This window comes from Pseudomonas sp. St29 (assembly GCF_001547915.1).
Lineage (GTDB): Bacteria > Pseudomonadota > Gammaproteobacteria > Pseudomonadales > Pseudomonadaceae > Aquipseudomonas.
Genome location: NZ_AP014628.1, coordinates 1453475 through 1566978, shown reverse-complemented (window position 1 = coordinate 1566978; position 113504 = coordinate 1453475). Strand labels below are relative to the sequence as shown.

At 64.1% G+C, this 113504-nt stretch carries 108 protein-coding genes (2 of these 108 running past the window's edge); 48 read left to right on the top strand and 60 right to left on the bottom strand.

The window, feature by feature from the left end:
* From PST29_RS07085 to PST29_RS07075, 3 genes are all read left to right on the top strand, one after another.
* On the top strand, nt 1-1503 hold the 3' portion of the coding sequence (locus PST29_RS07085; protein ID WP_060842689.1) for a TonB-dependent receptor. It extends 1059 nt beyond the left edge of the window; only the last 1503 of its 2562 coding nucleotides appear in the window; its start codon lies off the left edge, out of view; it ends in the stop codon at nt 1501-1503.
* Nucleotides 1504-1713: 210 nt separating this feature from the next.
* The gene (locus tag PST29_RS07080; protein ID WP_060837922.1) at nt 1714-2004 is read left to right on the top strand and encodes a hypothetical protein; all 291 of its coding nucleotides are present in this window, start codon (nt 1714-1716) and stop codon (nt 2002-2004) included.
* 9 nt (nt 2005-2013) lie between these two features.
* Nucleotides 2014-2634 carry a hypothetical protein gene (locus PST29_RS07075; RefSeq protein WP_060842687.1) on the top strand — a complete coding sequence of 207 codons (621 nt, stop codon included), beginning with the start codon at nt 2014-2016 and terminating at the stop codon, nt 2632-2634.
* A gap of 3 nt (nt 2635-2637) precedes the next feature.
* Here the strand turns inward: PST29_RS07075 and PST29_RS07070 are convergent, their stop codons facing one another.
* The 8 genes from PST29_RS07070 to PST29_RS07035 all read right to left on the bottom strand — a co-directional run bounded on the left by PST29_RS07070 (nt 2638) and on the right by PST29_RS07035 (nt 10473).
* Nucleotides 2638-3846: an ABC transporter substrate-binding protein gene (locus tag PST29_RS07070; RefSeq protein WP_060842686.1), complete on the bottom strand. Its 1209-nt coding sequence runs from the start codon at nt 3844-3846 to the stop codon at nt 2638-2640.
* A complete protein-coding gene (locus PST29_RS07065; RefSeq protein WP_060842685.1) occupies nt 3846-4853 on the bottom strand; it encodes a CobW family GTP-binding protein in 1008 nt (335 codons plus the stop codon). Before PST29_RS07065 ends, PST29_RS07070 begins: the two co-directional genes overlap by 1 nt.
* A complete protein-coding gene (locus PST29_RS07060; protein WP_060837918.1) occupies nt 4850-5149 on the bottom strand; it encodes a hypothetical protein in 300 nt (99 codons plus the stop codon). Before PST29_RS07060 ends, PST29_RS07065 begins: the two co-directional genes overlap by 4 nt.
* A 13-nt stretch (nt 5150-5162) precedes the next feature.
* Complete coding sequence (locus PST29_RS07055) at nt 5163-5912, bottom strand: SDR family NAD(P)-dependent oxidoreductase (protein WP_060837917.1); 750 nt, start codon at nt 5910-5912, stop codon at nt 5163-5165.
* Between the two features lie 130 nt (nt 5913-6042).
* On the bottom strand, nt 6043-6804 hold the full coding sequence (locus PST29_RS07050) for an SDR family NAD(P)-dependent oxidoreductase (RefSeq protein WP_060842684.1): 762 nt from the start codon (nt 6802-6804) through the stop codon (nt 6043-6045).
* A 12-nt stretch (nt 6805-6816) separates the two neighbouring features.
* Nucleotides 6817-8157, bottom strand: coding sequence for an MFS transporter (locus tag PST29_RS07045; protein ID WP_060837915.1), 1341 nt, complete (start codon nt 8155-8157; stop codon nt 6817-6819).
* Between the two features lie 28 nt (nt 8158-8185).
* Complete coding sequence (locus tag PST29_RS07040; RefSeq protein ID WP_060837914.1) at nt 8186-9067, bottom strand: polysaccharide deacetylase family protein; 882 nt, start codon at nt 9065-9067, stop codon at nt 8186-8188.
* Nucleotides 9068-9114: 47 nt separating this feature from the next.
* On the bottom strand, nt 9115-10473 hold the full coding sequence (locus tag PST29_RS07035) for an amidase (RefSeq protein ID WP_060842683.1): 1359 nt from the start codon (nt 10471-10473) through the stop codon (nt 9115-9117).
* A 367-nt stretch (nt 10474-10840) separates the two neighbouring features.
* Here PST29_RS07035 and PST29_RS07030 point away from each other — a divergent pair, with 367 nt between their 5' ends.
* Complete coding sequence (locus tag PST29_RS07030) at nt 10841-11842, top strand: GntR family transcriptional regulator (protein WP_060837912.1); 1002 nt, start codon at nt 10841-10843, stop codon at nt 11840-11842.
* A 133-nt stretch (nt 11843-11975) separates the two neighbouring features.
* Here PST29_RS07030 and PST29_RS07025 read toward each other — a convergent pair whose 3' ends face one another.
* From PST29_RS07025 to PST29_RS06995, 7 genes are all read right to left on the bottom strand, one after another.
* The gene (locus tag PST29_RS07025) at nt 11976-12281 is read right to left on the bottom strand and encodes a ribbon-helix-helix domain-containing protein (protein WP_060837911.1); all 306 of its coding nucleotides are present in this window, start codon (nt 12279-12281) and stop codon (nt 11976-11978) included.
* A 14-nt stretch (nt 12282-12295) separates the two neighbouring features.
* Nucleotides 12296-12877, bottom strand: a complete 582-nt coding sequence (locus PST29_RS07020; RefSeq protein ID WP_060842682.1) for a DJ-1/PfpI family protein — start codon at nt 12875-12877, stop codon at nt 12296-12298.
* A gap of 155 nt (nt 12878-13032) precedes the next feature.
* Nucleotides 13033-14247: a class I SAM-dependent methyltransferase gene (locus PST29_RS07015; protein ID WP_060842681.1), complete on the bottom strand. Its 1215-nt coding sequence runs from the start codon at nt 14245-14247 to the stop codon at nt 13033-13035.
* A gap of 169 nt (nt 14248-14416) precedes the next feature.
* Entirely contained in the window at nt 14417-15034 is a 618-nt protein-coding gene (locus PST29_RS07010; protein ID WP_060837908.1) for a TPM domain-containing protein, read from the bottom strand.
* 29 nt (nt 15035-15063) lie between these two features.
* Entirely contained in the window at nt 15064-15822 is a 759-nt protein-coding gene (locus PST29_RS07005; protein ID WP_060842680.1) for a TPM domain-containing protein, read from the bottom strand.
* Nucleotides 15823-15855: 33 nt separating this feature from the next.
* The gene (locus tag PST29_RS32495; RefSeq protein WP_269768396.1) at nt 15856-16704 is read right to left on the bottom strand and encodes a TPM domain-containing protein; all 849 of its coding nucleotides are present in this window, start codon (nt 16702-16704) and stop codon (nt 15856-15858) included.
* Between the two features lie 69 nt (nt 16705-16773).
* On the bottom strand, nt 16774-17382 hold the full coding sequence (locus PST29_RS06995) for a LemA family protein (protein WP_016965469.1): 609 nt from the start codon (nt 17380-17382) through the stop codon (nt 16774-16776).
* A gap of 239 nt (nt 17383-17621) precedes the next feature.
* Here PST29_RS06995 and bglX point away from each other — a divergent pair, with 239 nt between their 5' ends.
* A complete protein-coding gene (gene bglX / locus PST29_RS06990; protein ID WP_060837905.1) occupies nt 17622-19913 on the top strand; it encodes a beta-glucosidase BglX in 2292 nt (763 codons plus the stop codon).
* Between the two features lie 184 nt (nt 19914-20097).
* On the opposite strand, the gene PST29_RS06985 is transcribed toward bglX, so the two are convergent.
* From PST29_RS06985 to PST29_RS06945, 9 genes are all read right to left on the bottom strand, one after another.
* Entirely contained in the window at nt 20098-21255 is a 1158-nt protein-coding gene (locus PST29_RS06985; protein ID WP_060837904.1) for a phospholipase D-like domain-containing protein, read from the bottom strand.
* 1 nt (nt 21256) lies between these two features.
* The gene (locus PST29_RS06980; RefSeq protein ID WP_060842678.1) at nt 21257-21838 is read right to left on the bottom strand and encodes a YceI family protein; all 582 of its coding nucleotides are present in this window, start codon (nt 21836-21838) and stop codon (nt 21257-21259) included.
* Nucleotides 21839-22061: 223 nt separating this feature from the next.
* Nucleotides 22062-22832 carry an IclR family transcriptional regulator gene (locus tag PST29_RS06975; RefSeq protein WP_060842677.1) on the bottom strand — a complete coding sequence of 257 codons (771 nt, stop codon included), beginning with the start codon at nt 22830-22832 and terminating at the stop codon, nt 22062-22064.
* Nucleotides 22833-22928: 96 nt separating this feature from the next.
* On the bottom strand, nt 22929-24383 hold the full coding sequence (locus tag PST29_RS06970) for an amidase (RefSeq protein ID WP_232513208.1): 1455 nt from the start codon (nt 24381-24383) through the stop codon (nt 22929-22931).
* A complete protein-coding gene (locus tag PST29_RS06965; protein WP_060842676.1) occupies nt 24380-25690 on the bottom strand; it encodes an MFS transporter in 1311 nt (436 codons plus the stop codon). The genes PST29_RS06970 and PST29_RS06965 overlap by 4 nt, the downstream gene beginning before the upstream one ends.
* 99 nt (nt 25691-25789) lie before the next feature.
* Nucleotides 25790-26965: a M20 aminoacylase family protein gene (locus PST29_RS06960; RefSeq protein WP_060842675.1), complete on the bottom strand. Its 1176-nt coding sequence runs from the start codon at nt 26963-26965 to the stop codon at nt 25790-25792.
* Between the two features lie 171 nt (nt 26966-27136).
* Nucleotides 27137-27466, bottom strand: a complete 330-nt coding sequence (locus PST29_RS06955) for a hypothetical protein (protein WP_060842674.1) — start codon at nt 27464-27466, stop codon at nt 27137-27139.
* Nucleotides 27463-28560 carry a serine hydrolase domain-containing protein gene (locus tag PST29_RS06950; RefSeq protein ID WP_060842673.1) on the bottom strand — a complete coding sequence of 366 codons (1098 nt, stop codon included), beginning with the start codon at nt 28558-28560 and terminating at the stop codon, nt 27463-27465. Before PST29_RS06950 ends, PST29_RS06955 begins: the two co-directional genes overlap by 4 nt.
* A 171-nt stretch (nt 28561-28731) precedes the next feature.
* Complete coding sequence (locus PST29_RS06945) at nt 28732-29610, bottom strand: acyl-CoA dehydrogenase (protein ID WP_060842672.1); 879 nt, start codon at nt 29608-29610, stop codon at nt 28732-28734.
* Nucleotides 29611-29750: 140 nt separating this feature from the next.
* Here PST29_RS06945 and olsB point away from each other — a divergent pair, with 140 nt between their 5' ends.
* On the top strand, nt 29751-30506 hold the full coding sequence (olsB, locus tag PST29_RS06940) for an L-ornithine N(alpha)-acyltransferase (protein ID WP_060837896.1): 756 nt from the start codon (nt 29751-29753) through the stop codon (nt 30504-30506).
* Complete coding sequence (locus PST29_RS06935) at nt 30506-31300, top strand: lysophospholipid acyltransferase family protein (RefSeq protein WP_060837895.1); 795 nt, start codon at nt 30506-30508, stop codon at nt 31298-31300. The genes olsB and PST29_RS06935 overlap by 1 nt, the downstream gene beginning before the upstream one ends.
* Before the next feature lie 104 nt (nt 31301-31404).
* On the opposite strand, the gene PST29_RS06930 is transcribed toward PST29_RS06935, so the two are convergent.
* Nucleotides 31405-31986 carry an acyl carrier protein phosphodiesterase gene (locus PST29_RS06930; protein WP_060837894.1) on the bottom strand — a complete coding sequence of 194 codons (582 nt, stop codon included), beginning with the start codon at nt 31984-31986 and terminating at the stop codon, nt 31405-31407.
* A 153-nt stretch (nt 31987-32139) separates the two neighbouring features.
* Here PST29_RS06930 and PST29_RS06925 point away from each other — a divergent pair, with 153 nt between their 5' ends.
* The 3 genes from PST29_RS06925 to PST29_RS06915 are packed head-to-tail and all read left to right on the top strand — an operon-like array spanning nt 32140 to nt 34711.
* Nucleotides 32140-32442: an ArsR/SmtB family transcription factor gene (locus tag PST29_RS06925; RefSeq protein ID WP_016965050.1), complete on the top strand. Its 303-nt coding sequence runs from the start codon at nt 32140-32142 to the stop codon at nt 32440-32442.
* A 19-nt stretch (nt 32443-32461) separates the two neighbouring features.
* Complete coding sequence (locus tag PST29_RS06920) at nt 32462-33628, top strand: MFS transporter (protein ID WP_060837893.1); 1167 nt, start codon at nt 32462-32464, stop codon at nt 33626-33628.
* Between the two features lie 33 nt (nt 33629-33661).
* Nucleotides 33662-34711, top strand: a complete 1050-nt coding sequence (locus PST29_RS06915; protein ID WP_060837892.1) for an alkene reductase — start codon at nt 33662-33664, stop codon at nt 34709-34711.
* Nucleotides 34712-34776: 65 nt separating this feature from the next.
* Here the strand turns inward: PST29_RS06915 and PST29_RS06910 are convergent, their stop codons facing one another.
* The gene (locus tag PST29_RS06910) at nt 34777-35661 is read right to left on the bottom strand and encodes a DMT family transporter (RefSeq protein ID WP_060842671.1); all 885 of its coding nucleotides are present in this window, start codon (nt 35659-35661) and stop codon (nt 34777-34779) included.
* Between the two features lie 142 nt (nt 35662-35803).
* The gene (gene emhR / locus PST29_RS06905) at nt 35804-36454 is read right to left on the bottom strand and encodes an efflux system transcriptional repressor EmhR (RefSeq protein WP_060837890.1); all 651 of its coding nucleotides are present in this window, start codon (nt 36452-36454) and stop codon (nt 35804-35806) included.
* 265 nt (nt 36455-36719) lie between these two features.
* Here emhR and emhA point away from each other — a divergent pair, with 265 nt between their 5' ends.
* The 3 genes from emhA to adeC are packed head-to-tail and all read left to right on the top strand — an operon-like array spanning nt 36720 to nt 42481.
* The gene (gene emhA, locus PST29_RS06900; RefSeq protein WP_060837889.1) at nt 36720-37877 is read left to right on the top strand and encodes an efflux RND transporter periplasmic adaptor subunit EmhA; all 1158 of its coding nucleotides are present in this window, start codon (nt 36720-36722) and stop codon (nt 37875-37877) included.
* A 3-nt stretch (nt 37878-37880) separates the two neighbouring features.
* Nucleotides 37881-41024, top strand: coding sequence for an efflux RND transporter permease subunit (locus PST29_RS06895; protein ID WP_060837888.1), 3144 nt, complete (start codon nt 37881-37883; stop codon nt 41022-41024).
* Nucleotides 41021-42481 (top strand): AdeC/AdeK/OprM family multidrug efflux complex outer membrane factor, encoded by a 1461-nt coding sequence (gene adeC / locus PST29_RS06890; RefSeq protein ID WP_060842670.1) that lies wholly within the window; start codon nt 41021-41023, stop codon nt 42479-42481. The genes PST29_RS06895 and adeC overlap by 4 nt, the downstream gene beginning before the upstream one ends.
* Nucleotides 42482-42541: 60 nt before the next feature.
* On the opposite strand, the gene PST29_RS06885 is transcribed toward adeC, so the two are convergent.
* From PST29_RS06885 to PST29_RS06870, 4 genes are all read right to left on the bottom strand, one after another.
* On the bottom strand, nt 42542-44494 hold the full coding sequence (locus PST29_RS06885) for a multinuclear nonheme iron-dependent oxidase (protein ID WP_060842669.1): 1953 nt from the start codon (nt 44492-44494) through the stop codon (nt 42542-42544).
* A 15-nt stretch (nt 44495-44509) separates the two neighbouring features.
* Nucleotides 44510-45670 carry an aKG-HExxH-type peptide beta-hydroxylase gene (locus PST29_RS06880; protein WP_060842668.1) on the bottom strand — a complete coding sequence of 387 codons (1161 nt, stop codon included), beginning with the start codon at nt 45668-45670 and terminating at the stop codon, nt 44510-44512.
* Nucleotides 45671-45690: 20 nt separating this feature from the next.
* Nucleotides 45691-46161, bottom strand: coding sequence for a GNAT family N-acetyltransferase (locus PST29_RS06875; RefSeq protein ID WP_232513207.1), 471 nt, complete (start codon nt 46159-46161; stop codon nt 45691-45693).
* A 93-nt stretch (nt 46162-46254) separates the two neighbouring features.
* Nucleotides 46255-46512, bottom strand: coding sequence for an Os1348 family RiPP precursor (locus tag PST29_RS06870; RefSeq protein ID WP_016965124.1), 258 nt, complete (start codon nt 46510-46512; stop codon nt 46255-46257).
* A 607-nt stretch (nt 46513-47119) separates the two neighbouring features.
* Here PST29_RS06870 and PST29_RS06865 point away from each other — a divergent pair.
* Entirely contained in the window at nt 47120-48382 is a 1263-nt protein-coding gene (locus PST29_RS06865; protein ID WP_060842667.1) for an OprD family porin, read from the top strand.
* Between the two features lie 71 nt (nt 48383-48453).
* Here the strand turns inward: PST29_RS06865 and pcaC are convergent, their stop codons facing one another.
* From pcaC to pcaR, 11 genes are all read right to left on the bottom strand, one after another.
* Nucleotides 48454-48846, bottom strand: a complete 393-nt coding sequence (pcaC, locus tag PST29_RS06860; RefSeq protein ID WP_060837883.1) for a 4-carboxymuconolactone decarboxylase — start codon at nt 48844-48846, stop codon at nt 48454-48456.
* A gap of 22 nt (nt 48847-48868) precedes the next feature.
* Nucleotides 48869-49657, bottom strand: a complete 789-nt coding sequence (pcaD, locus tag PST29_RS06855; RefSeq protein ID WP_060842666.1) for a 3-oxoadipate enol-lactonase — start codon at nt 49655-49657, stop codon at nt 48869-48871.
* Between the two features lie 11 nt (nt 49658-49668).
* Nucleotides 49669-51033, bottom strand: a complete 1365-nt coding sequence (locus tag PST29_RS06850) for a 3-carboxy-cis,cis-muconate cycloisomerase (RefSeq protein ID WP_060837881.1) — start codon at nt 51031-51033, stop codon at nt 49669-49671.
* Nucleotides 51034-51081: 48 nt separating this feature from the next.
* Entirely contained in the window at nt 51082-52377 is a 1296-nt protein-coding gene (locus PST29_RS06845) for an MFS family transporter (RefSeq protein WP_060837880.1), read from the bottom strand.
* 239 nt (nt 52378-52616) lie between these two features.
* On the bottom strand, nt 52617-53183 hold the full coding sequence (pcaG, locus tag PST29_RS06840) for a protocatechuate 3,4-dioxygenase subunit alpha (RefSeq protein WP_060837879.1): 567 nt from the start codon (nt 53181-53183) through the stop codon (nt 52617-52619).
* A 1-nt stretch (nt 53184) separates the two neighbouring features.
* The gene (gene pcaH / locus PST29_RS06835) at nt 53185-53889 is read right to left on the bottom strand and encodes a protocatechuate 3,4-dioxygenase subunit beta (RefSeq protein ID WP_060842665.1); all 705 of its coding nucleotides are present in this window, start codon (nt 53887-53889) and stop codon (nt 53185-53187) included.
* A 37-nt stretch (nt 53890-53926) separates the two neighbouring features.
* The gene (gene pcaF / locus PST29_RS06830) at nt 53927-55132 is read right to left on the bottom strand and encodes a 3-oxoadipyl-CoA thiolase (protein WP_173655930.1); all 1206 of its coding nucleotides are present in this window, start codon (nt 55130-55132) and stop codon (nt 53927-53929) included.
* The gene (locus PST29_RS06825) at nt 55129-55908 is read right to left on the bottom strand and encodes a CoA-transferase subunit beta (RefSeq protein WP_060837876.1); all 780 of its coding nucleotides are present in this window, start codon (nt 55906-55908) and stop codon (nt 55129-55131) included. The genes pcaF and PST29_RS06825 overlap by 4 nt, the downstream gene beginning before the upstream one ends.
* On the bottom strand, nt 55908-56765 hold the full coding sequence (locus tag PST29_RS06820) for a CoA transferase subunit A (RefSeq protein ID WP_060837875.1): 858 nt from the start codon (nt 56763-56765) through the stop codon (nt 55908-55910). The genes PST29_RS06825 and PST29_RS06820 overlap by 1 nt, the downstream gene beginning before the upstream one ends.
* A 310-nt stretch (nt 56766-57075) precedes the next feature.
* On the bottom strand, nt 57076-58422 hold the full coding sequence (locus PST29_RS06815; protein WP_060842664.1) for an MFS transporter: 1347 nt from the start codon (nt 58420-58422) through the stop codon (nt 57076-57078).
* Between the two features lie 289 nt (nt 58423-58711).
* Nucleotides 58712-59554: a pca regulon transcriptional regulator PcaR gene (gene pcaR, locus PST29_RS06810; RefSeq protein ID WP_060837873.1), complete on the bottom strand. Its 843-nt coding sequence runs from the start codon at nt 59552-59554 to the stop codon at nt 58712-58714.
* A 684-nt stretch (nt 59555-60238) separates the two neighbouring features.
* Between pcaR and PST29_RS06805 the strand changes: the two genes are divergently transcribed.
* The gene (locus PST29_RS06805; protein ID WP_016962562.1) at nt 60239-60439 is read left to right on the top strand and encodes a hypothetical protein; all 201 of its coding nucleotides are present in this window, start codon (nt 60239-60241) and stop codon (nt 60437-60439) included.
* A 375-nt stretch (nt 60440-60814) separates the two neighbouring features.
* Nucleotides 60815-62290 carry an inorganic phosphate transporter gene (locus PST29_RS06800; RefSeq protein WP_060837872.1) on the top strand — a complete coding sequence of 492 codons (1476 nt, stop codon included), beginning with the start codon at nt 60815-60817 and terminating at the stop codon, nt 62288-62290.
* Nucleotides 62291-62425: 135 nt separating this feature from the next.
* Here the strand turns inward: PST29_RS06800 and ccoM are convergent, their stop codons facing one another.
* Together ccoM and PST29_RS32220 are read right to left on the bottom strand one after the other, a co-directional pair.
* Entirely contained in the window at nt 62426-62542 is a 117-nt protein-coding gene (gene ccoM, locus PST29_RS32580; protein WP_015634423.1) for a cytochrome c oxidase subunit CcoM, read from the bottom strand.
* A gap of 145 nt (nt 62543-62687) precedes the next feature.
* The gene (locus tag PST29_RS32220; protein WP_092320233.1) at nt 62688-62849 is read right to left on the bottom strand and encodes a hypothetical protein; all 162 of its coding nucleotides are present in this window, start codon (nt 62847-62849) and stop codon (nt 62688-62690) included.
* A gap of 195 nt (nt 62850-63044) precedes the next feature.
* Between PST29_RS32220 and PST29_RS06795 the strand changes: the two genes are divergently transcribed.
* The 3 genes from PST29_RS06795 to PST29_RS06785 all read left to right on the top strand — a co-directional run bounded on the left by PST29_RS06795 (nt 63045) and on the right by PST29_RS06785 (nt 65726).
* The gene (locus PST29_RS06795) at nt 63045-63965 is read left to right on the top strand and encodes a LysR substrate-binding domain-containing protein (protein ID WP_060842663.1); all 921 of its coding nucleotides are present in this window, start codon (nt 63045-63047) and stop codon (nt 63963-63965) included.
* Between the two features lie 88 nt (nt 63966-64053).
* Nucleotides 64054-64524, top strand: a complete 471-nt coding sequence (locus PST29_RS06790; RefSeq protein ID WP_060842662.1) for a RidA family protein — start codon at nt 64054-64056, stop codon at nt 64522-64524.
* 5 nt (nt 64525-64529) lie between these two features.
* Nucleotides 64530-65726, top strand: a complete 1197-nt coding sequence (locus PST29_RS06785) for an aminotransferase class V-fold PLP-dependent enzyme (protein ID WP_060845075.1) — start codon at nt 64530-64532, stop codon at nt 65724-65726.
* Here PST29_RS06785 and PST29_RS06780 read toward each other — a convergent pair.
* Nucleotides 65723-66064, bottom strand: a complete 342-nt coding sequence (locus PST29_RS06780; RefSeq protein ID WP_060837869.1) for a hypothetical protein — start codon at nt 66062-66064, stop codon at nt 65723-65725. The genes PST29_RS06785 and PST29_RS06780 overlap by 4 nt on opposite strands.
* Before the next feature lie 219 nt (nt 66065-66283).
* On the opposite strand from PST29_RS06780, the gene rapA reads away from it, so the two are divergent.
* Nucleotides 66284-69133 carry an RNA polymerase-associated protein RapA gene (gene rapA / locus PST29_RS06775; protein WP_060842661.1) on the top strand — a complete coding sequence of 950 codons (2850 nt, stop codon included), beginning with the start codon at nt 66284-66286 and terminating at the stop codon, nt 69131-69133.
* 90 nt (nt 69134-69223) lie between these two features.
* Here the strand turns inward: rapA and PST29_RS06770 are convergent, their stop codons facing one another.
* A complete protein-coding gene (locus PST29_RS06770; RefSeq protein WP_060837867.1) occupies nt 69224-70570 on the bottom strand; it encodes a spinster family MFS transporter in 1347 nt (448 codons plus the stop codon).
* Between the two features lie 325 nt (nt 70571-70895).
* On the opposite strand from PST29_RS06770, the gene PST29_RS06760 reads away from it, so the two are divergent.
* Both PST29_RS06760 and PST29_RS06755 read left to right on the top strand, forming a co-directional pair.
* Complete coding sequence (locus PST29_RS06760) at nt 70896-71264, top strand: YkgJ family cysteine cluster protein (protein WP_047302217.1); 369 nt, start codon at nt 70896-70898, stop codon at nt 71262-71264.
* A 142-nt stretch (nt 71265-71406) separates the two neighbouring features.
* Nucleotides 71407-73683, top strand: a complete 2277-nt coding sequence (locus PST29_RS06755; protein ID WP_060837865.1) for a putative bifunctional diguanylate cyclase/phosphodiesterase — start codon at nt 71407-71409, stop codon at nt 73681-73683.
* Here PST29_RS06755 and PST29_RS06750 read toward each other — a convergent pair.
* The gene (locus PST29_RS06750; RefSeq protein WP_016967503.1) at nt 73574-74470 is read right to left on the bottom strand and encodes an NAD(P)-dependent oxidoreductase; all 897 of its coding nucleotides are present in this window, start codon (nt 74468-74470) and stop codon (nt 73574-73576) included. The two genes, PST29_RS06755 and PST29_RS06750, sit on opposite strands and share 110 nt — an antisense overlap.
* 197 nt (nt 74471-74667) lie before the next feature.
* On the opposite strand from PST29_RS06750, the gene PST29_RS06745 reads away from it, so the two are divergent.
* Nucleotides 74668-76848, top strand: a complete 2181-nt coding sequence (locus PST29_RS06745) for a hypothetical protein (protein WP_060837863.1) — start codon at nt 74668-74670, stop codon at nt 76846-76848.
* A 253-nt stretch (nt 76849-77101) separates the two neighbouring features.
* Here the strand turns inward: PST29_RS06745 and PST29_RS06740 are convergent, their stop codons facing one another.
* Nucleotides 77102-77407, bottom strand: coding sequence for a DUF2288 domain-containing protein (locus tag PST29_RS06740; protein WP_060841883.1), 306 nt, complete (start codon nt 77405-77407; stop codon nt 77102-77104).
* Between the two features lie 340 nt (nt 77408-77747).
* Here PST29_RS06740 and PST29_RS06735 point away from each other — a divergent pair, with 340 nt between their 5' ends.
* From PST29_RS06735 to PST29_RS06695, 9 genes are all read left to right on the top strand, one after another.
* Nucleotides 77748-78875 carry a branched-chain amino acid ABC transporter substrate-binding protein gene (locus tag PST29_RS06735; RefSeq protein ID WP_060842659.1) on the top strand — a complete coding sequence of 376 codons (1128 nt, stop codon included), beginning with the start codon at nt 77748-77750 and terminating at the stop codon, nt 78873-78875.
* 230 nt (nt 78876-79105) lie between these two features.
* The gene (gene livH / locus PST29_RS06730) at nt 79106-80029 is read left to right on the top strand and encodes a high-affinity branched-chain amino acid ABC transporter permease LivH (protein ID WP_025127777.1); all 924 of its coding nucleotides are present in this window, start codon (nt 79106-79108) and stop codon (nt 80027-80029) included.
* The gene (locus PST29_RS06725) at nt 80026-81282 is read left to right on the top strand and encodes a high-affinity branched-chain amino acid ABC transporter permease LivM (protein ID WP_047302207.1); all 1257 of its coding nucleotides are present in this window, start codon (nt 80026-80028) and stop codon (nt 81280-81282) included. The genes livH and PST29_RS06725 overlap by 4 nt, the downstream gene beginning before the upstream one ends.
* The gene (gene livG / locus PST29_RS06720; RefSeq protein ID WP_060837861.1) at nt 81279-82046 is read left to right on the top strand and encodes a high-affinity branched-chain amino acid ABC transporter ATP-binding protein LivG; all 768 of its coding nucleotides are present in this window, start codon (nt 81279-81281) and stop codon (nt 82044-82046) included. Before PST29_RS06725 ends, livG begins: the two co-directional genes overlap by 4 nt.
* Entirely contained in the window at nt 82047-82748 is a 702-nt protein-coding gene (locus PST29_RS06715) for an ABC transporter ATP-binding protein (RefSeq protein WP_016967589.1), read from the top strand.
* Between the two features lie 155 nt (nt 82749-82903).
* Nucleotides 82904-83206, top strand: a complete 303-nt coding sequence (locus PST29_RS06710; protein WP_060837859.1) for a BufA1 family periplasmic bufferin-type metallophore — start codon at nt 82904-82906, stop codon at nt 83204-83206.
* A 25-nt stretch (nt 83207-83231) separates the two neighbouring features.
* Nucleotides 83232-84122 carry an MNIO family bufferin maturase gene (bufB, locus tag PST29_RS06705; RefSeq protein ID WP_060842658.1) on the top strand — a complete coding sequence of 297 codons (891 nt, stop codon included), beginning with the start codon at nt 83232-83234 and terminating at the stop codon, nt 84120-84122.
* A complete protein-coding gene (locus tag PST29_RS06700) occupies nt 84119-84889 on the top strand; it encodes an HvfC/BufC N-terminal domain-containing protein (protein ID WP_060837857.1) in 771 nt (256 codons plus the stop codon). Before bufB ends, PST29_RS06700 begins: the two co-directional genes overlap by 4 nt.
* A 2-nt stretch (nt 84890-84891) precedes the next feature.
* On the top strand, nt 84892-85401 hold the full coding sequence (locus tag PST29_RS06695) for a DoxX family protein (protein WP_060842657.1): 510 nt from the start codon (nt 84892-84894) through the stop codon (nt 85399-85401).
* 71 nt (nt 85402-85472) lie between these two features.
* Here PST29_RS06695 and PST29_RS06690 read toward each other — a convergent pair whose 3' ends face one another.
* Entirely contained in the window at nt 85473-86381 is a 909-nt protein-coding gene (locus tag PST29_RS06690) for a LysR family transcriptional regulator (RefSeq protein WP_060837855.1), read from the bottom strand.
* Between the two features lie 104 nt (nt 86382-86485).
* Between PST29_RS06690 and PST29_RS06685 the strand changes: the two genes are divergently transcribed.
* From PST29_RS06685 to PST29_RS06675, 3 genes are all read left to right on the top strand, one after another.
* The gene (locus tag PST29_RS06685) at nt 86486-87085 is read left to right on the top strand and encodes a short chain dehydrogenase (protein WP_060837854.1); all 600 of its coding nucleotides are present in this window, start codon (nt 86486-86488) and stop codon (nt 87083-87085) included.
* A 193-nt stretch (nt 87086-87278) separates the two neighbouring features.
* The gene (locus PST29_RS06680) at nt 87279-87956 is read left to right on the top strand and encodes a hypothetical protein (protein ID WP_060845074.1); all 678 of its coding nucleotides are present in this window, start codon (nt 87279-87281) and stop codon (nt 87954-87956) included.
* A gap of 112 nt (nt 87957-88068) precedes the next feature.
* Entirely contained in the window at nt 88069-89682 is a 1614-nt protein-coding gene (locus PST29_RS06675) for an NAD(P)/FAD-dependent oxidoreductase (protein WP_060837853.1), read from the top strand.
* A gap of 132 nt (nt 89683-89814) precedes the next feature.
* Here the strand turns inward: PST29_RS06675 and PST29_RS06670 are convergent, their stop codons facing one another.
* Nucleotides 89815-90909, bottom strand: coding sequence for a PLP-dependent cysteine synthase family protein (locus PST29_RS06670; protein ID WP_060837852.1), 1095 nt, complete (start codon nt 90907-90909; stop codon nt 89815-89817).
* A gap of 322 nt (nt 90910-91231) precedes the next feature.
* On the opposite strand from PST29_RS06670, the gene nhaA reads away from it, so the two are divergent.
* Nucleotides 91232-92419, top strand: a complete 1188-nt coding sequence (nhaA, locus tag PST29_RS06665) for a Na+/H+ antiporter NhaA (RefSeq protein WP_060837851.1) — start codon at nt 91232-91234, stop codon at nt 92417-92419.
* 78 nt (nt 92420-92497) lie between these two features.
* Here nhaA and PST29_RS06660 read toward each other — a convergent pair whose 3' ends face one another.
* Entirely contained in the window at nt 92498-92962 is a 465-nt protein-coding gene (locus PST29_RS06660) for a glycine zipper 2TM domain-containing protein (RefSeq protein ID WP_016965081.1), read from the bottom strand.
* Nucleotides 92963-93136: 174 nt separating this feature from the next.
* Here PST29_RS06660 and PST29_RS06655 point away from each other — a divergent pair, with 174 nt between their 5' ends.
* A complete protein-coding gene (locus PST29_RS06655; protein ID WP_016965080.1) occupies nt 93137-93373 on the top strand; it encodes a hypothetical protein in 237 nt (78 codons plus the stop codon).
* A gap of 10 nt (nt 93374-93383) precedes the next feature.
* Here the strand turns inward: PST29_RS06655 and pdxH are convergent, their stop codons facing one another.
* The 5 genes from pdxH to dinG all read right to left on the bottom strand — a co-directional run bounded on the left by pdxH (nt 93384) and on the right by dinG (nt 101320).
* Nucleotides 93384-94031, bottom strand: coding sequence for a pyridoxamine 5'-phosphate oxidase (gene pdxH, locus PST29_RS06650; RefSeq protein WP_060842656.1), 648 nt, complete (start codon nt 94029-94031; stop codon nt 93384-93386).
* A gap of 23 nt (nt 94032-94054) precedes the next feature.
* On the bottom strand, nt 94055-95293 hold the full coding sequence (locus PST29_RS06645) for an OmpA family protein (RefSeq protein ID WP_060837848.1): 1239 nt from the start codon (nt 95291-95293) through the stop codon (nt 94055-94057).
* A 140-nt stretch (nt 95294-95433) separates the two neighbouring features.
* Nucleotides 95434-96579 (bottom strand): serine hydrolase domain-containing protein, encoded by a 1146-nt coding sequence (locus PST29_RS06640; protein ID WP_060842655.1) that lies wholly within the window; start codon nt 96577-96579, stop codon nt 95434-95436.
* 112 nt (nt 96580-96691) lie between these two features.
* Nucleotides 96692-99082 carry a beta-galactosidase gene (locus PST29_RS06635; protein WP_060842654.1) on the bottom strand — a complete coding sequence of 797 codons (2391 nt, stop codon included), beginning with the start codon at nt 99080-99082 and terminating at the stop codon, nt 96692-96694.
* Nucleotides 99083-99175: 93 nt separating this feature from the next.
* Nucleotides 99176-101320 carry an ATP-dependent DNA helicase DinG gene (gene dinG / locus PST29_RS06630; RefSeq protein ID WP_060837845.1) on the bottom strand — a complete coding sequence of 715 codons (2145 nt, stop codon included), beginning with the start codon at nt 101318-101320 and terminating at the stop codon, nt 99176-99178.
* Between the two features lie 99 nt (nt 101321-101419).
* Between dinG and PST29_RS06625 the strand changes: the two genes are divergently transcribed.
* Entirely contained in the window at nt 101420-101884 is a 465-nt protein-coding gene (locus PST29_RS06625) for a CopD family protein (RefSeq protein WP_060837844.1), read from the top strand.
* A 57-nt stretch (nt 101885-101941) separates the two neighbouring features.
* Here the strand turns inward: PST29_RS06625 and PST29_RS06620 are convergent, their stop codons facing one another.
* The 3 genes from PST29_RS06620 to PST29_RS06610 form a co-directional block, all read right to left on the bottom strand.
* Nucleotides 101942-102700, bottom strand: a complete 759-nt coding sequence (locus PST29_RS06620; RefSeq protein ID WP_060837843.1) for a hypothetical protein — start codon at nt 102698-102700, stop codon at nt 101942-101944.
* Nucleotides 102693-102974: a DUF1145 domain-containing protein gene (locus PST29_RS06615; RefSeq protein ID WP_060837842.1), complete on the bottom strand. Its 282-nt coding sequence runs from the start codon at nt 102972-102974 to the stop codon at nt 102693-102695. The genes PST29_RS06620 and PST29_RS06615 overlap by 8 nt, the downstream gene beginning before the upstream one ends.
* 248 nt (nt 102975-103222) lie before the next feature.
* The gene (locus PST29_RS06610; protein ID WP_060837841.1) at nt 103223-103912 is read right to left on the bottom strand and encodes an OmpA family protein; all 690 of its coding nucleotides are present in this window, start codon (nt 103910-103912) and stop codon (nt 103223-103225) included.
* Between the two features lie 190 nt (nt 103913-104102).
* On the opposite strand from PST29_RS06610, the gene PST29_RS06605 reads away from it, so the two are divergent.
* From PST29_RS06605 to PST29_RS06590, 4 genes are read left to right on the top strand one after another with little or no spacing between them, the layout of a single operon-like run.
* Nucleotides 104103-104600, top strand: a complete 498-nt coding sequence (locus PST29_RS06605) for a DUF6231 family protein (RefSeq protein ID WP_060837840.1) — start codon at nt 104103-104105, stop codon at nt 104598-104600.
* A 4-nt stretch (nt 104601-104604) separates the two neighbouring features.
* On the top strand, nt 104605-105081 hold the full coding sequence (locus tag PST29_RS06600) for a YchJ family protein (RefSeq protein WP_060837839.1): 477 nt from the start codon (nt 104605-104607) through the stop codon (nt 105079-105081).
* A gap of 55 nt (nt 105082-105136) precedes the next feature.
* A complete protein-coding gene (locus PST29_RS06595) occupies nt 105137-105622 on the top strand; it encodes an LEA type 2 family protein (RefSeq protein ID WP_060837838.1) in 486 nt (161 codons plus the stop codon).
* Between the two features lie 6 nt (nt 105623-105628).
* Entirely contained in the window at nt 105629-105829 is a 201-nt protein-coding gene (locus PST29_RS06590; protein ID WP_007923047.1) for an SEC-C metal-binding domain-containing protein, read from the top strand.
* A 36-nt stretch (nt 105830-105865) separates the two neighbouring features.
* Here PST29_RS06590 and PST29_RS06585 read toward each other — a convergent pair whose 3' ends face one another.
* Nucleotides 105866-106441, bottom strand: coding sequence for a cysteine hydrolase family protein (locus PST29_RS06585; RefSeq protein WP_060841881.1), 576 nt, complete (start codon nt 106439-106441; stop codon nt 105866-105868).
* 141 nt (nt 106442-106582) lie between these two features.
* Between PST29_RS06585 and PST29_RS06580 the strand changes: the two genes are divergently transcribed.
* The 6 genes from PST29_RS06580 to PST29_RS06555 all read left to right on the top strand — a co-directional run.
* Entirely contained in the window at nt 106583-107224 is a 642-nt protein-coding gene (locus PST29_RS06580) for a glutathione binding-like protein (RefSeq protein ID WP_060837837.1), read from the top strand.
* A gap of 233 nt (nt 107225-107457) precedes the next feature.
* Nucleotides 107458-109899 (top strand): penicillin acylase family protein, encoded by a 2442-nt coding sequence (locus PST29_RS06575; RefSeq protein ID WP_060842653.1) that lies wholly within the window; start codon nt 107458-107460, stop codon nt 109897-109899.
* A gap of 331 nt (nt 109900-110230) precedes the next feature.
* The gene (locus PST29_RS06570; protein WP_060837835.1) at nt 110231-111013 is read left to right on the top strand and encodes a transporter substrate-binding domain-containing protein; all 783 of its coding nucleotides are present in this window, start codon (nt 110231-110233) and stop codon (nt 111011-111013) included.
* Nucleotides 111014-111069: 56 nt separating this feature from the next.
* Complete coding sequence (locus PST29_RS06565; protein WP_060837834.1) at nt 111070-111798, top strand: ABC transporter permease; 729 nt, start codon at nt 111070-111072, stop codon at nt 111796-111798.
* Nucleotides 111795-112505, top strand: a complete 711-nt coding sequence (locus PST29_RS06560) for an ABC transporter permease (protein ID WP_016965526.1) — start codon at nt 111795-111797, stop codon at nt 112503-112505. The genes PST29_RS06565 and PST29_RS06560 overlap by 4 nt, the downstream gene beginning before the upstream one ends.
* 24 nt (nt 112506-112529) lie before the next feature.
* Nucleotides 112530-113504, top strand: the 5' portion of a protein-coding gene (locus tag PST29_RS06555; RefSeq protein ID WP_060837833.1) for a succinylglutamate desuccinylase/aspartoacylase family protein. 144 nt of this gene lie beyond the right edge of the window; only the first 975 of its 1119 coding nucleotides appear in the window; the start codon lies at nt 112530-112532; the stop codon falls past the right edge of the window.

Genomic DNA, 113504 nt, shown 5'->3' with positions numbered 1-113504 from the left:
GCGCCCTTCTCGGCCAAGAGCTACCCGGCGCCCCCCAGCAAGGCCAACATCGACAAGTACGGCTACGACGGCGCCACCAAGCGCTACCTGGCCCAGCGCAACACCATCGACACCACCTGGCTGACCAAGTACGAGTACCAGCCGGTGGACAACCCCTGGATCGATCTCAAGGTCCAGTACTCCAATTCCACGACCGATCAGACCGACGAACGCGGCCCGACCGCTTTCTATCAACCGGTCACCGGCGGTCGCAAGATCACCGTGGGCTACGAGGACAAGATCCTCGAAGTGACCAACATCAGCCGCTTCAGCACCGGTTCCCTGGACAATGCCCTGACCCTCGGCACGCAGATCCGCAAGCACACCCGCGAGGTGGACATGTGGATGCCGGGCAAGACCTACGAAGTGCCCAAGTACAACTACGGCCACTACCAGCCGGGGTTCATGCCCCATGGCAAGGTCGACAACAACGCCTTCTACATCCAGGACGCGGTGACCCTGGGGGACTTCACCCTGACCCCGTCGCTGCGCTACGACCATGTGCGCAACCGTGGCCAGGAAAACGACGCGCCGCTGTACAACAGCACCAACCCCAAGGACGGCCATGACTACGGCGACAAGACCTACACCGGCTGGTCGCCGCGCCTCTCGGCGTTCTGGAACGTCAATCCGAACCTGGCGCTGTTCGCCGACTACAGCAAGACCTGGCGCGCACCGGTAATCGACGAGCAGTACGAAGTGCAGGCCCCCGGCAGCACCCGCTCGGCCACCAGCCGCAACCTGGACCCGGAGCGCATCACCGCGTTGCGCGCGGGGACCCTCCACAACTTCTCCAAGGTGCTGGCCGACAACGACAACCTGCAGATCCGCACCACGGTGTTCCAGAACAAGATCAGCAACGAGATTCTCAAGGCCACCGGGATCGGCTGCGCGGAACAACTGAGCACCGGCAAGAGCATCGCCCAGGTGTGCAAGGAGTCGCCGATGTCGGTGTATCGCAACATCGGCGACCTGACCATCAAGGGCTTCGAAGTCGAAAGCTACTACGACTCCAGCTACCTGTTCGGCGCCCTGTCCTACTCGTGGATCACCGGCAAGCACCAGGGCGCCTACACCAACCCCTGGGGGCCGAACGTCTGGGCCCGGGACATTCCGCCGCGCAAATGGGTGGCGACCCTGGGAGTGAAGATTCCCCAGTGGGATGCCCAGGTCGGCTGGCAGGGCCAGTGGGTGCGCCAGACCGACCGCCTGCCCAGCGACAAATACCCCAGTGGCCCGGCCAGCAGCCTGGGCGACTCCTACTGGGACCAGTACGGCAATGACCGCTACAACGTGCAGGGCCTGTTCGCCAACTGGAAGCCCCAGCAGGCCTACCTCAAGGGCACCGAAGTCAACTTCACCCTGGATAACATGTTCAACCGCGACTACCGCCCGGCCCTCAGCGGCGACAACGCCTACAGCGTCGGACGCAACGCCAAGATCAGCGTGACCCGCTTCTTCTGACGGCCACTGGCTGCGGTGCATCGGACGCACCGCAGCAGGCCAGCCGTTGGCCATCACCGATGTATTGCAAGCCATTAACCCGACCCTGCCGCCCGCGCCTGCCGGGCTAAGATCGACTCCCCCCTGAACACCGCTGAAAGGCCGTTGGGCGCTTTCAGTCAACGTCCCATTGATTATGTACGACGACTGTCGTACAACCGAGAACGCATCATGGACAGAGGCTTCAGGAAGGTCAGGCGGGACCTGATCAATGCACTACAAAGCGGCAACTATCTGCATGCCGCGCGCGGTTCGATCGAGGTCAAGAACCTGCTGGCCACTGGCGAGGTTTCGGCGGGCCAACTGATCGAGGTCATCGGCGCCTGCAAGGGCACCGACCACCATTGCAGTGCCCACCACAGCGTCCCGGACCTTGCCGTCCATGTGCTGAAGAAGGCGGGCTGGTACATCAAGTTCTACTTTATCGAGCCAGAAACCTGGTTCATCAGCGTTCACCGATGAGGGCAACCCATGAAACTCTATCTGCAGGGCGACCGGGGCAAGGCGCTTTGTGAGCATTGCCAACAGGTCGTGGGCATCACCTACACCCGCCGCGACGTCCCTTTCAGCGACGGCAACGGCCAGGCCCGGGAGGTCCTGGTGGGGGTCTGCGACCTGTGCGCCACGGTGGTGGCCATCCCGCCCCAGTCGACGCCGGCGATCAAGGAAGCCCGCAAGCAGTCATTGACCTCCATCGAGGCGCGGCTGCCGGCGGTCTACCTCGATGTGCTGGATGCGGCGATGCACTCGGTGGCCGAAGACGCCGGGGTGCAGATGCGCAAACTGTTCTTCAGCTACTACTTCAGCGCTCCTCCGGCGTCTTCCCTGGAGCAGGTGCATGAGGGCTTCGCCGCGTACCTGGCCGAACAGGCCGAGGCCCGCCAGTTGCCGGCCGTGCCGGCCATGAAACGCCTGTCGCTGAAGGTCAACCACTATGTGGCCGAGGATCTCGCGCGCCTGCTGCAAGCCACCCGGATGACCCAGACCGAGCTGCTGAAATCGCTGATCGCGCAAATGCGCCTGGACGTGCTGGAAGGCGGCAACCCGGCGGTGATCGCCGACCTGCGCCAGCTGGCGCGCCTGGGGCTCTAGTCCTCAGCCTTTGCCGCGGCCCGCCGCCCGGCCCGCCCGGAGGAAATCGCCCCAGCGCCGCACCAGGTAGTTGTGCTCGTCCATCACCGAGTTCCACACCGCGATGTGCCCCATGCGCTGCTGGTAGGAACCGCCGTCGCGAGTCTCGCCGATCTCGATCAGCGGCGCGCCATCGCTGCCCGGCAACTCCTCCCGGGCCGGCTTGCCGGCATACCAGTAATCCCACTCGGCGCTGCTCAGGTGATCACGGGTACGCGCCGGGTTGCCGATGTAGTAGCCCTGGCGCGCCATCACCGCTCCGGGCCAGCCCGACAGCCACCAGTTGAGATAGGCGTAGGCCGCGTCCAGCACCGCGCCCTGGGCATGGCGCGACAACGACAGGCCGCCGAACCAGGCGCGGTAGCCCTCCCGCGGCACCGCCAGACGGTATTTGACCCCGGCGCGGTGCAGGCGCATCAGGGTCGGCGACCACAGGCTCTGGATATCGATGCGCGGGCTGAGCATCAGTTGCGCGGCTTCTTCGTCGTCCGACCAGAACGCGGCGAAATGCCCTTCGCGCTGCTTGCGTACCAGGATCTGTGCCAGCCGGTCGATCTCCTCGATGCTCAGGTTGCCAATGTCCTTGAACGACTCCAGGCCACAGCCCTGCACTGCCAGGGCGGCATCCAGGGCACCGATCGCGGCGTCGCTCTGCAAGGCGATGCGCCCGCTCCACGCCGGCTCCAGCAGCCAGCCCCAGCTTTCGTTGGCGCTGCTGAACCCGGCCGGCAGGCGCTCCGGGCGGTAGGCAAAACTGTCGGCGTTGTGGGTCAGCGGCAGCATGCTGATGCGCTCGCTGACCGTGCTGCCCAGGCTGCCGTCGTGCTGCACGTAGAGCCGCTCGCTGGGCACGCTGCCACTGCCCAGGCGATCGCTGGGGGACAAGCGTCCGCGCTTGGGCAGGTCGTTGATCTCGTGCCACAGGGCAATGCGCCGGGTATCGATGGGTTGGATCGCCTGGGCCGGCCAGACGAAATCGACGTTGTGAAACCACTGGTCGTAGAGGTCGTAGCTGTCCGGCTGCATCACCGCGATGCGCTGGGCCTGTTCCACATCGTGCACCTGATACACCAGGCGAATGCCCAGGTCCTGTTCGGCACGCAGCCGCAGGGATTCGAGCAGGGTCACCGAGGTGCCCAGTACCCGCAGGGTGACCGGTTGCGTCGCGGCCATCAGGCACTCTCCCCGGTGACCGGGGCGAAGCTGCGGGCGAACACCTCGAAGGAATGGCGCAGTTGCTCGGGCTCAAGCCCGCGCAGGATAAACACCAGCCGCGAGCGATGATCGGCACTGGGCCAGCGTGGCAGATGCACGGGAGCATGCAGGCAATGCTGCACGCCATGAATGACGATGGGGGCCTGGCTGGCGTTGACGTTGAGCAATCCTTTCACCCGCAGAATTCGTTCGCCGTGGCATCTTAGCAGCATCGACAACCAGACCCCGAAGCCCACCCAATCCAGCGCTTGCTCGAACTCCAGGCTGCACACCTGCGCCGCGCCATGGGACGCAGGGGCGACCGTCAACGGCCGCTGCAACTGCCAGCGCGCCACCTCCCGCTCGGCCGTCGCCCCGCGCAGCCCCTCGCCCAGCAACAGCTGGTCACCGCTCCGGATCTGCCGGGTCAGCAACAGCGGCGCCCCGGGGTTGAGCCGTTGCAGACGCTCACGCAAGGCGGCCTGGGTCGCCTCGTCGACACAGTCGGTCTTGCTCAGCAACAAGCGGTCCGCGGCCGCCACCTGGGCCAGCCACTCCGGATGCAGGCGCTCCTGCAACGCCGCGTGGCTGGCATCCACCAGGGTCACCAGCAAGCCGATGTGCACCCGCCCACGCAACTGCGGATCGTTGTTCACCGTGGCCAGGATCGGGGCCGGGTCGGCCAGCCCGGTGGTTTCCAGCAGCACCCGGCGAAAGGCCGGGACCTCGCCGCGGCTGCGTCGCGCCAGGAGCCCGAGCAAGGCCTCTTTCAATTCGCCGCGAATCGAACAGCAGACACAGCCGCTGGGCAGCAATACGGTATCCGGCGCCACCTCCTGCACCAGCAGGTGGTCGATGCCGATATCGCCGAACTCGTTGATCAGCAACGCCGTGTCGCCCAGGCTCTGATCCTGCAACAGGCGATTGAGCAAGGTGGTCTTGCCACTGCCGAGAAACCCGGTGATGACGTTCAGGGGCATGCTCATGGCTGTTGCTCCAGGTGTTTGAGAAGCACAGGGTCGAGAGGGTCCAGGGGCCGGCCCAGCATGGCCTCGGCCAGGCTCCAGAGTTGCTCCAGGCCGCTGGCCAGCTCCTGGCGGCCAGTGGCCCCGAGCAGCAAGTAGGCCGAGCCCTGGAAGTCCTCGACCTTGAGCCGCAACGGCGCCAGCACCCGGTTGATCGCGGCGATCCTGCGCAAGCGCTCGCGGCGCCGGGGCAGTTCATCCCCCAGCGGATCGCTCCAGTGCACGTCTTCGCCCAGCAGCCCGCATAAGCCGCACATGTTCAACCCTCCTTCATGGCATGACGTCGCCGGAGTTCGGGCCCAGGGTCTGGCCGACGAACAGGTTGCCCCCCGGATCGCTGGCCAGCAGCACCGCGGTGGGCGCCACTTCATCGGCGAGGCCGAAACGCCCCAGGGGCAGTTCGGCGGCCTTGGCGGTTTTCCAGGCGCTGCTGATGCCGGCCACCAGCGGCGTCTCGATCGGTCCCGGGGCGATGGCATTGACCAGCACGTTGTCCTTGGCCACTTCCAAAGCCAGGGACTTGGTGAAGCCGATGACCCCGGCCTTGGCCGCGGCGTAGTGGGTCAGCTCTGCGCCGCCCTTGATCCCCAGCTGCGAGGCGACGTTGATGATCCGCCCCCAGCGCTGCACCAGCATGTGGGGCAAGGCCCGCTGGCTGGCGATGAAGACGCTGGTCAGATCGACGCGCAGCATGTCGTTCCACATCTCGATGGACAGGTCGACGCAACGGGCCTGGGTCAGCATGCCGGCGTTGTTGACCAGGATATCGATGCCGCCGAAATGCTCGACGCAGGCATCGACCCCGGCCTGGGCGCCTTCGACGCTGCCGACATCGGCCACGCATTCGACGACTTCGGCGCCCAGTTCGCGACAGGCTTGGGCGCTCTCGGCCAGGCGCGCGGGGTCGCGGTCGGCCAGCAGCAAGCGGGCACCGGCGACGGCATAAGCCCGAGCGATAGCGGCGCCGATGCCGCTGCCGGCACCGGTGATCACGGCGCGGCGGTTGTGCAGGTGTTGCATGTGCAGCACTCCTTAAAAAAGCTCAGCCCCTGGACGCCCCCGAAGGGGCGCGGCTGATTTGAGGACGTTGAAGGTTTGGCATTAGAGCGATGCGCAGCCTCGCAGGCTCGGCAGCGGCTACACCGTGGGTTCAATCCGGCCAGCGCACCGTCAGGCCGCCATCGATGACGATGCTCTGCCCGGTCAGGTAGCTGGACTCGTCGCTGGTGAGAAAACGCACCAGCGACGCCACTTCATCGGCTCGCCCGACGCGCCCCAGGGGAATCGCCCTGGCCGCCTTGGCCAGCCCTTCCGGGCCCAGGGAGTTCTGGCTGTCGAGGGACTGCGGAGTCTCGATCAGCCCCGGGATCACCGCGTTGCAGCGAATGCCCCTGGCCGCCAGTTCCACCGCCAGCGAGCGGCACAAGCCCGGCACCCCGGCCTTGGCTGCGGCGTAGTGGGCGTGGTCCTGCCAGCCGTAGACGCCGCCGGCAATCGACGAAATCGCCACCAGGGCACCGCCCTCGCCCATGTACCTCACCGCCGCGCGAAAGGTGCGCATGACTCCGGTCAAGTCGACATCGAGCATGGCGTTCCAGGCCTGGTCGGTCATGTCCAGCAGCGGCGCACGGCGCAGCAGGCCGGCATTGGCCACCGCGTAATCGAGACGGCCAAAGTGCGACGCCGCCTGTTCCGCCAGGGCGTCCACCGAGGCGCTGTCGGTAACGTCCAGGGGCAGCATCAGGCATTGCCCGCCCGCCTGGGCCACGAGGTCGCGGGTGGTTTGCGGGTCATGGGGATCGGCGGGGAAGTACCCGCCCACCACCGCCACGCCGCAGCGCGCATAGGCCACGGCCAGGGCCTGGCCGATGCCGCTGGCGGCACCGGTGATCAAGGCGACTTGTCGAGTCATGGATCAGTTTCCTTATTGAACGGTTTCAGGACGCACATGGCGCGCGGCGAACATCAGCGCACCGGAGAGAAAGCAAGGCAGCGCGCCGAAATACAGCGCCGAGGTCTGCCAGTCGCCACCGGCGGACAGCACCTGGGTCGCGCCGAAGCCCGCCACCACCGCACCGATCGGGCCCATGGCGTGGATGATCGCGCCGCCGGTGGCGCGGATGCTGGTGGGAAAACTCTCACTGATGAAAAACAGCGCCGCCGAATACGGGCCGATCAGGAAGAACAGGCCCAGGCTGTAGAGCCCCACCACCATCGGCAGGTTGCTCGGGCCGTAGAGCATCCCGGCGAACGACAGGCCGCCAAGCATCCAGCCCAGGCCGATGACGTTGCGCCGGCCGATCTTGTCGCCCATCCAGCCGTGGCTCAGGTAGCCGCAATAGCCCACCAGGTTGGACAGCACCAGGATGATCAGCGAGTTCTCGAAGGAGATGTGGTGCACGCTGACGATCACCGACGTGCCCAGCACGCTGAACACCTGGATCGCCGCCCAGTTGAGCAGGATCGCCGCGCCGATCACCAAAGTCGCGCGCCGCGCCGGGCCCCGAAAGGCCGCGGCCAGCCCGGCCTTGCTGTGCTCGTCGTAGTCCACGCCGTAAGTCAGGGCCACCGCCTGGGCTTCGCTGACCGAACCGCTTTTGCGCAACTGGCTGATGCGCTGGTGGATCTGGAACTGCGGGCTCTCCTTGAGCTTGCGCGCCATGACCGCGATGACGATGGCCGGGATCGCGGCAAAGATGAAGCAGCCCTGCCAGCCGATGATCGGCAGCAGCACCGCGGTCAACCCGGCGGCGATCAGCGCCCCCACCGGCCAGCCGCCCTGCACCAGGCTGTAGATGAAGCCCCGGCGCTTGGCCAGCTTCGGATCGTCGGACGCCGCGTACAGCTCACTGAGGTAGGTGGCGTTCACCGTTTCCTCGGCGTAACCCAGGCCGCCCAGGGAGCGGATCAGGATCAGCGGCGACTTGCCCCAGGCGCCGCCGATGGCGGTCAGCGCCGAACAGATGGCCGAGCCGCTGACGGTGAAAATGATGCCCATGCGCCGCCCCAGCTTGTCCACCAGCGGCCCGATGGCCAGGGCCACCACCGCGGTGCCCACCGCCACCCAGGTGGCGATCTCGGCCTGCTCGACCTCGCCCCAGCCGAAGTGCCGGCCGATCTCCGGCAGCAGGGTGCCAAACAGAATGAAGTCGTACACCGCGAAGACCCAGGCGAAGAAGGCGATCCAGGTGGCGAAGCGCACTTGGTCCGGGGTCAGCTGCTGGGGTTTCCACCCAGTCAGGTCGAGCTTGTTATAGATAGACATCAATCACGCCTCGATGAAGTGGCCGGGATCAGCGGTTGCGCGGGTGGCGGCGGATAAAGTCGTCGGCGATCTCGTCGAAGGTGACGAAACGCACGCCGGCGTGGCTCTGGATGTGTTCGATCAGGCGTTCGAGCATCAACAGCACTTGCGGACGGCCGGAGACGTCGGGGTGGATGGTCATGGTGAACACCGCGTGTTCATGCTCGCGGTAGACCCAGTCGAACTGGTCGCGCCACATTTCTTCCAGGTGTCGCGGATTGACGAAGCCGTGGCTGTTGGGGGCTTTCTTGATGAACATCATCGGCGGCAGGTCGTCCAGGTACCAGTTGGCCGGGATCTCCACCAAGTCGGTTTCCTGGCCGCGCACCAGGGGTTTCATCCAGGTGTCGGGGTGCTGGCTGTAGTCGATCTTGGTCCAGCTGTCACCGACCCGCACGTAGTAGGGGTGGAAGTCGTTGTGCATCAGGCTGTGGTCGTACTTGATGCCCTTTTTCAGCAGCAGCTCGTTGGTCACCTTGCTGAATTCCCACCAGGGCGCGACGTAGCCGGTGGGGCGCTTGCCGGTGACCCGGGTGATCAGCTCGATGGACTTGTCGAGCACGATCTCCTCCTGTTCGGCGGTCATGGCGATGGGGTTCTCGTGGCTGTAGCCATGCACGCCGATCTCGTGGCCGGCATCAGCCACGGCCTTCATCTGCTCGGGAAAGGTTTCCATGGAGTGCCCGGGGATGAACCAGGTGGTGCGCAGGCCATAGCGCTCGAACAGCTTGAGCAGGCGCGGCGCGCCGACTTCCCCGGCGAACAGGCCCCGGGAGATGTCGTCCGGCGAATCCTCGCCGCCGTAGGAGCCGAGCCAGCCGGCCACCGCGTCCACATCGACACCAAATGCACAGAGAATTTCTTTAGCCATGAGCGGCCTCCAGTGATTGCTTGTTGTTGGAAAAAAATCGTCGGGGCCTAGCGCGGCAGCACCGCCTCCAGCGTCAGGGCCGTGTTCAGCAACTGCCGGTCATGGCCCTGGGGCAGGCTCAGCAGCAACCCGGTGGGCAGGCCCTGGGCATCGCGGCCGCTGGGCAGGGCCACCCCGGGCATGTCGAGGAAACTGCCGGGCATGGTCAGGCGCAGGGTCGCCAGGTTGGTCCGGGCAAAGAGTTCGTCGTCCTGCTCCAGGGGCGCCAGGGGCGGCGCCACATGGGCCACGCTGGGGGTGATCAGCACCGCACCGTCCAGTTCGTCGTGCATTTGCTGCTGCAACTGACGCCGCGCCTGGTACAGCCGCAACAGTTGGCTGGCCGGCATCTGCCGGGCGCTTTCCAGGCGCCGGCGCACCCGTGGGTCCAGTTGCTCGGCGTACTCGCTGTCGAGCAACGGCTGGTGCAGGGCGAAGGCCTCGGCGGCGCCGAGCCAGCCGTGTTCCTGGATCAGTTGCAGGGTGGCTTGCAGGCTGTGCAGCGGCCGATGCTCCACCCGCGCCCCGGCCTGTTGCAGGCATTCGACCACCTGCAGCAGGTTGGCGCGCACCGCCGCTTGGGTGCGGCTGTCGTCGAGCACTGGCGAATCGACCCAGAAGCGCTGCCCGGCCAGGCTGCGCGGCAGCGGCAGTTGCCGTGGGTCGCCACCGCGCAGCAGAGCGTCGATCACCCAGGCATCGCGCACGCTGCGGGTCAGCGGCCCGAGGCTGTCGAGGCTGTGGGCCAGGGGAAACACCCCGTCGCGGTCATAGCGCCGGGATGTGGCGCGGTAGCCCACCAGGCCATTGAAGGCCGCGGGGATGCGGATCGAACCGGCGGTGTCGGTGCCCATGGCGATCGGCACGATACCGGCGGCCACCGCCACGGCGGAACCTGCCGAAGAGCCACCGGGAATCCGTGGCTGGGCATCGCTGTGGGGATTGATCGGGGTGCCGAAGTGCGGATTCAGGCCGAGCCCGGAGTAAGCGAATTCGCTGAGATTGGTCTTGCCCAGGCTGACCAGCCCGGCGCGGCACAACTGCCGCACGCTGGGCGCATCGACGCCGGCCGGCGCTGCATCGCGCCGCACCTGGGCAGCGGCGGTGGTGATGCTGCCGGCGAGGTCGAACAGATCCTTCCAGGCCAGGGGCACGCCATCCAGCAGGCTCAGCGGCTGGCCGTCACGCCACCGGGCGGCAGCCGCCTCGGCCTCGCGCCGGGCCCGGGCCGGGCACAGGGAAATGAACACATGGGGCGTCGCCTCGGCCAACGCCAGGGCCTGCTCCAGGACCTGGACCGGATCGGTGCGGCCCTGGGCGAAGGCTTGGGCCATCGCCGTGGCGTCGCTCAACGAATCTGGATGCATGGCTCACTCCGCAAATCAATAAAATGTACTAATTATTAAAATGTACATTTTATTCAGAGCAGATTCCGTGCCAGCTCAAAAGCCCGCGCACCTCGTCACCCGTTCCGAAAACTTGGAAATGGCCCTGGAATATCGAGGCAGAGTGGGTTGCAGAGACAGGCCGCCGGGCCACCGACGGAGAAAAGCCTCGCGCCTACTCATGCCAATTAAATAATGTATCTTTTATTAAAAAGTACATTTTGGTGCAGAAAGGTAACAACCCGGCCATGAAGGCCCCAGGACGGGGCAGGCAAACGTGGCACTCAGTGACACTCGGCAACTGTGAGAGAATCCCCGGCCATCGCCGCCCAGCCCCCTAGAGGAACCGATGAAAGCAGTGTCAGCAGAGGACCCGCGCACCGCATCGCGCTACGCCATGATCCGTCAGGTATTGCGCGACGCCATCCTCCAGGGCACCGCCCTGCAGGGCCTGGTGCTGCTGGAAGCGCCGCTGGCTGAACTGTTCGGCACCAGCCGGGTGCCGGTGCGCAAGGCCCTCGACCTGTTGCACGGCGAGGGCCTGATCAGCCGTTTTGATGGCCGCGGCTACCTGATCAACCCCCAGGGCCTGGAGATCGAACCGCTGCGCCTGCCCCTGAGCCATGCGCACCTGGGACTGGCCAGCGATGAAGAACTGGTGGACACCCGCCCTCTGGGAGAACGGATCTACGAGGAACTGAGCGGCGCCCTCTCCACCTGCATCGCCTTTGGCCACTTCCGCCTCGACGAACAGGCCGCCGCCGAGCACTACGGCGTCAGCCGCGCGGTGGTCCGCGAGGCGCTGATGCGCCTGCGCGATCGCGGCCTGGTGGAAAAGGAGCCCTACTCTCAATGGCTGGCCGGGCCGCTGACCGCTCGCGAAGTCACCGAAGACTACGAACTGCGCGCCTGCCTGGAACCCGAGGCCCTGCGCCAGAGCGCCCCGGGGCTGGCGCGCGAGCACCTGGAACAGATGCTGGAACGGGTGACCCAGGCGCAACAGGCCGAGCATTGCGACCTGGAGGTGCTGGAGCGCCTGGAAGAAGACCTGCACCAGCACTGCCTGAGCGGCTTGCACAACCGCAAGATGGCAGCGCTGATCCGCCAGGCCCAGAGCCCGATGATCATCAACCGGATTTTCTACCGCCTGCTGGGCATCGGTGCCGACCCGGCGATGCTCGCCGAGCACCGACTGATTCTCGAACTGTTGCTGCACGGTGCCTTCGACGCCGCCGCCCTGAACCTCAGGGAACACCTGCAACGCGCCCGCCAGCGCATGCTGCAACGCCTCAAAGTGCTGGCGGTGCTCCCGGAACCGCAACTCCCGGGCTTCCTCAGCAAAATCAGCTGAGCCCGGGCGCCGCTGCCGAGCCCGCGAGGCTGCGCAAAGGTCCGCTGGACCTTGCTTGGCGATCGCCCGCCAAACCTTGAGCGGCCTTCAGAAACCCGCGTCCCTGCGGGCCGTTCGCAGCCTGCGGCAGCGGCTACAGTGCGTTGCGCCGCACCAGGCTGAGATCGGGCGCGGCAGTACGCCGCTGGCTCAGGTAGCGGGTGCAACTGACCCGCAGGAAGGAAGCGAAGTTCACCACTTCGCCGCGGTAGTCCATGACCTCTTCATACAGCTTGGCGATCAGCTGGTTGGTGGTCATGCCGTCGGCTTCGGCGATCTCGCTGAGGATGTCCCAGAACTGGTTTTCCAGGCGCAAGGTGGTGACCACGCCACAGATGCGCAGCGAACGGGAGCGGGACTCGTAGAGAATCGGGTCGGCCTTGACGTACAGCTCGCACATGGCGTGGTCCTCGCTTACAGGGTGATTTTGGTGCCCAGCAAGCCCAGGAAACCGGCCAGCCAGCTGGGGTGCGCCGGCCAGGCCGGGGCGGTGGCCAGGTTGCCCTGGACGTGGCCTTCGGTCACCGGGATATCGATGTAGGTGCCGCCGGCCAACCGCACTTCCGGGGCACAGGCCGGGTAGGCGCTGCACTCGCGGCCTTCAAGGATGCCCGCCGCGGCCAGCAGTTGCGCGCCGTGGCACACCGCGGCGATCGGCTTGCCGGCCTGGTCGAACTCCTGGACCAGTTGCAGCACCTTGGCGTTCAGCCGCAGGTATTCCGGAGCGCGTCCGCCGGGGATCAGCAGCGCGTCGTAATCAGCGGAGTTGACCTGGGCGAAGTCGAAGTTGAGGGCAAACAGGTGCCCCGGCTTCTCGCTGTAGGTCTGGTCGCCCTCGAAGTCGTGGATCGCCGTGCGCACGGTCTGCCCGGCGCGCTTGTCCGGGCACACGGCGTGCACCGTGTGACCGACCATCAGCAGCGCCTGAAACGGCACCATCACTTCGTAGTCTTCGACGTAATCGCCAACCAGCATGAGGATCTTTTTCGCGGCCATGGAGTGGACTCCTTTCAGGGAAAGACGTGAGCGGAAGAAGTACTCAAGGTAGTCCCATTACGCCAGCCCGGGTAATAGCCTGGTACTACAGCGGCAAGCGGCAAGCTGTAAGCGGCAAGTGGCTGGCTTGCGGCTTGCGGCTTGTCGCTTGTCGCTTACAACTGCTGGTCTGCCTTGAGCAGGGTTTCCAGGCAGTGCTCGCTGATCTGGTAGAAGGCCTTGAGTTCTTCGATCCTGGCCAGCAGCGGGGTCGGGTCAACCGGTTCGGCACGCTTGACCGCCAGGATCATCTTGTTCTTGTTGGTGTGTTCCAGGGAGATGAACTCGAAGACCTTGGTTTCATAACCGCAGGCTTCGAGGAACAAGGCCCGCAGGCTGTCGGTGACCATCTCTGCCTGCTGCCCCAGGTGCAGGCCGTATTGCAGCATCGGCTTGAGCAGCGCCGGGCTCTGGATCTGCTGGCGGATCTGCTTGTGGCAGCACGGCGAGCACATGATGATCGCCGCGCCGGAGCGGATGCCGGTGTGGATCGCGTAGTCGGTGGCGATGTCGCAGGCATGCAGGGCGATCATCACCTCCAGCTGGCTGGGGGCCACGCTGCGCACGTCACCGCACTTGAACACCAGGCCCGGGTGCGCAAGGCGCTGCGCGGCGGCGTTGCACAGGGTCACCATGTCCTCGCGCAATTCGACGCCGGTCACCTCGCCCTCGACCTTGAGGGTGTTGCGCAGGTAGTCGTGGATGGCGAAGGTCAGGTAGCCCTTGCCGGAACCGAAGTCCGCCACCCGTACCGGCTGATCGAGCTTGATCGGCGAACTGCTCAGGGCGTGGCTGAAGACTTCGATGAACTTGTTGATCTGCTTCCACTTGCGCGACATCGCCGGAATCAGCTCGTGCTGCTTGTTGGTCACCCCCAGGTCGGCGAGGAACGGCCGGCTGAGATCGAGGAACCGGTTCTTCTCACGGTTGTGCTCGGCCGACGGCACATCGCGCTGGGTTTGCGGCTTGCCCTTGAACAGCGAGCTCTTGCCCTTCTTGCTGTATTCCAGCTGCACTTCATCGGTCAGGGTCAGCAGGTGGGCGTTCTTGAACGCGGCCGGCAGCAGCTCGGCGATGGCGGCGCTGCCTTCGTCCAGGGTGAAGTTCTTGGTGATGTCGCGGGTCTTGTAGCGATAGACGAAGGACAGGCACGGCTGCTCCTTGACCGTCAGCTGCTTGATGATCAGGCGTTGCAGGTCCGCCTCCGGGCCCACGTGCTTGGCCAGTACCAGCTTGATAAAGGCGTTCTGCGCAAGGCTGGTGTCGAGCAATTGCAGGAACTGGGCGTGATGATCCGGCGCGGAGCGGGCGGAAGGAGCAGTAACGGACATGGGGGCAGGTGCCTCGGGCGATGCGGGGTGTGAATCAGGGAGTGGCGGGTATTTTAGGGAGCAAATCCCGTCGGGGCACGGAGTTATTCACCCGACGGTAAAAATTCGTCGCCCCAGGGCAGTGCAAGGCTCAGGGGCCATGGGCCGGCAAGCCGGCCCCCAAGGGAGCTCAGTTGAGCACCACCAGGCGGTTGGGCAATTCATTGCGCACCTGGGTCAGGGGCACATGGGCCTTGAGCAGTTCGCCGCTGGCCTCAATGCAGTCGAGGAAGCCCTGCAGGGTCTGGCCCTGCCGGACCTGCTGGGTAAAGTTGCGCACGATGCCGTTCCACTGCTTGTTATCCAGACGCTTGGAAATGCCCTCGTCCACGAGGATTTCCACGTAGCGCTCGGCTTCGCTGACAAAGATCAGCACCCCGGTGCCGCCCACGGTGTGGTGCAGGTTCTGTTCGAGGAACTGGCGCCGGGCCAGGTTGGAGGCCCGCCAGTGGCGTACCGAGCGCGGGATCAGCCGGGTGGTGATCCGCGGCAGGCGAAACACCAGGCACAGCACGATGAAGGTCGCCCATTGCGCCAGCAGCAACAGGTGCATGTTCAGCCAGCCGGTGGCGTAGTGCACCAGCCCCGGCACCACCAGCGCCAGCAGGCTGGCCCAGAGCAGCGGGATATAGGCGTAGTCGTCGGCCCGAGCGGCCAGCACTGTCACCAGTTCGGCGTCGGTCTGCTGCTCCACCCGGGCAATGGCTTCGGCCACTTGCCGTTGTTCGTATTCACTGAGTAATGCCATGTCGTTGGATTTCCGCTTTTTATTTTGAGTTACCAGCCGCCGGAGGAACCGCCGCCGCCAAAACTGCCGCCGCCACCGCTGAAGCCGCCACCGCCGGACCCACCACCAAAACCGCCACCGCCGAAACCACCCCCACCACCGCCGCGACCGCTGGTGGTGGTGATGAAACCGAGCGCCTGCGCCACCATCACCACCAGGATGAACAGCAGCACCATGAAGAGGAACAGCCACGGGTGACGCTGGACAAAATCGTCCTGGGGACTGCTCTCGCCGCCGCTGTCGTAGGCCGTGGCCGGCTCGTCCAGCGGCGTGCCGCCGAGCACCAGGAGCATGGCCGAAACCCCGTCGCTGATGCCCTTGCTGAACTGCCCGGTCTTGAACGCCGGAGTGATCACCTGGTTGATGATCACCGAGGCCTGGGCGTCGGTCAGGCGCTCCTCCAGGCCGTAGCCCACTTCGATGCGCAGCTTGCGCTCGTCCCGAGCGACGATCAGCAGCGCGCCGTTGTTCTTGTCCTTCTGGCCGATGCCCCAGTGGCGCCCCAACTGGTAGCCGTAGTCCTCGATGCTGGCGCCTTGCAGGTCCGGCAGGGTCACCACCACCAACTGTTCGCCGGTGGCCTGTTCGTGGGCTTGCAGTTCCCGAGTCAGCTGGGCGCGGACGCTCGGCTCGATCATCTGCGCGTCGTCCACCACCCGCCCGGTCAGGGCCGGGAACCTGAGTTCGGCCTGGGCCGAGACCGCGAAGACCCAGAGCAACAGCACCAGGCCGATTTTATAGAGTCGCATCAGCACCTCATCCTTAATGTTTGTCCGCGTGTACTACCAACTGCCAGACGCCCCGCCACCGCCAAAACTGCCACCGCCGCCCCTGAAACTGTCCGAATCCAAGCTGGAACTGGAGCTGGAGCTGGAGCTGCTGGAGTCGAACCAGTCGAATGAACCGCTGCTCGCACTGCTGTCGCGCTCGGCCCTGGGCTCGCGCCTGGACGAGTCATCGCCGGTGTCGCGCCGCCCGGCGCTTGCCGCTTCACCGTCGTCGCGCGTGTAGAGCAAGAGCCCGACCAGCGGCACGCCGACGAACACCGAGAAAAACACCAGCTTGAACCACCACAGCCATTCGATCTGCTGGTACCAGCTCTGCACCACCCAGCGATGCTCCAGCATCCGCGTGCTGTTGGGCTCCAGCAGACGCACGATGGAGGTGGTGCCGGTAATGATCCCGGAGGAGTACAGCTCATCCTTGAAGTACGGAATGATCGAGTCGTTGATGATCAGGTGCGCCCAGATATCGTCGATCCGCCCTTCCAGCCCGTAGCCCACCTCGATCCGCACCTGGCGCTCGTCCTTGGCCACCAGCAGCAGGACACCGTTGTTCCTGTCCTTGCGGCCGATGCCCCAGTGCCGGCCCAGTTGCAGGCCGAACTCCTCGATGCTGTAGCCGCCCAGGCTCGGCACCGTGACCACCACCACCTGGTCGCTGGTGCTTTGTTCAAGCCGTTCGAGCATCTGCGTCAGGTAGACCTGCGCCGAAGGCGTCAGCAACTGGGCGGTGTCCACCACACGCCCGGTCAACGGGGGGAACAGGCTTGCAATCGGTGCCGCTGTCGCCGTGGCCGTGGCCGGTGCAGGCCCGACCTGGACAGAGGGCTGCGTCGCACGCAACGGCACCCCATCCATGGGTGTTGAACCTGAGGGTTGCGCCAGTACGACGCCACTCACCAGCCCCAGCCACGGCCATCAGAATTTCACTTGCGGCGCTTTGTCGGCGTCAGGGCTGGTGGCTTCGAAGGATTCACGCACCGGCAGGTCGCTGTACATCAGGCTGTGCCACAGGCGGCCGGGGAAGGTGCGGATCTCGGTGTTGTACTTCTGCACCGCCAGGATGAAGTCGCGACGGGCCACGGCGATGCGGTTCTCGGTGCCTTCAAGCTGGGATTGCAGGGCCAGGAAGTTCTGGTTGGCCTTGAGATCCGGGTAGCGCTCGGACACCACCATCAGGCGGCTCAGGGCTCCGCTCAACTGGTCCTGGGCCTGCTGGAACTGCTTGAGCTTTTCCGGGTTGTCCAGGGTCTTGGCGTCCACCTGGATCGAGGTGGCCTTGGCCCGCGCCTCGATCACCGCGGTCAGGGTTTCTTCCTCGTGCTTGGCGTAGCCCTTGACGGTTTCCACCAGGTTGGGGATCAGGTCGGCGCGGCGCTGGTACTGGTTCTGCACCTGGCCCCAGTCGGCCTTGACCTGCTCGTCCAGGGTCGGAATGTTGTTGATGCCGCAGCCGCTGAGCAGGCTGGTGAGCAGCAACAGGGCAGCGACAGGCCAGCTCGAACGCAGGCTTTGAGTGATGTTCATGGGTGGGGCTCCTTGCACAACCTGATTGAAATGAAGCTTTTGCCCGGTTTCACACATCCTGTGGGCAAAATCTGCCTGCGCCACTGGAATGCATCGGGCTGATGGGCTAAAAGATGCCCAGCGCGAAAAAGAGTTCAGAAGTGTGCGGGAATTATCTGAACAACAATAGTCGCTCCCTAAATTTTGGCTGTTCGACGCGTCACTCATGCGTCGGTCTTGAGCCCTTGAGAACACTATTCATGAATAAGCTGTGTTTGCTGGGCCTGCTGGTCAGCCTGGCCAGTCACCCTGTATTGGCCGAATCTGCCCCGGTCCCCCTGGAAAACAAAGACGCCTTTATCAACGACCTGCTCAAGCGCATGACCCTGGAAGAGAAGATCGGCCAGTTGCGCCTGATCAGCATCGGCCCGGAAATGCCCCGCGAGCTGATCCGCAAGGAAATCGCCGCGGGCAATATCGGCGGCACCTTCAACTCCATCACCCGCCCGGAAAACCGGCCGATGCAGGACGCGGCCATGCGCAGCCGGCTGAAGATCCCGATGTTCTTCGCCTATGACGTGATCCACGGCCACCGGACCATCTTTCCCATCAGCCTGGCCCTGGCGTCCAGCTGGGACATGGACGCCATCGGCCGCTCCGGGCGCATCGCCGCCAAGGAAGCCAGCGCCGACAGCCTGGACATCACCTTCGCGCCGATGGTGGACATCTCCCGCGATCCGCGCTGGGGCCGCACCTCCGAAGGCTTCGGCGAGGACACCTACCTGGTCTCGCGCATCGCCAAGGTCATGGTCAATGCCTACCAGGGCCAGAGCCCGGCCCTGCCGGACAGCATCATGGCCAGCGTCAAGCACTTCGCCCTGTACGGCGCCGTGGAGGGCGGTCGCGACTACAACATCGTCGACATGAGCCCGGTGAAGATGTACCAGGACTACCTGCCGCCCTACCGCGCAGCCATTGACGCCGGTGCCGGCGGGGTGATGGTGGCCCTGAACTCGATCAACGGCGTGCCCGCCACCTCCAACACCTGGCTGATGAACGACCTGTTGCGCAAGGAATGGGGCTTCAAGGGCCTGGCGGTGAGCGACCACGGGGCGATCATCGAGCTGATCCGCCATGGCGTGGCCAAGGACGGTCGCGAAGCGGCCAAGCTGGCGATCAAGGCCGGCATCGACATGAGCATGAACGACTCGCTGTACGGCAAGGAGCTGCCGGGGCTGCTCAAGTCCGGCGAGATCGAGCAGAAGGACATCGACAACGCCGTGCGTGAAGTACTGGCGGCCAAGTACGACATGGGCCTGTTCAAGGACCCTTACGTGCGCATCGGCAAGGCCGAGGACGACCCGGCCGACACCAACGCCGAAAGCCGCCTGCACCGCAGCGACGCCCGGGACATCGCCCGCCGCAGCCTGGTGCTGCTGAAGAACCACAACGACACCCTGCCGCTGAAGAAAACCGCGAAGATCGCCCTGGTCGGCCCGCTGGCCAAGGCTCCGATCGACATGATGGGCAGTTGGGCCGCCGCTGGCGTGCCGGCGCAGTCGGTGACGCTCTACGACGGCATGCGCAATGTGCTGGGCGACAAGGCCCAACTGGTCTACGCCCGGGGCTCCAACATCACCGCCGACAAGAAGGTGGTGGACTACCTGAACTTCCTCAACTTCGATGCCCCGGAAGTGGTGGACGACCCGCGCCCGGCGCAGCAGATGATCGACGAAGCGGTCCAGGCGGCCAAACAGGCGGACGTGATCGTCGCCGCCGTGGGCGAATCGCGGGGCATGTCCCACGAGTCTTCGAGCCGTACCGACCTGCTGATTCCCGCCAGCCAGCGCGACCTGATCAAGGCGCTCAAGGCCACCGGCAAGCCGTTGGTGCTGGTGTTGATGAATGGCCGGCCACTGTCGCTGCTGGAAGAAAACCAGCAGGCCGACGCGATCCTGGAAACCTGGTTCAGCGGCACCGAAGGTGGCAACGCCATCGCCGACGTGCTGTTCGGCGACTACAACCCGTCGGGCAAGCTGCCGATCACCTTCCCCCGCACCGTGGGGCAGATCCCGACCTACTACAACCACCTGACCATTGGCCGGCCGTTCACCCCGGGCAAGCCGGGCAACTACACCTCGCAATACTTCGACGACACCACCGGCCCGCTGTTTCCGTTCGGCTATGGCCTGAGCTACACCAGCTTCAGCCTGTCGGACATGGCCCTGTCCTCCACCACGCTGAACAAGAGCGGCAAGCTCGACGCCAGCGTGACCGTGAAGAACACCGGCAAGCGTGACGGCGAAACCGTGGTGCAGCTGTATATCCAGGACGTGGCCGGGTCGATGATCCGCCCGATCAAGGAATTGAAGAACTTCCAGAAAGTCATGCTCAAGGCCGGTGAAGAGAAGTCCATTCACTTCACCATCACCGAGGACGACCTGAAGTTCTACAACGCCCAGCTCAAGTACGCCGCGGAACCGGGCGACTTCAATGTGCAGATCGGCCTGGACTCCCAGGACGTCAAGCAACAGAGCTTCGAACTGCTCTGACCCCTGACACCGGCCGGCGCATGACCTGCGCTGGCCGGCTGCCGCTGCAATCGCCACAACCCCCGCAATTCCTGTAGCCGCTGCCGAGCCTGCGAGGCTGCGCAAAGGCCCGCAGGGCCTTGCTTGGCGATCTTGAGATGTTGCGTCCCTTCGGCCGGTTCGCAGCCTGCGCCAGCGGCTACGGTCAGCCGCGCCGGTCCAGCAGGTTGACCACCAGACGGTCGACCCAGCCCCAGATCCGCTGCTTGATCCGCCGCCACAACGGCCGGTTGCGCCACTGCGCCAGGCTGATCTCTTCGCTCTGGGCGAAATCCGCCTCGAAACTGGCCGCCACCGCGCGGGTCAGCGACGGATCCAGGGCTTCGAGGTTGGCTTCCAGGTTGAAGCGCAGGTTCCAGTGATCGAAGTTGCACGAGCCGACGCTGACCCAGTCGTCCACCAGGGCCATCTTCAAATGCAGAAACCGCGGCTGGTATTCAAAGATCCGCACGCCGGCCTTGAGCAGGCGCGGGTAGTAACGGTGCCCGGCATAGCGCACCGCCGGGTGATCGGTGTTCGGCCCGGTCAGCAGCAGGCGCACGTCGATCCCCCGGGCCGCGGCCTTGCGCAATGAACGGCGCACCGACCAGGTGGGCAAGAAGTACGGCGTTGCCAGCCAGATGCGCTGCTGGCCGCTGTGCAGGGCGCGGATCAGAGAGTGCAGGATGTCGCGATGCTGGCGAGAGTCGGCATACGCCACCCGGCCCATGCCCTCCCCCGAGTCAGGAACGCGCGGCAGATGGGGCAGGCCGAAATCCACACTGGGCTTCCAGGCCCCCCGGTGCAGGTTGGCACTCCATTGCCGGTCAAACAGCCGCTGCCAGTCACGCACCGCAGGGCCGGCGATCTCCACCATCACTTCATGCCAGTCGCAGCTGTTGTGCTCGGGCTGCCAGAAATCATCGGTGACCCCGGTGCCTCCCACCATTGCCAGGGACTGGTCCACCAACAGCAGCTTGCGATGGTCGCGGTACAGGTTGAGCAGGCCCTGGCGCCATTTCAGGCGGTTGTAGAAGCGCAGTTCGACACCGGCAGTTGTCAGGCGCTGGCGCAGGGGCTGGGTAAAGGCCAGGCTGCCGTAGTCGTCGAACAGGCAACGCACCCGCACCCCGCGCTCGGCGGCCTGGACCAGGGCCTGAACCATGGCCTCGGCGCAGGCCCCGGCCTCCACCAGATACAGTTCCAGCTCCACCTGTTCTTGGGCGCGAACGATGGCCAGCAGCATGCGCGGAAAGAATTCGGGACCATCGATCAGCAACTCGAAGCGGTTGCCTTCACGCCAGGGAAACACCGCCGCGCGCATTTCAGCGCGCCGTGAAGATCAGCACCGCACCCACCGGCACCGAGAAACTGATGGCCGAAAGCCCCGCGAGCTTGCGCAGGCTGTCCAGCCCCGGGGCCAGGTTGAAGTCTTCGGCGTTGAGCACCAGGGGTTCCAGGGTCACCACCTGAAAGCGCCGGTCATCCAGGCGGGTGGCCAGCAGTTCGGCGTTGTAAGTGTGTTCCTGGCCGTGCAGGGTCACGGTGACCGGCAGCAACAGCTCGATCTGTGCACCGGGAGCCAGGTCGTTGATCGGGCGCAGGTTGATGTGTGCGGTGATCTGCGCCTCGGGAAACTGCTGCACCTGGAACAGTTCCTGGCGCATGCGTTCATCGCGCAGAGGAATGCCGCTGCTGACCGAGTCCATCTCGATCTGCACCAGCGCCTGGCCCTTGCCATCGACCTTGCCGTGCAGCACCAGGAAGCGCTGCACTTCGGAAATATTGGCGTTCTTGGTGGTGATGAAGGACACGCGGGATGACTCGTTGTCCAGGTACCAGTTGGCCTGGACCGGCAGCGCCAGTACCCCGAGCAGGCTGAGAATTAGGCGGATCGGCGTACGCATGCAAGCTCCCTTGAACAGAAGGCGCCACCTTAACCGGCTGCCGTAAGGCTGGCAAACGCCGTGCTCGGGCGGCGCCCTGCGATAGAGTGGCAAGCCGCGGCTTTAGTTCAGGAACAAACCTGCGGCGCTCGCGCCGGACGGATCCGGGCCTTGCTCGGCGCCCCGCTGCCAGTCACGCCAAGCATGGATCACGCATTGCGCGCCTGCGCCGCCCGGTAGTGGCTCAGACGAGGGTTTTCTGCAGCTGTTCGACGGTTTCGGCCAGCAATCGCAAATGACGACTGCGCACCTGCTCGACACAGGCCAAATCCATCGGCCAATGCAGGGCGATGCTGCCGATCACCCGGCCTTCGGCCTGCAACGGCAAGGCCACGGCGCGGATCAGAAAAGGCAGGCGCACCGGATACTCCCAGTGGCCTTCAGTGCGCTGGCCAAACCCCAGGTGCTGGGACTGGGCGCAAGCCTGTTGCTGATCTTCGACCGGTACTCGCTCGCGCTCGGCCAACCGCTGGACTTCAGCGCTAGCCAGGGCCCCCAGGCAAGCCTTGCCCATGGCCGAATGAAACAGGCTGGCATGCTGGCCGACAATCCGGCTGTTGATCGGGTAACGCTTGCGCAACACCGGGGGCACTGCGCTTTCCAGGACTTCAAGGTGCTCGCCGTCGAAACCCGACAAGTCGCTGACCAGCCCGGTGCGTGCACTCAATTCCAGCAGCCAGGGCACCGCCTGCTCCACCAGGCGGCGCTTGAACCGTTGTCGGCTGTCGCCGAACAGACTGCGCGCGCTCAAGCGATAGCGCCGGTCACTCAAGCCCCGGTAGATCCAGCCCTGCTCCTGCAAGGTCAGCAACATACGCGACACCGTCGCCTTGGGCAGCCCGGTCAGGTAGTGCAACTCCTCCAGCCCCAGGGCCTGGTGCTGACCGAGTAACTCGACAATCCCCAGGGCCCGTTCCACGGAACGCACACTGCCGCTTTCGACCTTGCTGGCCATGGTCCGAACTCCCTGACTTGAGAATGGGTAAAGCCGTTACCCAGCAAGATGCGGGCCTCAGGAGCCTATCAGCGACGCTTGCCTGGTTACAGCAGGTTACCCGGGGGGGCGCAGGCGCACCCATTGCGTCAGTTGTTCGTGGGCGTAAGCCAACTGCAGCACGGCGTGATCGGCCTGGGCCGGCCCGACGATCTGCATGCCCATGGGCAGGCCCGCCAGGTTGAATCCCACCGGAATGCTGATGCTGGGCAGGCCGGCCAGGGTCGGACCGATCACCACTTCCATCCAGCGATGATAGGTGTCCATTTCCTGCCCATCGATCTGCCTTGGCCAGGCCTGCCGTGCATCGAAAGGGAACACCTGGGCCGTGGGCAACAGCAGGAAATCGTAACGCTCGAACAATCGCTGCAAGGCGCGGTACCAATCGCTGCGACTCTGGGACGCGCGGTACACATCCGCAGCACTCAGGTTGGCCGCTCCCTCCACTTCCCAGCGGGCCTCGGGCTTGAGCCAGCGGCGTTTGTCCGGGTCGCCGTGCAACATCCCCAAAGACCCCTGGACCAGCCAGTGCCGGTGCACCAGCCAGCAGTCCCACAACTGCGCCATGGAAAAATCCGGCTGGCAGCTTTCCACTTCGCAGCCCAGATGGGTGAAGTCGGCCAACGCCTTTTCGCACAGGCTCAGCACTCCCTGCTCCATGGCCAGGTAGCCGTTGTAGTCCCCCAACCAGCCCAGGCGCAGGCCCCGCACGTCCCGTTGCAGAGGCGCCTGCAACAGCGCCGGATCCTCCTTGAGGGACAAGGGCACCCGCGGATCGTAACCGGCCTGGGTGCTCAACAGCCGCGCCACATCGGCCACCGTGCGCCCCATCGGCCCTTCGGTGGCCAGTTGCTGCACGAACAGTTCCGGGGTCGGGCCGAAGGGCACCCGCCCCTGGGAAGGACGCATGCCGAACAGGTTGTTGAAGGCCGCCGGATTGCGCAACGACCCCATCATGTCGCTGCCATCGGCCACCGGCAGCATGCGCAGGGCCAGGGCCACTGCCGCCCCGCCGCTGCTGCCGCCGGCGCTCAGGCGGCTGTCGTAGGCATTGCCGGTGGTGCCGAACAGCTGGTTGTAGGTGTGGGAGCCCAGGCCGAACTCCGGCACGTTGCTCTTGCCGACGATGATCGCGCCACTGGCCCGCACCCGGGCCACGCCGATGGCGTCCACCTGGGGCACCTGTTCGGCGAACAGCGGCGAACCCAGGCTGGTGGTCAGCCCCGCGGTGGATGCCAGGTCCTTGATCGCCTGGGGCATGCCATGCATCCAGCCCATGGACTGCCCCCGGTCCAGTTGCCGGTCGCGCTCATCGGCCTGGGCCAGCAACTCGCCCGGATCGCCCAGGGACACCAGGGCATTGAATTGCGGGTTGTAGCGCTCGATCTGTTGCAGGTAGGCCTGCATCACCTCGCGGCAGGACACCTGACGGGCGTGGATCGCCCGGGACAGCGCCAGGGCATCCAGTTCGACGATGGGCTCGCAGGCCACCGCTTCTTTGTGCTGAATCAAGACTCGCCTCCCAGGGTCAGGGCATCGGGCTTGCTGTCCCGGACCGCGTCGTACATGCAATAGATGCCCAGCAGACTGAGGATCGAAGTTGCCAGGACATAGAAGGACGGCGCCACCGGCGTGGCCATGACCCGGCTCAGCCAGGTCACGATCAACGGAGCAAAACCGCCGAACAGCATCACCGCCACGTTATACGCCACGGAGACGCCGGTGGAACGCACCTCGATGGGGAACTGCTCGGCCAGGGCGGTGGGGCCAGGACCGAAGAAGCCGCCAATGGCGCCACACAGCAGTATCTGCATCACCAGCAGGCGCTCGATGGACGGCGCGGCGGCGACCCACACATACAAGGGATAGACCATGACGAAAAACGCCAGGGTGAACGCCATCAGCACCGGGCGCCGGCCGACCCGGTCCGACAGCGCCCCGGCAAAGGGGATCACCAGGGTCATCAGGGCCACGGCGAACATCTGCACCAGCAGCACCTGATCCAGGGGCAGGCCGAGGTTGGTGTGGGCAAAGGTCGGCATGTTCACCAGCACCACGTAGAAGGACACGGTGCTGCCGCTGCACAGGCCCATGGACACCAGAATTGCCCGGCGCTGGCTCGACACCACCTGCCACAGCCCCGGTCCATCGCCCCGCACCTGCTTGCGCGCCTCGACGAAGGCTTGCGGCTCCTCCATGTACTTGCGGATCCACAGCCCCACCGGACCGATCAGCAGGCCGATCACGAACGGCAGGCGCCAGCCCCAGAGATCCAGGGTCTGGGGCGAAAAGAAATGGGTCACCGCCGCCACCATCGCCGCCCCGCTGAACACCGCCAGACACTGGCCGACCAGTTGCCAGGAACCGTACAGGCCCTTCTTGTGGACCGGCGCGCTCTCCACCAGATAGGCCGTGGCGCTGGCGTACTCGCCACCGGTGGCGAAGCCCTGGAGCATGCGCGCCACCACGATCAGCAAGGGTGCCCCCAGCCCGATGGCGGCGTAGTGGGGAGCAAACACGATCATCGCGATGGCCAGGGTCATCAGTTGGATGATCACCATCATGGCGGCCTTGCGGCCCTTGCGATCGGAATAGATCCCCAGCAGCACACCGCCCACCGGGCGCATGAAAAATCCCACGCCGAAGGTGGCCAGGGCCATCAGCAGCGAGGTGTACTCATCCTCCGCCGGAAAGAACTGGCGGGCGATGAAGCTGGCGAGAAAGCCATAGACGATGAAGTCGTACCATTCCAGGGCGTTGCCGACGACGGCAGCTACCACCTGCCGGGTCTTGGAAGCAGCGGTGCTCGAAGTGCTCATGGGACGTTCCTTGGATACTTTTGAGCCCTGGGCCGGGCTCGGAAAAGTGCCGGGCGCCTGTAACGCCCGGGGTGCTCGGAAACACAGGAGCGGCAAGGCTCAGGAGGGCTTGAGCCAGCTTTCCGCCAGGGCAGCCCAATAGGCCGCGCCGGTGAGCAGGATGTCGTCGTTGAAGTCGTAACCCGGGTTATGCACCATCGGCTGCGCCACCCCGTTGCCGATGAACAGGTAGCTGCCGGGGCAGCGTTGCAGCATCCAGCCGAAGTCCTCGCTGCCCATCAGCTTGGGGGTGTTGCCGTTGACCGCATCGGCCCCCACCAGCTCGACCCCGACCCGCCGGGCGAACTCGGTTTCTTCCGGGCTGTTGACCAGCACCGGATAGGCCGGGCGATGTTCGATGCTGGCGCGGCAGCCGAAGCTTTCGGCCTGGGTGCGGATGATCGCCTTGACCCGCTCCAGCATCTGCTCGCGCACCGGTGCGTTGAGGGCCCGCAGGCTCAGGCGCAACAGCGCCTGCTGGGGAATCACGTTGGCCGCCTCGCCGGCCTGCAGGGCACCGACGGTCACCACCGCGGCTTCCTGGGTGTCGATATTGCGCGCCACCACCGTCTGCAAGGCCATGACGATGCTCGCCGCCGCCACCAGCGGGTCCACCGCCAGGTGCGGCATGGAGCCATGGCCGCCGACGCCTTCGACTATCACCTCGAGCAGATCCTGGGAGGCCATCATCGGTCCTTCGCGAAAGCCCAGGTGCCCGGCCGGCAGACCCGGCATGTTGTGCAGGCCAAACAGCGCGTCGCAGGGGAAACGCTCCAGCAGGCCATCGGCGAGCATGGCCTCGGCGCCGCCCTGGCCCTCTTCGGCGGGCTGGAAGATCAGGTTCAGGGTGCCGTCGAACCGGCGGGTCGCGGCCAGGTAGCGCGCCGCCCCCAGCAGGATGGTGGTGTGGCCGTCATGCCCGCAGGCGTGCATGCAACCGCCATGGCGACTGCTGTAGGGCACCCCGGTGTTCTCGATGATCGGCAAGGCGTCCATGTCCGCCCGCAGCCCCAGGGTGCGGCTGCCCGTACCGTTGCGCAGAACCCCCACGACCCCGGTTCGGCCGACCCCGGCATGCACCTGGTAGCCCCACTCATCCAGGCAACGCGCCACCAGCGCCGAGGTGCGCTGTTCCTCGAACCCCAGTTCCGGGTGGGCATGAATGTCCTGCCGGATGGCCCGCAGGTCGCCGTCGATGTCGTTGAGCCAGGCAAGGATGTGCTGATGTCGGGTCATGGCGTATCTCCTCTGGGCCGGGTGGCTTCCCGTTCTTGTTGTCGGAGCGCTGCACGAGGGGCCGGACCTGCTCGAAGCGCTGCGTCAGATAACCGCGCGGCGCAGCACAGGACAATCAAATGTGGTTCCACTGCATGGAACACATCATCTGCGGCGCGGCTTGATCGAGGATCAGGGATCGAGGCGGCAGCCTTCGCGGGGGCCCAGCCAGGAGGCGCCGTGGGTCCGTCCCAGGGCGCTGGCGGTGACTCGCCGGGCCTGGGGCTCATCGTTGAAACCGCTGATGGGCAGGTACTGGCGCACGTAGGCGCGGCAGTCTTCGCCGGGTTGTTGCATGACGTAACGGCAGGAGCAGTACTCCTTGGCGGTGTAGGCCCCGAGGATGTCGGGAAAGGCCTGCAACGCCACCCGCTGCTGCCAGCCCCAGCCCAGCAGCAGGAGCAGCGCCAGCAGCAACAGGCCGAGCAGCGGATGACGCCGCACCCAGGTCCGGCGCCTCATGGCGGACTCGGCTCGGGAAAGGCCGCCAGGACCCGCTTGAGCAGCTCGTTGTGCCGATAGCTGCCATCGCGATCGTCGCCATAGCGCACGATCACCAGGCGCTCGGCGGGCAGGATGTACAGCGCCTGGCCCCAATGTCCCAGCGCCGCATAAGTGTCCGCCGGCGCATCCGGCCAGGGCCGGGGCGCACCGTCCACCGCGCGGTTGAGCCACCAGTGCCCGCCCGCCACGGCCACGTCCTGGTTGGCGCGGTAGCCGGCAAAGGGCGTGCGACAGAAATCGACCCAGGCCTTGGGCAGCAATTGCCGGTCGCGCCAGCGGCCATCGCGCTGCATCAACAGGCCGATGCGCGCCAGATCCCGAGCCGTCAGGTACAGGTAGGACGAAGCAACGAAGGTGCCGGCCGCGTCGCGTTCCCACACGGCCTGGGTGATTCCCAGGGGGTCGAACAGCGCGTGCCAGGGATAGTCCGCGTACCGCTCGGGCCCCACCATCCCCCGCAGACTGGCCGCCAGCAGGTTGCTGTCGCCACTGGAGTAGCGAAACACCTGCCCCGCCGGCGCGGCCGCTGCCTGCTGCGCGGCGAATGCGGCCATGTCCCGATGGCCCCGGGTGTAGAGCATGGCCACCACCGAGGAGTTGAGCGGTGCGTATTCGTAGTCTTCCTGCCAGTCCAGGCCCGAAGCCCAGTGCAGCAAGTCGGCCAGGGTGATGCTCGGATGCCGCTGCAGCGCCGAGTAATACTGTGCGGCAGGGTCCTGCAGCTGGAAGCGGCCTTCAGCGAAGGCAACGCCCAACACCACCGCCAGCAGACTCTTGCTGGCAGACCAGATGAGATGGGGAGTCTGCGCTCCGGTGGCGCCGGCATAGCGCTCGTAAAGCACCTGGCCATCGCGGATCACCAGCAACGCGTCGGTGCGAATGCCTTGCCGGGACTTCTCGTCCCTGGGCACGAAGGCGTAGTCCTCAAGCGCCTGGAGCGCCGGACCGGCGACATCCGGGGCCCGGCGCCATTGCTCCCCCGGCCACTCCTCGGCCCAGGCCGGCAAGCCGAACAGGAGCAGGAGTGCCAGCAGGGTCGGAGCTTTGCGCATGAAGGACACTCGAACGACGTCAGTGGCCGAGCCTAAACAGGACAGATGACCGTTTTACTGCAGCGCCGGGCTTGCCTGTCAGCCAAGGCGTGATCAGGCCTTGTACACGACGCTCGGCCCCGCTCACCGGCAAGCCGATCCCGCGTGAGATTGGGCCTCGTTCGGCCGGGATTAAAACGCCGCCAGGGCCTTGGCCAGGCGCTGGCCCCGGGCTCCGGCAGCCAGATCCAACAGGCCCCGATCCCGGGACCACTGGTTGCGCCAAGGCTCGGTGCCCTGGGCGAAGGCCGCATCGATCCCGGGCTTCAGGGCCTCGAACTGGGTGAACAAGCCGCCCAACAGAACGTGCCCGCTGCTCAAGGACGGGTTTTGCCGACTGGCTTCGGCACACCCCGCCAGCAGTGCCAGCAGTTGCAATTGCAAAGGCTGCGGCCAGCCGCTGTCCTGCCCCACCCCATACAGCCAGGCGCTCATGGCACTCAGCACGTAGATGTCTTCCAGGGTGCGGAAGGGTTTGACATAGGCGTCCCAGCCGTCGCCGGCGAGCAGTTCGCAAGCGGCGTTGTCCAGCAGCAGGCAGCCATGACCGATCTCCGGCATCAGGCCGATGGCGGGCAGGGTCTGGACCTGGACCCCCGGCTCCCCGGCATAGACCACGGTCAGGCGCAACGCCGCCGGTTGCCCGGGGGCCTCGCTGCGGGCCGCCACCAGCAGCCAGTCGGCGGCATCGCCGGCGGTGACGAAATCCTTGCGTCCGTTTAGACGCAAATCCTCCAGCCGGGTCTGCATGTCCGCCGGGCGCAGGCTGTGACGTTCGGTCGCGCACAACGCCCCCAGGCTGAGCGGCGCGCTGGGCCACAACATGCGCAAGGCCGCCTGGTAACCCACCAGGAACGCCAGCCCGGGGGCGCTCATCAGACGCCCGCCGCGCACCGCCAGTTCAAACGGCGTGACCGCGCCCAGATGGGCCAGCAAAGCCCCGTAACCCTCGGCCAGATCAGGGTTGGCGGGCAGTCGTTCACGGCTCTCGAGCAGGGCTTGCCAGGGCATTCGAAGGTCCTCAGGGGCTGTCATATAAGCATCACCAAAGCTTCATGGCGATGACACCGGGGCTACATAGCCTGACTTTGCACAACAAAGTCGATCGGCTGCAACCCAAGGCGGGTCAGTGGCCCGCACGGAGATTCACAATGACTCAGATCGCCCGCATCAGCGACACCGGCATTGAACGCCGCCTGCAGGCCGAACGCCTGATCGGCGCCCAAGCCCTGCAGGAAGCCCAGGCCCTGCGCTTCAACGTCTTCAGCGGCGAGTTCAACGCCAAGCTCAAGGGCGCGGAATGGGGTCTGGACATGGATGACTACGACATTCACTGCAGCCACATCGGTGTGCGCGACCTGAACACCGGTCGCCTGGTGGCCACCACCCGCCTGCTGGACCACCAGGCCGCCAGCAGCCTGGGGCGCTTCTACAGCGAAGAGGAATTCAGCCTGCACGGCCTGATGCAGCTCAAGGGGCCGATTCTCGAAATCGGCCGCACCTGCGTCGACCCGGCCTATCGCAACGGCGGCACCATCGCCGTGCTCTGGGGCGAACTGGCGGAGGTCCTCAACCAGGGCGGCTACAGCTACCTGATGGGCTGCGCCAGCATTCCGATGCAGGACGGTGGCATCCAGGCCCAGGCGATCATGCAGCGCCTGCGCGAACGCTACCTGAGCACCGAACACCTGCGAGCCGAACCGAAGAACCCGCTGCCGAGCCTGGACATTCCGTCCAACGTGATCGCCGAGATGCCGCCGCTGCTCAAGGCCTACATGCGCCTGGGGGCGAAAATCTGCGGCGAGCCGTGCTGGGACGAGGATTTCCAGGTCGCCGACGTATTCATCCTGCTCAAGCGTGACGAGTTGTGCCCACGCTACGCCCGGCACTTCAAGGCGGCGGTCTGATGCGCCGGCTGCGGGTCTACGGGCGCATCGCCCGGGTTCTGCTGGTGGTGGCGCTGGGGCTGAGCATGGCCAGTGTCTTCGGTCTGCTGGAGCGCCTGGGCGTGGCCAATTCCATGGTCCGGCGCCAGCGCTGGTCGCGCTTCTTCATGGCGCGCTTGAGCAATGCCCTGCCCTTCCAGATCTCGGTACATGGCGAGTTGCCCGGGCAGCCAATGCTCTGGGTCAGCAACCATGTGTCCTGGACCGACATTCCGCTGCTGGGCATGCTCACGCCGCTGTCCTTCCTGTCCAAGGCCGAAGTGCGCACCTGGCCGGTGGCCGGCTGGCTGGCGGCCAAGGCCGGCAGCCTGTTCATCCGCCGCGGGGCCGGCGACAGCCAACTGATCCGCAAGCAGATGACCCGCCACCTGCAGGAACAGCATCCATTGCTGTTGTTCCCCGAAGGCACCACCACCGACGGTCATGGCCTGCGGACCTTCCACGGCCGCCTGCTGGCCAGTGCCATCGACGCCGAAGTGTCGCTGCAACCGGTGGCGATCCGTTATTTGCGCGATGGCCAGATCGACAGCCTGGCCCCCTTCATTGGCGACGACGACCTGCTCTCGCATTTGATGCGGCTGTTCGCCCACGACCGGGGCCAGGTGGAGATTCATCTGCTCAAGCCGATTGCCTGTCAGGGCCAGGAACGTGCAGCACTGGCCTTTCAGGCACAGCAAGCGGTGCAGAAGGCACTGTTCGGCGATGTGCCCCAACCGGCCGAACCGCGCCGCAGCGGCGAACTGGTCGCCGCCTGACCCGCCCTGCTGGAGCCCACTTGCTGGCGAAGCAGCCCTCGAAGCCTGCGCCGTTGATAAGGGCGCCTTCGCTGGCAAGCCGGCTCTACAGGAGCGGATCTGATTCAGGGCAAATGGACGTGCTGCGCCGCGAATGCCTGCAACTGCGGGTAGAAGGCGCGAAAGTCTTCGCTCAACGGCTCATACAAGCGCTCCAGCTCGCCCATCGCCGCCGTCAGCTCCTGCGGCTGTGACAGGCGCCGGGCGATGCCGCGCAACACCTGCTCCAGCACCGCGAATTCGCGGTAGGAACCGAGCCAGTCATCGGCCGTCATGTAGGGCGCAATCTGCGCCAGGCGCGCCGGCAACTGCGGTTCGGCCGCCAGCACCCGGTACACCTCGGCAGTGAAGGACGGCAAGGGCTGATCGGCGTAATGCTGCCAGTCCCGGGCCAGGCAATGGTCGAAGAACACGTCGATGACGATGCCGGCATAGCGCCGCCGGGTCAGGGAGAAACGCGACAGCGCCGCACTCACCAGCGGGTGGCTGTCGGTATAGGTATCGATGCGCCGATGCAGCTGAATCGCCGCCTCGACCTCGGGGGCAAACTGCCCTTGCAGGCGGCCTTTGACGAAATCGCCATACAGGCTGCCCAGTAATTGACCCGGACGCTGGCCGCCGAGGTGTAGATGTGCGAGATAATTCATTCGCGCAGCTTAGCACCGCGCTCAACATATCGTTATAACCCGATATACCGATAAGTAATGATTTAAGATCAAAATCATATTGGTATATCGCGAAATAACGATTTAAATTTCGCCTCATCGCGATACAACGTTTTACGGAAAACGAGCACCGCCATGTCCCTCGACCTCGACGAAATAATAAAAGCCCTGGCACATCCGGTTCGCAGGGAAATCCTGCACTGGCTGAAAGACCCGACAGTCGAATTTCCCGATCAGGCTCATAGCAATGAGCACGGCGTCTGTGCCGGACAGATCGATCAACGCTGCGGCCTGTCGCAGTCGACCGTGTCCGCCCACCTCGCCACCCTGCAGCGCGCCGGCCTGATCAGTAGCCGAAAAGTCGGCCAATGGCATTTTTTCAAACGCAATGAGGAAGTCATCCAGCAGTTCCTCACGCAAATGAGCCAACAGCTCTAGACCTGACAAGGACCCGACAATGCCCCTTTCACTCATCATCCTGGCCTTGAGCGCCTTCGCCATCGGCACCACCGAGTTCGTCATCATGGGCTTGCTGCCGGATGTGGCGGCGGACCTCGGGGTGTCGATTCCCGGCGCTGGCTGGCTGGTCACCGGCTACGCCCTGGGCGTGGCCATCGGTGCGCCGTTCATGGCCCTGGCCACCGCCCGCTTGCCACGCAAGGCGGCCCTGGTGGCGCTGATGGGGATCTTCATTGTCGGCAACCTGCTGTGCGCACTGGCCAGTGATTACAACGTGCTGATGTTCGCCCGGGTGATCACGGCGCTGTGCCACGGTGCCTTCTTCGGTATCGGTTCAGTGGTGGCCGCCGGCCTGGTGCCGGCCAACAAGCGCGCCTCGGCCGTGGCCCTGATGTTCACCGGCCTGACCCTGGCCAACGTCCTTGGCGTCCCGCTGGGCACGGCTCTGGGCCAGTCGGCCGGCTGGCGCTCGACCTTCTGGGCGGTGACGGTGATCGGCGTGGTCGCCCTGATCGGTCTGCTGCGCTTTTTGCCGGCCAAGCGCGATGAGGAAAAACTCGACATGCGTTCGGAACTGGCCGCCCTCAAGGGTGCCGGAATCTGGCTGTCCCTGAGCATGACCGCGCTGTTCGCCGCGTCGATGTTCACCCTCTTCACCTATGTCGCCCCCCTGCTCGGCGATGTCACCGGTGTCTCGCCGCGGGGCGTGACCTGGACCCTGCTGCTGATCGGTCTGGGCCTGACCCTGGGCAACATCATCGGCGGCAAGCTGGCGGACAAGCGCCTGGGCGCCACCCTGATCGGCGTGTTCGCCGCCATGGCGGTGGTCTCCACCGTGCTGACCTGGACCAGCGTGGCGTTGATTCCCACGGAAATCACGCTGTTCCTCTGGGCCACCGCCTCCTTCGCCGCGGTGCCGGCCTTGCAGGTCAATGTGGTGACCTTCGGCAAGGCCGCGCCGAACCTGGTTTCGACCCTGAACATCGGCGCCTTCAACATCGGCAACGCCCTGGGCGCCTGGGTCGGCGGCAGCGTCATCGCCCACGGTTTCGGCCTCACCAGCGTACCGCTGGCGGCTGCCGTGCTGGCGATTCTGGCCCTGCTGGTGACGCTGATTACCTTTCGCCAGGGCGGCAACGCCGAACTGGCTCCTGCAACCCACTGATCCGTCTCTTTCCTCTATAGAAGGCTGCATTCCATGACCACTCTCTTTGATCCGATCAAGATCGGCGACCTCGAACTGTCCAACCGCATCATCATGGCGCCGCTGACCCGCTGCCGCGCCGACGCCGGCCGCGTGCCCAACGCGCTGATGGCCGAGTACTACGTGCAGCGGGCTTCCGCGGGCCTGATCCTCAGCGAAGCCACCTCGGTCACCCCAATGGGCGTCGGCTACCCGGATACCCCCGGCATCTGGTCCAACGATCAGGTGCGTGGCTGGGCCAACGTGACCAAGGCGGTGCATGGCGCCGGCGGCAAGATCTTCCTGCAACTGTGGCACGTGGGGCGGATTTCCCACCCGTCCTACCTGGACGGCGAAACCCCGGTGGCCCCGAGCGCCATCCAGCCCAAGGGCCATGTCAGCCTGGTGCGTCCTCTGGCCGACTACCCGACCCCGCGGGCCCTGGAAACCGCTGAAATCGCCGACATCGTCGAGGCTTACCGGGTCGGCGCGGAAAACGCCAAGGCCGCCGGTTTCGACGGCGTGGAAATCCACGGCGCCAACGGTTACCTGCTGGATCAGTTCCTGCAAAGCAGCACCAACCAGCGCACCGACCAGTACGGCGGCTCCCTGGAGAACCGTGCCCGCCTGCTGCTGGAAGTCACCGACGCGGCCATCGAGATCTGGGGCGCCGGCCGGGTGGGCGTGCACCTGGCGCCTCGCGCCGATTCCCATGACATGGGCGACGCCAACCTGGCGGAAACCTTCACCTACGTCGCCCGCGAACTGGGCAAGCGCGGTATCGCCTTTATCTGCTCCCGCGAGAAAGAAGGCGCCGACAGCCTGGGCCCGCAACTGAAAGAAGCCTTCGGCGGCCCGTACATCGCCAACGAGCGCTTCACCAAGGACAGCGCCAACGCCTGGCTGGCTGCCGGCAAGGCTGACGCCGTGGCCTTCGGTGTGCCGTTCATCGCCAACCCGGACCTGCCCGCGCGCTTGAAGGCCGACGCGCCGTTGAACGAGGCGCATCCGGAAACCTTCTACGGCAAAGGTCCGGTGGGCTACATCGACTACCCGACGCTGTAAGCCGGCCCCGGTAAAGCCAAAAGCCCCGACTCTCGCGAGCCGGGGCTTTTTTGTAGGCACCGGGATCAGCGCCTGCGTTGCGTCCAGGCCACCGCCAGGCCACTGAGGCAGATCACCGTGATGCCGATCAGGCCGTAGCGGTCCGGGGTATGCCCGAAGATCAGGTAGCCGTACAGACCGGCGAACAGAATCTGCCCGTAACTGAACGGCGCCAGCATCGCCGGTGCGGCATGGCGGAACGCCTGGGTCAGCAGCATGTGGCCGAGCATGCCGCAGGTGCCCAGGCCGATCATGAACAGACCATGGACAAATGACGGCGTGCTCCAGAAAAACGGCAGCAGCGCACTCATGATCAGGCTGTTGAGAATCCCGGTGAGAAAGTTGCTGGTGGTCGGGCTGTCGATACCGCTGAGCTTGCGAGTCAGCAACTGATAGAAGCCGAAACACAGCGCCGACCCCAGGGGCAGCAGGATCGCCGGGGTGAACAACGCCCCCCCGGGCCGCACCACGATCAGCACCCCGACGAACCCGGCGAGCACCGCCAGCCATTGCGCCCGACTGACCCGTTCGCCCAGGAACGGCACCGACAGCGCGGTGACCAGCAAGGGTGCCAGGAAGTTGACCGCCGTGGCTTCCGCCAGGGGGATATAACGCAGGCCGGTGGTGAACAACAGGCTGGTGCCGATCAGGCACAGGGCCCGCAGCAGTTGCAGGCCAGGACGCTTGGTACGCACGACCGCGGAAAAACCGCTGCGGGGAACGAACACCACCAGCATCAGCAGGGTGTGAACCACGTAGCGGGCCCAGACCACCATGACAATGGGATAAAAAGCCGAAAGGTACTTGGACAGCGTGTCATGGCTGGCAAAGAGCAGAACCGCCAGGCAGATCAGGGCAATCCCCTTGATCGGCTGCTCTGCGCCTTTGAACGGTGAAGGGTTCACACTCATTCACACACCCGCAACAAAATCCCTACAAAATACGTAGCTCGCTATCTATCAAGATGCGGCCAGCCCGTATATAAAAGCACCCCATCGCGATGGCGAGCGCGGGAATGGATATCCGTCGCGGTAAATCTTGACACAACTGGATTCAATTACGCATGTTGTCTTGATGACGCAAGTTCGGGCTCAAGCGCAACATATCCAGCCCGATGTCGATCCAGCGCTCTGCCTCGGTGTGCAGGGCGAAGCTCTCAGGGGCCAGCAGCCATTGGTAAAGGATGCCATCGATGAAGGCGCGCATGCTGATAGCCGCCCGCTGCGTATCAAGATTCTCGGGCAATTGCCCGCGATTCACTGCATTGGTCAGCGCCAGCTCGATGCGCACGTTGCACTCCAGGCTGGCGGTGCGACGTTGACGCCGCAGATCGCACATTTCATCGGTGAATTCGCACTTATGAAACAGAATTTCATTAATGCGTCGGGTTTTCGGGTCCAGGGCAACTTGATGAAACAAATGAATCAACAACTTGCGCATCCAGCCCAACGGATCCATTTCATCTACATTCTCACTGGCGGCAGCCATCTCATCCAAAGGTTCACGCAGGCTGTCGAGCATGGCCTGGACCAGATCGGCCTTATTACTGAAATGCCAATAAATGGCACCCCGCGTCACCCCCGCCAGCGCCGCGATATCGGCCAGGGTGGTACGCGCCACGCCACGCTCGTAAAAGGCCTTTTCGGCGGCCTCGAGTATCTGGCTGCGAGTTTCTTGAGCTTCCTCTTTGGTACGACGGACCATGGCAGTAAAACCTCGATCAGGATCTTTCAGCGATGCGTGAAGACCTTCTGAATAAATATGAAACGGCATCTCGGGTGCCGTTTGCCCAGCCTACAATTCAACACCTACAGGGGCTTGTGTAACCGAATGGGTACGCCGCCAGGGTATTTACAAACAGCCGTGAACGTAAGTATATTCCTTAGCAAGCTACTAATCCACTCAGCCAACTCTTTTTAACCTTCCACTTTTCTTGTGCGCATCTTGCGTGCCTGACCCGAGGATCTTCATGCAACTCAAGCCAGCTGTTACCGCTCTGGTCACTGCCGTCGCCCTGGCATCGCTGCTCAGCGGATGTAAAAAGGAAGAGGCGGCACCAGCCCCTCAAGCTCCTCAGGTCGGCGTCGTCACCCTGCAACCACAAGCCTTTACCCTGACCTCTGAGCTACCGGGGCGGACCACTGCGTTCCGTATCGCCGAAGTTCGTCCGCAGGTAAATGGGATCATTCTTAAGCGCCTGTTCAAAGAAGGCGGGGAGGTCAAGGAAGGTCAGCAGCTTTATCAGATCGATCCATCGGTCTATGAAGCAACGCTGAAGAGTGCCGAGGCCAATCTGCAATCGACCAAGTCGATTTCCGATCGCTACAAGCAATTGGTCAACGAGCAGGCCGTGAGCCGCCAGGAATACGACACCGCCGTGGCCAACCGCCTGCAATCGGAAGCCGCCCTGCAAAGCGCTCAGATCAACCTGCGGTTCACCAAGGTGCTGGCACCGCTGACCGGTCGCATCGGCCGCTCCTCGGTGACCGAAGGCGCCCTGGTGAGCAATGGCCAGGCCGATGCCATGGCCGTGATCCAGCAACTGGACCCGATCTACGTCGACGTCACCCAGTCCTCGGTGGAACTGCTGGAACTGCGCCGTGAGCTGGAAAGCGGGCGCCTGCAGAAAGTCGGCGACAACGCCGCCAAGGTCAAACTGACCCTGGAAGACGGCAGCCAGTACAAGCTCGACGGCAAACTGGAGTTCTCCGAAGTCTCGGTGGACGAAACCACCGGCTCGGTGACCCTGCGCGCCGTGTTCCCCAACCCTCAGCACACCCTGCTGCCAGGCATGTTCGTTCACGCCCAGCTGCAAGCCGGGGTCAACAGTGCGGCGATCCTGGCCCCACAACAAGGCGTGACCCGCGACCTCAAAGGCACCCCGACCGCCCTGGTGGTTGGCCCGGACAACAAGGTCGAGCTGCGCCAACTCAAGGCCAGCCGCACCGTCGGCAGCCAGTGGCTGGTGGAAGACGGCCTGAAGGCCGGCGACCGGCTGATCACCGAAGGCCTGCAATTCGTCAAGCCGGGCATTGAGGTCAAGGCCAGCGAAGCCACCAACGTAGCCGCGAAAAACCCGGCCCCTGCACAGGCAACTGACAAAGCTGCAGGCGGCAAAGGGGAGTAAACCATGTCGAAATTTTTTATCGACCGTCCGATCTTCGCCTGGGTAATTGCCCTGGTGATCATGTTGGTCGGGGCTCTATCGATCCTCAAATTGCCGATCAACCAGTACCCGAGCATCGCCCCGCCGGCGATCGCCATCTCCGTGACCTACCCGGGCGCCTCTGCACAGACCGTGCAGGACACCGTGGTCCAGGTGATCGAGCAGCAGCTCAACGGTATCGACAACCTGCGTTACGTGTCCTCGGAAAGTAACTCCGACGGCAGCATGACCATCACCGCGACCTTCGAGCAGGGCACCAACTCGGACACCGCGCAGGTACAGGTACAGAACAAGCTCAACCTGGCCACCCCGCTGCTGCCGCAAGAAGTGCAGCAACAGGGTATCCGCGTGACCAAGGCAGTGAAGAACTTCCTGCTGGTGATCGGCGTGGTGTCCGAGGACGGCAGCATGTCCAAGGACGACCTGTCGAACTACATCGTGTCGAACATGCAGGACCCGATCTCGCGGACCGCGGGCGTCGGTGACTTCCAGGTGTTCGGTGCCCAGTACGCCATGCGGATCTGGCTCGACCCGGCCAAGCTCAACAACTTCAACCTGACCCCGGTGGACGTGAAGACCGCGGTTGCCGCGCAGAACGTCCAGGTGTCGTCCGGCCAGATCGGCGGCCTGCCCGCCCTGCCCGGCCAGCAACTGAACGCCACCATCATCGGCAAGACCCGTCTGCAGACTGCCGAGCAGTTCAAGGCGATCCTGCTGAAGGTCAACAAGGACGGCTCGCAAGTGCGTCTGGGTGATGTCGCGGACGTGGCCCTGGGCGGCGAGAACTACGCCGTCAGCGCCCAGTTCAACGGCAAGCCGGCTTCCGGTCTGGCAGTGAAACTGGCCAACGGCGCCAACGCCCTGGACACCGCCAAGGCGCTGCGCAAGACCATCAGCGACCTGGAACCCTTCTTCCCGCAAGGCATGAAGGTGGTATTCCCCTACGACACCACGCCCGTGGTCACCGAATCCATCAAGGGCGTGGTTGAAACCCTGGTGGAAGCGATCGTCCTGGTGTTCCTGGTGATGTTCCTGTTCCTGCAGAACTTCCGCGCCACGGTGATCACCACCATGACGGTGCCGGTGGTACTGCTGGGGACCTTCGGTATCCTCGCAGCGGCCGGTTTCAGCATCAACACCCTGACCATGTTCGGCATGGTGCTGGCCATCGGCTTGCTGGTGGACGACGCCATCGTCGTGGTGGAAAACGTCGAACGGGTGATGCACGAGGAAGGCCTGTCACCCAAAGAGGCAACGAAGAAATCCATGGGCCAGATCCAGGGAGCCCTGGTGGGTATCGCCCTGGTGCTGTCCGCGGTACTGCTGCCAATGGCCTTCTTCAGCGGCTCCACGGGCGTGATCTACAAACAGTTCTCGATCACCGTGGTGTCGGCCATGGCCCTGTCGGTACTGGTGGCCCTGATCTTCACCCCGGCCCTGTGCGCCACCATGCTCAAGCCTGTGGTCGCGGGGCAGAATCACGAGAAGCGCGGCTTCTTCGGCTGGTTCAACCGCACCTTCGACCGCAGCGTAAAAAGCTACGAGCGTGGCGTCGGCAACATCCTGCGCAACAAGGTTCCGTACCTGCTGGCCTATGTGCTGATCGTCCTGGGCATGATCTGGCTGTTCACCCGCATCCCGACCGCGTTCCTGCCGGAAGAAGACCAGGGCGTACTGTTCGCCCAGGTGCAGACCCCGGCCGGCTCCAGCGCCGAGCGGACCCAGGTGGTGGTCGATGAAATGCGCGCCTACCTGCTGGACAAGGAAAAGGACACCGTGGCATCGGTGTTCACCGTGAACGGCTTCAACTTCGCCGGTCGCGGCCAGAGCTCGGGCATGGCCTTCATCATGCTCAAGCCATGGGGCGAGCGCTCCGCGGAAAACAGCGTGTTCAACCTGGCGGCCCGTGCCCAGCGGCACTTCTTCAGCTTCCGCGACGCGATGGTGTTTGCCTTCGCCCCTCCGGCGGTACTGGAGTTGGGTAACGCCACCGGTTTCGACGTGTTCCTCCAGGACCGCGCCGGTATCGGCCACGAGAAACTGATGGCGGCACGCAACCAGTTCCTCGGCATGGCCGCCCAGAGCAAGGTGCTGTCCCAGGTGCGTCCGAACGGCCTGAACGATGAACCGCAGTACCAGTTGAGCATCGATGACGAGCGCGCCAGTGCCCTGGGCGTGACCCTCACCGACATCAACAACACCTTGTCGATTGCCCTGGGCAGCAGCTACGTCAACGACTTCATCGACCGTGGTCGGGTGAAGAAGGTGTACATCCAGGGTCAGGCCGGTGCGCGCATGAGCCCCGAAGACCTGAAGAAGTGGTACGTACGCAACAGCGCCGGGACCATGGTGCCGTTCTCCTCCTTCGCCAAGGGCGAGTGGATCTACGGTTCACCGAAACTGGCCCGTTACAACGGCGTGGAAGCCATGGAAGTCCTCGGTGCCCCAGCCCCTGGCTACAGTACCGGTGAGGCCATGGACGAAGTCGAAGCCATTGCCGCCAAGCTGCCGCCGGGTGTGGGCATCTCCTGGACCGGCCTGTCCTACGAGGAACGTCTGTCAGGCTCCCAGGCACCTGCGCTGTACGCCTTGTCCCTGCTGATGGTGTTCCTGTGTCTGGCAGCCCTGTATGAAAGCTGGTCGATTCCGATCGCGGTCATGCTGGTGGTGCCGCTGGGGATCATCGGTGCGCTGATGGCTACCAGCCTGCGTGGCCTGTCCAACGACGTGTACTTCCAGGTGGGGCTGTTGGTGACCATCGGCCTGGCGGCGAAAAACGCCATCCTGATCGTCGAGTTCGCCAAGGAACTGCACGAGCAGGGTCGCTCCCTGGTGGATGCCGCGGTGGAAGCCTGCCGCATGCGTCTGCGGCCGATCATCATGACCTCCCTGGCCTTCGTCCTCGGGGTCGTGCCCCTGGCCGTCTCCACCGGCGCCGGCTCCGGCAGCCAGCATGCGATCGGCACCGGGGTGATCGGCGGTATGCTCACCGCGACGATCCTGGCGATCTTCTGGGTACCGCTGTTCTTCGTCACCGTATCGTCCATGGGCCGCAGGAAAGCGGATCTATCAGAAACCACTGCAACTGCTAACGAGGCTGGCCAATGAGCAAGTCGCTACTCTCCCTGGCAATCACCGCCATCGCGCTAAGTGGTTGCTCGCTGATACCAGACTATCAGCGCCCGGAAGCGCCGGTGGCGGCGCAATTCCCCCAAGGCCCCGCCTATTCGCCCAAGGAGGCCGCCAACGTGGCGGCCGCCGAACAGGGCTGGCGGCAATTCTTCCACGACCCGGCGCTGCAGCAACTGATCCAGACCGCTCTGGAAAACAACCGCGACCTCAAGGTCGCGGCGCTGAACATCGACGCCTATGCCGCGCAGTACCAGATCCAGCGCGCCGACCTGTTCCCCGCGGTTTCGGCCAACGCCAGCGGCAGCCGCCAGCGCACGCCGGCACGCATGTCGCAGACCGGCGAAGCCGGCATCAGCAGCCAGTACTCCGCCACGGTGGGGATCAGCGCCTATGAGCTGGACCTGTTCGGTCGGGTTCGCAGCCTGAGCGAACAAGCCCTGCAAACCTACTTCTCCAGCGAAGAGGCCCGGCGCAGCACCCAGATCAGCCTGGTGGCCAGCGTGGCCAATGCCTACATGACCTGGCAGGCCGACAAGGAGCTGCTCAAGCTGACCCAGGAAACCCTCGGTGCCTACGAGGAAAGCTACCGCCTGACCTCGCGCAGCAACGAAGTGGGCGTGGCCTCGGCCCTGGACCTGAGCCAGGCACGGACCTCGGTGGAAAACGCCCGGGTTCAACTGGCCCGTTACACCCGCCAGGTGGCCCAGGATGAAAACAGCCTGACCCTGCTGCTGGGCACGGCGATTCCGAGCAACCTGCCGGCGGCCCAGCCGCTGTCGGCCAATCTGTTGAGCGAACTGCCGGCCGGCCTGCCGTCGGAGCTGCTGCAACGGCGTCCGGACATCCTCGAAGCCGAGTACAAGCTGAAAGCGGCGAATGCCAATATCGGCGCGGCGCGGGCGGCCTTCTTCCCGAGCATCAGCCTGACGGCCAACGCCGGCACCCTGAGCCCGGACCTTTCGGGCCTGTTCAAGGGCGGCTCGGGAACCTGGCTGTTCCAGCCGCAGATCAATCTGCCGATCTTCAACGCCGGCAGCCTGCGCGCCAGCCTGGATTACTCGAAGATCCAGAAAGACATCACCGTGGCCCAGTACGAAAAATCCATCCAGACCGCCTTCCAGGAAGTCTCCGATGGCCTGGCGGCGCGCCAGACCTACAACCAGCAGTTGCAGGCCCAGCGTGATTTCGTCAACGCCAACCAGGACTACTACCGTCTGGCCGAACGCCGCTATCGCATCGGGGTCGACAGCAACCTGACCTTCCTCGACGCCCAGCGCTCGCTGTTCAGTGCCCAGCAGGCCCTGATCACCGATCGCCTGGCGCAGCTGACCAGCGAAGTCAACCTGTACAAGGCCCTCGGCGGCGGTTGGAGCGAGCAAACGGCGAAGAACCAGCCACTGGCTGAAAAAGCCCCGGCGCTGCACCTGTTCTGAAACAGGATCCGGCTGTAGGAAAAACCCACCTCATGGTGGGTTTTTTTATGTCACCGGCCCTCAGCCCCCCGCCCCATTGAGCAAGAACACCGGCTCACGCAGATAATCCAGGCCCAGGCGGGTTTCGAAAGTCTCGTCGCGCAGGGCTGCCGTGGTGCAACTCCTGAGCCCCAGGGCGGTAGCGACCAGGGCAAAGCTCTGGCTCAGATGGCCGCAGTCCATCAAGGCCACCCGCAAGGCCCGACTGCCCGGGTACTTCCAGGCCAGGCGCTGCAGACACGCGGTGGACAGGAACAGCACCGAGGCCTGTTCGATCCAGCTCTGGTCGCCGCACGCCGCACCGATCCAGGACCTGGGGTCCTCGCGCGACAGCAGTTCAAGCCCGTGCCGCCGCACCGAGTAGTGATACAGACCGGCCTCCAGGCCCTGCACATTGAGCAGGATCGGATAGACCTCGATGGCATGCAGGGAGCCCCCGGACGCCGAGGTCTTCTTCAGGAAGAAATCCCCCATGGGATTACGCCGCACCTGACTCGCTCCCCAGGTGTAATACAGCAACGCCGACAGCTGTTGGGCGGTCACGGGGCCCCCGTCGAAGGTCCGGCAGGTCTGGCGACGGGCCAGAACCTCCAGCAGTTGCGGCTGCTCAAACAGCGAGGGCGATGCCAGCAAGGGATTGTCCAGGGCCTGGAACGGATGGGAAAAGTAGTCCTTGAACGCCGACGGCTGGCGCTGCTGCAGCGCCTTGCCGGCCAGTTGCTCCTCCATCTGCGCCACGCTGATGTAGGGCGTGGCGGTTTGCGTGCGCGTCCCCAGGTAGAAATCCAGCGCGACCTGCCAGTGACTCCAGATCTCGCCGGCCGCCTCGGGCTCGGAGGGCCCAGGGCCCTGCCCGTCCACGGGCTGCAACAGCCCCCGGGCGATCAGGTCCTGGAGCAGCGCCAGGCTGGGGTTTTCCAGCGCGCCGGGAAGCAGCAGCGCGCTGTCCAGGGTCCGCGGACAGAGAAAATGCCGGACCAGCGGCAGAAACTGCAGCGCCAACTCCAAGTCCAGGGCCCGCCGTCGATCCCGCAGGGTAAAGCGGTCCTGGTCGATACCCAGCCAGGTGCCCGGGCGTAATTGCAACAGGGTCTGGCCATCCAGCGGGCCGGCCGCCGGTGGCGCAGGCTTGGCCAGGGCGCCGGCCTGCCAGAACAGCGGCTCGGGCCGCAGCGCCTTGATCTCCCGAATCAGCGCCGCCAGCTCCGGATCGCCGGCGCGATCGGCAATGTCCCACTCGATGGTGACCGCCTTGAGCGGCGCGTGGCCGAACAACTGCCGCAGGATGTCCCAGTCCCGGCGCGGATCGCCGACATGCACTTCGATCAGGCGCTTGAGCGGCAGTGATCGCAGGTACTCGCGCAAGTCGTAGCCCAGGGCCCGGGCGGTGCAGATGGCGCTGTCCAGGTCGAGGAGAAAACCGCTGTGGCTGCGCTCCACCACGCTGCAAATGAATCCGCCCTCGGACAGCTCCTGGCCAATGTCCATGGCAAACAGCCGCGGCGCGTTCTCCAGCACCAGCGGGGTGCCGGTGAAGGCCTGCAGTTCGAGGGCGTTGGCCACCACCGTATCGGCCACTTCCCGGGCCAGGCTTGGCAGGATGAAATGCTGGGTATCGCCGCCCTGAAAGCGTGACCAGGAAATGTGCTCCGCCAGCCACGGCGAGGCGGTCCGCTGGCACAGGCGACGGGTCATGTGCAGAAACTCCCGGTCCATCTCGATGCCGACGCTGCCCAGGGACAGGCTCGACGAGTGCAGCAGCACCGGCACCTGCCCGCCCAGCTCGTTCAAGCGCGGCTGCAGGATGCAGTGGGTGGGCTGAAACTCCAGGTAATCGAAGTACGGCAGCCCCTCAGCCTGAATCCGTTCGAGGCTGGGATCGAGCCCGACCGCGCCGCTCCCGGCGCCAGGCGGCAAATGGTATTCCAGGCCCACCCCGGCGTCGGGGAAACGCGAAGCATCGAAGTCTTGCATGTCCGTCTCCCCGGCTCAGGCCGTCATGTGCAGGACCGTGGCAACGGCACTGGCGCCCTCGCCCCGACTCAGCGATCCGGCATGGCGACGCTCCAGGCGATGCACCTCCTGCAGCAGATTGCCCAGCAGCTCCCGCCCCTGCGCGGTAAAACCCGGGGCGGCGGCGAAATCCGCCTGCGCCTTGCTCAAACCCCGCAGGATGAACAGCAGGCGTTGCTCGGCCCGGCGCATCTCCTGCGCCGGACGGTCGCGAACCCGTTCCAGGTACTTGACCAGGGCGATGTAGACATAAAAGGCATGAAAGTACCCGTACAAGTCGCGCTGCTGCCCCGACCAGGGCAGGGTGTACAGGACCTCCCGCGAAGCCTGGGGCTCGACCACCGCGGCGACTTCGACCACGTTGTACAGCAACTGGTGGGTCGCCTCGTGCACCAGCGACTCCTCCAGATCGAGTATCGAGTTGTCCCGGCTCGACAGCAGGATCACCCCGGTATAGCGGGACGCGGAGCAACTGCGAAAACTGCCGTCGGGCAAGTAGCACACGGCCTTGACCAGCACCTGCCACTGTTCATGACAGGCCGGCCAGGTGTGTTTGATCCGCTGCAGGGCAAGTTGCATGACATCGCGAAAAAACGCTTTGGAATAACCCGCGCGCTCCAGCTGACGCCGGGTCGCCTCGTCTGGCGGGTAGTCATAACTGGGGGGCGTGACCTGCGTGATCAGCGGATCGACATCGAAGCGATACACCGGCGGGCACTGTTCATCGGGCCGTGCCTGCTGCGCAGCTTCAATCCGTTGCAGCACTTGGGGAAACTCCAGCAGCCTGGCTTTGACCTCGCTGTCATCCAGGGTCTTTCCAGTCAATAGATAGTTGACATCGCGAAACGTCAGCACACTCCAGATCTGAAATACCGGATGCGCGACCAGTGGATTGCGGACACTTTCCGGCGACAGAATAATATCCAGCGCCTGTTTGAAAAATACTCGCAGCGCAGAATTCGCCGCAAATAACTTTGACAGTTCCGCATATAACGCGACAAACATCGTATAGCGATTTTTCGCAACTTGTTCCTGCAACTGGAGAAAGCGTTGCGGTTCGCTGTCCGCAAGAAAAGTAGTGCCCTTAAACAGCTCGTCGATGGAAAGTTCCGCTTGTTTGCTGTTAACGCTGTCCATGGTTCAACCTTCCCTAAAGTTCACGGCAAGGGCTTGCTCATCGTCAGGCTGGCGACTTCATAGCCCAGCAGTTCATAAAGACGACGCGCCTCAAGGTTGCGACCGAAGACATGCAAACGCATTTCATCACAGCCCCACTCGCGCGCCAGCGACTCACCGGCCAGCAGCGTCTGCCTGGCGTAACCCTGGCGACGTTCGATCGGTTCGATATACAGATCGAGGATGAAGGCAATCCGTCGGGACCCGGCCTGACGTTCGGCGATCCACAGCTCACCCACCGCCCGCCCTGCATGCAGCGCCCGCCACAGGTGGTTTTGCGGACTCAGGCGGCCCTGCGGCAGCAACTGGCGGAACACCTCCGCCGCCTGGAACGATGCCTGCTCCGGCGGCCATTCACCGGCGGCCACCATGCCGGCGGCATACTCCTGCAAGGCTCGCCGGGCGAAACGCTCGAAGTCGGCTTCCTGCATCGACACCAGGCTGATGGACAAGGACAGGCACTCCACTGTGGACTTGAATCCCGATTCCGGTGTGCCGCCCTGATCCGAACTGAAGGGCGACACACCGGACTGCACACGCCCCGCTCAGTCCATTCGCGCCTGTTGCTGTTGAGTGTCAAAGATCGCCGCGACACCGATCTTGTCGCGAATGGCCGACCCGGCACTGGTCAGTTTTGCCGTATCGATACTTTTCACGGCGCCCACTTCAGTGGCGCTCAAGTGCACGCCGATGCCTTTGGCAGCCGCTTCAGGATCCTGATGCAACTGCGCCGCGAAGTCCTTATCCAGAAGTGCGCGGCCTACTACTGATGCAAGGCGCTCCTGATTGACTTTCGTACTCATGGTATCTCTCCTTATATATTGAAAGCACGATAACAACCTTTCTCCTGACGAAACTTACAACTTATCCCTATCCGCCCTGAGGACTTTCAATATAGCAAGGCAAGTCTGCATTTCCAGCACCGGCAAAGTTTTCGCTTAAACCTTTTTACGATAATAGATAACACCGAATTTAAAGTTTAACTGGCGATTACTCCTATACCTTTTATATAAGTAAGGTACTTGTAGACAATGACTTACAACCAAAGCAATAAACACTTGTAATGAATCTGTGGCGCGCCAGGAATACCGCACAAGGACCAGGCCCCATCGAGCAGCGCGGACAACCCCAGGATTCAACAGGCATCCCGGGGTTGTCCGCGCCCCGGAACCGAACTCGATAAGTGTTCGTTAATCGCCCAAAACCGCCATTCGCCAATTGATCGCCCCTGGGGGGCAACGCACCATTCCCGGCACCCGAACACACCAATAACAACAGGTTCGATGTCATGCCCCCACGCCCTGCCCGCTCCGGCTGATCCCACCCGCTGCACCTTCAAGGTATTGCACGCTGTCCGCAGATTTGCCGGCAGTGCCTTGCTGCACCCCTAACAATTAGAGAGACCGACACATGAAGCCAATCACCCCGCCACAACACCTTGTGCCCTGCCTTCTGGCGGTGGCGTTGACCAGCCTCGCCCTGCCGGCAGTGGCCGCGGAATCGGGCTTTTTCGAGGACGCCCAGGCCAACCTGAACCTGCGCAACTTCTACATCAACCGCAACTTCACCAACCCGACCAAGGCTCAGGGCAAGGCCGAAGAGTGGACTCAGAGCTTCATCCTCGACGCCAAGTCGGGTTTCACCCAGGGCACCGTGGGGTTCGGCATGGATGTGCTGGGCCTGTACTCGCTCAAGCTCGACGGTGGCAAGGGCACCGGCGGCACCCAGTTGCTGCCCCTGGACCACGACGGCCGCCCGGCGGACAACTTCGGGCGCCTGGGGGTAGCGTTCAAGGCCCGCTTGTCGCAGACCGAGGTCAAGGTCGGCGAGTGGATGCCGGTGCTGCCGATCCTGCGTTCCGATGACGGCCGCTCGCTGCCGCAGACCTTCCGTGGCGGCCAGATCACCTCCAGGGAAATCGCCGGCCTGACGCTCTACGGCGGCCAGTTCCGCGGCAACAGCCCGCGCGACGACAGCAGCATGAGCGACATGACGATGTTCGGCAAAGCGGCCTTCACTTCCGACCGCTTCAACTTCCAGGGCGCCGAATACGCCTTCAACGACAAGCGCACCCAGGTCGCCCTGTGGAACGCCCAGCTCAAGGACATCTACCGCCAGCAGTTCGTCAACCTGATCCACACCCAGCCTCTGGGCGACTGGACCCTGGGCGCCAACCTGGGCTTCTTCTACGGCAAGGAAGACGGCAGCGCCCGTGCCGGCGATCTGGAAAACCGCACCTGGTCCGGCCTGTTCTCGGCCAAGTACGGCGGCAACACCTTCTATGTCGGCCTGCAGAAACTCACCGGCCCCAGCGCCTGGATGCGGGTCAATGGCACCAGCGGCGGCACCCTGGCCAACGACAGCTTCAACGCCAGCTACGACAACGCCCAGGAAAGATCCTGGCAACTGCGCCATGACTACAACTTCGCCGCCCTGGGAGTGCCAGGCCTGACCCTGATGAACCGCTACATCAGCGGCAGCAACGTGCACACCGCCACGGTCAGCGACGGCAAGGAATGGGGCCGGGAAAGCGAGCTGGGCTACACGGTGCAGAGCGGTACGCTGAAGAACCTCAACCTGAAATGGCGCAACTCCACCATGCGCCGGGATTTCAGCAACAACGAGTTCGACGAAAACCGCCTGATCGTCAGCTATCCGTTGAGCCTGCTGTAACGGCGCAACAGCCCCACAAAAAAGGCCAGCCCGGTGATCGGGCTGGCCTTTTTATTGGGCCGTGGAACGGGTTACAGGCGCGACTCGGTGCCCAGTTCGTCCCACACCGATTCGGCCAGGTGGAAGGTGGCATTGGCCGCCGGGATGCCGCAGTAGATCGCGCTCTGCATGATCACTTCCTTGATCTCGCCACGGCTCACACCGTTGTTGGCGGCAGCCCGCAGGTGCAGCTTGAGCTCTTCGTTGCGGTTCATGCCGATCAGCATGGCAATGGTGATCAGGCTGCGGGTGTGCCGCGGCAGGCCCGGGCGGGTCCAGATATCGCCCCAGGCATGGCGGGTGATCATTTCCTGGAATTCCGAGTTGAACTCGTTCAGGGCATTCAGGCTGCGGTCGACATGGGCGTCGCCCAATACCGCGCGGCGCACCTGCATGCCGGCGTCATAACGTTGTTTCTCGTCCACGAAGGGCTCCTTGAATCGATGCTCAGGCCAGCAGGAATTCCACGACACGGGCGCTGAACGCGTCGCCGGCCTGGACGTTGGACAGGTGCGCGGCATAGAACTCGGCGTACTCGGCGCCGGCCACGTGCTGCTCGATGAAGTGACCGCCGGAGGGTGGGGTCACCGCGTCGTCACTGCCGGAAATCACCAGGGTCGGCACCTTGATCGCCCCCAGTTGCTCGCGGAAATCCGCATCGCGCACCGCCGCACAGTTGGCGGCATAGCCCTGGGGCGAAGTGGCGGCGAGCATGTCGGTAATCAGCTTGGCCTGGTCAGGGTGGGCTTGGGCGAAGTCGGCGGTGAACCAGCGGGCGATGGAGGCGTCACGCAGCGCCACCATGGCCGCCGGGCCGTCACGCAGCACGGTCTCGATCCGCGGGTTCCACACCGAGGGCTCGCCGATCTTGGCCGCGGTGTTGCACACCACCAGTTTGTGCAAACGCTCGCCGGCGTTGATCCCCAGCCACTGGCCGATCAGGCCGCCCATGGACAGGCCGCAGAAATGCGCACGCTGGATATCCAGGGCATCCAGCAACGCCAGCACATCCCGGCCCAGTTGCTCGATGCTGTAGGGCCCCTCGCTCACCAGCGAAAGACCATGGCCGCGGGTGTCCATGCGCAGCACCCGGAAGTGCCGGGTAAAGGCCGCCATCTGCTTGTCCCACATGCGCAGATCGGTGCCCAGGGAGTTGGACAGCACCAGTACCGGCGCGCCCTCTGGTCCTTCGAGTTGATAGTGCAGATCGCCCTCGGCGAGTTTCACGAATCCCACAGCAGTCTCCTTCAGGCCTTCAAGGCAAAATGTTCAGCCACGGCGCGCTCGACCCAGGCCTGGGCCTGACCGAGGTAATGCGCCGGATCCATCAGACGATCCAGCTCTGCCGCCGACAGCTCGGCGCAGACCCGGGCATCGTCCGCCAATACCTCGCGCAGATGGCGTTGTTCCTCCACCGCACGCTTGCAGCATTGTTCCAACAGGTGATGGGCGGTTTCCCGGCCCAGGCGCTGGGCCAGTTCAATGCTCACCGCTTCGGCCAGGACCAGGCCCCGGGTCAGGTCGAGGTTGCGCGCCATGCGGGCGCTGTCGACCTGCAACCCCTCGGCCACCAGCAAGGCTTGTTGCAGCGCCCCGGACACCAGGCAGCAGATGTCCGGCAGGGTGTCCCATTCGGCGTGCCACAGGCCGAGACTGCGCTCGTGCTCCTGGGGCATGGCGGTGAACATTGTCGCCAGGAGGCCCGGAACCCGGGTCGCGGCGCTGATCAGTACCGCCGCGCCCACCGGATTGCGCTTGTGCGGCATGGTGGACGAACCGCCCTTGCCCGGCGCGGCAGGCTCGAAGACTTCCGCCGCCTCGGTCTGCATCAGCAGGCTGATATCGCGCCCCAGCTTGCCCAGGCTGCCGGCCAGCAGGCCCAGCACCGAGGCGAACTCCACCAGGCGGTCGCGCTGGGTGTGCCAAGGCTGTTCCGGCAGGCGGAGCTGCAGTTCCTCGGCCAGGGCCCGGGCAATCGGCAGGGCCTGCTCGCCGAGGGCCGCGAGGGTTCCGGAGGCGCCGCCGAACTGCAGCACCAGCAGGCGCGGCTTGAGTTGTTGCAGGCGTTCGCGGCTGCGGGTCACCGCCCCCAGCCAACCGGCGATCTTCATGCCCAGGGTCACCGGCGTCGCGTGCTGCAGCCAGGTTCGGCCGGCCAGGGGCGTGTCGGCATGACGCGTGGCCTGGGCCGCCAGAAGGTCCCCCAGGCGCAACAGGTCCTGCTCCAGCAACTGCACGGCGCGGCGCAGTTGCAGCACCAGCCCGCTGTCCATCACGTCCTGGCTGGTGGCTCCCAGGTGCACATAGCGTTCGGCCTCACCATCGCTGCGGGCGATCTGCTTGCCCAGGGCCTTGACCAGGGGAATCGCCGAATTGCCGGCCGTGGCAATCGCCTCTCCCAAGGCCTGGAAATCATAGAGTTGCGCCCGGCAGGCCGCCTCGATCGGGGCCACGGCACGCTGCGGGATCAGCCCGACCCGCGCCTCGGCGCGGGCCAGGGCCGCCTCGAAGTCGAGCATGGCCTGGACCCGCCCCTGGTCGCAGAACACTCCGCGCATTTCCCGGGCAGTGAAGTAGGCATCGAACAACTGGTTGCTCGCAGTCAGGGTCATAAACAGTCCTTAGCAAGCCTGCGCCCGAGCCGGGCGCAGGCACACAGGTCAAAGATCGTGGTGCAGGTAGGCCGCCTGCTTCGGCAGGCGCAGGCTGAACAGGAAGGCTATCGCCATCATCGCCGTGACGTACCAGTAGAAGGTGTTTTCCATCCCCATGTTCTTGAAGTTCAGGGCCACCCATTCCGCCGAGCCACCGAAGATCGCATTGGCCACCGCATAAGCCAAGCCCACCCCCAGCGCGCGCACCTGCGGCGGGAACATCTCGGCCTTCACCAGGCCGCTGATGGAGGTGTAGAAACTGACGATGGCCAGGGCCAGGGTGATCAGCACAAAGGCCAGGAACGGACTGGTGACGGTCTTCAGGGTCAGCAGGATCGGCACGGTGAACAGGGTGCCCAGGGCGCCGAACCAGAGCATGGAATTACGCCGGCCGATCTTGTCCGCCAGCATGCCGAACAGCGGCTGCATGCACATATAGAGGAACAGCGCGCCGGTCATGATGTAGCTGGCGGTCTTGGCGTGCATGCCCGCGGTGTTCACCAGGTACTTCTGCATGTAGGTGGTGAAGGTGTAGAAAATCAGCGAGCCGCCGGCGGTGTAGCCCAGCACGGTGATGAAGGCCGCCGAGTGGTTCTTGAACAGCGCGGCGACGCTGCCGGCGTCCTTGTTCTCGCGCATCTCCTTGCTGGTGGTTTCCTTCAGCGAACGCCGCAGCAGCAGCGAGATCAGCGCCGCGATGGCACCGATCACGAACGGAACGCGCCAGCCCCAGGCCTTGAGCTCGGCCTCATCGAGAAACTGCTGGAGAACCACCACCACCGACACCGCCAGCAGTTGCCCGCCGATCAGGGTCACGTACTGGAAGGAGGCGAAGAACCCGCGCTGGCCCTTGAGCGCCACTTCACTCATGTAGGTGGCGGTGGTGCCGTACTCGCCGCCCACCGACAGGCCCTGGAACAGGCGCGCCACCAGCAGCAGGAACGGCGCCCAGGCACCGATGCTGGCGTAGGTCGGCAAAAAGGCGATGACCAGGGAGCCGGCGCACATCATCAGCACCGAGATCATCATCGAGTTCTTGCGCCCGTGGCGGTCGGCAACCCGGCCGAACAGCCAGCCGCCGATGGGCCGCATCAAAAAGCCGGCGGCGAACACCCCGGCGGTGTTGAGCAACTGCACCGTGGGATCGTCGGAGGGGAAAAATGCCGGGGCGAAGTAGATGGCGCAAAAGGCATAGACGTAGAAGTCGAACCATTCCACCAGGTTGCCGGAGGAGGCACCGACAATGGCAAAGATCCTTTTGCTGCGCTCCTCTGCGGTGTAGTGACTTGTGCTTGTTGTCATGATTTTTCACTCGTGGGGGACAGTGTGAGTCTAGACACACCTGGCAACACTCCCGTTCCCTACGGGACATGGGCCCTATGGTTCTGCCTGTAGCCGCTGCCGAGCCACGGCGAGGCTGCGAAAGGCCGGGCCGCGTTCGGTACGCAGGACCTTGCTTGGCACTCTCTCGCCAAACTCGCCGCAACCGCGTCCCTTCGGGCCGTTCGCAGGCAGCGGCAGCGGCTACACCGTGCTCCGGCTCAGTAATCGAAGAACACCGTCTCGGCGTCGGTCCCCTGGAGAATCACGTTCCACTGGTAGTGACCGGCGGCATCGGCCCTGGCCAGCAAGGTGCCGCGGCGCTCCTCGGGCACGCAGGCCAACAGCGGGTCGGCGGCGTTGGCCGGCTCGCCGTCGAAGTAGATGCGGGTCAGCAGGTGCTTGACCAGGCCACGGGCGAACACCAGCACCACCAGGTGCGGCGCCTGGGTCGTGCCCTTGAGGCCCGGCACCGTACCCGGCTTGATGGTGGTGAAGCGAAAGCGCCCTTCGGCGTCCACCGGCACCCGGCCAAATCCCTGGAAGTGCGGGTCCAGGGGCTTGTCCTGCTGATCTTCCGGGTGGCGGTACTTGCCGGCGGCATTGGCCTGCCAGACTTCCAGCATGGCGTCGTTGACGAAGTTGCCGTTGCCGTCCACCACCTGGCCGGTGATCGCCACCCGCTCGCCCCGAGTGCCTTCCTCGGTCAGGTCTTCGCGGTTCAGCCAGGTCAGGCCGATGTGGTAGTAGGGGCCGACGGTGTGGGAGGTAGTCGCGGTCAGGGTCATGTCATTTCTCCATCGGCGTGGCATCGCGGCCGCGCAGGACGATGTCCCAACGGTAACCGAGGGCGTAGGAAGGGATGGTTTTCTCCAGATCGAAACGGGCGATCAGGCGTTCCTTGGCGCGGGTGTCCGGCACGCAGTTGTAGATCGGGTCATATTCCAGCAGCGGGTCGCCGGGGAAATACATCTGGGTCACCAGGCGGGTGAGGATGCTCGGGCCGAACAGCGAGAAATGGATATGCGCCGGACGCCAGGCATTGTGGTGGTTGCCCCAGGGGTAGGCGCCGGGCTTGATGGTCTGGAACTGATACCAGCCGTCGGCATCGGTCACGGTGCGCCCGGTGCCGGTGAAGTTCGGATCCAGCGGTGCATCGTGCAGGTCGCGCTCGTGGTTGTAGCGACCGGCGGCGTTGGCCTGCCAGATCTCCACCAGGATGCCCGGCACCGGCAGACCGTTTTCGTCCAGCACGCGGCCGTGGATGATGATCCGCTCGCCCTGGGGCTGGCCTGCGTGCTGCGCGGTCAGGTCGTTGTCCCGTTCCTGGATCGATTCGGCGCCGATGCTCGGGCCGGTGATTTCCGACAGCGAATGGGGCAGGAACACCAGCGGCTTGGACGGCGAGCGGGTGTTGGTCGACTGGTAGGCCGGGTGCAGATAATCAGGCTGAGTGCCCGCTTGCGGGCGCCGGTAACCGGGCTTGTCACTCATGGTGGTTCCTCGTTCTCTTCTTGTATAAGGCAGGCAGTCAGACCCGCTCGATGGCCAGCGCCAGCCCTTGGCCGACACCTACGCACATGGTGGCCAGGCCTTTTTTACCGCCGCTCTTTTCCAGCTGATGCAGGGCCGTCAGCACCAGGCGCGCACCACTCATGCCCAGTGGATGGCCCAGGGCAATGGCGCCGCCATTGGGGTTGACCTGTGGCGCATCGTCCGCCAGGCCCAGCTCGCGCAGCACCGCCAGGCCCTGGCTGGCGAAGGCTTCGTTGAGCTCGATCACGTCGAAATCGCTGACCGCCACGCCCAGGCGTTCGATCAACTTGCGCACCGCCGGCACCGGGCCAATGCCCATCACTCGCGGCGCCACTCCGGCGCTGGCCATGCCCAGCACCCGCGCACGCGGGGTCAAGCCGTGTTTCTTGACCGCCTCGGCCGACGCCAGGATCAGCGCCGCGGCGCCGTCGTTGACCCCGGAGGCGTTGCCGGCGGTGACGGTCTTGTCCGGGCCGTTGACCGGCTTGAGCTTGGCCAGGGTTTCCAGGGTGGTGTCGGCACGCGGATGTTCGTCCTGCTCCACCACTGTCTCGCCCTTCTTGTGGGCGATGCGCACCGGGACGATTTCCTCGGCGAAGTAGCCGGCGGCCTGGGCCGCGGCGGTGCGCTGCTGGCTGCGCAGGGCGAAGGCGTCCTGGTCGGCGCGGGACACCTGATAGTCGTCGGCCACGTTATCGGCGGTCTGCGGCATGGCGTCCACGCCGTACTGGGCCTTCATCAGCGGGTTGATGAAACGCCAGCCGATAGTGGTGTCTTCCAGCTTCATGTTGCGCGAGAAGGCGCTGTCGGCCTTGCCCATGACAAAGGGCGCGCGGGACATGGACTCGACGCCGCCGGCAATCGCCAGCTCCATCTCGCCGCTGGCGATGGCGCGGAATGCGGTGCCGATGGCGTCCAGGCCCGAGGCGCAGAGACGGTTGAGGGTGACCCCGGGCACGCTGTCCGGCAGGCCCGCCAGCAGCAACGCCATGCGTGCCACGTTGCGGTTGTCCTCGCCGGCCTGGTTGGCGCAGCCGAGGAACACCTCGTCCAGCGCGCTCCAGTCCACGCCCGGGTTGCGCTCCATCAGCGCCTTGATCGGCACTGCCGCCAGGTCATCGGCACGGACGGCCGAGAGGCCGCCGCCAAAACGGCCGATGGGGGTACGAATGGCATCGCAGATGAATACGTCACGCATCAGGCTTCTCCAGGAGCTTGGCCATGGGCCGCGGCGGTGCGCGCTTCCAGGTCACGCAGGGCAGTGAGTTCGACTTCGGTGGGTGCGGCCGTTTCGGCCACGTGCTCGGCGAAACGGATCGCCCAGCCGGTGGCGGCCACTACCTGCTCGCGGGTCACGCCCGGGTGCAGCGAGGTGACGATGAATTCGTGGGTGCCGGCTTCCGGCTCCATGATGCACAGGTCGGTGATGATCCCCACCGGACCGGCGCCGGGCAGGCCCAGACGCTTGCGCGAGTCGCCACCCTCGCCGTGACCGACGGAGGTGATGAAGTCCAGCTTGTCGACGAAGGAGCGGGACGACTGCTTGAGGATGATCAGTACGCTTTTCGCCGAACCGGCGATTTCCGGAGCACCGCCGGCGCCCGGCAGGCGCACCTTGGGCCGGTGGTAATCACCGACCACGGTGGTGTTGATGTTGCCGAAACGATCGACCTGGGCAGCCCCGAGGAACCCCACGTCGATGCGTCCGCCCTGCAGCCAGTAGCGGAAGATCTCGCCGGTAGGCACCACGGTGTCGGCGGTTTCCGCCAGCTCGCCGTCACCGATGGACAGCGGCAGCACGCTGGGCTTGGCGCCGATCGGGCCGGACTCGTAGATCAGTACCACGTCTGGCGACGAGGTCAGGCGCGCCAGGTTGGCGGCCTTGGAGGGCAGGCCGATGCCGACGAAGCACACCGAGCCGTTCTGCAGGCGACGGGCAGCGGCCACGGTCATCATTTCATTGGTGGAGTAGTTCATTACTTGGCCTCCGAAGCTGCGGCCAGCTTGGCCTGGAATTCGCTGAAGTCGGCACTGCCGCGGATGTATTCGTTGATCCAGGCGGTGAAGGTTTCACGGTCCCGGGCGATCGGATCCCAGGCCTGGTAGAAGCGGTTGTCGCGCTCGGAGTAACCGTGGGCATAGGACGGATGGGCGCCGCCCGGCACATGGCAGACCGCGCTCAGGGCCCAGGTCGGCAGCACGCAGGCGTTCATCGGGGCGTTCAGGTCGTCGACGATTTCCTCGACGGTGACGATGCAGCGCTTGGCGGCCAGGGCGGCCTCTTTCTGCACCCCCAGGATCCCCCACAGCAGGACATTGCCCTTGCGGTCGGCTTTCTGCGCGTGGATCACCGTGACATCGGGGCGTACCGAAGGCACCGCCGCCAGCACTTCACCGGTGAAGGGGCAGGTCACGGTCTTGATCAGCGGGTTGACCTTGGGCAGGTCGGAGCCGGCGTAGGCCCGCAGCACGGCGAACGGCAGGCCCGAGGCACCGGCGACATAGGCGTTGGCCAGGTCGGCGTGGCTGTGCTCTTCGATTTCCAGCGGCTGAGGCCACTGCTTTTCCACGGCATCGCGCAGGCGGTGCAGGGAGCCCACGCCCGGGTTGCCGCCCCAGGAGAAAATCAGCTTGCGAGCGCAACCGGCACCGATCAACTGGTCGTAGATCAAGTCAGGGGTCATGCGCACCAGGGTCAGGTCTTTCTTGCCCTGGCGGATGATTTCATGACCTGCGGCCGTAGGAATCAGGTGGGTGAAGCCTTCGAGCGCGACGGTGTCGCCGTCGTTGACGAATTGCTTCACCGCGTCGTGCAGCGAAAGGATTTCAGCCATGGATGGGGTCTCCCGATTGTTATTCAGCGACTGGAGAAAAAAGGCGCTCTGGGCGCGCCGCAGTGACTGAAGATTAAGCGGGAGCCAGACCCCAAACAATCCGATAATCGACTGAGTGTTCGATTATCGAACGCATTGTTGCGTGGCTATCGATTACCGCTCTCCCATCCCGAAACAGCCTTGCGGGTCGGCTAGTGGCCGCCGCCGCAGGCTGCGATGGGGCTTGAAGAACCTTGCGCAGGACCTTGGAACAGCGGGCCCCTCCGGGCCCGCGGGCAGCCTGCGACAGTTCCTAGGGGGCGAGATGGCCTCAGGTGGCGTCGGCGTGGCTGACCATGCCCTTGATCACCACGGCGGTGGTGGCCAAGGCCGCCGGAAACACCAGGGCGGTCAGTACCTGTTCGAAGTTCCAGCCCAGGCCCAGCAGGGTCGCCCCCATCCAGGCGCCGAGGATGGCACCGAAACGGCCGATGCCGAGCATCCAGGACACCCCGGTGGCCCGCCCCTGGGTCGGATAGAAACGCGCCGCCAGGGACGGCATCGCCGATTGCGCGCCGTTGACGCACATGCCGGCGATCAGCACCAGGGTGGCGAGCAGGGTGATGTTGCCCAGGCTTTGCCCCACGGCGTAGGCAAAGACCCCGGCCAGCAGGTAGAAACAGCCGATCACCTTGTGCGGATTGAAACGGTCCATGGCCCAGCCCACGGCTACGGCGCTGAGCACCCCGCCGAACTGGAACAGGGCGCCGATAAAGGCGGCCTGCTCCATGCTCGCCCCGCTGTCCCGCATCAGGGTCGGCAGCCAGCTGGTCAGCAGGTAGACAATCACCAGGCCCATGAAATAGGTCAGCCACAGCAGCAAGGTGCCCACGCTGTAAGTGCCGGAGAAGATCACCGCGAACACGTTGCGCGCCTTCACCGTCTTCTGCTCGGGCACGCTGAAACTGCCGGCCTCGCCGACGATGGCCGGGGCGATCGGCGCCAGGGTCTTGCGCACCCTGTCGGTGCCGCGATTGCGCACCACCAGGTAACGCGCCGACTCCGGTAACCAGACCACCAGCACCAGGGCCAGGATCAACGGCAGAATTCCGCCAATCAGCAGCAGGCTGTGCCAGCCGAAGGCCGGAATCAGCTTGGCGGAAATGAAGCCACCGCCGGCCATGCCCAGGTTGAAACCGCAGAACATGCTGGTTACCAGCAGCGATTTGTGGCGCTCGGGGGTGTATTCCGACAGCAGCGTGGTGGCGTTGGGCATGCCCGCCCCCAGCCCCAGGCCGGTGAGAAAGCGCAGGACCAGCAACTGATCGACATTGGTGCTATAGGCCGACGCCAGGCTGAAGGCGCCGAACAGCAGCACCGCCCCCACCAGCACCACCTTGCGCCCGAAACGGTCGGCCAGGGGGCCAGAGCCCAGGGCGCCGAAGACCATGCCGATCAGCGCGGCGCTCATCACCGGGCCGAGGCTGGCGCGGTCGATGCCCCAGTCCTGGGACAGCGCCGGGGCAATGAAGCCCATGGCCGCGGTGTCCAGGCCATCGAGGAAGACAATCAGAAAACACAGGATCACCACTCGCCACTGGTAACGGGACAAGGGTTGGGCATTGATGAAGGACTGCACATCAAGGCAGTTCCCTACAGCGGATTGAGGTTGGTTCATTGTTGTTATTTCCACACTAAAACGCAGGCGAGCAAAGGCCGCCAGGGGCTGATCAGGTCACGTAGAAAGGGTGGAGTAAATCAGGCGACTCGGGCGGGACGGCAGGAACGGTCACGGCAACGACGCAGGGAGAGCATGCTCATGAGTTGGCCTCTTCATTATTATTGGACGGGTCATCGGCGCAGACCGGCAATGCCGGCTGGCCGCCGATGACGCTGCCGCGACATTAATGAGCCAGGGGAAACAGCGTCAATTCGTCCGAGGCGGATCTGTGCGTTTATCGAACAGCTTAAGCAAACAGCTGGGCGCTCAGATCGCGGCTGGCGCTCAGCAGGCCGGGCAAAAAGCGCTGTTCCAACTCGGCGCGGCTGACCCGGCCGGCGTGGGTGCTGACGTTCAATGCCGCCAGCACCTGGCCCGAGGCGTCGTACACCGGCACGGCGATCGAGCGCAGCCCCTGCTCCAGCTCCTGGTCGACAATGCACCAGCCTTGCCGACGCACCTGTTGCAGGCATTCCAGCAGGGCTTCCGGTGTATGCAGGGTGCGACTGGTCTTGGCCTGCAGGTCGGCGTGCTCCAGGTACTCATGCAACGAAGAGTCGTCCAGGGCCGCCAGCAGGATGCGCCCCATGGACGTGCAATAGGCCGGCAGGCGCCCGCCGACCGACAGGTCCACGGAAATCAGGCGCTGGGTGGTGGCGGAACGGGCGATGTAGAGAATGTCGTCGCCTTCCAGGGTGGCCATGTTGCAAGCCTCGTGGAGCTGCTCGCTCATGCGGTCCAGATAGGGCTGAGCGGAAACCGCCAGGGGCGTCGACGACAGGTAGGCATGGCCCAGGGTCAGCACCTTGGGCAGCAGCGAATAGGTGCGCCCATCGGTGGTGGCGTAGCCCAGCTTGATCAGGGTGTGCAGGCAACGACGCACCGCGGCCCGGGGAATTTCCGTGCGGTGGCTGATCTGGGCGATGGTCAGGTGGCGCTTGCGCTCCTGGAACGCCTGCACCACTGCCAGGCCGCGAGCCAGGGAAGTCATGAAATCCGGGTCACCGGTCAACGCCTGAATCCTCTTCGCCGCCGAAGCCACGATCGGCGGCGCCACCGAGGTAAAGGAATTACGCATCTGATCGTTCATTTCAGGTTCCCTGCGACAAAATTCGGCCGTATTACAAGCCGTATTGGAGAGGCAGCACAAGCTGCCACCGGCAACATTGGGCGATTATCGAACCGGCGACCGATAATCGCAATCCGCCGCGTTTGAGGCCGCCACCCTCTTCAGCACTCTTTTATTGCAAAAACTCATAGTAATAATCGCCAGCCGACGCTGGCGCTGCGCGCTGTTTTTCCATTCGCCACTTGTATAAAGAGCAGCGACGCCCCATCTAGACTTCCATTGGTGGAGTACGAAAACAGGAAGCATCGTGTAGGAAGTGTTTCGAACTTCCGTGTCACAAAACACTCACAATAAAGTTGGCTATTTTAAACTTGTCGCCCATAGAGTTATTCTTCGCCGCGGCTATACTGCACGAGCGAGGAACACGGAGTGAGTCCCGCTCCCGCCTCGCCCAGGTGACGCCAGGCTGTAATCGATCACCTGCCGCAAGCGCTTGACCTCAAAGCAGATTCGGCCAATCCGCTTGCAACAAACAACACTGTTGCTACGACAGTTGTCTTCATCCGGTGACGTGGCCGCATGCAACAAAAGGCACGCTGGAACGGATCACGAATCGGCAGCCCCAAAGGCCCAATTCGGATTGTTATAGTCGCCCACAGGCAATGCGTTACGCCGGAATGGACCTTTACTCAATTAGGTAACACTGTGACGAAAGACGAACTGCGCGCGGAACTTGAGCGCCAGGAACAACGTTACAAGGAAGTTTACGGCGGCGAGATCACCCGCTATGCCGCCCAGCCCGAACCGGAACGCAAACCTTGGCGCAAACGCGCAACTATTCGCGATCAGGCTTTCACTCAAGAACTGCAAAAGATGGAAAAAGAGCTCAAGGCCGAACAGCCATAATCCTGGCGGCCTGACTTCATGGGGCTTGCTCGCTGGTCCGCACGATGATCTCGGCGGCCTGGCAGACTATTGATGCTCGCCACCCCGGGCCCTTCGCCACCTTGTCCCATCCGGACGAGAATCGGCACCCGGCAGGCCCTTTCGCTGAAATTTCATACGATCGTTTTAACCTTTGCTTCACGCCGGTCGAGCCCGCACTCATGGCGCTCAAACCCAATAAACTCAATGGGTTGCCAGGCTCGACGAGAATCGACAAAAACTCTGCTCTGGGTCAGTTTTTTCGTTGAAGAATGTTACCGGTGAGCACCTTGTGCATTGATTACCAGGGTTTTCTGGCATAATCGCGCCCCCTTATGACCGGGTCAGAAAACCTTCATGATCGATTTATTCAGCGGACTGGATGCTTGGGTGCTTGTGAGCCTCTTGCTCGCCCTGGCTTTTGTCCTCGCCTACGAGTTCATCAACGGCTTTCATGACACCGCTAATGCGGTTGCCACTGTTATCTACACCAAAGCCATGCCGCCGCACCTGGCCGTATTCTTTTCCGGTGTATTCAATTTTCTCGGTGTGCTGCTGGGCGGGGTCGGCGTGGCCTATGCCATCGTCCACCTGCTGCCGGTGGAACTGCTGATCAATGTCAACACCGGCCACGGTCTGGCCATGGTCTTCTCGCTGCTGGCGGCGGCCATCGCCTGGAACCTGGGCACCTGGTATTTCGGCATCCCGGCCTCCAGCTCCCACACCCTGATCGGCTCGATCCTCGGTGTCGGCCTGGCCAATGCCCTGCTCAACGACATCCCGCTGGGAGATGGCGTGAACTGGCAGAAAGCGATCGATATCGGCGCTTCCCTGGTGTTCTCGCCGATGGCCGGCTTCCTGATTGCCGCGCTGGTGCTGATCGGCCTGAAATGGTGGCGGCCGATCTCCAAGATGCACAAGACCCCGGAACAGCGCCGCAAGGTCGATGACAAGAAGCACCCACCGTTCTGGAACCGTCTGGTGCTGGTGATCTCGGCCATGGCCGTGAGCTTCGTCCACGGTTCCAACGACGGTCAGAAAGGCATTGGCCTGATCATGCTGGTGCTGATCGGTATCGTCCCCGCGCAGTTCGTGCTGGACCTCAACAGCACCACCTACCAGATCGAGCGGACCCGCGACGCAACCCTGCACCTGAGCCAGTTCTATGAGCGCAACCACGACTCCCTGGGCGAATTCCTGGCCCTGGGCAAGAGCGTGAAAGACGACCTGCCGGGCAAGTTCCGCTGCAATCCGCAACAAACCGAGCCGACCATCAGCGCCCTGCTGAGCAGCCTCAAGGGTGTCGCCGATTACCACTCGCTGTCGCCGGAGAGCCGCATCGAGGTGCGTCGCTACCTGCTGTGCCTGGACGACACGGCGAAGAAAGTGGGCAAACTGCCGGACCTGGCAGCCCGTGAAAAGGCTGACCTGGACAAGCTGCGCAAGGACCTGACCGCCACCACCGAGTACGCGCCGTTCTGGGTAATCCTGGCGGTGGCCCTGGCACTGGGCCTGGGCACCATGATCGGCTGGAAGCGCGTGGTACTGACCATTGGCGAGAAGATCGGCAAACAGGGCATGACCTACGCTCAGGGCATGTCGGCACAGATCACCGCCGCGGGCCTGATCGGCCTGGCGAATATCTTCAGCCTGCCGGTGTCCACCACCCACGTACTCTCCTCCGGCGTGGCCGGGACCATGGTCGCCAACAAGAGCGGCCTGCAGAGCGGCACGGTGAAGACCATCCTGCTGGCCTGGGTCCTGACCCTGCCGGCCACGGTGGCCCTGTCGGCCGGCCTGTTCTGGGCGGCGTCGAAGGTCCTGGGCACCTGATCCACCCGCCCGGGAATAAAAAAGGTGCGCCCCCAGGGACGCACCTTTTTTTATGCCGCACGCTTTTCTGCGGGCAAAAAAAAGGGCAACCGAAGTTGCCCAAAATGCCTTGCGTGCTCGTTGCTCTGGAGAGACTTAAGGTTTTTTACGCTTATTCGCGTCTTTCCAGATGAAGAATCCAAACCCTGCGAAAAACAGAACCATGAGGCCGACAGTCAGCACTCCGGCGATCACCACATTGTCGAAAAACATGACTGGCCTCCTGCTCTTGCCCTGTTGCGATGGGGCTAAGTTAACCAAAGAGGCGGCGGGGAAAATTGACCGGGGTCAATGTCGCCCATGAGTGGGCGCAAGGAAGGGGGAATAACTGACCTGTATCAACAAAAAAGCGCCCTGTTCAGCGCTTTTTCGGTTTGTTTTTCGGTTTTTTCTTGGCTTTGCCCAGCGGCATGGCCTGCTCGAATGCCTGGCGCACTTCGTTCAGGCGCTTTTCATTGAGGTCATGTACGCGCTTGGCGCGCTCGGCGGTCAGGTCGATCAGTTTGTCGTCTTGATTCATGGCTTGGCTTGCATCACTCGAAGTCAATATCGACCGCACGGTCTGGAACCCGGGGCGGCCTTGGCGAATGTGCCAATAATGCGACGCGGCGCCGCACCTGACCAGTGATCAGACCAACGCGAATGCAATAAAGTCGCTGCCGGAGAGATTTTTTATCCGCACAATGGCCGCCCCCCCACCCATAGGAAAGCGGATGTGCAAACGCCCCAGCACCTGCCCCCCCTACTGGCCCTGCGCGCCTTCGAGGCCGTGGCCCGCCACCTGAGTTTCAGCAAGGCGGCCCGGGAACTGTGTGTCAGCCAGAGCGCGATCAGCCATCAAGTGCACAAGCTCGAACAGCACCTGGGCCAGCCACTGTTTGTGCGGCGCACCCGCGCCATCGACCTGACCGCCGCTGGCGCCGCCTATTACCAGCAGATCCGGCCGGCCCTGGAGCAGATCGCCGCAGCCACCCGGGCACTGCTGGCCGCGGAGCCGCCGCGGGTGCTGCGCGTTGGCCTGCTGGCGTCCTTCGCCACCTTGTGGCTGGCCCCGCGCCTGGCGGACTTCAGCCGCCGTCACCCAGAGATCCAGCTGGAGCTGCAACCGGCAATCGACCTGGCGGATGTGGCCGGGGCCGAGGTCGACCTGGCCATTCGCTACGGCAAGGGCAACTGGCCCAAGGTCGAGGCCAGGCGCTTTCTCGCCGAACAGCTGTCGCCGGTGTGCAGCCCGGAGTTCAAGGCCCGCGCCCTGGCCAATGGCACCTTGCTGATGGCCCGCTCCCACCGGCCCTTTGAGTGGGACGACTGGAGCAGGCAGAACAGCATCGACCTCGGCTTCCACCCCAGCGTCATGCTCCACGACTACAACATCGTGGTGGAAGCGGCAGTGGCCGGCCAAGGCATCGCCATGGGCCGCCGTCAGCTGATCCGCCGCCACCTCGCCCAAGGTAGCCTGGTGGATGCCTTCGACCTGCCCTCCCTGCACAGCCCTCACATCGGCTACTGGCTGGTGACCGCCAAAGGTGCGGCCAATCCGTCGGCCGAGTGTTTTGCACACTGGTTAATGGAGCAGGGGTTAATGGAGCAGGGATTGTTGGAGCAAGGGTTGATGGAACAGGGCCGCGACACATGAGAAATTCAGATACGTCGGATTAGATCTATCCGTTTGTCGCCCCGGGAGCGAACACCGATGCTGCAAGCCTTTCATTCGAGGACTTGCCATGGGTGACTCTCTGCAACAACGCGTGCAACAACTGGGTCTTGAGCTGCCGCGTCCCGGCCAGCCGATCGCCAACTACGTCAATCATGTCAGCAGCCAGAACCTGCTGTTCATCTCCGGGCAGACGCCGTCGGCCGAGGAGCATCCGCAATTGCTTGGCCGACTCGGTGACAACCTCAGCGTCGAGCAAGGCGCCCAGGCCGCGGAACTGGCGGCCCTGGCCCTGCTGGCGCAACTGGCGGCCGCCCTGGGTGACGACCTGTCACGGCTGCAACGCATCAGTCGGCTGGGGGTGTTCATCGCCGCCAGCACCGACTTCAAGCAGCATGGCCAGGTCGCCAACGGGGCCTCCAACCTGCTGGTCAATGCCTTGGGCGACAAGGGCCGGCATGCCCGCACCTCGGTGGGCGTCGCCAGCCTGCCCGCCGGTGTCGCAGTGGAGGTCGACGGGATTTTCGAGCTCAAGCCGTGAAGCCCCTGGACCTGGAGCAGATCTCCCGGTTGCGGGCCGCCACGCCGGGGTGTGCCCGGGTCTGCCATTTCAATCATGCCGGGGCTTCATTGCCCAGCCAGGGCACCCTGGACGCCATGCTGGAGCAACTGCAACGCGAAGCGCACAACGGACCGATGGAAGCCGCCCGCCATGGCGCGCAGTGGCAGGAACAAGCGCGACAAGCCGCGGCCCGTGTGCTCAATACCAGCCCGCAAGCGATCGCCTTTGCCAGCAGTGGCTCGGCGGCCTGGAGCATGGCTTTCCACGCCCTGCCCGCCTGGCAACCGGGAGACCGGATCCTCGTGGGGCGCCAGGAATGGGCCGGCAACCTGGCCTGCATGGCCCCGGCCGTGGCGGCCGGCGCGCGACTGGAGGTGATTCCCTGCGACAGCCAGGGCGCGGTTTCAGTCGAGGCGCTGCAATCCATGCTCGACACCCAGGTGCGGCTGATCGCCCTGACCTGGCTGCCGGCCAACGGCGGGCTGATCAACCCGGCAGCGGCCATCGGCCAGCTGGCGCGCCAGTGGCGCATCCCCTATTTCATCGACGCCGCCCAGGCTGTGGGCCAGTTGCGGTGCGACGTGCAGGCGCTGGGCTGCGATGTGCTCAAGGCCGCCGGACGCAAATACCTGCGCGGCCCTCGGGGCACGGCCCTGCTCTATGTACGGCCAGGCTTCCTCGAACAGCTCAGCCCGCTGCCACGGGACGTCTTGTCGGCCCCCTGGGACGGCCAGGGCTTCGCCCTGCGCAACGATGCCCGACGCTTTGAAACCAGTGAAGTGTCGCTGGTGCTGCTGGCCGGTCTGGCCAATGCCCTGCAGGAGCTGGAGCGCATCGGCATCGATGCCATCGCCCAGCGGATCCGCATGCTGAGCGACCGCGTACGCCGGGGGCTGGAGCGTTTGCCCGGCGTGCAACTCCGGGACCTGGGCCAACCGGGGCAGCAATCGGCCTTGATCGCCTTCACCCTCGAAGGCTGGGACGGGCAGACGCTGAAGGAAGAACTGGCGCGCCGCGACATCAACATTGGCGCCAATGGCATGCACTACACACCGCTGGACATGCAGGCCCGGGGCCTCGGTGACATTGCCCGGATCGCGGTGAGTTATTTCAATACAGAAGAGGAAATCGAGCGCCTGTTGCAGGCCCTCGCGGAACTGGCGCGCGCCCATCGGCCCTAGACTTCGACATCCACCCACAGGCCCTGGCGCGGGGCGTCGTCAATCAGCGGCACCACCGGCACGGTGTTGTCGGCATTCAACTCGTCGCCGGGCACGGCCAGGTGCTGCTCGGGATCATCATCGGCCTCACGCTTGCGCCGCTGTTTTTCCTGCTGGCGCTGCTGCTCTTCGCGCAGCAGCAGGGCCGACTGCTCGGGATCGCGCTTTTGCAGGTCGATGGTGCTTTCATTGGAGCTTTGCTGCACCGGCACCACCGGCGGGATGTCCGGACGCTGGCGGACCGGATCCTGCTGGGATGTGATGGGCACGGCACTCAAGGGGAGCATCGGTGGCAGCATGTTATGGGTCTCCTGTCAGCAGGCTGTCGGCTGCGGCATGGGCGACTTGAGCCATCGGTCGCAAAACTGTGACCCAGTCGTCAGCCGATAGTGCCCTGCCAACCGACGAATGCACGCCGTACGCTACCTTTTAATCCAGGGGTTTTTATCAGAGTTCTTTGGACTGGAAGCATCGTTCCGTTAAGATAGTCGGCTTTTTCAAAGCGGGAGTCAGGCAGCATGGCGCAGCAGTATCAACCGGGGCAACGCTGGATTAGTGACAGCGAAGCCGAGCTGGGTTTAGGCACCGTTCTGGCACAGGACGGTCGCTTGCTGACCGTGCTCTATCCGGCCACTGGCGACACCCGCCAGTATGCGCTACGGAATGCGCCCCTCACTCGCGTGAGGTTCTCTCCGGGTGACAGCATCACCCATTTCGAAGGCTGGAAAATGACCGTTCAGGAAGTCGACGACGTCGATGGCCTGCTGGTCTACCACGGTCTCAACGGGCAGAACGAAGCCGTCACCCTGCCGGAAACCCAACTGTCGAACTTCATCCAGTTCCGTCTGGCCAGCGACCGTCTGTTCGCCGGGCAGATCGACCCGCTGGCCTGGTTCTCCCTGCGCTACCACACCCTGGAACACACCAGCCGCCAGCTGCAATCCTCCCTCTGGGGCCTGGGTGGCGTGCGTGCCCAACCCATCGCTCACCAGTTGCACATCGCCCGTGAAGTGGCCGACCGCATCGCGCCGCGGGTCCTGCTGGCAGACGAAGTGGGCCTGGGCAAGACCATCGAAGCCGGCCTGGTGATCCATCGCCAGCTGCTCTCGGGCCGTGCCAGCCGGGTGCTGATCCTGGTTCCGGAAAACCTCCAGCACCAGTGGCTGGTGGAAATGCGCCGCCGTTTCAACCTGCAAGTGGCGCTGTTCGATGAAGAGCGCTTTATCGAAAGCGACGCCAGCAACCCGTTCGAGGACACCCAACTGGCCCTGGTGGCCCTGGAGTGGCTGGTGGACGACGAGAAGGCCCAGGACGCGCTGTTCGCCGCCGGTTGGGACCTGATGGTGGTGGACGAAGCCCACCACCTGGTCTGGCACGAAGACCAGATCAGCCCGGAATACGCCCTGGTTGAACAGCTGGCCGAAACCATCCCCGGCGTGCTGCTGCTGACCGCGACCCCGGAGCAACTGGGCCAGGACAGCCACTTCGCCCGTTTGCGCCTGCTGGACCCGAACCGTTTCCACGACCTCGCGGCCTTCCGTGCCGAGAGCGAAAACTACCGCCCGGTGGCCGAAGCCGTGCAAGAGCTGCTGGACAAGGGCCGCCTGTCCGCCGAAGCGCACCAGACCATCCACGGCTTCCTCGGCAACGAAGGCGAAGCCCTGCTGGCCGCGGTCAACGACGGCGACAGCGAAGCCAGTGCGCGCCTGGTGCGCGAACTGCTGGACCGCCACGGCACCGGCCGCGTGCTGTTCCGCAACACCCGCGCCGCGGTGCAGGGGTTCCCGGAGCGCAAGCTGCATGCCTACCCGCTGCCATGCCCGGACGAATACCTGGAACTGCCCCTGGGCGAACACGCCGAGCTGTACCCGGAAGTCAGCTTCCAGGCGCAGCCCGAGGCCGGCGACGAAGAACAGCGCTGGTGGAAATTCGACCCACGGATCGAGTGGCTGATCGACCAGCTGAAGATGCTCAAGCGCACCAAGGTCCTGGTGATCTGCGCCCACGCCGAAACCGCCATGGACCTGGAAGACGCCCTGCGCGTGCGCTCCGGCATTCCGGCCACGGTGTTCCATGAAGGCATGAACATCCTCGAACGCGACCGGGCTGCCGCCTACTTCGCCGACGAAGAGTTCGGCGCCCAGGTGCTGATCTGCTCGGAAATCGGCAGTGAAGGCCGCAACTTCCAGTTCGCCCACCACCTGGTGCTGTTCGATCTGCCGTCGCACCCGGACCTCCTGGAGCAGCGGATCGGCCGCCTGGACCGGATCGGCCAGAAACACGTGATCGAACTGCACGTGCCGTACCTGGAAACCAGCCCGCAAGAACGGCTGTTCCAGTGGTACCACGAAGCCCTGAACGCCTTCCTCAACACCTGCCCGACCGGCAACGCCCTGCAGCATCAGTTCGGCCCACGCCTGCTGCCGCTGCTGGAAAACGCCGACGATGGCGAGTGGCAAGCGCTGATCGACGAAGCCCGCAGCGAACGCGAACGCCTGGAAGCCGAGCTGCACACCGGCCGCGACCGCCTGCTGGAGCTCAACTCCGGCGGTGCCGGCGAAGGCGAAGCGCTGGTGGAGGCGATTCTTGAACAGGACGACCAGTTCGCCCTGCCGATCTACATGGAAACCCTGTTCGACGCCTTCGGTATCGACAGCGAAGACCACTCGGAAAACGCCCTGATCCTCAAGCCCAGCGAGAAGATGCTCGACGCCAGCTTCCCCCTGGGCGACGACGAAGGCGTGACCATCACTTACGACCGCAACCAGGCGCTGTCCCGCGAGGACATGCAGTTCATCACCTGGGAACACCCGATGGTGCAAGGCGGCATGGACCTGGTGCTGTCCGGCTCCATGGGCAACACCGCCGTGGCGCTGATCAAGAACAAGGCGCTCAAACCCGGCACCGTGCTGCTTGAGCTGCTGTATGTCAGTGAAGTGGTCGCTCCACGCTCGTTGCAACTGGGTCGCTACCTGCCGCCGGCCGCCCTGCGCTGCCTGCTGGATGCCAACGGCAACGACCTGTCGCCACGGGTGGCTTTCGAAACCCTCAACGACCAGTTGGAAAGCGTGCCCAAGGCTAGCGCCAACAAGTTCATCCAGGCCCAGCGCGACCAGCTGGCGCCGAAGATCAACGCCGGTGAGGCCAAGGTCGCGCCACGCCACGCCGAGCGTGTGGCTGAAGCGAAACGTCGCCTGGCAGCCGATACCGATGAAGAACTGGCGCGCCTGACCGCCTTGCAAGCGGTCAACCCGACGGTGCGTGACAGCGAGCTGGTCGCCCTGCGCAAGCAACGGGAACAGGGCCTGGCGATGCTGGATAAAGCCGCTCTGCGCCTGGAAGCGATCCGGGTGCTGGTGGCGGGCTGATTGCCTGGTTCCATCCGCTGAACAAAAGGCCCGCATCATGCGGGCCTTTTTTTTGCCTGCCCGCTCCTGCGGATGGGGCGGCACCCAGGCTCAGACCGCCAGCGCCGGCGCCCCAGGCGCGGCCAGCGCCAAGCCGTCCTTCATGCGCTGGGAGTCACCGACAAAGCAGCGGGCGGCCTGAAACAGAAACAGCAGGGTCAGGAACAGCGCCACCGGAATCAGGTACATGGCGTCGTGCAGGCCGATGGCCTTGAACTCCTCGGTCATCAGCTGCGCGCCGGCGGCGTACATCGCCGAGTGGGCGAAATGGTCCGACAGCGCACCGACCACCACCGGCCCCAGGCCACCACCGAGCAAGTACAGGCCGGCGAAGAACAGGGCCATGGCGGTGGCCCGCAAGCGCGGCTCGACCACATCCTGCAGGGCGGTGTAGACGCAGGTGTAGAAGTTGTAGGCAAACAGCCAGCCGACACTGAAGACCGCGACAAACACCCCGATCTCGACTCGCCCGGCATGCAGCGCCCAGCCGGTGGCCAGGGTCGAAATGATCAGGCTGCAGGCGGCGAACAGCAGGCGACCGTTGGCGATCCGCTGATGGATCTTGTCGGCGAACCAGCCGCCCAGGGTCAGCCCCACCAACCCGGTGACACCGACGATCAGCCCGGTGGCCATCGCCGCCTCCTGCAAGGGCATGAGGAAGTAACGCTGGAGCATCGGCACCAGGAACGAGTTGCAGGCGTAGGTGGCGAAGTTGAAGGTCAGCCCGGCCAGGGTCAGCCAGAGAAAGGTCGGTATCGCCAGCACCCGGCGGATCGGTCGGTCGATAGGCACTTGCGCCACCTTCACCGTTTCCGCGGCGCCGCGCTTGGGCTCCTTGATGAAGAACATGAACACCGCCAGCACCAGCCCCGGCACCGCGGCAATGAAGAACGGCGCCCGCCAGCTGTCGAAGGCCTTGACCATGGCGCCGATGGTGAAGAATGCCAGCACCAGCCCCAGGGGCAGGCCGAGCATGAAGATGCCCATGGCCCGGGCCCGACGATGGGCCGGAAACAGGTCGCCAATCAGCGAGTTGGCCGCCGGCGCATAGCTGGCTTCGCCGATGCCGACCCCCATGCGCACCAGCAAGAAGCTCCAGAAACTGCCGACCATGCCGTTCACTGCGGTCAGCCCGCTCCACACCGCCAGCCCCCAGCCCATCAGCTTGCTGCGCGAGCCGGTATCGGCCAGGCGCCCCAGGGGCAGGCCGGCGATGGCGTAGACGATGGTGAAGGCGGTGCCGATGATCCCCAGCTGAAAATCGCTCAAGTGCCATTCCATGCGGATCGGCTCGATGATGATGGCGGGGATGGTGCGATCGAAGAAGTTGAACAGGTTTGCCAAAAACAACAGGAACAGAATGCGCCAGGCATTTGCCGCTTGAGTCGAGTTATCCATGGGTCGATCTCTTTATTGTTATTCGGCCAGACGCAAACGAGCCTGGAAGCTGCAATCTAGTCAGGCCCGGTGCCGCTGTCTGTGATTATTCGCCAGCCTGATATCGACCCATCGCAGCCCGGCGTCCGGGCCCGGCCTCAAGGCGCCGACCCCGGCATCGGCCAATCCGCCACAGCCCCCGCTACCCGGGCGTTTCCCAGTCTTTTCAAGGGCTTGGCCGAGGTTGAAAAAATACCTCGCGCCCCCCCTTCCCATGGCCAATGGGAAGCCTAGAATAGCCGCCTGCCTGCCCCCTTTACCCTTCCCTTTCCCTTTGAATACGCCCATGTCCGAAGCCAGTCCGTGTCTGAATTGCGGTGCCTGCTGTTCATACTTTCGTGTGTCTTTTTTCTGGGGCGAATGCGCCTCATCCGGTGGTACGGTCCCCGACGATCTGGTGCAGAGCATCAATCCCACGCGGGTGGCCATGCTCGGTACCGACTGCAAGTCGCCACGCTGCATCGCCCTTGAAGGCGAGGTCGGCCAGCGCGTGAGCTGCTCGATTTATGAACAACGCTCCAGCCCGTGCCGGGAGTTCGAAGCGTCCTGGGCCGACGGCCAGCACAACAGCGATTGCGACGCCGCCCGCGCGGCCTTCGGCCTCGCGCCACTGGACCCCATCGACCACGAACCCTGGTTCGAGAAAAGCGCTTAGCACCATTGGCGATAGCGCCCATAAGCAAATCATTGGCACCAAAATGCCACCTCCCATTGCAGCCAGCGGGTGCCTTCTATACTCCAAGCACTCGTTGGCGCGCGGCTCCGCCGACATCCTATGACTCAGAGATGGGCATGCTATGGACTGGCTGGGTCTGCATTTCATCAGCGAGCTTCCTGACAGTGGGCAGGTAGTCCTGCACGGCACTCACAACCCGGTCCTGGTGCTGCTGGCCTACCTGGTAGCCTGTGCCGCCAGCTTCGCGACCCTGGACATGGCCGAGCGCATCAGTCACGTGGAGCAACCGTCCAGCCAACGCCTGTGGCGCTGTGTCGGCGCCTGCTGCCTGGCCGGGGGTATCTGGACCATGCACTTCATCGCCATGCTGGCGTTCGAAGCACCGCTGAAGATCCACTACGCCCTGCCACCGACCCTGCTGTCCCTGCTCATCGCCCTGATTGCCGCCTGGCTGGCGATGAACACCTTGAGCCACAAGCAATTGCCGTTGTGGCGCTGCGTCATTGCCGCGATATGGATCGGCCTGGGCATCAGCGGCATGCACTACGTCGGCGTCTCGGCCATGCGCTCCAGCGCCGGCCTGTATTACCAGCCGCTGCTCATGGGTCTGTCGCTGCTGCTGGCGATCGCTTGCAGCCTGGCGGCGCTGCTGCTGTCCCGACACCTGCGCGATGGCAGCGGGATGTTCCATCAACTGCTCAAGTACGCCAGCAGCCTGTTGCTGGGCGGCGGCATCGTGCTGATGCACTTCACCGGCATGTGGTCCATGACCCTGGTCTTGCCCGCCGGCAGCGCGGTCGTCCCGGCCATTCCCAACGAGCACCTGCAACTGGGCCTGACCCTCAGCGTGATCATCCTGCTGATCATCGGCAGCGGCCTCAGCGCAGCCCTGGCGGACAAGAAACTGCAGCACAAGGAACGCGACCTGCACCGGGTCAACGCCTTGCTCTCGCAACTGGACCAGGCCCGGATGTCACTGCAGCAGGTGGCCCACTACGACGCCCTGACCAACCTGATCAACCGCCGCGGCTTCAACCAGCTGTTTGCGGAAAAGCTCATGGAGAAGACCCGCTACGGCGGCATGCTGGCGGTGATGTTCCTCGACATCGACCATTTCAAGCGCATCAACGACAGCCTGGGCCACGACGCCGGCGACGAGTTGCTCAAGGTCATCGCCGGGCATATCAAGAGCTCCACCCGCAGCCATGAAGACGTGGTGGCCCGCCTCGGCGGCGACGAGTTCTGCATTCTCATCACTCTCCACGAGCGCGATGAGGCGCGGCACATGGCCCAGCGCATCATGCACAAGATGAAGGAGCCGATCGAACTCGGCGGCCGGCGCATGGTGATGACCACCAGTATCGGCATCAGCGTCTTCCCCGATGACGGCAAGACCTGCGAGGAGCTGCTGAAAAACGCCGACCTGGCGCTGTATCAATCCAAGGACTCCGGGCGCAATACCCTGCACTTCTTCAACACCAGCCTCAAGACCCGGGCCACCCTGGAGCTGCAGCTGGAAGAGGAACTGCGCAACGCCCTGCGCGACGATCAAGGGCTGCTGCTGCACTACCAGCCGATCTACGACCTCAAGCGCGCCAGGGTCACCAAGCTCGAAGCCCTGATCCGCTGGCAACACCCGCAACACGGGCTGCTGACCCCGGATCGTTTTATCAACATCGCCGAAGCCAACGGCATGATCGCCGAACTGGACAACTGGGTACTGCGCAAGGCCTGCCAGGACCTGGGCCAGCTCTCGCAACAGGGGCGCGGCGAGCTGAAGATCGCGGTCAACTGCTCGGCCCTGAACCTGACGCGCGAGGCCCTGGCCACGGAGATCGAAAGCGCCCTGCGCGATGCCCGGGTGGCGCCGCAGCGCCTGGAGCTGGAGGTCACGGAGAACGCCCTGATGGGCAACATCGCCAGCACCCTGGCGCTGCTCCAGCAGATCCGCAGGCTGGGGGTGTCGCTGTCGATCGACGACTTCGGCACGGGCTATTCGTCCCTGGCCTACCTCAAGCGCCTGCCGCTCAACACCCTGAAGATCGATCGCTCGTTCATTCAGGACATCCCCCATTCAACCCAGGACATGGAGATCGTGCAGGCGATCATCGTCATGGCCCACACCCTGCACCTGCAGGTGGTCACCGAGGGGGTGGAAACCCTGGAGCAACAGCGCTTCCTGGAACGCTACGGCTGCGACTACCTGCAGGGCTACCTGCTCAGCCGCCCGGTGCCGCTGCAGGATCTGCACCGGGTGCTGGATGAACTGGACCAGCGCCAGGAGCGGCTCAATCCAGCCCTGTCGGATCCCGGTACAGGCGGATCAGGGTCGCCGGATCCTGCTCCAGGTAGCCCTGCGCTCCATGCAGGCGCATCAACTGTGCAGCTAATCCGCTGATCGGGGTCGCCGAGCCCTGCTCCCGGGACAATTTCACCGCGCCGTCCAGGTCCTTGAGCAGGGTCCGCACATGCCACTTCACCGGTTCGAAGCGGCTCTCGGCCATTTGCGGAGCGAGAATCTGCAAGGGTTTCGAATCGGCAAAGCCGCCGGCCAGGGCCTCGGCGATCAGTTTGGCGTCCACCCCCGAACGCTCCGCCAGGGCCACCACTTCGGCAATCACCAGGGCGTTGCAGGCGACGATCATCTGGTTGCAGGCCTTGGTCACCTGACCGGCGCCCACCGCGCCCATATGGGTGACCCGCTGCCCCAGGGTCAGCAGCACCGGGCGCACCCGTTCGATGTCCGCCGCCTCGCCGCCGACCATGATCGCCAGGCTGCCGGACTCGGCGCCGGGGGTGCCGCCGGAAACCGGGGCGTCGACCCAGGTCATGCCGGTGTCGCGAGCCAGCGCCGCGGCCATGTCCCGGGTGGCGCTGGGCTCCAGGCTGGACAGGTCCAGCAGCAGTTGCCCGGCCCGGGCGCCCTGGGCAACGCCATCAACGCCAAACACTACTTCGCGCACCACGTCGGTATTGGCCAGGCACAACAGCACCAGATCGGCGTGTTCGCACAGCTGCGCCGGTGTGGCCACTTGTCGCGCCCCGGCGGCCACCAGGGGCGCGCATTTCTGCGGATTGCGGTTCCACACCGTCAGCTCATAGCCCGCAGCCAGCAGCCGGCGGCACATGGGCAGCCCCATCAGGCCGATCCCGGCAAACCCGAGTGAAGGTAACGCTGACATCATATTGCCCCCATTTGATTAAAGATCATCGAATACTGGCCGATTCATCATGATTCAGGAAAGGATTCCCCCGAGCGACGCTCAGTAAATACCCTGACGCCTTGGGCAAAATTCGCGCTCCACGCAGCGACGAGGTCCCATTCCGTGATGGTTCGCTGACACCTCGTCTCGAGCCAACCAGACCAGGCATATGGCGCACAATGACTTCTAAAAACAATCCTGCCAACGCAGTCTCCGAGATGACGCTGACCTCCCCCACATCAAGCCACTCAGATACGAAGCCATTGTCCAGTTCACGCCCCCTGTCGACCCAGCAGTACCTGTACTTCACCGAAACCAACACCGACCGTATCCTCGACAACCTCGACGGCCTGCGCGATTCGGTGTTTCCGCGTCCACCGCACCTGGAAGACGAGCAGGAAAACCGCCGCGACCAGGAATTCCCCTCGGTGTGCCTGATCGGCCTGGGCCGCTGCGGCTCCAACATCGCCCTGGATGTGGCGGAGCTGGTGTACAACGCCCGCAAGTTCTACCTCAACGAATTCAATAACGAAGACAAGGTCTACGAAGGCGGCTACAGCCCCGCGCAGTGGATCCGCCAGAACCTGCGCCTGGGCCAGAGCAAGGCCAGCAAGCCGGTGTTCCTGGTGGAACCGCTGGTGATGCTCGGCGACCTGGACAAGGACATCGCCGGGCGCATCCGCTTCTCGCGCAAGGGCGAAAAGAGCGGCTTCATCCGCGACTACAGCAAGATGAAGATCATGGACCTCTCGGAAGTCCACGCCGGCGGCGCCGGTAACGCGCCGATCCTCGGCCAGTACCTGGCCAAGATCATCCTCAACAAGGACACCCAGCGTTTCTCCAGCCCCGACTGGAAAATGATCCACTCGTACCTGATCGACTCCTGCGGGATCAAGGCCAACCAGTCGCGCCTGTACTTCTCGATCTTCAGTGCCGGCGGCGGTACCGGTTCGGGCATGGCTTCGGAGTTCGGCCTGGCCCAGCAGTACTCGTACATGAACAAGACCTTCGACACCAAGCCGATGGACGAGCACGACAGCAAGAGCGGCCACTCCTTCGTCTTCGAGCCGATCTTCACCAGTGGCATCTGCGTGCTGCCGAACATCTCGGACCATCGCAGCGAAATGTCCGAGGCGCTGCATATCAATGCCGGCCGCCTGCTGTGCAAATACCTTTCGGAAGAGTGGGACTTCTCCTACAACTTCGACAACGAAGACAGCAGCGAAGCCAGTGTGATGGGGCGGATCCGCCCGTGGAACGCGATGATGCTGATCTCCAACGACATCATGCGTTACGCCGAAGAAAGCGATGACGGCAACATCCAGAACATCGACGTCAACGCCATGGAGAAGCACGCCAACCAATACATCTCCCAGCAGATCTTCAACATCCTCACCGCCCAGGCGGTGACCACCGACTACGACCAGAACTACTTCCGGCGCGCCGGCATCGACATCGGCGAGACCATCCGCCTGGACGCCAACGACCTGTTCATGAGCCTGGCCGGCCCGGTGGCGATCGCCTATGCCGAATCCGTGGTGCCGGAGCAGCCGGTGCCCACCGGCGACAAGTTCAAGGTGTTCGAGAAAGAGCCGCAGCGCCTGAACATCGACGACCTGTTCTTCCGCTCCATCGACCTGCCGCACTTCAACAAGGTGACCCAGGCCATCGAGGGCATCAGCCTGCTGCCGATCGAGTCCAAGCGCTACCGCGCGGCCCTGGAGCAGTACAAGGCGTCGGGTTATGACGCGGCGGCGCTGCACGACCTGCACTTCTTCAAGAACTGCTCGTCGGTGGTGTCGATCGTCTCCCTGCCCAAGGACTACAAGCTGTCCTACATGGACCTGAACCGGCTCAAGACCCACCTCAACAGCCTGTTCCCCAACACCACCCTCAAGCGTTATGCACTGGTGATCGGCGCTTCGGCCAACCTGTCGCTGACCACCCTGATCGCCAAGAGCCCGTGCCTGTCGGACGACTTCCTGACCCTGATCGTGGCCTTTATCAAGCGTTGCTTCGCGCGCAACCCGTACCGCTTCGACGACACCCTGGACAACTCGGTGCTGGATTTCATCGTCAGCGAGCAATTCGACGAAGACCGCATCGACGATCTGCTCAACGAATTCGAGAACCCGGCGAAGATCCTCGATACCAACTGGTACGCGATCAAGCCGATGTACGAGAAGAAGTACCGCGAGCTGATCAACGACAAGGACAAGTTCGTCTCGATCAACGACATCCGCCTGTCTCGGGATTGCGTGAAGAAGGCCATCAAGTACCTGCGGGAAATCTACCGTCACCGCATCGGCAAGACCCGGGTCATCTCCCTCAACAGCCACACGGGCAAGACCGCCTACTGACCGGGCTGCACCGACAAGCCGGCTCCTGCGCCCTGCAGGAGCCGGCTTGTCGGCGAATGGGTCATTGGCTCACACCACGAAACAATTAAGCAGCTCGTCGGATGGGCTTGAAACTGTGCCCCTTCCGTGAACGTCACCCTGGCTGAAAGCCTTGTGGGGCCTTTCTCCACGGCAAGGTGCCATCACGAAATTCACGGTTACTCGGCTACACACTTTTGTCCGACAAAACGTCGCACCAAATCGGCGCACGCCGTCAGCGCGCTGCTCTTTCCTGGGTCAGAATCCACGGCGAAACCACCACCGCCCACAGCTGCGGATCACGTTCCAACAGATCGGACGCCCGCGTCGCAGACAGCTTTTCAACCTTCCCTTCGGCCAGCCAGGCCGCGACTTTTTGCGCCTCGTTCTGCGCCACCGCCTGGGCCGCCTCGATCAGATCCAGCTCGGCGTCGACCCACAATAGGGCACCCTTGGCGAAGAACGGCTCCAGTTCCTTCCAGCTGATAGATGCGGTCTCACCAAGCAGCTTGGCATAGAGGGTGCTAGGTTCTTGAGTCATGGGACTGTCCAGAAATGAAATCGGCGCAATCATAACGTCGGTGCTCTGGCAGAAAAACCCAGAAGCAAATGCGTCACCGATCGAGAAGCTCAGAAGCGCCAGGGACTGACGCCAAACCGGGCGCAAGCCACGCCGCAAATCTGTCTTTTTCTTTCAATTAAGCGACACTCCGCGTTTTTGCCCCCAGCCGCCAGCTTTTCAAGCGAACAACCGGCGCTCTACACTGTACCGGTACAGTTGCCAGGGGCATTTCCGACGGATATTCGCGATATATCTGATTCGGTTCTGCGACCCAAGGCCGCCGGAACTATAAAAATTACAACAGTAAGAGTGGAGCACTATGAATAAGGCTACTAAGCAGATTTCCAAACTGTTTGCCGCTATGGTCCTGGCCGGTGTTGCCAGCCATTCGTTCGCAGCTGACACCATCAAGATCGGTATCGCCGGCCCCAAGACCGGCCCGGTAGCCCAATACGGCGACATGCAGTTCAGTGGCGCCAAAATGGCCATCGAACAGATCAACGCCAAGGGCGGCGTCAACGGCAAGAAGCTCGAAGCCGTTGAATACGATGACGCCTGCGACCCTAAACAAGCCGTGGCGGTGGCCAACAAAGTGGTCAACGATGGCGTCAAGTTCGTGGTCGGCCACCTGTGCTCCAGCTCCACTCAACCCGCTTCCGACATCTACGAAGACGAAGGCGTGGTGATGATCACCCCCGCCGCCACCAGCCCGGACATCACCGCCCGTGGTTACAAGATGGTGTTCCGCACCATCGGCCTGGACAGCGCCCAGGGCCCGGCCGCCGGCAACTACATCGCCGATCACGTGAAGCCCAAGATCGTCGCCGTGCTCCACGACAAGCAGCAGTACGGTGAAGGCATCGCCACCGCCGTGAAGCAGACCCTGGAGAAGAAAGGCACCAAAGTGGCCGTGTTCGAAGGCATCAACGCCGGCGACAAGGACTTCTCTTCGCTGATCGCCAAGCTCAAGCAAGCCAACGTCGACTTCGTCTACTACGGCGGCTACCACCCAGAGCTGGGCCTGATCCTGCGTCAAGCCCAGGAAAAGGGCCTGAAGGCCAAGTTCATGGGTCCGGAAGGCGTGGGTAACGACTCCATTTCGCAGATCGCCAAGGACGCTTCCGAAGGCCTGCTGGTAACCCTGCCGAAATCCTTCGACCAGGACCCGGCCAACGTCGCCCTGGCTGACGCGTTCAAGGCCAAGAAAGAAGACCCGAGCGGTCCTTTCGTATTCCCTTCCTACTCCGCCGTTGAAGTGATCGCTGGCGCCATTACCAACGCCAAGAGCGAAGACTCGGCCAAGGTGGCTGAAGCCATCCACGCCGGCACCTTCAAGACCCCCACCGGCGACCTGAGCTTCGATGCCAAGGGCGACTTGAAAGACTTCAAATTCGTGGTCTACGAGTGGCACTTCGGCAAACCTAAAACCGAAGTTTCTCCTCAGTAAGGCGCGGCCTGACTGACTGCCAATAAAGCCCACGGCTCGCCGTGGGCTTTGTTTTAAGAATGTATGGGCCTGTATTCCGTGATCCGGAATCCCGCCCACCTGAAAATCTCAAAACCGTCATCAGCGGTTCGCTGGCAAAACCCAGCCCGAAGTGGGTGCAGATCCACGGGGCCTGGGCGGGAAAATGACTCCACCAGTGAAATGCGTATCAGGTTTTTAGGAGCGTTGTAATGCCTGACATCTATCACTTTTTCCAACAGCTGGTTAACGGTCTGACCGTTGGCAGCACGTATGCCCTGATCGCCATCGGCTACACGATGGTCTACGGCATCATTGGAATGATCAACTTCGCCCACGGCGAGGTGTACATGATCGGCTCCTACGTGGCGTTCATCGCCATCGCCGGGCTGGCCATGATGGGACTCGACAGTGTCCCGCTGTTGATGACCGCAGCCTTCATCGCGAGCATCGTCGTCACCAGTGCCTACGGCTACAGCATCGAACGGATCGCCTACCGCCCCTTGCGTGGCAGTAACCGCCTGATCCCGCTGATCTCGGCCATCGGCATGTCGATCTTCCTGCAGAACACCGTTCTGCTGGCGCAGGACTCCAAGGACAAATCCATTCCCAACCTGATCCCGGGCAACTTCTCCATCGGGCCAGGCGGCGCACATGAAGTGCTGATTTCCTACATGCAGATCGTGGTATTCGTGGTGACCCTGGTGGCCATGCTCGGTCTGACGCTGTTCATCTCCCGTTCTCGCCTGGGACGCGCCTGCCGCGCCTGCGCCGAGGACATCAAGATGGCCAACCTCCTGGGGATCAATACCAACAACATCATCGCCCTGACCTTCGTGATCGGCGCCGCACTGGCCGCTATCGCCGCCGTGCTGCTGAGCATGCAATACGGTGTGATCAACCCCAACGCCGGTTTCCTGGTGGGCCTCAAGGCCTTCACCGCAGCGGTCTTGGGCGGCATCGGCAGTATCCCGGGCGCGATGCTCGGCGGGCTGGTGCTGGGGGTGGCCGAAGCCTTTGGCGCCGACGTGTTCGGCGACCAGTACAAGGATGTCGTGGCGTTCGGCCTGTTGGTTCTGGTGCTGTTGTTCCGTCCGACCGGCATTCTGGGCCGTCCGGAGGTTGAGAAAGTATGACTAGGAATCTTAAATCGGCGCTGTTCAGCGCCCTGTTGGTCTGGGCCGTCGCCTACCCGGTGCTGGGCCTGAAACTGACCATCGTCGGCATCAACCTGGAAGTCCACGACACCAGCCCGGCCATTCTCGCCACCATCGCGGTGTGCTCGGTGCTGATGTTCCTGCGGGTGCTGTTCCACAGCCAGATCAGCGCCGCCTGGAAGTCCTCTCCCAGCATGCCGCTGATCCCGGCCAAGGCCAGCAACTTCCTGACCCTGCCCGGCACTCAGCGCTGGATCATCCTGGCGTTGATCCTCGGCGCCCTGATCTGGCCGTTCTTCGGCTCCCGCGGCGCGGTGGACATCGCCACGCTGATCCTGATCTACGTGATGCTGGGCCTGGGCCTGAACATCGTCGTCGGTCTGGCCGGCCTGCTGGACCTGGGCTACGTGGGCTTCTACGCCGTCGGCGCCTACAGCTACGCGCTGCTGTCGCACTACTTCGGCCTGAGCTTCTGGATCTGTCTGCCGATCGCCGGGATGATGGCGGCCACCTTCGGCTTCCTGCTGGGGTTCCCGGTGCTGCGCCTGCGGGGCGACTACCTGGCCATCGTGACCCTGGGCTTCGGCGAGATCATCCGTCTGCTGCTGCGCAACATGACCGATCTCACCGGCGGCCCGAACGGCATCAGCAACATCGAGAAGCCGACGTTCTTCGGCCTGACCTTCGAACGCAAGGCGGCGGAAGGCCTGCAGACCTTCCACGAGTTCTTCGGCCTGGAATACAACTCGATCAACAAGGTGATCTTCCTCTACCTGGTGGCCCTGCTGCTGGCGCTGGGAGCGCTGTTCGTCATCAACCGCCTGCTGCGCATGCCGATTGGCCGCGCCTGGGAAGCCTTGCGTGAAGACGAGATCGCCTGCCGCGCCCTGGGCCTGAACCCCACCGTGATCAAGCTCTCGGCCTTTACCCTGGGCGCCGCGTTCGCCGGTTTTGCCGGCAGCTTCTTCGCCGCGCGCCAAGGCCTGGTGACCCCGGAGTCCTTCACCTTCATCGAGTCGGCGATCATTCTCGCCATCGTCGTGCTGGGTGGCATGGGCTCGCAGCTGGGGGTGATCCTGGCGGCGATCGTGATGATCCTCTTGCCTGAACTGATGCGTGAATTCAGCGAATACCGGATGTTGATGTTCGGCGCCATGATGGTGCTGATGATGATCTGGCGTCCTCAAGGTCTGCTGCCCATGCAACGTCCTCACATGGAGCTGCGCAAATGAGCCGCGAGATCCTCAAAGTAACCGGCCTGTCGATGCGTTTCGGCGGCCTGCTGGCGGTCAATGGCGTGGCCCTGACCGTCAAGGAAAAACAAGTGGTGGCGCTGATCGGCCCGAACGGCGCCGGCAAGACCACGGTGTTCAACTGCCTGACCGGCTTCTACCAGCCCAGCGCCGGCAGCATTCTCCTGGACGGCGAGCCGATCGAAGGCCTGCCGGGCCACAAGATCGCCCGCAAGGGCGTGGTGCGGACCTTCCAGAACGTGCGGCTGTTCAAGGACATGACTGCGGTCGAGAACCTGTTGATCGCCCAGCACCGTCACCTGAACACCAACTTCCTGGCCGGTCTGTTCAAGACCCCGGCGTTCCGCAAGAGCGAGCGCGAGGCCATGGAATACGCCGGCTACTGGCTGGACAAGGTCAACCTGCGGGAGTTCGCCAACCGTCCCGCCGGCACCCTGGCCTACGGTCAGCAACGGCGCCTGGAAATCGCTCGCTGCATGATGACCCGTCCGCGGATCCTCATGCTCGACGAACCGGCCGCCGGCCTCAACCCCAAGGAAACCGAGGACCTGAAAGCGCTGATCAGCGTGCTGCGTGAGGAGCACAACGTCACCGTGCTGCTGATCGAGCACGACATGAAGCTGGTCATGAGCATTTCCGACCATATCGTGGTGATCAACCAGGGCACGCCCCTGGCCGACGGTACGCCGGAACAGATCCGCGACAATCCCGAAGTGATCAAAGCCTACCTGGGGGAAGCGTAAATGCTGCAGTTCGAAAACGTTTCCACCTTCTACGGCAAGATCCAGGCGTTGCACAGCGTCAACGTCGAGATCCGCCAGGGCGAAATCGTCACCCTGATCGGCGCCAACGGTGCCGGCAAATCCACCCTGCTGATGACCCTCTGCGGTTCGCCGCAGGCCCACAGCGGCAGCATCCGTTACCTGGGTGAAGAGCTGGTGGGGCAAAGTTCGGCGCAGATCATGCGCAAGAGCATTGCCGTGGTGCCCGAGGGCCGCCGGGTATTCGCCCGCCTGACCGTGGAGGAGAACCTCGCCATGGGCGGGTTCTTCACCGACAAGGGCGACTACCAAGAGCAGATGGACAAGGTCCTGGGGCTGTTCCCACGGCTCAAGGAGCGCTTCACCCAGCGCGGCGGCACCATGTCCGGCGGCGAACAGCAGATGCTCGCCATCGGCCGGGCGCTGATGAGCAAACCCAAGCTGTTGCTGCTGGACGAGCCGTCCCTGGGCCTGGCGCCGATCATCATTCAGCAGATCTTCGACATCATCGAACAGCTGCGCCGCGACGGCGTGACGGTGTTCCTGGTGGAGCAGAACGCCAACCAGGCGCTGAAGATCGCCGACCGCGCCTATGTGCTGGAAAACGGCCGGGTGGTGATGCAAGGCACCGGCGAGGCACTGCTGACCGATCCGAAGGTGCGCGAAGCCTATCTGGGCGGCTAAGCCCGCGCGTCAATGAAAACGGCCCTTCGGGGCCGTTTTTTTGTTCCGGAATAAAAAACTCCGTCCCAGGCTGTAACAAATCCCCAGGTGCCTTCTCTAGAGGGATAAGCAAGCAAACACGCTTTCTTAAACCCACCCCGATCCGGAGAAACACCATGAACACCACTCGCACCTTGTCCGCCACCGCCCTGGTCCTGGCCCTGGGTTCCGCCCTGAGCATCGCCGCGGTGTCCACCAGCGCCCAGGCTGCCGGCGATATGGAGAAATGCTTCGGCGTGGCCATGAAGGGCAAGAACGATTGCGCCGCGGGCGCCGGCACCACCTGCGCCGGGACTTCCAAGGTCAACGATCAGGCCAACGCCTGGAAGCTGGTGCCCAAGGGCACTTGCGAAAAAACCGCCAGCAGCACCTCGCCCACCGGTTTCGGCCAGCTCGAAGCCTTCAAAGCCAAGTCCTGATCCTGCATCAGCCTGAGTGTCGATGATGAACAACGCCCTGAACCACTGCCCCCGCCACGACATTCAGGCGTGCGCCCCGAGCCTGCCGCCTCGCGCAGGCCTGGGGCTCAAGAGCGAACACTTCAAGGAGGTTCTCGAACAGCGGCCTGACCTGGGCTTTTTCGAGGTGCACGCCGAGAACTACATGGTGGCCGGCGGCCCCTTCCATCATTACCTGGGGCTGATTCGCCAGGAGTATCCGCTGTCGCTGCACGGTGTCGGCTTGTCCATTGGTGGCGAAGGCCCCCTGGACAGCGCGCATCTGCAGCGCCTGGCGGTCCTGGTCGAGCGCTATCAACCCCAGTCCTTTTCCGAACACCTGGCCTGGTCCAGCCACGGCCCGGTGTTCCTCAACGACCTGCTGCCCCTGGCCTACGATGAGCCGACCCTGCAGCGGGTCTGCGAACACATCGATCAACTGCAGAATCACCTGGGGCGAACCATGCTCCTGGAAAACCCCGCCACCTACCTGCAGTTCCAACGCTCGACCCTGGACGAGACGGACTTCATCCGCGAAGTGATCCAGCGCAGCGGCTGCGGCCTGCTGCTGGACGTCAACAACCTCTACGTCTCGTGCATCAACCACCAGCGCGATCCCCAGGCCTACCTGCAGGCGCTGCCGCTGCACGCGGTGGGGGAGATTCATCTGGCCGGGTTCGCCGAAGACCGGGACAGCCTCGGCGACCGCCTGTTGATCGATGACCACGGCGCCCCGGTGGACCGGGAAGTCTGGGCCCTGTACCAGCAGGTGCTGGAGCGGATCGGCCCCATGGCCACCCTGATCGAACGGGACAATCAGGTACCGAGCCTCACCACCCTGCTGGGGGAGGCCGCGCAGGCACGGGCGCTGTTGCAGCGGGCGCAGGTGCAGCCATGAGCAACCACGCCCTCTTCGCCCAGGCGCTATTGAGCAGCGAAGCCACCTGCCCGGCGGGGCTTTGCAGCAGCAACGGCGCCGATCCGGCCAGCCGCTTCGCGGTCTATCGCAACAACGTGCAAGGCTCGCTGATCAACGCCCTCTCGGAAGCCTACCCGGTGGTGACGCAACTGGTGGGGCAGACATTCTTCAGTGCCATGGCCCGCCTGTATGTGCAGGATTTCCCCCCGCACAGCCCGTTGCTCGGCGACTACGGCCAGGACCTGGCGGACTTTATCCGGGGCTTCGCTCCGGCGGCGGCCCTGCCCTATCTGGCCGATATGGCGCGCCTGGAACGGCTGCGGGTCGAGGCTTATCACGCCGCCGACGCCGAACCTCTGCCACCGGCCCGGTTGCTGGCGGCGATGAACCAGCCCGATCGCCTCGGCCAGCTCTGCCTGCGGCTGCATCCGTCACTGCGCACCCTGCACTCGGCCTTCGCCATCGTCAGCCTGTGGGCCGCACACCAGAGCGATGCTGCCTGGCCGGCGTTCGACCTGCACCAGGGCCAGCACGCCCTGGTGCTGCGCAACGCCCTGGAGGTGCAGGTGATGGTGCTGGACGCCGGCAGCGCCACCTTCATCGACAGCCTGCGCCACCACTGGCCGCTGGAAATCGCCGCCGCTCATGCCCTGGACGCCCAGGCCGACTTCGACCTGGGCCAGTGCCTGGGCCTGCTGCTGGCCCACGGCGCCCTCATCGACCTGCAACCTCACCAGAAGGCTTGACCATGAACACCCAGACACCTGCCCCCGTTAGCGGACTGCTGCACCGGATCATTCAAGGGTTCGAGCGCATTCCCTACAGCCTGATCGCCTTCGTCGCGCGTTTTTCCATCGCCGCGGTGTTCTGGAAGTCCGGCCAGACCAAGATCGAAGGCCTGGCCATCGACCTGTTCTCCGGAACCTTCGAACTGGGCTGGCCGCGTCTGGCGGACTCCACCCTTCCCCTGTTCCAGAGCGAATACCACGTGCCCCTGCTGAACCCGGAAGTGGCGGCGCACCTGGCGGCCTTCGCCGAGCACTTTTTCCCGGTGCTGATCCTGCTGGGACTGGCCACGCGCTTTTCCGCCCTGGCGCTGCTGGGGATGACCCTGACCATCCAGCTCTTCGTCTACCCCGACGCCTACCCGACCCACGGCACCTGGGCGGCGATCTTCCTGCTGTTGATGGCCCGTGGCCCGGGCGTGTTCTCCCTCGACCACCTGCTGGCCCGGCATTTTCACCACCGTCCTCTGTAGCCGCTGCCGCAGGCTGCGAACAGGGCCGTAGGCCCTGGAACCGATTCAAGTTCGCAACCCGCCGGCCGCGACTACAGACGATCCAGCGCCTCACCGCTGCGGCGGAACCAGTCCATCAGGTAATCGGCCAGGACCTGGGTGCGCCTGGGCAGGCCGCCCTGATAGGGGTGCACCAGGTACATCGGCATGCTGCGGGTCTGGTAGTCCCGCAACAGCCAGCGCAAGCGGCCATCGGCCAGCTCGCTGTGCAGCACATAGGACGGCAGCCGGGCTATTCCCGCCCCCACCAGGGCGGCCTTCTTCAGCAGGTTGTAGTGATTGCTGGCAAAGGGCCCGGAGACCCGCACCCGCAGCAGCTCGTGACGCTGGTGATAGAGCCACTCCTCCCGCCCACTGTAGTGACTGTTGAGCAGGCAGCGATGCTCGGCCAGCTCCGCGGGAGTCTGCGGCTCACCGAATTGCTCCAGATAAGCCGGGCTGGCGCAGGTCATTTCATGCCAGGCCAGCAGCGGCCGGGCCACCAGGCGCTGGTCGCTGGCCACCTCGGAACGCACGGCCAGGTCAAAGCCTTCCCGGGCCAGGTCGCGGTAGCTGTTGTTCAGGTCCAGCTCGATCTGCACCTGGGGGTAGTGCCGGGAGAACTCCAGCAGCAGGCCGTCGAAAAAGGTTTCGCCCAAGGACACCGGCACGGTCAGGCGCACGGGCCCGGCCATGTCGTCCTTGAGCCGCGCCAGGGCCTGATGCGCTCGTTCCACTTGGGCAACCAGGGCCTGGGCCTGGGGCAGCAACGCCGCGCCGGCGGCGGTCAGGTCCAGGCGCCGGGTGGTGCGTTGCAACAGCACCACGGCGTAGCGTGCCTCCAGGGCGCTGAGGCGCTTGGACAACTGGCCCTTGCTGCAACCCAGGCGCTGGGCCGCCAGGGTAAAGCTGCCCGCCTCCACCAGCACGGCAAACGCCGCCAGGTCATCCATCTCGCTCATGGACTGTTTCCATTTGAAAACCAAAGGTTGCCTATTAGCGCGTTAATCCACGAAAAAAACCACTCTAGACTGCAAGTTCTTCCCCCCTTATCGAGGAACGCCCCATGAAGATTCTCTTGATCGGTGCCAACGGCACCATTGGTTCGGCGGTTGACCGGGAACTGTCCCAGCGTCACGAGGTGATCCGGATCGGCCGTAGCAGCGGCGACTTCCAGGTGGACATCAGTGATGCCCAGTCGATTCGCGCCCTGTTCGAAAAAACCGGACGCTTCGATGCGCTGGTCTGCGCCGCCGGCAACGTCACCTTCGCGCCCCTGGCGGACATGACCGCCGAGCACTTCAGCCTGGGCCTGCAGGACAAGCTGATGGGCCAGGTCAACCTGCTGCTGATCGGCCGCGAGTACGCCAACGATGGCGCGTCCTTCACCTTCACCACCGGCATCTTGAGCCACGACCCGATCCGCAGCGGGGCCTCGGCGGCCCTGGTCAACGGCGCCCTCGACAGCTTCGTGCGCGCCGCCGCCATCGAACTGCCGCGGGGCCTGCGGATCAACTCGATCAGCCCCAACGTGCTGCAGGAAGCCATGGGCAGCTATGCCCCGTACTTCCGTGGCTTCAAGCCGGTGCCGGCGGCTGACGTGGCCCTGGCCTACGCCAAGAGCGTGGAAGGCCTGCAGACCGGCCAGACCTACCGCGTCGGCTGATCCCCCTTGAGTGGGGCTGGCTTGTGTAGGAGCTGGCTTGCCAGCGAAGACGTCCTCCCGAACCGCACAAGGCTCCATGGCCTCTTCGCCGGCCAGCCGGCTCCTACGGTTGATGGCGCCGCGGCGTTCAATCCGGGGTTGTGGTGACCGGGCGGGCTGCGTAACGTGTCGGCTTCCGCTTGGAGGCCCGATGATGCGCACTGCCCGTTCACTGCTTTGTTTCGCCCTGTTGCCACTGTTTGCCGGCTGCCAGATGCTGCCGATGTTCAACCAACAGCCCCAGGCCCCCTCCATGGCCGGGCTGACCCGGATGCAGGGTGAACTCAGTGCGGCGGACGGCAAATTGCTGTTCAAGCCCTGCACCGAGGATCGCCGCTATGTGGTCAGTGACGGCGGCGGCACCAGCGTGCTGCAGGAGGCCGCCACCCTGGCGGAGAAACAGGGCAAGCTGTTCGCCGACCTGCGGGGCAAGTTCTCCGCCAGTGGCAGCAGCGACGGCCAGCTGGACCTGCGCCAGCTGTACCGCGTCGAGCGCTCCGCCAGCGCCTGCGGCGACCCGAACTTCCAGCGCCTGATCCTGCGGGCCGGCAGCAAGAACCCGGCCTGGAACGTCGATGTCAGCGCCAAGGGCATGATGATCGAACGCGCCGGCCAACCGACCCTGGCCCTGCCCTATCTGGAAGAACAGTTGGGCGACGGCCGTTTCAACCTCACCAGCGAAGCCAATCACCAGCGCGTGGAACTCTGGGTGGCGCCGCAGCGTTGCGTCGACCCGACGACCGGCAGCGTCCAGCACCTGAGTGCCGAACTGCGGGTGGACGGTCAGGTGCAGCGCGGTTGCGGCTATTTCGGCGGCTCGCGCAACGACTGATTCGACGAGCAGCGGTTTTAGCCTCACGGCCAGGGAGGATTGCGGCTTATAATCGCCGGTTTGTGCAAAGCAAGCCGGCGCACTGTTGCGCACCGCCTACCCGGATCCTGTCATGTTACGAATCACCGAACTCAAGTTGCCGATCGACCATCCCGATGAAGACCTGCGCGCCGCTATCGTGCAGCGCCTGGGAATCGCCAGCGATGAGCTGCTCGATTTCACCTTGTTCAAACGCAGCTACGACGCACGCAAGAAGTCGTCCGAGCTGTGCTTCATCTACACCATCGACCTCAGCGTGCGCGACGAAGCGCCCCTGCTGCTCAAGTTCGCCGACGACCGTAACGTCAACCCGGCGCCGGATGTCAGCTACAAGGTGGTGGGCCAGGCCCCGGCAGAGCTGAGCGAACGGCCGATCGTGGTGGGTTTCGGCCCTTGCGGGATCTTCGCCGGCCTGTTGCTGGCGCAGATGGGCTTCAAGCCGATCATCCTCGAACGCGGCAAGGAAGTGCGCCAGCGCACCAAGGACACCTGGGGCCTGTGGCGCAAGAGCGTGCTCAACCCCGAGTCCAACGTGCAGTTCGGCGAAGGCGGTGCCGGGACCTTCTCCGACGGCAAGCTCTACAGCCAGATCAAGGACCCGCAGCACCATGGCCGCAAGGTGCTCCACGAGTTCGTCAAGGCCGGTGCGCCGGACGAGATCCTCTACGTCAGCAAGCCGCACATCGGCACCTTCCGCCTGACCGGCGTGGTGGAAAACATGCGCCAGCAGATCATCGCCCTGGGCGGTGAAGTGCGCTTCGAGCAGCGGGTTACCGACGTGTTGATCGAAGACGGCCAATTGCAGGGCGTGGAGCTGGCCAGCGGCGAACAGCTGCATTCGCGGCACGTGATCCTGGCCCTGGGCCACAGCGCCCGCGACACCTTCCGCATGCTCCACAGCCGTGGCGTGTACATGGAGGCCAAGCCGTTCTCGGTGGGTTTCCGTATCGAGCACCCGCAGTCGCTGATCGACAGTGCGCGCCTGGGCAAGTACGCCGGCCACCCGAAACTCGGCGCCGCCGACTACAAGCTGGTGCACCACGCCAAGAACGGCCGTTCGGTCTACAGCTTCTGCATGTGCCCAGGCGGCACCGTGGTGGCCGCCACGTCCGAGCCGAACCGGGTGGTGACCAACGGCATGAGCCAGTACTCGCGCAACGAGCGCAACGCCAACTCCGGCATCGTGGTCGGCATTACTCCGGAAGTGGATTACCCGGGCGGCCCGCTGGCGGGTATCGAGCTGCAGGAGCGTCTGGAATCCCACGCCTTCGTCCTGGGCGGCAGCAACTATCAGGCCCCGGCACAACTGGTGGGCGACTTTATCGCCGGCAAACCCACCACCGCCCTGGGCAGCGTCGAGCCTTCCTACAAGCCCGGCGTGAGCCTGGGCGACCTGGCCCTGGCCTTGCCGGACTTCGCCATCGAGGCCATTCGTGAAGCGCTGCCGGCCTTTGAGCGGCAGATCAAGGGCTACTCCCTGCACGACGCGGTGCTGACCGGTATCGAGACCCGCACCTCATCGCCATTGCGCATCACCCGCGATGCCTCGATGCAGAGCCTGAATGTGAAGGGGCTGTACCCGGCCGGTGAAGGCGCCGGTTATGCCGGGGGGATTCTCTCCGCCGGGGTCGACGGGATTCGCATTGCCGAAGCCGTGGCCCGCGACATCCTCGGCATCCAGGCCTGACGCAGCGGCCCTTTCGCCGGCCAGCCGGCTCCTACCGCCTGCCGTAGGAGCTGGCTCGCCAGCGAAGATGTCATCCAGGACAGTGCAAGGCTCAAGGGCCTGTTCGCCGGCAAGCCGGCTCCTACGACAGGTTCAGATGCCGGCGCGCAATACGCTGGCGGGGAGTGCCTCGCCACGCTCGACGCTGGCCGCTACCGCGTCGATCAAGGCATCCAACTCATACCCCTGCTCCGCCAGCCACTGCTGATCGTAGTAAGTGGTCGCATAGCGCTCACCGCCATCACAGAGAATCGCCACGATCGAACCGCTTTCGCCGGCCGCGGCCATGTGCTGGGCGGCCATCAATGCGCCGATCAGGTTGGTGCCACTGGAGCCGCCGACCCGCCGCCCCAGGCGCTGGGCCAGGTAGTGCATGGCTGCCAGGGACAGGGCATCCGGCACCTTGACCATGGCGTCGATCACCTTGGGCAGGAACGAAGCTTCGACCCGCGGCCGGCCGATGCCTTCGATCCGCGAACCGCAATCGAGGCGCAGGCTGGCATCGCCGCTCTGGTAGTAGTCGAAGAACACCGAACGCTCGGCGTCGGCACACAGCACCCGGGTGCAGTGCTGGCGATAACGCACGTAACGCCCCAGGGTCGCGGTGGTGCCACCGGTGCCGGGGCTGGAGATCAGCCAGCTGGGCTCCGGGTAACGCTCGAAGCGCAGCTGCTGGAAGATCGATTCGGCGATGTTGTTGTTGGCCCGCCAGTCGGTGGCGCGCTCGGCGTAGGTGAACTGATCCATGAAGTGGCCGCCACTTTCACGGGCCAGGCGCTCGGACTCGGCATAGATCTGCGTCGGATCCTGTACCAAATGGCTCTTGCCGCCATAGAAAGCGATCTGGGCGATCTTTTCCTGGGAAGTGCTGGCGGGCATCACGGCAATGAAAGGCAGGCCCAGGAGACGGGCGAAATAGGCTTCGGAAATCGCCGTCGAGCCGCTGGACGCCTCGATCACCGGCGCACCGGGCTTGAGCCAGCCGTTGCACAGGGCGTAGAGAAACAGCGAGCGGGCCAGACGATGCTTGAGACTGCCGGTGGGATGGCTGGATTCATCCTTGAAATACAGCTCGATGCCCGGCTGCCCCGGCAGCGGCAATGGAATCAGATGGGTGTCGGCGCTGCGCTGGAAGTCGGCTTCGATGATGCGGATGGCCTCACGGGCCCACTGGCGATTGTCGCTCATGTTCTATTCTCGTCAGATCGAACGCCGTACCGGCGCAAGAAGATGAAATGCCCCCGGGCTGGACGATCCGGGGAACCGGGACTGACAGGCGCTTTCCCCAGGAAAAACGGCCCGCAACGCCCCGGATCAGACATGTTATGAAATAACTTTCAGGGCTTACAGGTACAGCTGAGAAGCAATTGGAAACACAACTGCAAATGAGCATTTTTAAGCGGGCCCTTTAGCCTCTGCATATAACAAAAAAGAATATAATTTTTGTTTTAACAACTAACTGCACGGGTTAGGGTGTGCCACCTATTTTCGATTTAGATGGAGAGCGACCTTGCCTCTGCGTAGCACTTTCACTCGTTTCTTTGCCATGGAAGCTGCCAGCGGTCTGTTATTGATCGCCGCTGCCATCCTGGCTCTCATCATCAACAACTCGCCACTGTCCTGGCTGTACAACGGTCTGCTGGAAACCCCGGTGGTGGCCCAGATCGGCGCCCTGAAGATCGCCAAACCGCTTCTGCTGTGGATCAACGACGGCCTGATGGCGCTGTTCTTCCTGCTGATCGGCCTTGAGGTCAAGCGCGAAGTTCTGGAAGGCCAACTGTCCAAACCTTCGCAAATCGTTCTGCCGGGCATGGCGGCCATTGGCGGCATGCTGGTTCCGGCGCTGATCTACTGGTTTCTCAACCGGGACAATCCGGCGGCGCTCAATGGCTGGGCGATTCCGACGGCCACCGACATCGCCTTCGCCCTGGGGGTCCTGGCCCTGCTGGGCAAACGCGTGCCGACCTCGCTCAAGCTGTTCCTCATGACCCTGGCGATCATCGATGACCTGGGGGCCATCGTGATCATCGCGATCTTCTACTCCGGCGCCCTGTCGACCCTGTCGCTGATGCTGGCGGCCGCCTGCATCGCCGCCCTGGTGGCGATGAACCGCATGGGGGTGGTGAAACTCGGGCCGTACATGATCATCGGCCTGATTCTCTGGGTTTGCGTACTCAAGAGTGGCGTCCATGCCACCCTGGCCGGCGTGACCCTGGCCTTCTGCATTCCCCTGCGCACCCGCAACGCCGAGCCCTCGCCCTCGCAGGCCCTGGAACACGCCCTGCATCCCTGGGTGGCGTTCGGCATCCTGCCACTGTTCGCTTTCGCCAACGCCGGCCTGTCCCTGAGCGGCGTGACCCTTGAGAGCTTCACCCACCATGTGCCAATGGGCATCGCCATCGGCCTGCTGCTGGGCAAGACCATCGGCGTGTTCGGCCTCAGCTGGCTGGCGGTCAAGAGCGGACTCACGGCCCTGCCTGCCGGCGCCAACTGGGGCCAGATCCTGGGGGTGGCGATTCTCTGCGGTATCGGCTTCACCATGAGCCTGTTCGTCGGTTCCCTGGCCTTTGAGCCCGGCAGCAGCGACTACGCGGGCATGGACCGCATGGGGATTCTCACCGGCTCGCTGCTGGCGGCGCTGATCGGTTACGCCGTCACCGCGGCCGCCAGCCGCAAGAACACGGCGCTGAGCTCCTGATCAAGCAGGATCGGCCAGCCTGAAAACACAAAACCCCGACCAGTTGCCTGGCCGGGGTTTTGTTTTGCAGCAAAGGTATCAGCGGGTAACGCGGCTGGTGCCGTTAACGGTCATGATGCGTACGCGATCGCCGACCCGGAACACTTCGTTTTCCTGCACCTGCTGCACATAGGCACGCATGCTGCCGTCGTCTTCACGCACGGTGATTTCGACGCCCTGGGTGCGGGTCAGGCCTTCTTCAGTGGCCGAACCCAACAGACCACCCGCTACCGCGCCGATTACCGCAGTGACGATGCTGCCACGACCGCCGCCGATGGCGCTGCCACCCACACCGCCGATCACAGCGCCAGCAGCGCCGCCGATTGGGGTCTTGGTGCCTTCGATTTTCACCGGACGCAGGGATTCGATGGTGCCCATACGCACGGTTTGCACGCGACGCGCTTCGTCACGGGAGTAGGAGTCACCGGTCAGGTTAGAGGCACAACCGCCGAGCAACGTTGCCATCGCGGTGAAAGACGCAACCAGCAAAACAGACTTACGCATAGGATCAACTCCAAAGGACAGATGGTCATTAGACTCCGCAGCTTGACGCCTGTCACGGCGCAGCCCGGATAAAATTGGTTTCATTCAGCCGAAGTACAGACTGTATAAACGCTAAACCTTCTCAATACGGTGACGCCAGTTTGCCGCAGAGCGCCACCGAACAAAGGATTCTCCATGGATTACTTCATCATCATCGTGACCACCGTCGCCGGTCTGTACTTCCACTGGTGGCTGTATGTACGCATCAAGCGCTGGACAGACCGGGACCTGGCACTGTCCATGGCCGGGAGCGATGAACAGAAGAAGCAATTCATGCTGCAACAACTGGCCGAGGCCCAACGCCAGAAAGTAAAACGCCGGGACCTGCCGCAATGGCTCGAAGCCGCTGCGGCCGGTTATCCCGGCGAGTGATCCGCAGTCTTCAGGGAGCCAGACGTTCGCGAACCCACCGCTCGCCCTGCAGGCGATAGTTCAAACGATCATGCAGGCGACTGGGACGCCCTTGCCAGAACTCGATACGCTCCGGCAGCAAGCGATAACCACCCCAGTGTTCCGGGCAATCGGGCTGGCTGTCGCTGAAGCGCGCCTCAGTGGCCTTGAGCAGTTCCTGCAATTCGGCGCGATCGGCGATCACCCGGCTTTGCGGTGACGCCCAGGCGCCCAGGCGGCTGCCCAGAGGACGAACCTGATAATAGGCATCGGACTCCTCGGGCGTGACCTTGGCCACCCGGCCTTCAATCCGCACCTGACGCTCCAGGGTTGGCCAGAAGAAGGTCATGGCAGCAAAGGGCCGTGCAGCCAGTTGCTGCCCCTTGGCGCTCTCATAGTTGGTGAAGAAGGTAAAACCTTGATCATCCAACCCCTTGAGCAACAGGATGCGGCAATGGGGACGACCGTCGGTATCGACGGTCGCCAGGGTCATGGCATTGGCCTCGACCGGGGGCTGCTCGGTTTTCACCGCATCGGCAAACCACTGGTGGAACAGCGCAAAGGGTTCGTCCGGGGCCTGGGCCTCGGACAAACCATCGCGGGTGTAATCGCGGCGCATATCAGCCAGAGACTGCGTCATGCCTGCTTCCTTTTCCTTGAGAATCAGTTGTTAGCTTGCGCGACCTTCTTGGCCGGAGCTGCCGCTTTTTTCGCTGGAGCCTTCTTGGCGGCAGGCTTCTTGGCGACGGTGGACTTCTTCGCCGGGGCTGCGGCCTTTTTGCCGCTTGCAGCTGGCACAGGCGGTTTGGCGTCCTGCACGGCGACCATTTCAGTCTCCGATGGCGTCGGCTGGTTGTACTTGCTCAACAGGCCCAACAGGGTGCTGCGCTGGGTCAGCATGATTTCCACACGACGGTTCAGCGAACGACCCTGCGGGCTGTCGTTGGCGGCGCGCGGCATCACTGCGCCCATGCCACGCAGCATCAGGCGGTCCTGCTTCAAGCCGCTGAGGCTGAAGATGGCCGCAACGGACTGTGCACGATCGCGGCTCAGCTTCTGGTTGGCCAGGGTCGGACCGGTCGCATCGGCATGCCCGAGAATCAGCACCGCTGTCTTGGGATCGCCTTCAACCGCCTTGGCCACGCGGGTGAACGGGCCCAGGGTCACAGGCAGCAGCATGGCCGGACGATCCGGGTTGAAGGAGGCGTCGACCAGTGCGGTGACCACCAGCACGTTTTCGCGACGTTCCACTTGCAGCTTGCTGTCCTTCACCGCTTCACGCAGGCGCGGCTCGTAGTCGTCGAGCCAGGCCTGGGTGATTTTCGGATCAGGCATCGGCACGTCCGCCACACTCACTTTGTTCAGAGGCTTGGGCTCGCTCTTGGCAAACGGCCACCACCAGTGAGTCTCGGAATCCGCGGCCTTGGCCACTGCCGGAGCGGGAGCCGGCTCGGCCTTCTTGGCTTCGGCGACCGGCTTGTCAGCCGAGTCCTTGGAGGAGAACGGCCACCACCAGCTGCTGCTTTCGGCCTTCGCGGCGGGCGCGGCTGGGGCGGCGGCCACAGGAGCGGGCGCGGGCGCCGGTTCGGCAGCCGCAGCAACGGCGGGCTTGGCGGCGGCCGGTGCTTTGCCGGCTGGAGCTGCAGGTTTGGCAGAAGCGGTGGCTTTGGCGGCAGGTGCCGGCGCAGCGGCTTTGGCCGCTACCGCCGGTTTGCCCGCAGGAGCGGCAGGCGCCGCTTCGGCTGCGGCCGGTTTCTCGGCCGCTTGCGGGGCTTGATTGCTGCTGCTCTTGTCGGACCCGAACGACCACCAATGGCCGCCATCCGCTTCATTTTGTGGGGTTTGTGCACAACCTGTGACGGTCAGGCAGATGGCCAAGGCTAGAGACTTGTTTGACGACATGGGATATCCACAAAATGAGATAAAAAATTCGGTCTAAATAACCGCTACAAACAGACGCTTGGAAATTATAAAAGCCACAGGGTTCATGCCTGCAGCTTTTCCAGCATGTTTAAGCAAAAAAGTTCTTAACAGCAACCTTTTTACAGACAATCCGACAAAACCCGCACCAGCTTCTGCGCCCGCGGATCCATCAAGACATAAGGCCCCAGGGTGTTTGTCACAAAACCGAAGGCCACATCATGCTCCGGGTCAGCAAATCCGATGGAGCCGCCCGCCCCCGGATGCCCAAATGCCCGGGCGCCCAGGCCGAACGTGGCATTGGCGACCTGGGGCTGATCGAGCATGCAACCCAGGCCAAACCGGGTCTGGGTCAGCAAGGTCTTGTCCATGCCCAGGCTGTGCTCACGGGTCAGTTCCTCGAGCATGTCGGCCTCCAGCAAACTGCCGTCCAGCAAGCCGCTGTAGAAACCGGCAAGACTGCGGGCATTGCCATGGCCATTGGCCGCCGGCTGCTGCATGCGCCGCCACTCGGGCTTATTCGTGCTGGTCATGATAGACGGCGGATTGGTAAAGGCCCGGGTGGTCATCGCCGTGGGCTCGCGCATGGTCACTTGCAACAGGCGCTGGGCCGCGGCATCGCCGACATTGCCCTTGCCCCGGGCGATATGCGCGACCCGATGAAATTCCTCGTCAGCCAGGCCCACATGGAAATCCAGCCCCAAAGGCTTGGCCACCCGGGCCACGATCGACTCCCCCGGGCCACGGCCATCGGCCCGCCGGATCAGTTCCCCCACCAGCCAGCCATAGGTGATGGCGGCGTAACCGTGCCCTTCACCCGGCGTCCACCAGGGCTGCTCTGCAGCCAGGGCATCCACCATGGTCTGCCAGTCGTACAGGGCTTCGGCAGGCAGCAGCTCACGCAACGCCGGCAGCCCGGCCTGGTGGCAGAGCAACTGACGCAGGGTAATCGCCGCCTTGCCCGAGGCGGCGAACGCCGGCCAGTAATCGACCACTGGCGCATCCAGCTTGAGCTTGCCTTCGGCCACCAGTTGCAGCGCGGTGACTGCGGTGAAGGTCTTGGTGCAGGAGAACAGGTTGGCGATGGTGTCGCTGTGCCAGGCCTCGGCGCCATCCTTGTCGGCGGTGCCGGCCCAGAGGTCGATGACGGTTTCGCCACCGATCTGGATGCACAATGCCGCGCCGCGCTCCTGGGGATCCTCGAACAATGCCGCGAAAGCTTCGCGTACTGCCTCGAATTTAAGTTCGTAATGACCCTGAATCTGCACCCTGACTCCCCCAGCACATTTGCTCGACAACGAGGCGCGCATTGTTCCAGCCCGTAACGGATTTGGGAACAGCCGGCGGGGCTGCGCTCATGGCGCCAGAGCCCCCGCCCGATCAGTGACCGTTGGCGGCGTGACCACCGGCATGCACGCCGCTGTCCCTGGCGCCGTGCGCCTGGCCGGCGTCACCGGCGCCCTGTGCGGCGGCACCGGCCTGTTGCGCCTGAGCCTTCTGCGCTTCCTTGGCCAATTGCTCAAGCGCCTGCAGGTTGCTCTTGCGCACCGTGTCGACAAAGCCCTGAAACGGCACATCGGTAATGCCCACCAGACCAAAATGTCCGTTTTCACCGTCCAGCAGGCGCCCAGTCACGGGCTGGTCCAGATACTGGAACCAATGCACACCGACGATCGACGGCTCGCTCAGCGCCTGCTTGAGGAAGTTGGCGTAGGCCGGGCCACGCTCCTCTTCCCGGGCCAGTTCGGTCACACCGCCCCAGAACGGACCGCGATCCCGGGAGCCGAAGTTGAATTCGGTCACCAGCACCGGCTTGTCCAGGCTGCGCAGATAGGCAAAGTCCTGACCGTCCTGAGGCTTGAGGGTGTAGAGGTTGAAACTCAAGACGTCGCAGTACTGGGCGCAGGCGGCCACCGCTTCGGGGTTGCTGACGGCAAAACGACCTCCCAGCAGCAGATGATTGGGGGCATGCCACTTCAACGAATCGGCGATGGTCTTGAAATAAGTCTCGGCAAAGACTTTCTGGAAATACTTGAAGTCAGCCTCGATTTCCGGGTGCTCGGGGCTCGGCAACGGTGGCACAAAGCCCGGGTCTTCCATCAGTTCCCAGGCCGGCAGGTCGATGCCCCAGGCTTTCGACAGGCCCGCCTGATTGCGGTACTTGTCCCGCAGTTGCTTGAGGAAGGCCCGCTTGGCCGGGACGTCGGTGGTCAGGCGCAACGTGCCGTAGGCCAAGGCATAGCGGGCTTTAGGATCGTCACCCGGACCGGCCCAGGCCAGTTCGTTGTCGGCAAAGTAGCCGATCAGCCAGGGATCGTCGCGGTGATCGCGGGCGGCAATGGCCACCGCGCGCTCGGTGGCCATGGCAAAGCGCGGGTCGAAGGGATCGGGCATGCCGCCCCACCAATCGCTGCCGGTGCTGATGCTGGCGTAGTCGCCGACGATGGACAGCGGCACGGTGTAGGGCACACGGTCGGCCAGCCCCAGGGCCGGCGCGCTCCAGTTGCCGATGGTGTTGAATCCCCAGGCCTGCAGACGATCCAGGGTGTGAGCGACCCAGCGCTTCTCATCAAACGCCGGCGGCGCGCACGGAATGGCCGCCTCCGAAGCCACAGGCTGGGCTTGGCTGGCGGACGCCTGCTGCGCCGCCGGGTCGTCGTGGGTGCAGGGCTTGCCATACGTGCGTTGCAGGTTGGCCCGGTAGAAGTCGTACCAGCGGCCGGCGTTATAGCCACGCCCCTGGTCGGCACCGTTGCCCCCGCGGTTGTCGCCCTCGCCGTAATAGGCGGCCAGGGGCTCGTCGTCCTTGGGCAAGGCACTGAACATCCACTCGCGCCCGGCGACATAGGTCTGACTGTTGTCCGCGGCCACGGTGTTGACCCCCAGGGAGTAGAACGGATGCCCCTGTGGGGTGACCAGGAACCAGCGGCCATCGCGTTTTTCCGTGCGGAAGAAGCCGCTGGCCTTGAAGTCCGGGCCCAGGCTTGAGCCGCCGAACTGGTCCAGCGGCGCCTTTTCCCGCTCGCCGAGCCAGCCCTTGAGCTGTTGCTGTTCCCTGGCATCGGCCGCCTTGAGCTGATCATCGCTGCTGACTTTTTCCGGCCAGCGGGCCCTGGTCGATTGACCGTAGCCATCCACCAGCGAACCGTAGACCGCCTTGACCACGCCCTCACCGTCCAGCACGCCGAAGCGTTCGAGGAGGATGCTCTGGGTCGCCTTGGGGTTATCCAGGGACAGGGTGACCGACACCACCTGACTGCGGTCCAGTTGCCCTTCGCTACTGGCCAGCAGAATGCGCTGGCCGTCCACGGTCATCGGCATCGGCGGAGCGGCCTTCATGCCCTGGCTCAGGGGGCCGCTGGCCACCAGGGGCACCAGCAGGGTCTGCGCCGGACCGGCGGGCAGGTCGACGCGGCTGACCAGGGTCTTGCCGTCGTTGCTCTGAATGGTCACGTAGAGCGTCAGGGCCCAGTTCATCGCACTCTGGATGCGCAGGCTCATCATCCCCGACTGCGACCAGTCCCAGGCGCCGCTCTGTGGCGTCAGGCTCAGGCTCGGCTTGGCGGTGGGGTTGAAGGTGATCCGCCGCAGCACTTCTCCCTCGGCCGTCTGCTCCGCGTTGGACTGCGGCAGGCTGGCATCTTGTGTCGCCACCTGCACCACGGCAGCAGGTCGGACAAAGTTGAACAGCGTCTGTTGTCCGGCTGGGGCCGCCAGTACGGGCGCGGCAAACAACAGGGCAAATACAGTGGGCAACGAACGGCGAATCATATGAACCTGGCTCTCCCTAAAGGCCGATGAACGGCCGGTGCTGAAGCGGTGACGTGAAATAGACAGCACGGCGCGCAAAGGTGCGCGCCGTGCTCAAGATATTTCTCGGCGGAATGGCGGCAAGGCATTGAGGATAGCCTTGCCGTAGCGCTGGGTGACCAGACGGCGGTCCAGCAGGGTGATGGTGCCGCGGTCCTGTTCGGTGCGCAGCAGGCGACCGCAGGCCTGGACCAGCTTGAGGGAGGCGTCCGGCACCGAGATCTCCATGAACGGATTGCCGCCCCGGGCCTCGATCCACTCCGCCAGCGCCGCTTCCACCGGATCGTCCGGCACCGAGAACGGGATCTTGGCGATCACCACGTGCTCACAGTAGGCACCGGGCAGGTCCACCCCTTCGGCAAAGCTCGCCAGCCCGAACAGCACGCTGGAATCGCCACCGTCGACCCGGGCCTTGTGCTTGTTCAGGGTTTCCTGCTTGGACAGGTTGCCCTGGATGAACACCTGCTTGCGCCAGTCGCGATCCAGGCCGTCGAACACGTCCTGCATCTGTTTGCGCGAGGAGAACAGCACCAGGGTGCCGCGGGAACCTTCCACCAGTTGCGGCAGGTCGCGAATGATCGCCGCGGTATGCGCCGGCGCATCCCGCGGATCGGCCCGCAGGTCGGGCACCCGCAGCACCCCGGCATCAGCGTGATGGAAGGGGCTGGGCACCACGGCGGTCACGGCTTTCTTCGGCAGGCCGGCGCGCATGCGGAAACGGTCGAAGGTGCCCAGGGCGGTCAGGGTCGCCGAGGTCACCAGGGCGCCGTAGGCCACGTTCCACAGATTGCGCCGGAGCATCTCCGCGGCAAGGATCGGGCTGGCGTTGACCTCGATGTCGAACAGCGAGCCGCTCTCGGCCAGGGTCAGCCAGCGAGCCATGGGCGGGTTGTCTTCCGGGTCCTCGACGGTGAATGCGGTCCACAACTCCCAGTTGCCCGAGGCCCGCGCCAGCAGGCTGCCAAACAGCGGGTACCACTCTTCGGCCTGGTTGCTGGCGATGCCGATATTGACCTCGCCATCCATGCCTTCCTTGAGCAGCTCGGTGAGGCGGGTGAACAGGTCGGTCAGACGGGAGAAGCCCTTCTTCAGCTCGATGCCCATCTCGCGCATGTGCTCGGGGATCAGCCCGCCGACGAAGCGATGGCGCGGCCGTTCGCGGCCCTCCATGTCTTCGCCGGTCTTGAAGTCGGCGATCTGCTCGCAGGCGCTGAACATGAACTGCTGCTGGGTCTTGATCTCCCGCGCCAGCTCCGGCACCTGCTCGATCAGGCGCCCCAGGTCCCCGGGCAGCGGATGCTGGGCCAGCAGCTTGGTGAGGTTCTTGGCGGTCTGCTCCAGCCAGTCGGCGGTGGAGCGCAGCCGGGTGTAATGGGCAAAGTGGCCAATGGCCTTGTCCGGCAGGTGGTGGCCTTCGTCGAACACATAAAGGGTATCGCGCGGGTCCGGCAGCACGGCGCCGCCGCCCAGGGCCAGGTCGGCCAGGACCATGTCGTGGTTGGTGACGATCACGTCCACCTTGCCCATGCCTTCGCGGGCCTTGTAGAAGGCGCACTGGCCGAAGTTCGGGCAATGGCGGTTGGTGCACTGGCTGTGGTCGGTGGTCAGGCGCGCCCAGTCGGCGTCTTCCAGGGCCGTGGGCCAGCTGTCGCGGTCACCGTCCCATTTATTGCCGGCGAGCTTCTCGATCATGCTGGTGAACAGCTTCTGGCTGGCTTCATCCACTTCGATCTTGAAGCCTTCCTCCTCGAACAGCTGGGCCGTGGCGGTCTGGGCGTGGCCTTCCTGGAGCAGCATGTCGAGCTTGGACAGGCACATGTAGCGCCCCCGCCCCTTGGCCAGGGAGAAGCTGAAGTTCAGCCCGCTGTTGCGCATCAGGTCGGGCAGGTCCTTGTAGACGATCTGCTCCTGCAGGGCGACGGTGGCGGTGGCGATCACCAGGCGCTTGCCGGCGGCCTTGGCCGTGGGAATCGCCGCCAGGCTGTAGGCCACGGTCTTGCCGGTACCGGTGCCGGCTTCCACCGCGACCACCGCCGGGTCGCCACTGCGCCGGCCTTCGTCGTCGGTGTCGATATCACCCAGGACCTTGGCCACTTCGGCGATCATCAGGCGCTGGCCATAACGCGGCTTGAGGCTCTTGGCTTCGAGAAAACGCGAATAGGCGCCCTGGATCGTGGTTTTGAGTTCGTTGCTGATCATGGTTTTTCGGGCGCACAAAACGCTGGATAAATTTTCAGTGGTTCGAATCGGCCGCTATCATACCCCGCTAATTCATCCCGCGCAGAACGGAGTACCCGAATGACCCCTTTCGCCCTTGCCTACACCCTGCATGTGCTGGCCGCCCTGGTTTGGGTCGGCGGCATGTTCTTCGCCTGGATGGTCCTGCGCCCCGCGGCCGTGGTCGCTCTGGAAGGCCCCGCACGACTGAAGCTGTGGGCCCAGGTGTTTCCGCGCTTTTTCGTCTGGGTATGGCTGGCCGTGGTGCTGTTGCCGATCAGCGGTATCGGCCTGCTGCATTTGCGCTTCAGCGGCTTTGAAACCGCGCCCAAGTATGTGCAGATCATGATGGGGCTGTATCTGGTGATGACCGCCCTGTTCATTCGCATCCAGTCCCTGCAACTGCCGGAGCTGCGCAAGGCGCTGGCCGCCGAGGATTGGCCCGCTGGCGCCGCGGCGCTGGGCAAGATCCGCCGGCTGGTGGGCAGCAACCTGATCATCGGCCTGGTGCTGGTGGCCCTGGCCGCGGCCCGGCCGACCTTCTGAAAGCAAGCGCCCGCTACAGGAGCGGGCGACTGGGAAAGCGCGGCCTCAAGGCCGCTGTTACAAACGCTGGACCGTCAGCGTGCCGGCCTCTCCCGCCGGCCCTGGCTGGCCTTGGGCGCCGGGACGACCGCTCTTGCCGCCGTCGGTGCGATACACCAGGCAGCCCTTGGACTTGCCCCCCGCCCCCGGCTTGCCTCCAGCACCGGCCAGGCCACCGGCACCGCCATCGACCAGCACCTTGATCCGCTCGCCTGGGAAGTCGCGGGGCAACTCGAGCCGGACCTGGGCGCCCGCCGCCCCGGGTCGTCCGTCGCCGCCGTTGTCACCATCGGCGCCGCGCCCGGCCTGGCCCCAGGTGCACCCCGGCTCCTGGCCATTGGCGCCGTCGAGGCCGACATAGCCGGGAACACCGGCACCGCCTCGAGCGTCCACCGACAAGGTCTCGGCCTTCAGGGATTCGAACCGCAGGTTCAGATTGCGCCCCGGCTTGGGCGCCTTTTCATAGGTGCCCGGCGCGCCGCGGGAGCTGATCTGGCTGCCGCTGTCCAACTGCGCACGCTGGACCCGCAATTGCAGGCTTTGCCCGGTCGGCACGATGGCGATGCGCGCCTCACGTCCCAGGTGCAGCTCCTCGACCTTGAGCTCGGTGACATTGGCCGGAATCAGCAAGGTGCCGTAGTCCGCCACGTCGAGGCGCTCCAGCTGCAGGGTGCTGGCGGTATTGGGCAGGCGCATGAAGGAGTTGCTTTCGACCTGCACCACCTGGGCCACGGCCAGGGGACTGCAGAACAGGGCCAGCAGGCAGAGCTTACGCATGATCGGTCTCGACAGCAGGAACAGCAGCAGGAAGGGTTTGCAGGTGGAAGATGCCCACCAGCAGGATTTGCCAACGATCACGCCAGGGATGCGGACGGTCCTTGAGGCTGCCGTTGAACAGCAGCAGTTCCAGCAGATGGGTCAACAGCAACAGACTGCCCGCCAGATTCACCAGCAGGTGCAATGGATTGATCAATGGCTTGGCCAGATTGATCAGCACCACCAGCCAAAAAACCAAGGTCAGAAACTTACCCATCCCCCACAAGAACTTCATACGCTCCCCTCGTGAATTATTCTTTGCGCGCACAGTAACGACTTATCCCGGGGGGACGCCAGAGGAGGATGAAAATTCTTCCCGAAGGCTCTGTTTAGCCCCTCGATCGGCGAGGATCGCCTGCCACGGCCGAACTCGGCGGACGCATCGAGACCCAGGAGAAGACCAGCGCCGGCCTTATCAGCAACGCCCGGAGCCGGAAGCCGAAACGAACCTGCGCGGCAGTCACGCCGCGCAGGTCATGGGTTTCAGCGGTTGATCTGAATCTCCGTGCGACGGTTCATGGCTCGGCCTTCGGCGGTCTTGTTGTCCGCCACCGGCTTGCTTTCACCCGCGCCGGTCACCGAGACGAAGCTGTTGCGTGGAATGCCGTTGCTGATCAGGTACTCCACCACCGAGTGGGCACGCTTGTCCGAGAGTTTCTGGTTGTAGGCGTCACTGCCGACGCTGTCGGTGTGGCCGGTCACTCGCAGTTGCGCGCTCGGCGCCTCCTGTTTCAGGCGGGTGACGATGGTGTTGAGCTTGGACTTGTCGGCTTCGGTCAGCTTGGCCGAGTCGAAATGGAAGTACACATCGCGAATGACGATGGTTTCTTCCTTGACCACTACCACCTCTTCCACCACGGGTGGCGGTGGTGGGCAGCCGTTGGCATCGACCTTCACGCCCCTTGGGGTATGCGGGCACTTGTCACGGCTGTCCGGCACACCATCGCCGTCCTCGTCGCCATCACCTTTTACCCAGCAATAGGCGCCGGCCAGGCCACCGACCAGCAATGCGCCACCGCCCGCCCACGAGGAGCTTTCGGTGGCGCCCAGCGCCGCGCCCGTGACACCGCCCACCGCGGCGCAGATCGGCCAGTCGGTTTTCTGCAAACCTGCACAACCAGTCAACACACTGGTTAACAGAACCAAGGGTACTGCCGTCCGAATGATGCTCATCTGATTTCTCCTGAGGGATCGGCTCAAGGCCGATTCACGGAGTAAAGACCCCGGCATTGATCTGCGCCAGCAACGGGCCAGCGCCGTTTTCACCCCGTAAACACGGGAACCTCGCGCAATAAGTGGTGAACCGCTCTAGGCCCGAAGGTGGCGGCACGCTAGTCTTGGGCGTTCTGATCGAGGAGCTAAGATGAGCGCCGGCATTTCTACTCGTACACCCCAGCAGGCCCTGGCGGCCCTGCTGGATCGCTATGCACCGCAACAGCTGCTGCTGATCGGCGCCAGCGACTTCCCGGCCCTGACGGCCTTCAAGGAAGCCCACCCCGGCACTCAGGTCGCCCAGGCAGCGCCCGGCCCCTTGCCCGCGGAACTGGCGGCCCGGCGTTTCGACCTGGCCCTGGCGGTGGACTGCCTGGAGCATTTGCCCAAGCGCGACGGCCTGAACCTGCTGGGGGGCATCCGCAACCTCAATGCCAGTCGGATTGCGGTACTGGCCGACCTGTCCGCCTGCGGCTGGCAGGAAACCGATTTTTTCTCCCTGGCCCTGCAGGCCAGCGAACGCTTCCAGCGGGAACAGCAGGTACTGACCCTGTTTACCTATGATCTGCTTGAATACAAACAGGTGCCCGACTGGCTCAATTCACGCTTCTGGGCGAACCCGGAGAACTTTGGAAAGTATTGGTGGTAACACGATGAGCGCCTCGATTTGTCCCTGCGGCAGCGGCAACCTGCTGGATGCCTGCTGCGGCCACTACCATGCCGGCCATCCCGCGCCCTGCGCCGAGGCCCTGATGCGTTCGCGCTACAGCGCCTATGTGCTGGGCCAGGTGGATTACCTGCTAGCCACGACCCTGCCGGTGCAGCAGGCCGGCCTGGATCGCCAGTCCATCAGCGAATGGAGTGCGCAAAGCACCTGGCTGGGGCTGCAAGTGGAGAGCTCGGAGGTCTTCGGTGGCCAGCCGGAGCATGCCTTCGTCACCTTCACCGCGCGCTGGCACGACAGCCAGGGCGAGCACAGCCACCGTGAGCGGTCATCCTTCGTGCAGAACCAGGGACGCTGGTATTTCATCGATCCGACGGTGCCGCTGAACGCCGGGCGCAACGACGCCTGCCCTTGCGGCAGCGGGCAAAAATTCAAGAAGTGCTGCGCCAGCTACTTCACCCGCTGAACCGGGAATACCCCAGGCCCAGGACGGGCCCGGGGAATTCAAAGGGAGTCTTGCAATGATCGGTGAACTGCGCATCCTGCGAACCCTCTGCCTGCTCGGACTGCTGAGCCTGTCGGGGTGCGTGTCCTGGTTCACCGAGGAGGAACTGGACCCCGCGGTGCATCTGGTGAAAGTCGAGGTGGTCAAGGCCAATCTGCTGGAACAGCGCTTCACCCTGCACCTGCGGGTGGACAACCCCAACGACAGCGACCTGACCGTGCGCCGCCTGACCTACCGGGTCTATCTGCAGCGTTTCCTGCTCAGCGAGGGCGAGCACGAACACTGGTTCACCGTCTCGCCCCACAGCAGCCGCTTGTTCAAGGTGCCGGTGCGCACCAACCTCTGGCCGCAGATCCGCGACGTGGTGAAACTGCTGCGCAAGCCTGAACACCCCATTCCCTATCGCCTGGAAGGCGAACTGGAAATCGGATTATTCATCGGCAAGGACGTGCACCTGAAGCGCAATGGCGTGATAATTCCCGGCGATTTTATTCCGGAGTAACCCGCAATGACCCAGCAACCTCATGTCCATGGCCCTGACTGCAACCACGATCATGACCATCACGATCACGACCATGGCCATGTTCACGGCCCGCACTGCAACCACGCGCACCAGGAGCCGGTCCGCAACGCGCTGAAAGACGTCGGCCGCAACGATCCTTGCCCTTGCGGCAGCAGCAAGAAGTTCAAGAAGTGCCACGGCGCTTGATCTGAGCGCAGGCCGGGCTGCCAGGGCGCTACGCCGTCAGCGGCAACACTGCCCGGCCTCCCCGGCCAGGAGCTGCTCCTGGCTCAGGACCGTGGCGTACTCGCCCTGCAGATTGGCCAGCGACATGGCATGCACCTCCTCGGCAGTACGGGCCCGACCGGCAAAGTCGGGCTTGTCGAAGGTGTAGCAGGCATCGGCCACCACCCATACCGCAAAACCCAGGTTGCCTGCGGTGCGCGCCGTCGACTCCACCGAGTTGTTGGTGGCGACACCGACCATCACCAGCCCCGTAATCCCTTCCCGGCGTAAATCCGCTTCCAGCGGGTTGGCACAAAACGCATCCGGCACCTGCTTGCGAATCAGCCACTCGCCGTCCTGGGGACGAAAGCGCGGCTGAAATTCCACCCCGGATTGCCCAGGCCAGAACACCGAGTCCCGGGAGCGCGACAGGTGCTGCACATGAATCACCGGCCAAGCGCGGGCCCGCCAGTGAGCCAGCAGCTCAAGCATGCGTGCCTCCGCCTCGGGGTTGTTGCGCGGCCCGAGCCGGGGCTCGAGGATGCCTTGCTGCTGGTCGATGAGCATCAGTGCGGTGCTGGCCGAAAGGGGCATATTTTCTCCGTTGCGGTCATTGAATTCGATGCACTTGAGCATCACATGCCTATTCAGGCAAGCCATCGAGGGCAAACAGGACGACCTCATGCCGGCATTGGCTGTCCATAACGTACGGATACATTCCAATTGGAGCACTGCATGATCGACCTGTATTACTGGACCACCCCCAACGGCCACAAGATCACCCTGTTCCTCGAAGAGGCCGGCCTGCCCTACACCCTGCACCCGGTGAACATCGGCCTGGGTGAACAGTTCAAGCCCGAGTTCCTGAAGATCGCCCCGAACAACCGCATTCCGGCCATCGTCGATCCGCAACCCGCCGATGGCGGCCAGCCGCTGTCGCTGTTCGAGTCCGGCGCGATCCTCCTCTACCTTGCGGAAAAGACCGGCCAGTTCCTGCCCCAGGATCTGCGCGGGCGCCAGGAAACCCTGCAATGGCTGTTCTGGCAGATGGGCGGGCTGGGACCGATGGCCGGGCAGAATCATCATTTCAGCCACGCCGCCCCGGAAAAAGTCCCCTACGCCATCAAGCGCTACGTGGATGAGACTGCGCGCCTGTACGGCGTGCTGGACCGACGCCTGGCGGACCGCGCGTTCGTCGCGGGCAGCACCTACAGCATTGCCGACATGGCGATCTACCCCTGGATCGCTTCGTACAAGAAGCAGAGCCAGAAACTCGAGGACTTCCCGCATCTGCATCGCTGGTTCAACAGCATCCAGGCCCGACCGGCCACTGAACGGGCCTATGCCCTGGTCGAGCAGGTCAATCCCGCCATCTGAACCTCGCCTTGCGGGAGCCGACTTGCCAGCGAAGGCGTCCGCAAGCTCCAAGGCCAGGCGCCAGGACCTGTTCGCCCACTAGCCGGCTCCTGTGTGCTTTGGCCGCGGCCGAAGGGCCGGCGATGGCTATTTGCAGCGCCTTCAAGAAATACCTCCCGCCCCCGCTTGCGCGGCACTCGCCTGCTCACTAACGTAGCGCCTTTATCGACGTTACCCCCCGCAGGAGCTTGACCATGGCCTCGCCAGCCCTTTCACATTTTCTTCCCCGGCTCGGCGTTGCCGCGGCTGTGGCCGGTGCCCTGAGCCTGGCCGGTTGCCAATCCTGGAACTCGCAGAACAGCCTGCCCCCGACCTCTGGCGTGCAGCCCCTCAAGGGCCTGGCCCAGAACGTCTCCGTGCGCCGCAACGCCGTGGGCGTGCCGCTGATCGAAAGCAACAGTTTCCATGACGCGCTGTTCACCCTGGGCTACGTGCATGCCAGCGACCGCATCGGCGAAATGGTCACCCTGCGCCTGCTGGCTCAGGGCCGCCTGGCAGAGATGTCCGGCGCCGAGGCGCTGGATGTCGACCGCCTGATGCGCGCGGTAAACCTGAAGAAAAGCGCCGACGAGCTGTACAAGGCCTCGTCGCCACGGATCAAGCGCTTCTTCGAGGTCTACGCCCGGGGGGTCAACGCCTACCTGTTCCGCTACCGCGACAAGCTGCCGCCAGACCTCGCCGCCCGTGGCTACATTCCTGAATACTGGAAGGCCGAAGACTCGGCACTGATCTTCTGCCTGCTGAATTTCGGCCAGTCGGCCAATCTGCTGGAAGAGATCAACAGCCTGGTACTGGCGCAAAGGGTCGGCAGCGACAAACTGCCCTGGCTGACCCCGAGCTACCCCGATGAGCCGCTGCCCATGGCCGAGGCCGACAAGCTCAAGGGGCTGGCATTGTATGTGCCGGGTTTGAGCGAGCTCAGCCTGGCCGCCAAGCAGATGTCGACCCTCAACTCACTGGGCGTCACCGCCGGCAGCAACCTGGCCGTCGCCCCGCAGCGCGCTCGCAGCGGTCGCAGCCTGCTGGCCAGCGACAGCCAGATCGGTGCCTGGTACTACGTACAGATCCGCGCACCGAAATATCAGGCGGCCGGGGCCTCGATCGCCGGTTTACCGGCCATTCTGCAGGGGTTCAACGGCAAGCTGGCCTGGAGCATGAGCTCGGCGATGGGCGACAACCAGGACCTGTTCCTGGAAAAACTCAAGCGCCAGGGCAATGCCCTGTACTACCAGAACAACGGAAAATGGCAGCCGGTCATCGTTCGCAACGAGACCTACTTCGTCAAAGGCCAGCGGCCGATTCGCGAAGCCGTGTACGAAACCCGCCACGGTCCGCTGCTCAACAGCGCCCTGGGGATCAACGCCAACAATGCCCTGGACAGTGGCTACGGCGTGGCGCTGCAAATGCCGGAGCTCAAGGACGACAAGAGCCTGGATGCGTTCTTCGATCTGTCACGGGCACAGAATGTGGAGAAAGCCTCCGACGCCAGCCGCGAGATTCGCGCCATTGCCCTGAATATGGTCTATGCCGATGCCAGCAACATCGGCTGGCAGGTCACCGGACGCTTCCCCAACCGCCGCGAAGGCGAAGGCCTGCTGCCGTCTCCCGGCTGGGACGGACGCTATGACTGGGATGGCTATGCCGATCCGATGCTCCACCCTTATGACCAGGACCCGCCCCAAGGCTGGATCGCCACCGCCAATCAGCGGGTCATCTCCCGCGGTTACGGCATGCAGCTGTCCAACTCCTGGGAGGCGCCGGAGCGGGCCGAGCGCATCGGGCAATTGCTGTCTGGCGGCAAGCAGGACAACCGCAGCCTGATTGCCCTGCAGTACGACCAGACCACCCTGTTCGCGGCCAAGTTGAAAAAGATGTTCGAGGCGCCGGGCATGGCCCAGCCGCTGAAAAACGCCATTGACACCCTGCCCGAGGCAGACCGCGCCAAGGCCCGGGAAGCCTACAGCCGGCTGATGGCGTTCGACGGCAAGCTCAATGCCGGCTCTGCCGACGCCGCGCTCTACGAACTGTTCCTCCAGGAAAGCGCCAAGCAGACCTTCCTCAAACAGCTCGGTCCGGAGCCCGGCGTTGCCTGGCAGGCGTTCGTTGCCAATGCGGGCCTGTCCTATTCGGCCCAGGCCGACCATCTTCTGAGCCGCGAAGACAGCCCGTTCTGGGGCGACGCGCGGAACGGGCAAAAAGAGGACAAGCCAGCCATTATCGCCCGCAGCCTGGCGGCGGCCATCAGTTCAGGCGAGCAACTGCTGGGCACGGACCGCAAGGCCTGGCAGTGGGGCAAGTTGCACAGCTACCGTTGGACCAACAACAGTGGCCAGGCGATACGTGGTCCCTTGCAGGCCGGTGGCGACCAGAATACCGTCAACAGCGCCGGCTATCGCTGGGGACAGGACTTTGCCATCACCACGACCCCGGCCCTGCGTTTCGTCGTCGACTTCGCGCTGAGCGAGCCGTTGATGGGCCTCAACAGCAGTGGCCAATCCAGCAACCCGGTGAGCCCGAACTACGCCAACGGCATCGACGGCTGGCTCAAGGCCCAGTACCTGAGCTTCCCGATGCAACCGCAAAACTTTGAACGCAGCTACGGCAAGACCCGTCTGACCCTGGTCCCGGGCAAGTAAGCGCCTGGCCCTGCCACCCGCTTGCCCATCCGGTGCAAGCGGGCCTGCCCCAAAACGAACAGCCCGCCCCCGCCGAGGGCATGACGCGCCAGCGTGATGCCCAAGCCAGCGCCTGCCGCGATCAACCGCGCACCTTGCACCTTATTGGCGCCCGCCCCAAAACACGCCCCACTTGAGCGCACGCCGCCCCTGACACCGACACCTGCCAACGGTTTTAAAACACTTGTTCGGGACTCTGGTTCGGAAATTGCTACTTTCAATATGTCTTATGCGTTCCAGTAACAGTACTCATGCGCCACAAGCGCTCATATTGGTTCTTAGGGATTGAATAATGAAAAAAGCATTGCTGACCCTTTCTGCACTGGCTCTTTGCATGGCCGCCGGCTCCGCGCTGGCCAAGGAATACAAGGAACTGCGCTTTGGCGTCGACCCGTCCTATGCCCCCTTCGAATCCAAGGCCGCCGACGGCAGCCTGGTGGGCTTCGACATCGACCTGGGCAACGCCATCTGCGCCGAGCTGAAGGTCAAGTGCAAATGGGTCGAAAGTGACTTCGACGGCATGATTCCCGGCCTCAAGGCCAATAAGTTCGACGGTGTGATCTCTTCCATGACCGTTACCCCGGCCCGTGAAAAAGTCATCGACTTCTCCAACGAGCTGTTCTCCGGCCCCACCTCGTTCGTGTTCAAGAAGGGCTCGGGCCTGAGCGCGGACACCGCCACGCTCAAGGGCAAGACCGTCGGCTACGAGCAGGGCACCATTCAGGAAGCCTATGCCAAGGCCGTGCTGGACAAGGCCGGGGTCAAGACCCAGGCCTATCAGAACCAGGACCAGGTCTACGCCGACCTGACCTCCGGGCGCCTGGACGCCTCGATTCAGGACATGCTGCAAGCCGAGCTGGGCTTCCTCAAATCGCCACAGGGCGCGGACTACGAAGTCAGCAAGCCGGTGGAAGACCCCTTGCTGCCGGCCAAGACCGCCGTCGGTATCTCGAAAGGTAACAAAGAGCTGAAAGCGCTTCTGGATAAAGGTATCAAAGCGTTACACGATGATGGCACCTACGCCACCATCCAGAAAAAACACTTCGGTGACCTGAACCTCTACAGCGGTAAATAACCTGTCGGCGCCCATCCTCGATGGGCGCCTTTTTTATCGCTACGGGTCACTGATCGATGCTCGAAGAACTTCTAAAAAACCTGGGGCTTTCCGCCTTCAGCCTGAAGGGTTTCGGCCCCCTGCTGCTGGAAGGCACCTGGATGACCATCAAATTGTCGGTGTTGTCGCTTCTGGTCAGCGTCCTGCTCGGCCTGATCGGCGCCAGCGCCAAACTCTCCAGCATGGCCTTGCTACGGATTCCGGCCCAGCTCTACACCACCCTGATCCGCGGCGTGCCGGACCTGGTGCTGATGCTGCTGATTTTCTACAGCCTGCAGACCTGGCTGACCTCCTTCACCGACTTCATGGAGTGGGAATACATCGAGATCAACCCCTTCAGCGCCGGGGTGATCACCCTGGGTTTCATCTATGGCGCCTATTTCACCGAAACCTTTCGCGGGGCGATCCTTGCCGTGCCCCGGGGCCAGGTGGAAGCGGCCACCGCCTATGGCCTGAAACGCGGCCAGCGCTTTCGCTTCGTGGTCTTCCCGCAGATGATGCGCTTCGCCCTGCCGGGCATCGGCAACAACTGGATGGTGATGCTCAAGGCCACGGCCCTGGTATCGATCATCGGCCTGGCCGATCTGGTCAAGGCCGCCCAGGACGCCGGCAAGAGCACCTATCAGCTGTTCTACTTTCTGGTCCTGGCGGCGCTGATCTATCTGCTGATCACCAGTGCCTCCAACTTTGTCCTGCGCAAGCTTGAACGGCGTTACGCCGCCGGCGCCCGGGAGGCCGTGCGATGATCGAACTCCTGCAGGAATACTGGCGTCCCTTCCTTTACAGCGACGGTTACCACATGACCGGGCTGGCCATGACCATGTGGCTGCTCACGGCGTCGATCTGCATCGGTTTCCTGGTGTCGATCCCACTGTCCATCGCCCGGGTTTCGCCCAAGCGCTACATCCGCTGGCCAGTGCAGTTCTACACCTACCTGTTTCGCGGCACGCCGCTCTATATCCAGCTGCTGATCTGCTACACCGGGATCTACAGCATCGCCGCGATCCGCGCGCAACCGCTGCTGGATGCGTTCTTTCGTGACGCGATGAACTGCACCATCCTCGCCTTCGCCCTGAATACCTGCGCCTACACCACGGAGATTTTCGCCGGGGCCATTCGCAGCATGGCCCACGGCGAAGTCGAAGCGGCCAAGGCCTACGGCCTGAGCGGCTGGAAGCTGTATGCCTACGTGATCATGCCCTCGGCCCTGCGCCGCTCGCTGCCTTACTACAGCAACGAAGTGATCCTGATGCTGCACTCCACCACGGTGGCCTTTACCGCGACCATTCCCGACATTCTGAAAATCGCCCGGGACGCCAACTCGGCGACCTTCCTGACCTTTCAGTCGTTCGGCATCGCCGCCCTCATCTACCTGTGCGTGACCTTCACCCTGGTGGGCCTGTTCCGTCTCGCCGAGCGCCGCTGGCTGGCCTTCCTCGGACCGACCCACTAGGACTTGCAGCAGGAATAACCGTCAATGCGCCACGAGATCCACGACCTGCTCGCCCCCTTGCCGGGCACCGCGCGCCAGGTCCACAGCTTTCATTTCGGCCCCACCCAGGCCGCGGGCAAGATCTACATCCAGTCGTCCCTGCATGCCGATGAGTTGCCCGGCATGCTGGTGGCCTGGCACCTCAAGCAGCGCCTGACGGAACTGGAAGCCGAAGGTCGCCTGCGGCATGAAATCGTTCTGGTGCCGGTGGCCAACCCGGTAGGCCTGGAGCAGATACTGATGGACGTGCCCCTGGGTCGCTATCAGTTGGAGAGCGGGCAGAACTTCAATCGCGGCTTCGTCGATCTCAGCGAAGAGGTGGGCAACGCCGTCGAAGGACTGCTCAATCACGACCCCCGGCACAACCTCGATCTGGTGCGTCGGCACCTGGCCGACGCCCTGGCCCGGCAACGCCCCGAGACGCAACTGCAATCCCTGCGCTTGACCCTGCAACGGCTGGCCTGCGACGCCGACATGGTGCTGGACCTGCATTGCGACTTCGAAGCCGTGGCGCACCTGTACACCACCCCCGAAGCCTGGCCGCAGGTCGAGCCCCTGGCCCGCTACATCGGCGCCGAAGCCTGCCTGCTGGCCACCGACTCGGCGGCCTGGTCGTTCGATGAGTGCTTCAGCCTGCTGTGGTGGCAACTGCAACAGCGCTTCGGCGAGCGCTTTGCCATTCCCACCGGCAGCTTCGCGGTCACCGTCGAACTGCGCGGCCAGGGCGACGTCAATCATGGCCTGGCCCGTCTCGACTGCCAGGCCATGCTCGATTACCTGACCCATTTCGGTGCCATCGCCGCCGAGGCGCCGCCCTTGCCTGAACTGCCCTTCCCGGCCACGCCGCTGGCGGGAGTGGAACCGGTAGCAACGCCGGTGGGCGGGCTGCTGGTGTTCACCGCACTGCCGGGGGAATACCTGCAAGCCGGACAGCAGGTGGCTGAAATCATCGACCCGATC

Excerpts from the sequence above, each read along its gene's own strand:
- PST29_RS07080 (WP_060837922.1), top strand. The coding sequence starts at position 1,714 with ATGGACAGAGGCTTCAGGAAGGTCAGGCGGGACCTGATCAATGCACTA.
- PST29_RS07075 (WP_060842687.1), top strand. The coding sequence starts at position 2,014 with ATGAAACTCTATCTGCAGGGCGACCGGGGCAAGGCGCTTTGTGAGCAT.
- PST29_RS07070 (WP_060842686.1), bottom strand. The coding sequence starts at position 3,846 with ATGGCCGCGACGCAACCGGTCACCCTGCGGGTACTGGGCACCTCGGTG.
- PST29_RS07065 (WP_060842685.1), bottom strand. The coding sequence starts at position 4,853 with ATGAGCATGCCCCTGAACGTCATCACCGGGTTTCTCGGCAGTGGCAAG.
- PST29_RS07060 (WP_060837918.1), bottom strand. The coding sequence starts at position 5,149 with ATGTGCGGCTTATGCGGGCTGCTGGGCGAAGACGTGCACTGGAGCGAT.
- PST29_RS07055 (WP_060837917.1), bottom strand. The coding sequence starts at position 5,912 with ATGCAACACCTGCACAACCGCCGCGCCGTGATCACCGGTGCCGGCAGC.
- PST29_RS07050 (WP_060842684.1), bottom strand. The coding sequence starts at position 6,804 with ATGACTCGACAAGTCGCCTTGATCACCGGTGCCGCCAGCGGCATCGGC.
- PST29_RS07045 (WP_060837915.1), bottom strand. The coding sequence starts at position 8,157 with ATGTCTATCTATAACAAGCTCGACCTGACTGGGTGGAAACCCCAGCAG.
- PST29_RS07040 (WP_060837914.1), bottom strand. The coding sequence starts at position 9,067 with ATGGCTAAAGAAATTCTCTGTGCATTTGGTGTCGATGTGGACGCGGTG.
- PST29_RS07035 (WP_060842683.1), bottom strand. The coding sequence starts at position 10,473 with ATGCATCCAGATTCGTTGAGCGACGCCACGGCGATGGCCCAAGCCTTC.
- PST29_RS07030 (WP_060837912.1), top strand. The coding sequence starts at position 10,841 with ATGAAAGCAGTGTCAGCAGAGGACCCGCGCACCGCATCGCGCTACGCC.
- PST29_RS07025 (WP_060837911.1), bottom strand. The coding sequence starts at position 12,281 with ATGTGCGAGCTGTACGTCAAGGCCGACCCGATTCTCTACGAGTCCCGC.
- PST29_RS07020 (WP_060842682.1), bottom strand. The coding sequence starts at position 12,877 with ATGGCCGCGAAAAAGATCCTCATGCTGGTTGGCGATTACGTCGAAGAC.
- PST29_RS07015 (WP_060842681.1), bottom strand. The coding sequence starts at position 14,247 with ATGTCCGTTACTGCTCCTTCCGCCCGCTCCGCGCCGGATCATCACGCC.
- PST29_RS07010 (WP_060837908.1), bottom strand. The coding sequence starts at position 15,034 with ATGGCATTACTCAGTGAATACGAACAACGGCAAGTGGCCGAAGCCATT.
- PST29_RS07005 (WP_060842680.1), bottom strand. The coding sequence starts at position 15,822 with ATGCGACTCTATAAAATCGGCCTGGTGCTGTTGCTCTGGGTCTTCGCG.
- PST29_RS06995 (WP_016965469.1), bottom strand. The coding sequence starts at position 17,382 with ATGAACATCACTCAAAGCCTGCGTTCGAGCTGGCCTGTCGCTGCCCTG.
- bglX (WP_060837905.1), top strand. The coding sequence starts at position 17,622 with ATGAATAAGCTGTGTTTGCTGGGCCTGCTGGTCAGCCTGGCCAGTCAC.
- PST29_RS06985 (WP_060837904.1), bottom strand. The coding sequence starts at position 21,255 with ATGCGCGCGGCGGTGTTTCCCTGGCGTGAAGGCAACCGCTTCGAGTTG.
- PST29_RS06980 (WP_060842678.1), bottom strand. The coding sequence starts at position 21,838 with ATGCGTACGCCGATCCGCCTAATTCTCAGCCTGCTCGGGGTACTGGCG.
- PST29_RS06975 (WP_060842677.1), bottom strand. The coding sequence starts at position 22,832 with ATGGCCAGCAAGGTCGAAAGCGGCAGTGTGCGTTCCGTGGAACGGGCC.
- PST29_RS06965 (WP_060842676.1), bottom strand. The coding sequence starts at position 25,690 with ATGAGCACTTCGAGCACCGCTGCTTCCAAGACCCGGCAGGTGGTAGCT.
- PST29_RS06960 (WP_060842675.1), bottom strand. The coding sequence starts at position 26,965 with ATGACCCGACATCAGCACATCCTTGCCTGGCTCAACGACATCGACGGC.
- PST29_RS06955 (WP_060842674.1), bottom strand. The coding sequence starts at position 27,466 with ATGAGGCGCCGGACCTGGGTGCGGCGTCATCCGCTGCTCGGCCTGTTG.
- PST29_RS06950 (WP_060842673.1), bottom strand. The coding sequence starts at position 28,560 with ATGCGCAAAGCTCCGACCCTGCTGGCACTCCTGCTCCTGTTCGGCTTG.
- PST29_RS06945 (WP_060842672.1), bottom strand. The coding sequence starts at position 29,610 with ATGCCCTGGCAAGCCCTGCTCGAGAGCCGTGAACGACTGCCCGCCAAC.
- olsB (WP_060837896.1), top strand. The coding sequence starts at position 29,751 with ATGACTCAGATCGCCCGCATCAGCGACACCGGCATTGAACGCCGCCTG.
- PST29_RS06935 (WP_060837895.1), top strand. The coding sequence starts at position 30,506 with ATGCGCCGGCTGCGGGTCTACGGGCGCATCGCCCGGGTTCTGCTGGTG.
- PST29_RS06930 (WP_060837894.1), bottom strand. The coding sequence starts at position 31,986 with ATGAATTATCTCGCACATCTACACCTCGGCGGCCAGCGTCCGGGTCAA.
- PST29_RS06925 (WP_016965050.1), top strand. The coding sequence starts at position 32,140 with ATGTCCCTCGACCTCGACGAAATAATAAAAGCCCTGGCACATCCGGTT.
- PST29_RS06920 (WP_060837893.1), top strand. The coding sequence starts at position 32,462 with ATGCCCCTTTCACTCATCATCCTGGCCTTGAGCGCCTTCGCCATCGGC.
- PST29_RS06915 (WP_060837892.1), top strand. The coding sequence starts at position 33,662 with ATGACCACTCTCTTTGATCCGATCAAGATCGGCGACCTCGAACTGTCC.
- PST29_RS06910 (WP_060842671.1), bottom strand. The coding sequence starts at position 35,661 with ATGAGTGTGAACCCTTCACCGTTCAAAGGCGCAGAGCAGCCGATCAAG.
- emhR (WP_060837890.1), bottom strand. The coding sequence starts at position 36,454 with ATGGTCCGTCGTACCAAAGAGGAAGCTCAAGAAACTCGCAGCCAGATA.
- emhA (WP_060837889.1), top strand. The coding sequence starts at position 36,720 with ATGCAACTCAAGCCAGCTGTTACCGCTCTGGTCACTGCCGTCGCCCTG.
- PST29_RS06895 (WP_060837888.1), top strand. The coding sequence starts at position 37,881 with ATGTCGAAATTTTTTATCGACCGTCCGATCTTCGCCTGGGTAATTGCC.
- adeC (WP_060842670.1), top strand. The coding sequence starts at position 41,021 with ATGAGCAAGTCGCTACTCTCCCTGGCAATCACCGCCATCGCGCTAAGT.
- PST29_RS06885 (WP_060842669.1), bottom strand. The coding sequence starts at position 44,494 with ATGCAAGACTTCGATGCTTCGCGTTTCCCCGACGCCGGGGTGGGCCTG.
- PST29_RS06880 (WP_060842668.1), bottom strand. The coding sequence starts at position 45,670 with ATGGACAGCGTTAACAGCAAACAAGCGGAACTTTCCATCGACGAGCTG.
- PST29_RS06870 (WP_016965124.1), bottom strand. The coding sequence starts at position 46,512 with ATGAGTACGAAAGTCAATCAGGAGCGCCTTGCATCAGTAGTAGGCCGC.
- PST29_RS06865 (WP_060842667.1), top strand. The coding sequence starts at position 47,120 with ATGAAGCCAATCACCCCGCCACAACACCTTGTGCCCTGCCTTCTGGCG.
- PST29_RS06850 (WP_060837881.1), bottom strand. The coding sequence starts at position 51,033 with ATGACCCTGACTGCGAGCAACCAGTTGTTCGATGCCTACTTCACTGCC.
- PST29_RS06845 (WP_060837880.1), bottom strand. The coding sequence starts at position 52,377 with ATGACAACAAGCACAAGTCACTACACCGCAGAGGAGCGCAGCAAAAGG.
- pcaG (WP_060837879.1), bottom strand. The coding sequence starts at position 53,183 with ATGACCCTGACCGCGACTACCTCCCACACCGTCGGCCCCTACTACCAC.
- pcaH (WP_060842665.1), bottom strand. The coding sequence starts at position 53,889 with ATGAGTGACAAGCCCGGTTACCGGCGCCCGCAAGCGGGCACTCAGCCT.
- PST29_RS06825 (WP_060837876.1), bottom strand. The coding sequence starts at position 55,908 with ATGAACTACTCCACCAATGAAATGATGACCGTGGCCGCTGCCCGTCGC.
- PST29_RS06820 (WP_060837875.1), bottom strand. The coding sequence starts at position 56,765 with ATGGCTGAAATCCTTTCGCTGCACGACGCGGTGAAGCAATTCGTCAAC.
- PST29_RS06815 (WP_060842664.1), bottom strand. The coding sequence starts at position 58,422 with ATGAACCAACCTCAATCCGCTGTAGGGAACTGCCTTGATGTGCAGTCC.
- pcaR (WP_060837873.1), bottom strand. The coding sequence starts at position 59,554 with ATGAACGATCAGATGCGTAATTCCTTTACCTCGGTGGCGCCGCCGATC.
- PST29_RS06800 (WP_060837872.1), top strand. The coding sequence starts at position 60,815 with ATGATCGATTTATTCAGCGGACTGGATGCTTGGGTGCTTGTGAGCCTC.
- ccoM (WP_015634423.1), bottom strand. The coding sequence starts at position 62,542 with ATGTTTTTCGACAATGTGGTGATCGCCGGAGTGCTGACTGTCGGCCTC.
- PST29_RS32220 (WP_092320233.1), bottom strand. The coding sequence starts at position 62,849 with ATGAATCAAGACGACAAACTGATCGACCTGACCGCCGAGCGCGCCAAG.
- PST29_RS06790 (WP_060842662.1), top strand. The coding sequence starts at position 64,054 with ATGGGTGACTCTCTGCAACAACGCGTGCAACAACTGGGTCTTGAGCTG.
- PST29_RS06780 (WP_060837869.1), bottom strand. The coding sequence starts at position 66,064 with ATGCTGCCACCGATGCTCCCCTTGAGTGCCGTGCCCATCACATCCCAG.
- rapA (WP_060842661.1), top strand. The coding sequence starts at position 66,284 with ATGGCGCAGCAGTATCAACCGGGGCAACGCTGGATTAGTGACAGCGAA.
- PST29_RS06770 (WP_060837867.1), bottom strand. The coding sequence starts at position 70,570 with ATGGATAACTCGACTCAAGCGGCAAATGCCTGGCGCATTCTGTTCCTG.
- PST29_RS06760 (WP_047302217.1), top strand. The coding sequence starts at position 70,896 with ATGTCCGAAGCCAGTCCGTGTCTGAATTGCGGTGCCTGCTGTTCATAC.
- PST29_RS06755 (WP_060837865.1), top strand. The coding sequence starts at position 71,407 with ATGGACTGGCTGGGTCTGCATTTCATCAGCGAGCTTCCTGACAGTGGG.
- PST29_RS06750 (WP_016967503.1), bottom strand. The coding sequence starts at position 74,470 with ATGATGTCAGCGTTACCTTCACTCGGGTTTGCCGGGATCGGCCTGATG.
- PST29_RS06745 (WP_060837863.1), top strand. The coding sequence starts at position 74,668 with ATGACTTCTAAAAACAATCCTGCCAACGCAGTCTCCGAGATGACGCTG.
- PST29_RS06740 (WP_060841883.1), bottom strand. The coding sequence starts at position 77,407 with ATGACTCAAGAACCTAGCACCCTCTATGCCAAGCTGCTTGGTGAGACC.
- PST29_RS06735 (WP_060842659.1), top strand. The coding sequence starts at position 77,748 with ATGAATAAGGCTACTAAGCAGATTTCCAAACTGTTTGCCGCTATGGTC.
- livH (WP_025127777.1), top strand. The coding sequence starts at position 79,106 with ATGCCTGACATCTATCACTTTTTCCAACAGCTGGTTAACGGTCTGACC.
- PST29_RS06725 (WP_047302207.1), top strand. The coding sequence starts at position 80,026 with ATGACTAGGAATCTTAAATCGGCGCTGTTCAGCGCCCTGTTGGTCTGG.
- livG (WP_060837861.1), top strand. The coding sequence starts at position 81,279 with ATGAGCCGCGAGATCCTCAAAGTAACCGGCCTGTCGATGCGTTTCGGC.
- PST29_RS06715 (WP_016967589.1), top strand. The coding sequence starts at position 82,047 with ATGCTGCAGTTCGAAAACGTTTCCACCTTCTACGGCAAGATCCAGGCG.
- PST29_RS06710 (WP_060837859.1), top strand. The coding sequence starts at position 82,904 with ATGAACACCACTCGCACCTTGTCCGCCACCGCCCTGGTCCTGGCCCTG.
- bufB (WP_060842658.1), top strand. The coding sequence starts at position 83,232 with ATGAACAACGCCCTGAACCACTGCCCCCGCCACGACATTCAGGCGTGC.
- PST29_RS06700 (WP_060837857.1), top strand. The coding sequence starts at position 84,119 with ATGAGCAACCACGCCCTCTTCGCCCAGGCGCTATTGAGCAGCGAAGCC.
- PST29_RS06695 (WP_060842657.1), top strand. The coding sequence starts at position 84,892 with ATGAACACCCAGACACCTGCCCCCGTTAGCGGACTGCTGCACCGGATC.
- PST29_RS06690 (WP_060837855.1), bottom strand. The coding sequence starts at position 86,381 with ATGAGCGAGATGGATGACCTGGCGGCGTTTGCCGTGCTGGTGGAGGCG.
- PST29_RS06685 (WP_060837854.1), top strand. The coding sequence starts at position 86,486 with ATGAAGATTCTCTTGATCGGTGCCAACGGCACCATTGGTTCGGCGGTT.
- PST29_RS06680 (WP_060845074.1), top strand. The coding sequence starts at position 87,279 with ATGCGCACTGCCCGTTCACTGCTTTGTTTCGCCCTGTTGCCACTGTTT.
- PST29_RS06675 (WP_060837853.1), top strand. The coding sequence starts at position 88,069 with ATGTTACGAATCACCGAACTCAAGTTGCCGATCGACCATCCCGATGAA.
- PST29_RS06670 (WP_060837852.1), bottom strand. The coding sequence starts at position 90,909 with ATGAGCGACAATCGCCAGTGGGCCCGTGAGGCCATCCGCATCATCGAA.
- PST29_RS06660 (WP_016965081.1), bottom strand. The coding sequence starts at position 92,962 with ATGCGTAAGTCTGTTTTGCTGGTTGCGTCTTTCACCGCGATGGCAACG.
- PST29_RS06655 (WP_016965080.1), top strand. The coding sequence starts at position 93,137 with ATGGATTACTTCATCATCATCGTGACCACCGTCGCCGGTCTGTACTTC.
- pdxH (WP_060842656.1), bottom strand. The coding sequence starts at position 94,031 with ATGACGCAGTCTCTGGCTGATATGCGCCGCGATTACACCCGCGATGGT.
- PST29_RS06645 (WP_060837848.1), bottom strand. The coding sequence starts at position 95,293 with ATGTCGTCAAACAAGTCTCTAGCCTTGGCCATCTGCCTGACCGTCACA.
- PST29_RS06635 (WP_060842654.1), bottom strand. The coding sequence starts at position 99,082 with ATGATTCGCCGTTCGTTGCCCACTGTATTTGCCCTGTTGTTTGCCGCG.
- dinG (WP_060837845.1), bottom strand. The coding sequence starts at position 101,320 with ATGATCAGCAACGAACTCAAAACCACGATCCAGGGCGCCTATTCGCGT.
- PST29_RS06625 (WP_060837844.1), top strand. The coding sequence starts at position 101,420 with ATGACCCCTTTCGCCCTTGCCTACACCCTGCATGTGCTGGCCGCCCTG.
- PST29_RS06620 (WP_060837843.1), bottom strand. The coding sequence starts at position 102,700 with ATGCGTAAGCTCTGCCTGCTGGCCCTGTTCTGCAGTCCCCTGGCCGTG.
- PST29_RS06615 (WP_060837842.1), bottom strand. The coding sequence starts at position 102,974 with ATGAAGTTCTTGTGGGGGATGGGTAAGTTTCTGACCTTGGTTTTTTGG.
- PST29_RS06610 (WP_060837841.1), bottom strand. The coding sequence starts at position 103,912 with ATGAGCATCATTCGGACGGCAGTACCCTTGGTTCTGTTAACCAGTGTG.
- PST29_RS06605 (WP_060837840.1), top strand. The coding sequence starts at position 104,103 with ATGAGCGCCGGCATTTCTACTCGTACACCCCAGCAGGCCCTGGCGGCC.
- PST29_RS06600 (WP_060837839.1), top strand. The coding sequence starts at position 104,605 with ATGAGCGCCTCGATTTGTCCCTGCGGCAGCGGCAACCTGCTGGATGCC.
- PST29_RS06595 (WP_060837838.1), top strand. The coding sequence starts at position 105,137 with ATGATCGGTGAACTGCGCATCCTGCGAACCCTCTGCCTGCTCGGACTG.
- PST29_RS06590 (WP_007923047.1), top strand. The coding sequence starts at position 105,629 with ATGACCCAGCAACCTCATGTCCATGGCCCTGACTGCAACCACGATCAT.
- PST29_RS06585 (WP_060841881.1), bottom strand. The coding sequence starts at position 106,441 with ATGCCCCTTTCGGCCAGCACCGCACTGATGCTCATCGACCAGCAGCAA.
- PST29_RS06580 (WP_060837837.1), top strand. The coding sequence starts at position 106,583 with ATGATCGACCTGTATTACTGGACCACCCCCAACGGCCACAAGATCACC.
- PST29_RS06575 (WP_060842653.1), top strand. The coding sequence starts at position 107,458 with ATGGCCTCGCCAGCCCTTTCACATTTTCTTCCCCGGCTCGGCGTTGCC.
- PST29_RS06570 (WP_060837835.1), top strand. The coding sequence starts at position 110,231 with ATGAAAAAAGCATTGCTGACCCTTTCTGCACTGGCTCTTTGCATGGCC.
- PST29_RS06565 (WP_060837834.1), top strand. The coding sequence starts at position 111,070 with ATGCTCGAAGAACTTCTAAAAAACCTGGGGCTTTCCGCCTTCAGCCTG.
- PST29_RS06560 (WP_016965526.1), top strand. The coding sequence starts at position 111,795 with ATGATCGAACTCCTGCAGGAATACTGGCGTCCCTTCCTTTACAGCGAC.